This window comes from Streptomyces sp. NPDC037288, from assembly GCF_055603265.1.
Map to the genome: position 1 here is coordinate 1 of NZ_JBVJVY010000023.1, position 111,965 is coordinate 111,965.

Below are 111,965 nucleotides of genomic sequence, written 5' to 3' on the forward strand. Positions count from 1 at the left end.
ATCCGCAAGCAGAATCCCGCCTTCGGACTGGGGTCCTACAACGAGCTGCAGTCCTCCAACCCGGCCGTCCTCGCCTTCCTCCGCGAAGCCCCCCTCTCACAGGACGGAGGGGACGACCTGGTCCTGTGCGTCCACAACTTCTCCCGCTTCGCGCAGCCCACGGAGCTGGATCTGAGCCGGTTCGGCGGGCGGCACCCCGTCGAGCTGTTCGGCGGGGTCCGCTTCCCGGCGATCGGCGAGCTGCCGTACCTGCTCACCCTCGCGGGGCACGGCTTCTACTGGTTCCGGTTGCGCCGGAACGCGGCGTAGAACCCTGGTGGTGGGGCGGTTTCTCCCGCCCCACCCGGGGCACGCACAAGTGATACCCCCCTCGCGCTCCGGGGAAAGGACGTGACGCCCATGGCGGAAACGGTCACCTCATCCGGCACCACCACCTCGCTCCTGGCTTCCCTGGACCCCTTGTTGCGCGAGTGGCTGCCGAGGCAGCGCTGGTTCGCCGGCAAGGGCCGCCCGGTCACCGGGTTCACCCCCGTGGCCGCCACCGAACTGCTGCCGCCCGACGGCCGGCTGGGCCTCTACCACCTGCTCCTGCGCGTCCACCAGCCGTCCGCCCTGGGCGCCGAGCCCCATCCGGGCGACTGCTACCAGCTCCTCATAGGCGTGCGCGAGGCGCTGCCGCCCCGGCTCGCGCCCGCGCTGATCGGACATCTGGAAAAGGGCCCGCTCGCCGGACGCACGGTGTACGACGCCCTGTACGACCCCCGGCCCGCCGAAGTGCTGCTGGAGGCCCTGCGCACCCGGGCCCGCATCGGCGGGCTGCGATTCGATCGGGACCCGCGTCAGGAGATCCGCGCCGGGCTGGTGGCCCGGCTGATGACCGCCGAGCAGTCCAACTCGTCGGTGGTCTACGGCGATACGTTCATCCTGAAGCTGCTGCGCCGTGTGGTGCCCGGCGTCAACCCCGACCTGGAGATACCCCTGGCACTGGCCCGCGAGGGCTGCCCCCGGGTGCCCGCGCCGACCGCCTGGCTGCATGCGGAGGTGGACGCGCAGTCGTACGTCCTGGCGGTACTCCAGCCCTTCGTCAGCGGGGCGAGTGACGGCTGGGAGCTGGCGCTGCGCGAACTGGCCAAGGGCGAGGACTTCGCCGCCGAGGCGCGGGCGCTGGGCCGCGCCACCGCCGAGGTGCACACCTCGCTCGCCCGCGCCCTGCCGACGGTCACTCTCGGCCACGCCCAGCTGCAGTCGCTGGTCGAGGCAATGACCGAGCGGCTGGAGGCGGCCGTCCAGGCGGTGCCGGCACTGCGGCCGTACGAGAGCGGGCTGCGCTCGGCCTACCGGGCGCTGGCCGGCCTGGCCACCGAGGGCCGCACCTGGACGGCCCAGCGGATCCACGGCGATCTGCACCTCGGCCAGTGTCTGCGCTCGGCCTGCGGAGACTGGTCGCTGATCGACTTCGAGGGAGAGCCGGCCCGGCCGGCGGCCGAACGGCGCATGCCGCAGCCGCCGGTGCGGGACATCGCGGGCATGCTCCGCTCCTTCGACTACGCGGCCCACTCCGTGAGTCCGCCCGCCCCGGACTGGGCGCGCGTCTGCCGGGCCGCCTACTGCTCCGGGTACGCGGAGGTGGCCGGCCGCGACCCGCGCACCGATCCGGTGCTGCTGCGGGCCTTCGAGACCGACAAGGCGGTCTACGAGGTCGTCTACGAGGCCCGGCACCGCCCCGACTGGCTCCCCGTACCGCTCTCGGCGATCCGTCGCCTCGCCGCGTGAAGACCAGGAGGCTCGTCCGTGACGACCAAGAAGCCGGCCCCCTCGAAGCACACCCCGGACACCGCCGTCCCTCCCGCCGACCGCGAGCGGCTGCTGCACGGCACCCATCACGACCCGCACTCCGTGCTGGGCGCCCACCCGGTGAAGGGAGGCGTCGCCTTCCGGGTCTTCCGGCCGTACGCGCTGTCCGTCACGGTCGTCACCGATGACCTGCGCGCCGAGCTGCACGACGACGGCGAGGGGTTCTTCTCGGGGTCACTGCCGCTCGCGGACGTACCGGACTACCGGCTGCTGGTGGCGTACGAGGGGAACGTCCTGGACACCGAGGACCCCTACCGCTTCCTGCCCACGCTGGGCGAGCTGGATCTGCACCTGATCGGTGAGGGCCGGCACGAGCAGCTGTGGCAGGCGCTCGGCGCCCATGTCACCGCCCAGCAGGGTGTCACCGGCACCCGGTTCGCGGTGTGGGCGCCAAACGCGCGGGGCGTACGGGTCGCGGGTGGCTTCAACTTCTGGGACGCGACGGGCTTTCCGATGCGCTCGCTGGGCTCCTCCGGGGTGTGGGAGCTGTTCGTGCCGGGGGTCGGCGAGGGCGAGGCGTACAAGTTCGAGATCACCCGCCCGGACGGCTCGCACACCCTGCGCGCCGATCCACTGGCCCGCCGTACGGAGGCTCCGCCCGCCACCGCGTCGATCGTGCACGCCTCGCACCACGAGTGGGACGACGCGGAGTGGATGGCGCACCGGGCCGACACCCCCGTGCACGAGGCCCCGTTCTCCGTCTACGAGGTCCACCTGCCCTCCTGGCGCCCCGGCCTGGACTATCGCCAGCTCGCGGACCAACTCCCTTCGTATGTACGAGAGATGGGCTTCACCCACGTGGAGCTGATGCCGGTCGCCGAGCACCCCTTCGGCGGCTCCTGGGGTTACCAGGTCACCGGCTGCTACGCCCCGACAGCCCGGCTCGGCACCCCGGACGACTTCAAGTACCTGGTGGACCGGCTGCACCAGGCCGGCATCGGCGTGCTGATGGACTGGGTGCCGGCGCACTTCCCGCGCGACGACTGGGCGCTGGCCGAGTTCGACGGGCGCCCGTTGTACGAGCACCACGACCCGCTGCGGGCCGCGCATCCCGACTGGGGCACCCTGGAGTTCGACTTCGGCCGCCGTGAGGTGCGCAACTTCCTCGTCGCCAACGCGGTGTACTGGTGCGAGGAGTTCCACATCGACGGCCTGCGCGTGGACGCGGTCGCCTCCATGCTCTACCTGGACTACTCGCGCCAGCCGGGCCAGTGGACCCCGAACGAGCACGGCGGCCGGGAGAACCTGGACGCGGTGGCCTTCCTGCAGGAGATGAACGCCACGGTGTACCGGCGCTGCCCGGGCGTGGTGACCATCGCCGAGGAGTCGACGGCCTGGGACGGCGTCACCCGCCCCACCCACCACAAGGGCCCGAGCGGCTTCGGCGGGCTCGGTTTCGGCCTGAAGTGGAACATGGGCTGGATGCACGACTCGCTGCAGTACATGAGCCATGAACCGGTACACCGCAAGTACCACCACCACGAGATGACCTTCTCGATGGTGTACGCGTACAGCGAGAACTACGTCCTGCCCATCTCCCACGACGAGGTCGTGCACGGCAAGCGGTCCCTGGTCTCGAAGATGCCCGGCGACTGGTGGCAGCAGCGCGCGGGCCACCGCGCCTACCTGGGCTTCATGTGGGCCCACCCCGGCAAGAAACTGCTGTTCATGGGGCAGGAGTTCGCCCAGGGCGCCGAGTGGTCCGAGGTGCACGGCCCCGACTGGTGGCTGCTCGACCCGTCCTACGGCGCCGAGGCCGACCACCGGGGCGTACGGGATCTCGTACGGGATCTGAACGCCTTGTACCGGGCCGCCCCCGCCCTGTGGCAGCGGGACACCGACCCGGCGGGCTTCCAGTGGGTCACCGGGGACGCGGCGGACGACAACGTCTTCGCGTTCCTGCGCCTCGACGCCGACGGCAATCCGCTGCTGGCCGTCTCCCATATGGCCCCGGTGGTCCGCACGGACTACCGGCTCGGGGTGCCGGAGGACGTACCGGCGTGGGTGGAGGTGCTCAACACCGATGCCGCGCGCTACGGCGGCAGCGGGGTCACCCATCCGGACGTGCTCAAGCCCGAGCCCCATGCCTGGCACGGACACCCGGCAAGTCTCCGGCTGACCCTGCCGCCCCTGGCGACGGTGTGGCTGCGGCCGGCCTGAGTACTGGATCGCGTCCTTGCTCCACGGGGTGGCGCATCACTCGCCGGGCTCTGTCAGTGCTTCAACGAGTTCCGGGAGTTCGCGGAGCGCTCGGAGGGCCCGCGGCACCTCTCGGGCGATGCCGTCGGCCTGCTCCCGGCTGAACACGAAGGACACCCCTTCCTGGCCCGCCCTTTCGGCCATCCGGTCCAGGAGTTCTCTGGCCTGGCGCGCCTCGTCGAGCAGTCCGCTGACCTTTGACTGCACGTCCTCGGCCCATTGCGCAAGGCTCGGAACGCCTTGTACGGAGAGAGCGGCAGGCCCGGTCGCCGTGGGCTCCGGATCGCTCTCGGCAGCGGGCTCCGTGCCGTGGGTTCCGGACGTGAACGGCGCTCCGCTCGTCGGGGAGGGGTCCGGTCCCCCTCCTTCCGCGGCGGGCGCAGGGGGGGTGGAGACGGCCGAGCCCGGGGGTACCGGCACCGGGGAGACCACGGGCAGAGCGGCCGGGGCGGGTGAGGCGACCGTACGCGGCCTGCCGGTCGCCGCCGCCCCGTTCCCCGCTGGGGCGGAGCGCGCGGAAGGGACCCTCGCCTTGCTGGGTCGTTTGCCGGTTTCCTTGGGGAACTCGCGGTTGAACCACGCGCTCTTCATCGGCTCCACCAGTTGCTCCCCGGTGGGGCTCACCTTCCTCGGTGGCCGGTCGTCCTCGTCCATCGCCAGGGCGAGTTCTCTCAGCAGGGCGACTGCTTGGATCCTGTTGTTGTTTCGTAGGGCGTTGAGGGAGTTGCGCACGGTGCGCCGTACCCTGGTCGCCTCCGTGCCGTCGTCGTCGTCCGTCTTCTGGCCGGCAAGCGAGCCTCGGTCGGCGTCGATGATGCCGAACGCCGCCAGCCAATGCGCGGCACGGTAACTCACCAGCTCTTCGAACGCCTCGTCGCTCGTCTCAGCCAGCTGAAGCAGATCGGGCAACCGGCGGGACGAGACGTCGATGCCCTCGCGCACGTCCGATGCCTGGAACATTTCTCCGATGCGCGGATTCCACGCCTTGGGATAACTCTCCGAAGTCAGAGCCGACCACGCTCGGGCGCGTCGGTTGACTTCCACAGCGGTGAGCTGCGAGGGCGGCGATTCGCTCAGTACCCGCCGGATCAGAAACCGCTTTTCGCGGTCCCTCGGGAAGAGCTCCCGCAGCAGCATCATGGAACGCACGTCCCGGAGTTCACTCACCGTGGCATCGCTCGGCACACCTGGCAGCTCGGTGACCGGGGCGGCGCCGGACAGGACCTCGGCAGTTTTCTCGTCCAAGCAGCCTTCTGCCACATAAGCACCTAGAACGCTGCGCGCGAGCGCCCGGCTGCGGTCGTTCTGGGTGAACTCCAGGGGTGGGTGGACATGGTCCCGCCGGTTGCTCATTTGCACGATGCGATACAGACGGTGTGGCGTTGTACTGCCAATCACCAGGTGCGCCTCGACGACGGCCACCTTCTTCGCCCGAACCGCTCGCAAAGGGCTTTCGGGATCCCACCTCTGCACAGTGCTGTACTCGTCGTTGAGGGCTGTGGAGAGCCGCGTCAGCCAGTCATCGGGATCGAAGACGAGCTTCTCGCCCTCGCCGCCGAGTTTCTTCAAAGGCACCCCCGTGAGTACCTCCGCAGAGGTCACATCGAAGATCTCCTGGCGTTCCTTCGTGCGGTTGTTCCCCCTGACGGCCATCCATCCCCAGTGCTCAGCCGGGTGCAGTGGTTGTCCCTCACGGTCCGTTAGCGGCTGCTCCTCCAGTTCGAAGTGCTGGGCCACGAACAGGCCCGGCTCCAGCTGGCCGTTGAGGACGAGGTCCTGTTTGAGGTCGTACGGGCGGTGCCCAACGCGGTTACTGAGGGCATCAACGGCCAGTTCCACATTGCCGATCAGCTCCTCCCTGCTCGCCACGGAACTGCGGAGTGCCGCAAAGGCCTCCTCCCTGCCGTCAGGGGTCACCTGCGTCCAGGGACGGACCCTGGCCAGAGCGCGCCGCTTCTCCGTGATCTCGGATGGATCGGCCAGGGAGTGCCAGGCGGAGCTGATCCGCTCGTTGTTCTCCCAGACGACTCCCCCGACGCCGTGCATCCGAACTGCCACCACCGTCATGACCCCGGCATCCGTGACAGTCCGGCGCAGGGCGCTCTCCACAAGCCTGCGACGTCCCGCGCCGTCGGCCGTACCCAGCGAACGGCGAGGATCGACAAGGAAGGGGGCGATGTTGCGGAGTGCCGCGCGGGGGACGTTGACCCCGGTGGTGGCAAGCACCGCCTCGATCCACTCCTCCTGTTCCTCCTTGTTTGCAGGCAAAGGGAAGGGACGCTCGTCGTCAACCATCAGATCCCCCAATTCTCCATAATGACTACAGCATGAGAGAATGATGGACTGACATCCACCTGACTGCTGCAGCATCACCGATACGGGGGATGGGATGACTTCTTTCGATCGGGGACGATCGAAAGAGAACGGATTTACCTAACCCTTGATAGCGGAATTGATCAGTTGCCCGACAGTGGAACTGAGGACAGAGAGCCCCACCGCCATCGCTCCACTCTTCTTCTGCTGCCGCTCCACCAGGTCAATCCGGTTCCTCACATCCTCCAGCAGGTTCATCAGTCCCTCCAGCTGCCTGCTCAGCGCATCAAGCTGTTCCCTCAGGCCGTCGTCGCCAAGTGCGGACATGTAAATCCCTACCAGGTGCGCGTGGTTGCCGGACCATCGTCCGGCCGCAGCAGAGTGACATCAGAGCCAGGCGCTGTCGAGTGCGGTCCGGAGGGCCGCATCCCCGTCCAGAAGGCCCGACCGTGCGCCCCGCAGACGGCTTGGCGCAGCCCCAGGACCGGATCGACATACATTCGGATCACTAACGGCAGGATTGCGCTCAACTGGCCGCCATCTCGCCATCCGTGCATCACGGAAAGGAAACCTGAGGCCACAGTTTAGAAAAGCTAATCCACCCCCGAATCCACCCGCTCGCGTGAATCATCGAACACAAAGATGACTTCACGACAAGCGGATGGACCAGGCTCTGTCTATTGACCAATGGACTGAACCCTGCTACTCGCCTTCGAACTGAAAGGCGTCGGCCAGCTCCTTCGGCAGCCGTCCGGTGAACAGCACCCCGAGCCGCTGGGTGGCCCGGGTCAGGGCGACGTACAGGTCGCTCGTGCCGTAGGTCGCCGGTTCCACCACCAGGACCGAGTCGAACTCCAGGCCCTTGGCCTGGCGCGGGTCGAGGAGGACGACCGTCCGTGTCAGGTCGGGCTCGGCGCCCGCCGTGACGCCGTCCAGCCGGGCGGCCAGCGAGCGGTGCAGCTCGCGCGGGGCGATGACCGCGAGGCGGCCCTCGGTGGGGACGAGTTCGGCGACGGCCTCGGCGACCGCACCGGGCAGTCCGTCGTGGGCCCGCCGCACCCAGGGCCGTACCCCTGTGGAACGGACCGAACTCGGGGGCTCGAAGTCCGGGTTCCCGGCGCGGACCACGGCCGCGGCCAGCTCCATGATCTCGGCCGGTGTGCGGTAGTTGACGCCGAGGCGGGTGTGCTCCCAGCGGTCCTCGACATACGGCGCGAGGATGTCCGCCCAGGAGCCGACGCCGGCCGCCTCCGCGGTCTGCGCGGGGTCGCCCACCAGGGTCATCGAGCGGGTCGGGCTGCGCCGCATCAGCAGCCGCCAGGCCATCGGGGACAGCTCCTGCGCCTCGTCCACGATGATGTGCCCGAACGCCCAGGTCCGGTCGGCCGCGGCCCGCTCGGCGGCGCTGCGGTGGTCGGCCTCCTCCTGCCGCTCGGCGAAGCGTTCGGCGTCGATGATGTCGTGGGCCGACAGGACTTCGGAGTCCTCGTCGTGCCTGTCCTCGAACTCGTAGGTCCGGGAGGCGTAGGAGACGTCCAGGACGCCCTGCGCGTAGGCCACCTGCGTCTCGCGCTCGCGCTCGGCGCGGGCCCTCGCCCACCGGTCGTCCTCGCCGAGGAGTTCGGCCGCCTCGTCGAGGAGGGGGACGTCGGCGACGGTCCACGCGCGGGTCACCGGGCGGCGGATGGCGTCGGCGTCCTCCTCGCTCACGTACCCTTCCGGCTCCGCGAGGAAGTCGGCGACCAGCCGCTGCGGGGTGATCCTCGGCCACAACCGGTCGACGGCGGACCAGACTTCGGGGTTCTCGGCGAGTTCGTCGCGGATCTGGGTGACGTCGGCGGCGTCGAGCAGGCTGCTGCCGTCGTACGGGTCGGTGCCGACGCGTTCGGCGTACAGCTCGGTGAGGGTGTTGAGGATGTGCCCCTCGAAGTGCTCGCGGGCCGCGTTGTGCGGCAGCCTGGCGGCGCGGGTGCGCTCGCGGGCGACGCGCACCAGGCCGTCGTCCAGCATGAGCACCTCGCGGTCGTGCTCGATCGCGATGACCGGGTCCGGCAGGGCCTGCCGGTCGCGGACGACGGCGGCGAGCACGTCCGCCATGTCGGCGCGGCCCTTCACGGCCGCCGCCTCGGGGGTGTCGCCGGCGGTCGCCCGCACTCCGGGAAACAGCTCGCCGACCGTGGCGAGCAGCACCCCGGTCTCACCGAGGGAGGGCAGCACCTCGCCGATGTAGCCGAGGAAGGCCGGGTTGGGGCCGACGATCAGCACGGCGCGGCGGGCCAGCAGTTCCCGGTGTTCGTACAGCAGGTACGCGGCCCGGTGCAGGGCCACGGCCGTCTTGCCGGTGCCGGGGCCGCCCTCGACCACCAGCACCCCGCGGTGGGGCGCCCGGATGATCTCGTCCTGCTCGGCCTGGATGGTCTGCACGATGTCGCTCATGCGGCCGGTGCGTGCGCCGTTGAGCGCGGCCAGCAGCACGGCGTCACCGTTGTGGTCCTCGTAGCCGGTGCGGGTGGTGTCGCCGAGGTCGAGGATCTCGTCGTGCAGGGAGGTCACGGTCCGGCCCTGGGTGGCGATGTGCCGGCGGCGGCGCAGACCCATCGGGGTGTGACCGGTGGCCAGGTAGAAGGGCCGGGCGACGTCGGCCCGCCAGTCGATGAGGACCGGGGTGCGCTCGGTGTCGTCCTCGCGCAGCCCGATCCGGCCGATGTGGTGGGCGGCGCCGTCGGCCAGGTCGATCCGGCCGAAGCAGAGCGAGCCGTCGACGGCGTTCAGCGCGGCGAGCAGTCCCGAGCGCTCGGCGACCAGGATGTCCCGCTCCAGCCGGGCCTGCATGGGCTTGTCGCCCTGGGCGAGCGCGTCCGTGACCGACGTCTCGGCCTCACCGCGCAGCACGTCCACGCGCGCGTACAGTCCGTCGATGAATTCCTGCTCGTGCCGCAATTCATCGCGTGGAAATTCGGTGTTTGACAATTCCGCTCCCGCCCGGATATACTGTGCCCAGTGAACTTCTCCGCGCCTTCCTTGAATGGAAGTCGCGAACCACCGAATATACGCAGAGAAATCCCCCGAGCGCAATTGCTCGGGGGATTTTTCATTGGGCGCACGGGTTTTACAGCACGTCGGCCAGCTCCTCCAGCAGCCGCCGCTTGGGCCGCGCCCCCACCATCGACCGCACCGGCTCACCGTCCCGGAAGACCATCAGGGTCGGGGTGGACAGCACGCCGTAGGCGATCGTCGTCTGCGGATTGCGGTCCACGTCGAGCTGTACGATCCTCAGCCGGTCGCCCTCCTCGAAGGCGATGTCCTTCAGCACCGGCGCGAGCTGCCGGCACGGCCCGCACCAGTCGGCCGTGAACTGCACCAGGACCGGCAGGTCCGAGCCCCTCACCTCCGCCTCGAAATCCGCGTCCGTCACCTCGGCCAGTCCGCTCACCAGACTCATCGCAAAAGCCCTCCCAGCTCGCACACGGGTTCCGGGCCACCCGGAACCAGCGCCTCGGCGGCCAGCGCGTCCCGGGCCAGCTCGGCCCGCCGCAGCTGCCCGGCGACCGTCTCCCGCACCGCCGACAGCTGCCCGATCAGCGCGTCCAGCTCGTCCAGCTTGCGCCGGTAGACCGCGAGCGAGGCCGGGCAGGAGTCGCCCTCCGGATGCCCGGAGCGCAGGCACTCCACGAAGGGCCGCGTCTCCTCCAGCTCGAACCCGAAGTCCCGCAGGGTCCGGATCTGCTCCAGCAGCCTCAGGTCGCCCTCGTCGTACGTGCGGTGTCCGTTGCCGTCGCGCCGGGCCGGCAGCAGCCCGCGTGCCTCGTAGTAGCGCAGGGTGCGGGTGGTGGTCCCGGCCCGTGCGGCCAGCTCGCCGATTCGCATGCCTACGACCGTAGGTGTTGACGTCGGCGTCAGGGCAAGCGGTGCTCCTCTGTCACTTCGGGGGCAGCAGCGGCTTCCGGCGCACCGGTGAGGACAGCACGATCGACGTCGTCGTCCGGCCCAGCGCCGAGGTCTGCTCCAGGATCTCCTCCAGGTGGGCGGTGTCGGTGACGGCGACCTTGAGGATCCAGCAGTCCTGGCCGACCACGTGGTGCACCTCGGTGATCTCCGGGCGGTCGACCAGCTCGAGGGTCCTCGGGTGCTTGAGGTTGTAGCCGCCGTGCGGGTTCACCCGGATGAAGGCCTGGATGCCGTAGCCGAGGCGGGCGGGCGCGACCTGGGCGCCGTACCCCTCGACCACGCCGGCCGCCTCCAGCCGGCGTACCCGCTCGGCCACGGCCGCCGGGCTCAGAGTGACCCTCCGGCCCAGCTCGCTCAGCCTGATCCGTCCGTCGGTCTGCAGCAGCTGGAGGATCTGCCGGTCCACCGCGTCGAAGGCCACCTGTGTTTCGTCGGCGACGGCCCGCAGATGCCGTGGTTCTTTCGGCGTGGTGACCCGATCTCCCATGTCTGCCCCTTCAGAGCTCCCTGCCCGGTCCGGAGAATTATGGTCATGACAAAGGCACGAGAGGTACTGGTCATCGGCGGCAGCCGCTATTTCGGCAAGCGGCTGATCGCCCGGCTGCTGGCGGCGGGTGACCGGGTCACGGTGCTGAACCGGGGATCGTCGGCCCCGCCGCCGGAAGCGGTCCACCTGGTGGCCGACCGCGACGACGGGAAGGCGCTGACCGAGGCGATCGGCGGCCGTACCTTCGACGTCGTCATCGACCAGGTCTGTTACACCCCGCGCCAGGCGGAGATCGCCCGCCGGGTCTTCACGGGCCGCACCGGACGCTACGTCATGACGTCGACGGTGGAGGTGTACGAGCGCGAGGACTCGGCGGTACCGGTGCCGGAGAGTGCGGTCGATCCGCGCACGATAGCCGTGGACCTGGAACTCGCCTGGGACGAGGTGGAGTTCGTCGAGGCGCACTACGGTGAGGGCAAGCGGCAGGCCGAGGCGGTGTTCACGGGCTCCGGCCTCCCGTTCGTGTCCGTTCGGGTGGCCCATGTGCTGGGCGGCGACGACGACTTCACCGGTCGGCTGGAGCACTACGCCCACCGCATCCGCACCGGCGCGCCCATCGCCGTGCCGCCTCTCTCGCACCCGGCAACGTACATTTACGTCGAGGAGATCGCCGACTTCCTGTTCTGGGCGGCGGGGGCGGACTTCACGGGCCCGGTGAACGCCGCCTCGCACGGCCTGCTGGCCCTGGACGAGCTGTGCACCGCGGTGGCGGCCCACCTCACCGAGAAGGACGTTCGGTTCGAGGTGACCGGATCCGCCGAGCTCTCCCCCTTCGCCTTCCGCCGCGGCTACGCCATGGACAACTCCCGGGCCGCCGGGCTCGGTTTCACCTTCGGTGACGTACGGCAGTGGCTGCCGAAGGCCGTCGCCGAGACCCTGGGAAAGGACGACTGACATGCGGTACCGCACGGTTGGCGGCCTGACGGTGAGCGCGGTGGGACTCGGTGCCATGCCGCTGTCGATCGAGGGCCGGCCGGACGAGACCCGCGCCCTCGCCACCGTCCACGCGGCACTGGACGCGGGCGTGACACTGCTGGACACGGCCGACTCCTACCACCTGCCGGGCCAGGAGCCCGGCCACAACGAACTCCTCCTCGCCCGCGCCCTCGCGACCTACGGCGGCGACACCGACGGCGTGCTGCTGGCCACGAAGGGCGGCCGGGGCCGCCCGGCCGACGGCAACTGGACGACGACGGGCACGCGCGGGCACCTCAGGACGGCCGCGGAGGCATCACTGAAGCGGCTGGGCGTCGAGGCGATCGGCCTCTACCAGCTCCACAGGCCCGACCCCGCCGTCCCGTTCGAGGAGTCGGTCGGGGCCCTGCGCGACCTGCTCGACGCGGGCAAGATCCGCCTGGCGGGCCTGTCGAACGTGACCGCGGACCAGATACTGCGGGCCCGCGCGATCCTCGGTGACCGCCTGGTGTCCGTACAGAACCGCTTCTCCCCCGAGGCCCGTGACAGCGATCCGGAACTGCGGCTCTGCGCGGAGCTGGGCCTGGCATTCCTGCCGTGGAGTCCGCTCGGCGGGATCTCGCGCAGCTCGCTGGACGGGTCGTCGGGCCTGGCGGCGGCCCCGCGGTTCGCCGCGTTCCACGAGGTGGCCCGGGAGCGGGGGGCCAGCCCCCAGCGGGTGTGCCTGGCCTGGCTGCTGTCCCTCTCCCCCGCCGTCATCCCGATCCCGGGCGCGAGCCGTCCGGAGACGATCCGGGACTCGGCGGCGGCTTCGGAGCTCACGCTGACGGAGGCGGAGCTGACGCGGCTCGTGCGGGCCGCGCGGGCTTCGTAGCTCGAACGCCGCTCAGCGGCAGAGTGCGTCGACGTCGACGGCGAAGGAGGGGAACCGCGCCCCGGCCAACGCCACGATCTGCGGGACCGGGCGGCGCGGGGTGGTGGCGTGCCGGGCGGCGATGTCCGCGAGGGCGGCATTAGGACGGGCGGTCCAGTCCCGCTCGGGCCAGAGGGCCTCCCTGGGGCCGTAGCCGTCGGCCAGCACCCACAGAAAGTCGGAGAGGTTGCCGGCGACCACGCCGGTCTCCCCCTCCGATCCCAGGAACACCACCGGCTGCTCCGCCAGGGGCTGCCCCGGCCGCGCGCACCACACGGCGGCGCGGCCACCGGTGCCGTGCTTGCCGAACACGCGGTAGGCGCTGCCGTCGGCATCCGGGTTGCCGGTCCACAGCCGCAGCCAGTCGGTGGTGTCCTCGGCCGGGTCGAAGACGTCGTACGCCTCGAAGTCGGCACCGCCGCCATGGTCGTGGTCGAACCCCACGGCGGCCACCTCGGCCAGGGCGGGCGGCAGACGGTGGCCGTCCTCGTCCCCGGCGGACATCAGACCGTCACCCCGGCCGACTCCTCCACCTCCATCAGGGAGGCGCTGTGCCGCTCCTCCTCGAACTTGCGGCGACCGCCGCGCAGGCCGAACAGGCGCTTGGCGAGGGCGATGTAGAGGACCGCGAGGATGTTGAGGACCAGGGTGGCGATCTTCAGGTAGCTGACCTTCTCGGTGAGCTCGTAGATCTCCAGCGGCAGGAAGGCGGCGGTGGCGACGACCGTCAGGTACTCGGCCCAGCGCTTGGCGTACCAGAGGCCGACGGCCTCGATCAGCTCGATCAGCGCGTAGGCGAGCAGCAGGGCGGCCACCAGCAGCAGCGTGGAGTGCTTGTAGCCGAACACCTTCTGGATGGAGCCGACGACCGGTGAGTGGTCGAGGTCGTAGTGGAAGTGCCGGAAGACCGGACGGAAGACGTCCAGGTACTCGTTGAAGAGGCTGCGGACCGCGTCCCGGCTGTTGCTGAACTTCCAGACGGCGACCGCCACCAGCACGATGAACACACCGCGCACGGCCCGCTCGATCGCCAGGAAGCGGAGGATGAACAGGTCACGCAGGACCTTGCCGCGCGGCACCAGCGGCGCTTCGTCGGCCCGGCCCGAGCCGTGCGGCTCCCCCAGCACGAAGTCACCGCAGCGCAGACAGCGCCACACCTCGCCGAGCGCGGTCTCGGCGTGCAGCCGCAGGCGCAGGCGGGGGTCGTCGGGCGCGTAGGTGACATGCCCCTTGCGCGCGCAGGTCCGCCGGTCCCAGTCGATCTTCATCCCCCGTGCCTCCATCTACGTACTGACATACAGGTACTGACGCCACGCACGAACGTGCCGTTCCGATTGATCCGCAGCGGCACGTTAGTGGATGGGAGCGGGAAGCGGTCAGCCGGCCGTGCTGTTCGCCAGTTCCTTCTCCTCGGTCTTCACGTCCGGCGCGGGGGCTTCACGGCGTGGGAGCAGGAAGCCCACGAGGAGGGTGCCGAGGCCGAGGACCACCGCGCCGACGAGGCTGGTGTGGGCGACCGCGGAGGAGAAGGAGGAGCCGACCGCGTCGGCCATCTGGCGGGCGCCGGAGGCGAGTTCGGCGGCCTGCTGCTTGAGCTGTGCGGCCTGCCGCGGGTCCGGGGTCCTCGCCGCCTGCGCGGCCAGCGCGTGCGCCTTGTCGCCGATGCCCTGGGCGACGGCGTATCCGGCGCCGACCGAGTCCTGCGCGGTGTCCAGGGCGTTCGCCGGGAGCTTGCTGCCGGCGGTGGCGTCGGAGAGGTGGTTGCCGTACGACGTGGCGAGCAGCGAGCCGAGGATGGCGATGCCGAGCGAGCCGCCCAGTTCCAGCGAGGTGTCGTTGACCGCGCCGCCGACTCCGAGCTCGGACTCGGGGAAGGCGCCCATGATCGCGTCGGTGCAGGGCGAGAGGGCGAGGCCGATGGCCAGGCCGAGGATGATCAGGGGGGCCAGGAAGTCGGTGTACGTCGAACCCGCGTCCACCCGGGTCAGCAGGGCGAGGGCGCCGGTGCCACCGACCATGCCCGCCGTGACGGTCCACTTCATCCCCACGCGCGGGGTCAGGAAGCCGGTCAGGGCCGAGCCGACGAAGACCGCGCCGGCCAGCGGGAGCATCCGTACGCCGGTCTGCAGGGCGTCGTAGCCGAGGACGAACTGCAGGTGCTGGGTGAGGTAGTAGAAGGCACCGAAGACGGCGAGGAAGAACAGGGCGACGGCGAGGTTGGAGCCGGCGAAACGGCGGTGCGCGAAGCGGCGGACGTCCAGGATCGGGCGGGGGTGGCGCAGCTCCCAGACGACGAAGGCGACCAGACCGGCGCCCGCGACCACGGCCGCCGTGACCGCCTTGGCACCCCAGCCGAAGTGCGGACCCTCGATGATCATGTAGACGAGGGAGCCGGTCCAGACGACCGACAGCAGGCCGCCGATGTAGTCGATGCGGTCGTGGTGGCCCGCTTTGGACGGCGGGATGAGCACGAGGGCGGCGACGATCGCGACGGCCGCGACGGGTACGTTGATCAGGAAGGTCGAGGACCAGCCGTGGTCGCGCAGGAGGGCGCCGGCGACGACCGGTCCGGCGGCGATGGCGAGCCCGGCGGTGGCGGTCCACAGGACGATCGCCTTGGCGCGTTCGGCGCGCGGGAAGGTCGCGGCCAGCAGGGAGAGCGTGGCCGGCATGATCAGTGCGGCGCCGACGCCCATCACGGCGCGGGCCGCGATGACGGACGTGGAGCTGTCGGCGAGGTAACCGGCGACCGCGCCGCCGCCGAAGACGACCAGCCCGAGGACGAGCGCCCCGCGCCGGCTGTACTTGTCGCCGATCGCGCCGAGCAGCAGCATCAGCGCGGCGTAGGGGACGGTGTAGCCGTCGATCACCCACTGCAGGTCGGCGCTGGTCAGCCCGAGGTCCTTCGTCATGTCGGGCGCGGCGACCGTGAGGGCGGTGTTCGCCATCACGATGATCAGCAGGCTCAGGCAGAGCACGAGCAGTGCCCACCAGCGCCGGGCGTACGGGCGCTCCATCTTCTCGACCGGTTCGGTCATGACGAGTCGCATGGCAGGGGTCGCCTTCCTCGGATACGCGACAGGACGGGAGTCCAGGTTTTGCACAGCGGCGTGCAATTGCACAACCATGTGCAATGTACGTCGTTGCACAGGGCTGTGCAAGTTGCGCGAGTGCGGGCAGAATGACGGCATGACCACGGGTAACCCCAGCCGCGCCGACGCCAACCGGCGCCGCATCCTCGACGTCGCCCTCGGCGAGCTGCTGCGCGATCCGGACGCCTCCATGGACCAGATCGCGCGCGCGGCCGGTGTCGTACGACGGACGGTGTACGGCCACTTCCCCAGCCGTGAGGCACTGATCAGCACCCTCGTCGACGAGGCGGTGCAGGCGCTGACGGACGCGGACGCGGCGGTGCGCGAGGGGGTGCAGGACCCGGCGGAGGCCGTGGCCCGGTCGCTCCTCGCGATCTGGGCGACCGCGGACCGCTACCGCCTGCTGATCGCGCTCGCCCAGCGCACGGTCACCGTCCAGGGCATCCGCGAACGCCTCGCCCCGCTGCGCGCGAACAAGGTCCGGCTGCTCCAACAGGGCCTGGACCAGGGCGTGTTCAGCTCCCCACTGCCGGCCCCGGCCCTGGCGTACGTGCAGGAGCAGATGGTGTTCGCGGTGATGGAGGCGGTGAACGACGGCCTGGTGACAGTGGAAGAGGCGGGCCGCTCTGCCACGGTCACGGTCCTGACCGCGGCGGGCGTGCCCGCCTCAGCGGCCACCGCGCTGGTGGCCGAGGTGAGTGCGTAGGGGGAGTACGTAGGCGTGGGTACGTAGGCGTGGGTGTGCAGACGGAAAGGAGCCGGGCGGCCGAGGTACGGGGGAGACTCGGCCGCCCGGCGGTGGATCCCGGACGCCCGGCCCGGGTTCAGGCGGGGCCGGACGTCCGGAGTTCTCCGCGGCGGGTCAGGCCCTGGCCAGCTCCTTCTCCCCGTCCTCCCGGGCCCCGGGAACCCCACTGACCGCCGGCTGGTTCTCGTCCAGCAGCGTGGTCTCGTCGAACGGCAGCTCACCCGCGAGGACCTGCCGCACCCGGGCCTTGTCGATCTCCTTGGTCCAGGTGCCGATCAGTACGGTGGCGACCGCGTTGCCCGCGAAGTTCGTCAGCGCCCGCGCCTCGCTCATGAACCGGTCGATACCGACGATCAGACCCACCCCGTCGACCAGCGCCGGCTTGTGCGACTGCAGACCGCCGGCAAGCGTGGCGAGCCCCGCACCGCTGACGCCCGCCGCGCCCTTGGACGCCAGCAGCAGGAACAGCAGCAGCGGGATCTGCTCGCCCAGCGACATCGGCGTACCCAGCGCGTCCGCGATGTACAGCGACGCCATGGTCATGTAGATCATCGTGCCGTCGAGGTTGAAGGAGTAGCCGGTCGGCACGGTGATGCCGACGACGGGCTTGCTGACGCCCAGGTGCTCCATCTTCGCGATCAGCCGCGGCAGCGCGGACTCGGATGACGAGGTGGAAAGGATCAGCAGGAACTCGCGACCCAGGTACTTGAAGAGGGAGAAGACGTTCAGACCGGCGACGATCCGCAGAATCGCGCCGAGCACCACGAAGACGAACAGCACGCAGGTGACGTAGAAGCCGAGCATCAGCACGGCGAGGCTCTTGAGGGCGTCGAGACCGGCCGAGCCGACCACCGCCGCGATGGCGCCGAAGGCACCGACCGGCGCCGCCCACATGACCATCGACAGGATGCGGAAGACGAGCCGCTGGATGTGCTCGACGCCGCGCAGCACCGGCTGCCCGACCGGCCCCATGGCCTGCAGCGCGAACCCGGCGAGCAGGGCGACCAGCAGGGTCTGCAGGACCTGTTCCTGGGTGAAGGCGGACACGAAGGTCGTCGGAATGATCGACAGGATGAACTGGACCGGCGGCAGCGCCTCCTTGGACACCTGCTCGTGCCCGGACGCCTTGACGGCGTCGGTGAGGTGCAGCCCGTCACCCGGGTGCAGCACGTTGCCGACGACGAGCCCGATGGCGAGCGCGACCAGCGACATCACCAGGAAGTACCCGAGCGCGATACCGCCGACGGTACCGACCTTCGCGGCCTTGCGTACGGACCCGATCCCGAGCACGATCGTGCAGAAGATGATGGGCGAGATCATCATCTTGATCAGGTTCACGAAGCCGGCACCCAGGGGCTTCAGCTCGACCGCCGCATCGGGCCAGACGAGTCCCACGGCGATGCCGAGCGCGACCGCCACGATGACGGCGATGTACAGGTAGTGGGTCCGGTCCCGCTTCACGCGGGGTGCGGCAGGTGCCGTGTCGGGGGTTGTGGCGGCCACGACTGCCCTCCTTGACGTCTTCGTCGGTGAACTACCGGCGTGCGGCTCACGTCCGGGCGTTGTTCGGGGAATGCCGTGACTATCTCCCGCCGTGTGAGGGCGGTCACCCTTCCGTTCATTGAGTTCACGACGGACCGGAGAGACACACCACGGGGACCGGAGAGGCACACTGCTGACATGCGCGTTCCCCGTCTCCCCCGACCCCGCAGCCTGGCGGGCCAGCTGTTCGCGATGCAGGCCGTGCTGATCGCGCTGGTCGTGGCCGGGTACGCGCTGTTCACCTACGTCAGCGACCAGAGCCAGGCCGAGGACGCGGCGGTCCGCCAGGTCACAGCGGTGGCCCGCTCCGTCGCGGACGCCCCCTCGGTCCGCACGGCGATCCGCACCCCCCACCCCACGGCCGCGCTGGAGCCGTACGCGCTGCAGGTCATGCGGGACACGGACGTCGACTTCGTCACGATCATGAACCCGGACGGGATCCGCTGGACCCACCCCGACCGGAACCAGATCGGCAAACGCTTCCTCGGCCGTATCGACCCCGCCCGGCACGGCCACACCTTCACCGAGACCTACACCGGCACCCTGGGCCCCTCCGTCCGCGCGGTGACCCCGGTCGAGGAGAACGGCCACGTCGTCGGCCTGGTCAGCGCCGGCATCAAGGTGGAGCAGATCAGCGCGCGGGTCCAGGACCAGGTCACGGCCCTGCTCGGGGTCGCCGGTGGCACGCTGCTGCTGGGCGCGGTCGGCACGTACGTCGTCAACGCCCGGCTGCGCCGGCACACCCACGGCATGAACGCCACCGAGCTGAGCCGGATGCACGACTACCACCAGGCGGCGCTGCACGCGGTCCGCGAGGGCCTGCTGATGCTGGACGGGCAGTACAGGGTGGCGCTGATCAACGACGGCGGCCGGGAGCTGCTGGGCCTGGGCGCACCGGACACGGAGCTGATCGGCCGCTCGGTGGCCGACCTGGGTCTGCCGGCCCCGCTGACCGGCGCGCTGCTGTCCTCGGAGCCCCGGGTGGACGAGGTGCACCTGACGGCGGCCGGCATCCTGGTGGTGAACACGTCCCCGGTGTCGGGCGGAGAGCGCCGCGGCACGGTGGTCACCCTGCGGGACGTCACCGAACTGCAGTCCGTGATGGGCGAGTTGGACTCCGAGCGGGGCTTCACCCAGGCCCTGCGCTCGCAGGCGCACGAGGCCGCCAACCGCCTGCACACGGTGGTGTCGCTGATCGAGCTGGGCCGGGCCGAGGAGGCCGTGGAGTTCGCCACGGCGGAACTGGAGCTGGCCCAGGCCCTGACCGACCAGGTGGTCGCGGCGGTACGGGAACCGGTGCTCGCCGCTCTGCTGCTCGGCAAGACGGCCCAGGCCAACGAGCGGGGCGTGGAGCTGGTGGTGTCGCGGGACAGCCGCCTGGACGACGGCCTGCTCCCCGGGAGCCTGCCCGCCCGCGACCTGGTCACCATCCTCGGCAACCTGATCGACAACGCGGTGGACGCGGCGCAGGGCAGCGTCGGGGCACGGGTGACGGTGACGGCGTACGCCTCGGACGCCGAGGTGGTCCTGCGGGTGTCCGACACGGGCCCCGGTGTCGACCCGGCCCATGCCGACCTGGTATTCCAGCGGGGGTTCTCGACGAAGCCGGCCGGGCCCGGCGGCCGGGGCCTGGGGCTGGCCCTGGTCCGGCAGGCGGTGACCCGCCACCAGGGCACGTTGACGGTGGCGGAGTCCGACGAGGACGGCGAGGGCGGAGCGGTGTTCGAGGTGCGGTTGCCGTTGCGGTCGGCAGTGGGGGGCGGCAGATGACGCAGGAACGGCATCCGATCCGCGTCCTCGTGGTCGAGGACGACCCCGTCGCCGCCGACGCCCATGTGATGTACGTCGGCCGGGTGCCCGGGTTCGTCGCGGTCGGCAAGGCGCACACGGGGGCGGAGGCCCGCCGCATCCTGGACCGCACGCCCGTGGACCTGCTCCTCCTGGACCTGCACCTGCCGGACGTACACGGCCTGCAGTTCGCCCGCTCCCTGCGCGCGGCGGGCCATCACGCGGACGTGATAGCGGTGACGTCGGCCCGGGATCTGGCGGTGGTCCGCGAGGGCGTCTCGCTGGGCGTCGTCCAGTACGTCCTGAAGCCGTTCACCTTCGCCACACTGCGGGACCGGCTGGTCCGCTACGCCGAGTTCCACGCGGCGGTCGGCGAGGCGAGCGGCCAGGACGAGGTGGACCGGGCGCTGGCGGTCCTGCGGGCGCCGTCGCCCGCGGCGCTGCCGAAGGGGTTGAGCGGGCCGACGCTGGAGCGGGTGACGGGCACGCTGCGGGAGACGGAGGAAGGGCTGACGGCGGCGGGGGTGGCCGAGGCGGTGGGCATCTCACGGATCACTGCCCGGCGCTATCTGGAGCACCTGGTGGAGGCGGGGCGGGCCGCGCGGCAGCCGGTGTACGGGCAGGTGGGAAGGCCCGAGCTGGTGTACCGGTGGGTGCGGGGCCGTTAGCCGGCCTCGTCATCGGGCCCGTCGGCCGGCGCGAGGACCCCCTACGCCTCGATCCCTCACCGCGGCGATCCCCGGCAGGCCCGCGCCGGCTGCCTGGCGGCGGTCGAGGCGTTCACCGGGCCAAGCCCACCGAAGACGCCACCGACTGCCAATCCGGTGCAGACTCATTGACCTGACTAGACCACTCCTCTTACGTTCACGGCAGCCGTCTCCGCGTAACGCCACAGTGAAGTGAGCCCGTAGGAGGTAGTGCCCGTGCGCCCCACCGCCGCCCTCTCCGCCCTCCTCACCGCCGCCCTCGCCGCCACCGCCCTCACCGCGTGCGGCCCGGGATCCGGCAGCAGCGCCGACACGGTCAGGGTGTCGTACAAGCAGTCCACCGACAACTCCATCAAGGTGATGGACACCTACCTCGCCGGGGTCAGGAAGGAGTTCGAGAGGAAGTACCCGGGCAAGAAGGTCGAGTTCGTGCCGATCAAGGCCCCGGACTCGGAGTACTACACCAAGCTGCAGCAGATGCTGCGCTCGCCGAGGACCGCGCCCGACCTGGTCTACGAGGACACCTTCCTCATCAACTCCGACATCACGAGCGGCTATCTCAAGCCCCTCGACCCGTACCTCGCCAAGTGGCCGGACTGGAAGCAGTTCATCGGCACCGCGAAGGCCGCCGCGAAAGGGCAGGACGGGAAGACGTACGGCGTTCCGGACGGGACGGACACCCGCGGGCTGTGGTTCGACAAGCGGGTGTTCCGGAAGGCCGGGCTGCCGCTGGACTGGCAGCCGAGGAACTGGGACGACGTCCTCGCCGCCGCCCGCACCATCAAGCGGAAGGTCCCCGGCGTCACCCCGCTCAACGTCTACACCGGCAAGCCGGCGGGTGAGCGCTCCACCATGCAGGGGTTCGAGATGCTCCTGTACGGCACCGGCGACGGCACCTCCGACCCGCTCTACGACAGCACGAGCAAGAAGTGGGTCACGGGCGGCCGGGGGTTCAGGGACTCGTTGGCATTCGTCGAGACCGTGTACAAGGAGAAGCTCGGGCCCGACGTCTCCGACGCCCTCGACCCCAACTTCGCCACCACCGTCAACGGCGAGCTGCTCCCCCAGGGCAAGCTCGGCATCGACCTCGACGGCTCCTGGCTGCCACAGGCCTGGCTGCCGGGCAGCGGGCACGAGTGGCCCGACTGGTCCCGGCAGTTGGGGCTCGCGTACATGCCCACCCAGCACGGGCAGGCGCCCGGCAGGGTGAGCATGTCGGGTGGGTGGACCTGGGCCGTCCCGGCCAAGGCCGGCAACCCGGACCTCGCCTTCGACTTCATCAGGACGATGCAGACCGAGGCGGGCGCCAAGAAGTGGTACATCGCGAACTCCGGCATCTCCGTGCGCAGCGACGTCGCCAAGGACCCCTCGTACGCCACCGCCCAGCCCGGCATCAGGTTCTTCACCGACCTGGTGTCCAGCACGCACTACCGGCCCGCGTACCCGGCGTACCCCAAGGTGTCGACCGCCGTGCAGGAGGCCATGGAGAGCGTGACGACCGGCGACCAGTCCGCGGAGAAGGCCGCGAGCGGGTACGACGACACGCTCAAGGACGTCACCGGCGGCCAAGTGACCGAGAAGTGAAACCTCCGCGCCGGCTCACCCGGGCCCTTCCCCTCGCGCCCGCCGTCGTCCTCCTCCTGCTCTTCCTCGCCGGGCCGATCGCGTACTGCGTCTACATCGCCTTCACCGACCTGCAGCTGACCGGTCAGGCGCACGCGTCGTTCGTGGGGTTCGCCAACTTCCGCAGGGCCTTTCACGACGACGCGTTCCTGAACGCCGTCTGGCTGACCCTGGTGTTCACCGTGCTGTCCTCGCTCCTCGGGCAGAACACCCTGGGCCTCGCCCTGGCGGCGCTGATGAAGCGGGCCTCGAAGCCGGTGCGCACGCTCACCGGTGCGGTCGTCGTCACGGCGTGGGTGCTGCCGGAGGTCGTCGCCGGGTTTCTGCTGTACGCCTTCTTCCGGCGGGAGGGGACGCTCAACGCCATCCTGGACTGGCTGCATCTGCCGCGCGAGAACTGGCTGTTCACGCTCCCCATCCTGGCCGTGTCCTTCGCCAACGTCTGGCGGGGTACGGCGTTCTCGATGCTGGTCTACTCCGCCGCGCTGGACGAGATACCCGCCGAGATCACGGAGGCCGCCGAGGTGGACGGGGCCGGCGGATGGCGGCGGATGTGGCACATCACCCTGCCGATGATCCGCCGGTCCATCGGCACCAACCTCATGCTCAACACCCTGCAGACGCTCTCCGTCTTCGGGCTGATCTGGGTAATAACCCGGGGCGGGCCCGGGAACAGGAGCCAGACCCTGCCGCTGTTCATGTACGAGCAGGCCTTCCAGAACAGCATGATCGGGTACGGTACCGCGGTCGCCCTGCTTCTGCTGCTCGTCGGCTCGCTGTTCTCGGTCGTCTATCTGCGGCTGTTGCGGACGGAGGTGTGATGCCCCGCAAGCGTGCCTCCCGGCGGCTCGCCGCCGACGTCTGTCTCGTGGTCGTGGCCGTCGCCTTCGCGCTGCCCCTCGCCTGGGTGGTGCTGTCCTCGGTGGATCCGCACGCCGACCTCAGGGTGAAAGCCCCGGACGGGTTCACGCTCGGCAACTTCGACGCGATCCTCACGCCGGACATCACCTACACCCCGCTGCTCAACAGCCTGGTCCTGTGCGGAGGCGCCACCGCGCTGACGGTGGTCTGCGCCGCCCTCGCCGCCTATCCGCTCTCCCGGTTCCGCTCCCGTCTCAACCGGCCGTTCCTGCTGACGATCCTGTTCGCGACGAGCCTGCCGATCACCGCGATCATGGTGCCGGTGTACGCGCTGTTCGTGCGGGTGAACCTGATCGACACCGTGCAGGGCACGATCCTCTTCTTCGCCGCCTCCCAACTCCCGTTCGCCATCTGGCTGATGAAGAACTTCATGGACGGGGTGCCGAGGGAGCTGGAGGAGGCGGCCTGGACGGACGGGGCGAACTCGCTGCAGTCCCTGGTCCGGATCGTGCTGCCGCTGACGGGGCCGGGGCTCGCCGTCGTCACGGTGTTCTCGTTCGTGATGATGTGGGGGAACTTCTTCGTCCCGTTCATGCTGCTGCTCACCCCGGACCAGATGCCGGCCTCGGTCAGCATCAACGACTTCTTCGGCAACCGGGGCATGGTGGCGTACGGGCAGCTCGCCGCGTTCTCCGTCATCTATTCCACACCGGTGATCCTGCTGTACGTACTGGTGGCACGGCGGCTGGGGGGCGGTTTCGCACTGGGCGGGGCGGTCAAGGGGTGAACCGGAAGGGTGTCCTGTCCGTTACATCCGTCCGGTTACATACCGAACGGACGGAACTGTACGTTCCCACAACCGGTGATCCTGTCGGAACGGACCGTAGCCATGGTGACAGCGGCCCCCTAGCTTGTGCGGGGTGCGCCAACCCTCAGCTCCCCCCTTCAACGCCCCGGCGGCCCGCCGGCTGCGCTCCGCGCTCGGCATGGGCCCCGAGCACGTCGCGTACGGCATGCGGGCCTCGTACGGGCTGCCGTACGTCACACCCGACCTCGTGATCGCCTGGGAACGCGGCATCGCCTCCCCCGGCAATGCCGAACTCACCGCCCTCGCGGGCGTGCTGTGGTGCTCCCCGGGCGAACTGCTCGGCCGGCCGCAGAGCCTGCGCGAGCACCGCATCGCCCGCGCCGTCGCGCCCGAGGACGTCGCCCGCGCCGTCGGTATGGACCTGCGCGGCTATCTGCGCATGGAGGACAGCGGGCAGTGGCGGGGCAACGAGCGGCAGTCGGCCGCGCTCGCCGAGGTCCTGGGGCTGGCCCTGCCCGACTTCGTCGCCGTCACCGGCCGCGAGACCAAGCTCGCCGACCTGCTGCACAGCGCGGTCACCACCCGCTGGCAGGCCTATGTGCGGCCGGTGATGAAACTGGCGCCCCTGGACAAGGGGGTCGTGGAGGACGCGCTGCAGGAGCTGTACGAGGACTATCAGGGGCACATGGCCGCCACCCTCAGCTGGGGTGGCGGCAGCAGGGGCGCCAGCGAGACCGGAAAGGAGTTCCTCGAGCAGATCGTCATGAACTTCTGGACGGCCGTCGAGGACAGGACCGCCTAGAAGACCGACTCCGCCTCGTCCATCCGGTCCGTCGGTACCGTCTTCAGCTCGGTGACCGCCTCCGCGAGCGGCACCATCACGATGTCGGTGCCGCGCAGCGCGGTCATCCGGCCGAACTGGCCGCGGTGCGCGGCCTCCACGGCGTGCCAGCCGAAGCGGGTGGCGAGGACACGGTCGTAGGCGGTGGGGACGCCGCCGCGCTGGACGTGGCCGAGGATGACCGGCTTGGCCTCCTTGCCGAGGCGCCGCTCCAGCTCGTACGCCAGCGCGGTGCCGATGCCCTGGAAGCGCTCGTGGCCGTACTGGTCGATCTCGCCCTTGACGTAGTCCATGGTGCCGTCGATGGGGTGGGCGCCCTCGGCGACGCAGACGACGGCGAACTTCTTGCCGCGGGAGAAGCGCTCCTCGACCATCTTGACCAGGTCGGCCGGGTCGAAGGGGCGCTCGGGCAGGCAGATGCCGTGGGCGCCGGCGGCCATGCCGGACTCCAGAGCGATCCAGCCGGCGTGCCGGCCCATGACCTCGACGACCATCACACGCTGGTGGGACTCGGCCGTGGTCTTCAGGCGGTCCATGGCCTCCGTGGCCACGCCGACGGCGGTGTCGAAGCCGAAGGTGCGGTCGGTGGAGGAGATGTCGTTGTCGATCGTCTTGGGGACGCCGACGACCGGCAGGCCCGCGTCGGAGAGCATGCGGGCCGCGGTCAGCGTCCCCTCGCCGCCGATCGGGATCAGCGCGTCGATGCCGAACTCCTCGACCATGTCGGCGGCGCCGTCGCAGGCCTCGAGCAGCCGGTCGCGCTGCAGCCGGGAGGAGCCCAGGATGGTGCCGCCGCGGGCCAGGATGCCGCTGACCGCGTCCAGGTCGAGGGTGCGGTAGTGCCGGTCGAGCAGACCCCGGTAGCCGTCCTCGAAGCCGATGACCTCGTCGCCGTACTGCGCCACCGCCCGGTGCACGACCGACCGGATCACGGCGTTCAGGCCGGGGCAGTCGCCGCCTGCGGTGAGAACTCCGATGCGCATCGTGCTGTGTCTCCTGCTCGCTGTCGGTGCCGGTGAGCCACTGTCGATTGTTCCACGTCCACCGGGGCGGTGAGCCACTTGACGGGCGCCTTATCCGGGACCAGGGGTATTGTCAAGAGGGTTCTGCTCACCTTGGTGGGCGATTTTTATGCCGACGATGATTTTTGTGCCGACGATGATGAGGAACGGAGTGGACACGTGACGCGCAGCGTGTACGTGACCGGGATCGACCGCGGTGACGGCCGCCAGGTCGTGGAGCTGGGAGTCATGGAGCTCCTGACCCGGCAGGTCGACCGGGTGGGCGTCTTCCGTCCGCTCGTGCACGACGGCCCGGACCGGCTGTTCGAGCTGCTGCGGTCGCGGTACCGCCTCTCGCAGGACCCGGCGACCGTCTACGGCATGGACTACCACGAGGCCTCCGCGCTCCAGGCCGAGCAGGGCACCGACGAACTGGTCTCGGCGCTGGTCGACCGCTTCCACCTGGTGGCCCGCGACTACGACGTCGTCCTCGTCCTCGGCACCGACTTCGCCGACACCCAGCTCCCGGACGAGCTGTCCCTGAACGCCCGCCTGGCCAACGAGTTCGGCGCCTCCGTGATCCCGGTCGTCGGCGGCCGCAAGCAGCCGGCCGAGTCGGTGCTGGCCGAGACCCGCAACGCCTACCGCGCCTACGACGGCCTCGGCTGCGACGTACTGGCGATGGTCACCAACCGGGTGGCCCGCGAGGACCGCGACGAGATCGCCGAGCGGCTCGCCACCCGGCTCCCGGTCCCCTGCTACGTCGTCCCCGACGAGCCCGCGCTGTCCGCGCCGACCGTCTCCCAGATCGCCCACGCCCTCGACGCGAAGGTGCTGCTCGGCGACGACTCCGGGCTCGCCCGCGACGCGCTGGACTTCGTCTTCGGCGGCGCCATGCTGCCCAACCTCCTCGGTGCCCTGACGCCGGGCTGTCTGGTGGTGACCCCGGGCGACCGCGCCGACCTGGTCGTCGGCTCGCTGGCCGCGCACAGCGCCGGCACCCCGCCGATAGCCGGCGTACTGCTCACCCTGAACGAGGTACCGCGCGACGAGATCCTCACCCTCGCCGCCCGCCTCGCCCCCGGCACCCCCGTGCTGTCCGTGAGCGGCAACAGCTTCCCCACCGCCGAGCAGCTGTTCTCGCTGGAGGGCAAGCTGGGCGCGGCCACCCCGCGCAAGGCGGAGACCGCGCTCGGCCTGTTCGAGCGGTACGCCGACACCGCCGACCTGGCTCGCCGGGTCTCGGCGCCGAGCAGCGACCGGGTCACCCCGATGATGTTCGAGCACAAGCTGCTGGAGCAGGCCCGCTCCGACAAGCGGCGGGTCGTGCTGCCGGAGGGCACCGAGGAGCGGGTGCTGCAGGCGGCCGAGGTGCTGCTGCGCCGGGGCGTGTGCGACCTGACCCTGCTCGGCCCGGTCGACCAGATCCGCAAGAAGGCCGCCGACCTCGGCATCGACCTCGGCGACACCCAGCTGATCGACCCGGCCACCAGCGAACTGCGCGACGCCTTCGCCGAGCAGTACGCGGCGCTGCGCGCCCACAAGGGCGTCACGGTCGAGCTGGCCTACGACGTCGTCTCCGACGTGAACTACTTCGGCACGCTGATGGTCCAGGAGGGCCTGGCCGACGGCATGGTGTCCGGCTCGGTGCACTCCACGGCGGCCACCATCCGGCCCGCCTTCGAGATCATCAAGACCAGGCCGGACTCCTCGATCGTCTCGTCCGTGTTCTTCATGTGCCTGGCCGACAAGGTGCTGGTCTACGGCGACTGCGCGGTCAACCCGGACCCGAACGCGCAGGCGCTCGCGGACATCGCCGTCCAGTCGGCCGGCACGGCCGCGCGGTTCGGCGTGGAGCCCAGGATCGCGATGCTGTCGTACTCCACCGGTACGTCCGGCTCGGGCGCCGACGTCGACAAGGTGCGCGAGGCGACCGAGCTGGCCCGCTCGCGCCGGCCGGACCTGAAGATCGAGGGGCCGATTCAGTACGACGCGGCCGTGGAGCCGTCCGTCGCCGCGACCAAGCTGCCCGACTCCGATGTCGCCGGGCAGGCGACGGTCCTGATCTTCCCGGACCTCAACACCGGTAACAACACCTACAAGGCCGTGCAGCGTTCGGCCGGCGCGATCGCCGTCGGACCGGTCCTGCAGGGTCTGCGCAAGCCGGTCAACGACCTGTCCCGGGGCGCCCTCGTCCAGGACATCGTCAACACCGTCGCCATCACGGCGATCCAGGCCCAGACGCCCGCCAACCGAGCAGAGAGCATTCCAGCACCGTGACCGCGACCCGTGTCCTCGTCCTCAACTCCGGCTCCTCGTCCGTGAAGTACCAGTTGCTCGACATGAGCGACCGGAGCCGGCTCGCCGTCGGACTGGTGGAGCGCATCGGCGAGCAGACCTCCCGGCTCAAGCACACCTGCCTCACCTCCGGCGACACCCGTGAGCACAGCGGGCCGATAGCCGACCACGACGCCGCCCTCAAGGCGGTCGCCGAGGAGCTGAACCGGGACGGCCTGGGCCTGGACTCGCCGGAACTGGCCGCGATCGGGCACCGGGTGGTGCACGGCGGGATGTTCTTCACCGAGCCGACCGTCATCGACGACGAGGTGCTCGCCGAGATCGAGCGGCTGATCCCGGTCGCCCCGCTGCACAACCCGGCCAACCTCACCGGCATCCGCACCGCCCGGGCGCTGCGCCCCGACCTGCCCCAGGTCGCCGTCTTCGACACCGCGTTCCACACGACGATGCCGGAGTCGGCGGCGCGCTACGCGATCGACCCGAAGATCGCCGACCGGTACCGCATCCGCCGCTACGGCTTCCACGGCACCTCGCACGCGTACGTCGCGCGGGAGACGGCGCGGCTGCTGGGCAAGGACCCGTCCGAGGTCAACGTCATCGTGCTGCACCTGGGCAACGGCGCCTCGGCGTCGGCGGTGCGGCGGGGCCGGTGCGTGGACACCTCCATGGGACTCACGCCTTTGGAGGGGCTGGTGATGGGTACGCGATCCGGTGATCTGGATCCGGCCGTCATCTTCCATTTGACCCGGGTTGGCGGAATGTCCATGGACGAGATCGACACTCTTCTCAACAAGAGGAGTGGTCTCTTCGGCCTGTGCGGGGACAACGACATGCGGGAGATCCGCCGCCGTATCGACGAGGGCGACGAAGAGGCCGCTCTCGCGTTCGACATTTACATTCACCGGCTCAAGAAGTACATCGGCGCCTATTACGCCGTACTCGGGACGGTGGACGCGGTCGCGTTCACGGCCGGGGTCGGCGAGAACGCGGCGCCCGTGCGGGAGGCGGCGATCACGGGCCTGGAGGGGCTGGGCCTGGCGGTCGACCGGGAGCTGAACGCCGTGCGAGCGGACCGGGCGAGGCTCGTCTCGCCGAAGGGTGCGCGGGTGGCGGTCGCCGTGGTGCCGACGGATGAAGAACTGGAGATCGCGACGCAGACCTACGCACTGGTCGGAATGAACAACTGAATAGCAGCACCTGAGCGGTGCGGCACTCATTTGTATCTTCCGCCAGACGGAATATTCCGTTGCGAAACAAACCGATAGGATCGCCCCATGCGCCGTTCGAAAATCGTCTGTACTCTCGGCCCCGCGGTCGACTCCCACGAGATGCTCGTCGCCATGATCGAGGCGGGCATGAACGTGGCCCGGTTCAACTTCAGCCACGGCTCCCACGCCGAGCACCAGGCGCGGTACGACCGCGTCCGCGCCGCGTCCAAGGAGACCGGCCGGCCCATCGGCGTCCTCGCCGACCTGCAGGGCCCGAAGATCCGCCTGGAGACCTTCGCCGAGGGTCCGGTCGAACTCGAGCGCGGTGACGAGTTCGTCATCACGACCGAGGACGTGCCGGGCGACAAGCACGTCTGCGGTACGACGTACAAGGGGCTGCCGGGCGACGTCTCGCGCGGCGACCAGGTCCTGATCAACGACGGCAACGTCGAGCTGAAGGTGCTGGACGTCGAGGGCCCCCGGGTCAAGACGATCGTCATCGAGGGCGGTGTCGTCTCCGACCACAAGGGCATCAACCTGCCCGGCGCGGCCGTCAACGTGCCCGCGCTGAGCGAGAAGGACGTCGAGGACCTGCGCTTCGCCCTCCGCATGGGCTGCGACATGGTCGCCCTGTCCTTCGTCCGGGACGCCAAGGACGTCCAGGACGTGCACCGCGTCATGGACGAGGAGGGCCGCCGGGTCCCGGTCATCGCCAAGGTGGAGAAGCCGCAGGCGGTGCAGAACATGGAGGACGTCGTCGCGGCGTTCGACGCCGTGATGGTGGCCCGCGGTGACCTCGCCGTCGAGTACCCGCTCGAGAAGGTCCCCATGGTGCAGAAGCGCCTGATCGAGCTGTGCCGGCGCAACGCCAAGCCGGTGATCGTCGCGACCCAGATGATGGAGTCGATGATCACCAACTCCCGCCCGACCCGCGCCGAGGCCTCCGACGTGGCCAACGCGATCCTGGACGGCGCCGACGCGGTCATGCTGAGCGCCGAGTCGTCGGTGGGCGCCTATCCGGTCGAGACGGTCAAGACCATGTCGAAGATCGTCGCCGCGGCCGAGCAGGAGCTGCTCTCCAAGGGCCTGCAGCCGCTGGTGCCGGGCAAGAAGCCGCGTACCCAGGGCGGCTCGGTGGCCCGCGCGGCCTGCGAGATCGCCGACTTCCTCGGCGGCCGGGGCCTGATCGCCTTCACCCAGTCCGGTGACACCGCGCGCCGTCTGTCCCGCTACCGCGCGACCCAGCCCATCATCGCCTTCACCACGGACGAGGCCACCCGCAACCAGCTCACCCTGAGCTGGGGCGTGGAGTCGCACATCGTGCCGTTCGTGAACACCACCGACGAGATGGTCGACCTGGTGGACCAGGAGATCGCAAGGCTGGGCCGCTTCGACGCGGGTGACACGGTCATCATCACCGCCGGCTCGCCCCCCGGCGTCCCCGGCACCACCAACATGCTCCGCGTCCACCACCTGGGCACGCAGGGCAACTGACGGGCCCGCAAGGGCCTTGTACGGCGCTGAGGGCGCCCCCTGGGAACAGGGGGCGCCCTCAGCTGTGTGCGGCTCCCGAACGGGCTTGAAGGACCGGTCAGTCGGTCGTGTACACATGCATGCCGGGCACGTGCAGGTTGCCGCCGAACTGGGCGGCCTGGACCACCTTCACGTTGGTGAAGTAGATCAGCGGAAGGTTCAGCGGGGGCGGGCTGTCGGGCGTGAACTTCATCGGGATCAGGCCGAAGAGGTTGCCCGAGATGCTCTCGGTGTACATCACGGTGTCGCCGCCGCGGATGGTGGACGTCGAACCCTTGGCCGCCTGCACGTGGTAGGTCTTGCCGGACTCCTTGTCCTTCACCGTCTGGTGCAGGTCGCCGATGTCGGTGCCCCCGGAGATGACGTACTTCAGCACCTTCTTGGTGGTGCCGGACGCCGTCTTCACCTCGACGATGCCCTGGTAGTCGGCACCCTTGAGCAGCAGCGAGCTGGCGTCCAGGTACCAGGGGTCGTCGGCCACCGGCACCTTGTTGTCGACGCCGCTGACGTCGTCCGTGGCCTTCGGGCAGTTCTCCGCCGAGGCGGAGTCGCTCGCCGACGGGCTCGGCGTGGCCGACCCGGCCGCGTCCTTGACCGTCCCGGTGGCGTCCCCGGCCGTCTTGGAGACCGTGTCGGTGGTCTTCTTCACCGTGTCCCCGACCGTCTTGGTGGCCTTGGAGACGGTGTCACCGACGGTGTCGGAGACCTTGGCACCGGACGACGACGAGTCCGGCTTGGCAGCATCCGACGCGGACGGGTCCGCGGACGCGCTCGCCGACGGGGTCGCGGACGGCGTCGGGCTCGCGGACGAGCTGCCGGAGTCCTTGCCTCCGGTGAGGATGCCGCCGAGCGTGTCGCCGATGGTGTCCAGCAGACCGCCGCCGCTCTTGGAGGCCGACGGGGTGGGCGTGGGCGTGTCAGCGCCGGAGGACGACGAGCCGGAGCCCGAGTCCGAGCCGGAGGAGCCGGATGTCGCGGTCGGCTTGGGCGTGGTCTTGTCGCCGGAACCTGAATCCGGCGAAGAGGACGCGCCCGAGTCACCGGACTGCGTGCTCTTCGAGTCCTTGGCGCCGGCGCTCGCCGAGGGCGACGGGGTGGCCTTGTCGCCGGACGTGCTCTCCGAGGCGGAGGGCGAGGGCGACGACGAGGCGTCCTTGGAGTTGCCCAGCGCCTTGACGCAGTCCTTGTACTCGTCGGCCGTCAGGCTCTTGGACGTCGTCGACGGGGACGGGCTGTTGCCGCTGCCGGCGGCAAGGGCGAGCGAGGACGTGAAGCCCATGCCCATCAGCACCGCCGTCGGCATCGCCACGGAGGCGATCGCCTTGCCGGCCGGCATGTGGAACCTGGTGAACAGCGGCTTTCTGGGTGCCGCGTGGCGGGGCCCGGTTCTCGCGCGGGACCCGTCCACATCGGTCCCGCGGGTCACCTCGTCAGCCGGCACTGTGCCTCCCGTTCGCCCCGTTGGCCGGGCTCGTTCCTGACAGGTCGTTCTCCCCAGGCGCGGTGAAGCCCTGGTAGGGGACATCACCCAGCCCGTCCGTGCGCTGCTCGGGCAGCGGCGCGGTCTGCGGGTCCCCGCCCTCGCCCGGCGCCGCCTCGGCCGGCGGCTCCGGCCGCGGAGGCGCGCCCGGGCCCCAGGCCACGGCCATCGCCCCGCCGATCAGCGAGAACAGGAAGCCGACGATGAAGCCGCCGATGTTGGACAGCGGGATGGACACCAGCGCCAGCAGAATCGCCGCGACACCCGCGAAGACCCGGATGTGCCGCTGGAACCAGAGGGTGATGCCGAGGACGATCAGCAGCGCACCGATGATCAGGGAACTGGAGCCGCCGGGCGTCCCCATCGTCATCGTGAGGTGGCCCAGCTGCAGGTGTGCGTACGGAAAGTACAGGATGAGAAAGCCGCCGAGCACGACGAACAGTCCGGCCCAGAACGGACGGTTGCCCCGCCAGGCGCGGAACTGCAGCCTCCGGCGGGTGAACTGGCCGGGTACGGCGGCAGGGGTCTCGGCGCTCATGGAAACAGCTCCCTGGTGCGGCGTTGCTGTGGTGGTGATGTGTGACGCGTGTGGATACGCGGCCGTTGGCGGAACGGGCGGGGGTGCCGTTGGCTCCCCCGCCCGTCACCGAGCGCCTAGTAGCACTCGATTCCCTTGCCGTCGCCCTTGTGCAGCGACATGTGGAGACCGCTGAGCTTGAACGTGCCGGCGGTGGTCGCCCACGCCGTCTGGCGCACGTTGGTCAGGTCGGCCGATTCGGCCTGCTGGGCGAAGCCGAACGGGTTGGCGGCCTCGCCGCCGCCCTTCATGCCCGGGCCCTTGCCACCCTTGGCCTTGGCCGTGTCACCGGCGGCCACACCGATGTCGATGTTGTTGAACGTCGCGTCGGCGCTCAGGTCATCGACGTCGATGTAGAGGTTGTGGGCCTGAACCGCGTCGTGGCCCTTGCCGCCGGCCTCCAGACGGAGGGTGACCGAACCGAAGAACGGCACATCCGGGGTGACCACGGACTGGCACATGTTCGTGATCGAGGCGTCTTGGAACGACGAGACGGCGACGGGGTGGGCCGTCTTCTTCCCGTCGAGCGTGTAGCCGCTGTCGATCGCGCCGTACTGGGCGAAACCCTCACCGTGCAGGCTGTCGGCCGTCACCTTGAACTGCTGGCCCGACACGCTGAACGAGGCGGCCAGAGCACCCTGCGCGAGGGCGACACCTATGCACGCCGTGGCGGCAACGCTGGGCACCATGACCACAGCGAACCGCTTCCATCTGGTCCCGCCACGCACCTGGGACTCCATATTTCCTCCTTCTCGGACGTACATCTCCTGGCCCGGACTCGCCGCGAGTCGGCGGCTCAGCCGGGCAGGGATGGGAGAAGTGCTACGTCCTCGGGAAGGAGAGCGCCCGTACTCGGAGGCGCGAACCGCGCACCGATCACCGGCGATCACCCCCGAGCGACAACCACTGGTCGCGCCTGACACGCATCACGCACAACCCTGCTGGACAGGCTTCGCCGGACGGCGAAGACCCCCCTGCCCTAGACCCGGCGCCACTGCCGCCGGCTCTGCTCGGTGGGGACCCAGATTCTCCCGTGACCCGACCGGATGCCGGGGTGCGGAAATGGACCGAGCGTCGCCGATCGTGGTGCATTCTCGCGCCGGGCACAAGGGGGTTCGTTACTGGCTAGTAACGGCCGGATAACCGGAGGACGACCGACCGATCTCGGAATGCCACGCTCGGTGGTATCCAGGGGCAGAGCAAAGCCGTTGATCCCTGGACGAAACCAGACAGACCAACGGCCTCGACTTACTCCGAGTAACAGTTTGCGCAATTACCAAGATTTGGTAAAGCGCACGCTCCCTGACGCCTCGTCGGCAAATCTTTCACCCCGGCACCACAAGCCGTGGCGTTTAGCGACTGGTCAGAACAGGGCGCGCGCGAGCGCTCTGCGCGCGCCGACCACACGCGGGTCCTCGGGTCCCACGACCTCGAACAGCTCCAGCAGCCGGCGTCGTACCGCGTCCCGGTCGTCACCGGCGGTGCGCTGCACGGTCTCGATCAGCCGGCCGAAGGCGTCCTCGACATGCCCGCCCACCAGGTCCAGGTCGGCGGCGGCGATCTGCGCGTCGACGTCCTTCGGCTTCTCGGCGGCCTCCCGGCGGACCTTCTGCGGGTCGAAGCCCTGCACCCGCTGCAGCAACTCGGCCTGCGCGAGGCCCAGTTTGGCCTCGGGGTGGGCCGGGTCGTCGGCCAGCACGTTCTTGTAGGCCTGGACGGCACCGGCCAGGTCACCGGCGTCCAGGGCGTCGGCGGCGGCGTTCAGCGCGGCGTCGTACGGACCCGTCCGCTCGACGGGCGCGCCGCCGCCCGGCTGCGCGTCCGGGTCCACGCTCAGACCGGTGATACCGAACCGCTGCTCGGCGACCTGCACCAGCTGGTCCAGGGTCTGCCGGATCTGCTGCTCGTCGGCCGCCCCCTGGAACAGCGGCAGCGCCTGTCCGGCCACGACGGCGAACACGGCCGGGATGCCCTGCACCCCGAACTGCTGCATCAGCATCTGGTTGGCGTCGACGTCGATCTTGGCGAGGAGGAAGCGCCCGTCGTACTCGACGGCCAGCCGCTCCAGGACCGGGCTCAGCTGCTTGCAGGGCTGGCACCACTCGGCCCAGAAGTCGATGACGACGGGCACCTCGGCGGAGCGCTGGAGGACCTCCCTCTCGAAGCCCGCCTCATCGACGTCGATGACGAGATCGGCCGGGGAGACGGCCCCCGTGCCGCCCTGCCGGGCGGCCTCGGCGCGCGTCTGCTCGGCCTTGGCCTTGGCCTCCTGGGCCGCCTTCACAGCGGCGAGGTCGACGACGCCGCTCATGGACATGTTCCGTGGCTGCATGCGTCTATCCTCCCCCGTTACCGCGTCGGAACGAAAAAAGCGGTGTGCGACGGGCGCCGGGTCCCCACCCGCGCCCCGTGGTCGTCGCTCGTGTACGTCCCTCACGAGCTTTCGCTACGAGTCGTAGCGTAATGCCATGCGACCCCCGCGCGACACCACCCCCCGGTGATCTCCCTCACGACCGCACAGTTCCCGCCGGTTATGGTCGAGGGATGCAGAGCCGCACTCCCGCCAGCCGCACCGGCCGTCCGCGCAGCGCCGCCGCGGACACCGCGATCCTGGCCGCGACCAGGCAGGCTCTCGTGGAACTGGGCTGGTCCAAGCTCACCCTGGGAGACGTGGCGACGCGCGCCGGCGTGGCGAAGACGACGCTGTACCGCCGCTGGGCCGGCAAGCCGGAGCTGGTGTGCGACGCCGTGGCGGAGCTGTTCGACGAACTGGAACTTCCCGACCGCGGCAGCCTCACAGCCGACATCGAGGGCGTGGTCCTGCAGTTCGCGGCGATCCTGGCCCGCCCGGAGGCGAAGAGCGGCCTGATGGCGGTGGTCGCCGAGTCGACCCGCGACGACGCCCTGCGCGAGCGCATCCGCGCCTCCATCGTGGAGCGCCAGATGCGGCTGGTTCTGGAGGGCCGCGCGCGGGCCCAGCAGCGGGGCGAACTCCCCCCGGAACCCGATCCGGAGGAGTCCGCCCGCACGGTCGACCTGATCTTCGACATGGTCGCGGGAGCGGTGGTCCACCGCACCCTGGTGAGCGGCAAGCCGGCGGACGAGGAGTGGGTGCGCAGCTTCACCCGGGTACTGCTGCTGGGCCTGGCTTCTCAGCCGGACACGGGCCCGGCGGCCCAGGGGGCAAAGCCCCCCGGTACGCCCACACGAGCGAGCGGCGCCTAGAAACCGGCGGGCTCCGTGTACACCCCCCACTCGTCCCGCAGCACTCCGCAGATCTCGCCCAGCGTCGCCTCGGCCCGTACGGCGTCCAGCATCGGCTCGATCATGTTGGCCCCGGACCGGGCGGCATCCAGCATCCCGCCGAGGGCGCGGCGCACCGCGGACTCGTCCCGCGCCCCCTTCCGCTCCCGCAGCACGCGGACCTGCTCCCGCTCCACCTCATGGCTGACCCGCAGGATCTCCAGGTCCCCGGTGACGGACCCGGTGTGCACGTTGACGCCGACGACCCTCTTGTCCCCCTTCTCCAGCGCCTGCTGGTACCGGAAGGCGGACTCGGCGATCTCGCCGGTGAACCAGCCGTCCTCGATCCCGCGCAGGATCCCGGAGGTGACCGGCCCGATCGGGTGCCGCCCGTCCGGGTGCGCCCGAAGGCCCCGCTCCCTGATCTGCTCGAAGATCTTCTCCGCGTCGGCCTCGATCCGGTCCGTCAGCTGCTCGACGTACCACGCACCGCCCAGCGGGTCGGCCACGTTGGCGACCCCGGTCTCCTCCATCAGCACCTGCTGGGTGCGCAGCGCGATCTCCGCCGCCTGCTCGGAGGGCAGCGCGAGGGTCTCGTCGAGCGCGTTGGTGTGCAGCGAGTTGGTCCCGCCGAGCACGGCGGCCAGCGCCTCCACGGCCGTACGGACCACGTTGTTGTACGGCTGCTGCGCGGTCAGCGAGACCCCGGCGGTCTGCGTGTGGAACCGCAGCCACTGCGCCTTCTCGCTCTTCGCTCCGTACACGTCCCGCATCCAGCGCGCCCAGATGCGGCGCGCCGCCCGGAACTTGGCGATCTCCTCGAAGAAGTCCACGTGCGCGTCGAAGAAGAAGGACAGTCCGGGCGCGAACACATCCACGTCCAGCCCACGGCTGAGCCCCAGCTCCACGTACCCGAAGCCGTCGGCCAGCGTGTACGCCAGCTCCTGTGCGGCCGTCGAGCCCGCCTCGCGGATGTGGTAGCCGGAGACGGACAGCGGCTTGTAGGCGGGGATGCCGGCGGCGCAGTGCTCCATCAGGTCGCCGATGAGGCGCAGATGGGGCTCGGGCTGGAAGAGCCATTCCTTCTGCGCGATGTACTCCTTGAAGATGTCGGTCTGGAGCGTGCCGTTGAGGACCGACGGATCCACGCCCTGCCGCTCGGCGGCGACCACGTACATGCAGAAGACGGGCACGGCCGGACCGCTGATGGTCATGGACGTCGTCACGTCACCGAGCGGGATGTCCTTGAACAGGACCTCCATGTCGGCGGCCGAGTCGATGGCGACACCGCAGTGCCCGACCTCGCCCAGCGAGCGCGGGTCGTCGGAGTCGCGGCCCATCAGCGTGGGCATGTCGAAGGCGACGGACAGACCCCCGCCGCCGGCGGCGAGGATCATCTTGTACCGCTCGTTGGTCTGCTCGGCGTTGCCGAACCCGGCGAACTGCCGGATCGTCCAGGTACGCCCGCGGTAGCCGGTCGGATGGAGGCCGCGTGTGAAGGGGTACTCCCCGGGCCAGCCGATCCGCTCGAATCCCTCGTACGTGTCACCCGGTCGGGGCCCGTACACCGGCTCCACGGGGTCACCGGAGAGTGTGGTGAAGTCAGCGTCGCGCTTGCGCGCGGCGTCATAGCGGGCCTGCCAGCGTCGGCGGCCCTCCTCGATGGCGTCAGCGTCCATGCCTTCGAATTTACTTGGACGTCCTAGTAAATGTCGATGGCTGACCGCCGCACGACGCTCGTACGGCGGTGGAGCCCGGTTCCCGCGGGGGGTCTCAGGCCTTGGCGACGGCCGGGGCCTGGCCGGCGACCCGGGCGTCCAGCTCGCGGCTGACCTTCCGCTCGACGAAGAAGGCGGCGGTGGGGATGGTCCCGGCGAGCAGCACCCACAGCTGCTTGGCGACGGGCCACTTCGCCTTCGACCCCAGGTCGAACGCGAAGATCAGGTAGACGACGTACAGCCAGCCGTGGGCGATGCCGACGAAGGTGGTGAACTTGTCGGCACCGTCGATGTGCAGCCCGTACTTGGCGATCACGCCCAGGGTCAGCAGGACCAGCAGCACACCGGTGACATAGGCCATGACGCGGTAGCGGGTCAGCACGCTCTTCTTCATGGAGTCGAGCGTAACCACCCGTTCCGGGAGATCTTGCCCGGGGTCACTCCTCGTCGAAGTCGTGTGCCGCGATCCGCAGCGGGCGGAGCAGCGCGAAGATCTCCGCGCACTCCTCCGCGTCGTACACCCCGAGGCCGAAGTCCATCGCCATCAGGTCGCGGGTGGCCGCGTCGACCACCTCCCGGCCCTTGTCGGTGATGACGGCGAGGGTGCCGCGCCCGTCGTTGGGATTGGGCCGCTTGGCGACCAGCCCGGACTTCACCAGCCGGTCGACGGTGTTCGTGACCGACGTCGGATGCACCATCAGCCGCTCGCCGATCTTGGACATGGGCAGCTCACCGGCCTTGGAGAAGGTGAGCAGCACCAGCGCCTCGTACCGCGCGAACGTCAGTCCGTACGGCTTGACCACCGCGTCCACCTCGGCGAGCAGGATCTGCTGGGCCCGCATGATCGAGGTGATCGCGGCCATGGACGGCACGTTTCCCCAGCGCTGCTTCCAGAGCTCGTCGGCACGGGCGATGGGGTCGAAGGGGAGGCTGAGAGGCTTCGGCACGTCATCAGACCCTACCGGCCGGTCATATGCCGGGCAGCCCCGTCTCGGCTTTCGGTCGCCCGGGCCGTCACGGCCAGCCCGCAGCAGCACAGGACGCCCGCCGCACCGGCCCCCGCCACCGCCGTCCGCACGCCCGCCACCTGCGCCGCCACCCCGGCCAGCGCCATGCCGACACCCTGGACGGTCATCAGCCCGGCGCTCAGCACGGTCATGGCCCGCCCGCGCAGCTCCTGCGGTACGGCCCGGACGAACCACTGGTCCAGACCCAGCGTGTACGCCGAGCCGGCCCCGGACAGCAGCAGGAGCAGCAGCGAGGCGGCCAGCCCGGGACGCAGGGCGTAGCCGACGTACGGCAACAGGGTCAGACACAGGAGGGGGAGCGCGACGCGTTCGCGGGCCACGGGTCCGAGCCTGGCCCCGGCGAACAGCTCGCCGGCCACCGTGCCGACGGGCAGGGCGCACATCAGCAGCCCGAGGCCCGTGGAGCCGCTGCCCAGCTCGTCCGCGTACGGCGCCGCAAGCGCCTCGGGGACGACCGAGAACGCCGCCGGGATCCAGGACAGGAGCAGCAGGACGCGCACCCGGCGGTCGGCGAACAGCCGGCGCGTCCCCGGCGGCGTGTCCGTGCGCCGGTTCGTGCGGGCGGGGCGGTGCCGGGTGCCGTAGCGCAGCAGCAGGGCGGAGGCGAGGAACGTGCCGACGGTGATCAGCAGGGCACGGCGCGGGCTGACGGCGGTGAGCAGCAGACCGCCGAGGCCGTAGCCGGCGAGCAGGGCGCTCTGGGCGACGATCCGCAGCAGGGAACGGCCGAGCACGAACAGGTCGCCGTCGCCGAGGACGTCGGCGAGCGTGGCCATGCGGGTGCCGGAGAACACCGGCGAGACGACGGCCAGCGCGCAGCGCAGCGCGAGGAGCAGGCCGAGGCCGGTGCCCGGGGCGGTCATCAGGGTCACGCAGCCGGCGCACACCAGGTCGCAGGTGACGAGTACGCGGCGGGCCGGGAAGCGGTCGGCGACGGGTGCGAGCAGGGTGCCGCCGACGGCGTACGGCAGGAAGCCCAGCGCGAAGGTGAGCGCGCTGAGCAGGGGCGAGCGGGTGAGGTCGTAGACGAGGACGGACAGCGCGATCTCGCTGACGATCACGCCGAGCATGGACAGCACATGGGCGGCGAAGACGGCCCGGAACTCGGGCACGGCGAAGACACGGCCGTAGCCGGCGGGCGCCGGGGCGGCCTGCGGTGGTGCGGACATGCCGGGAGCGTGCCTGGAGAGGGGCCGGCAGCCGTAGAGTTTCGGTTCCAGCCGAATCTTCCCTGGAGGTGGCCCGTGCCCTCCCGTCTGCACTTCGGCGACGACGACTTCCTGCGCTGCCGGTTCGCGCTCTCCCCGCTGTGGGAGACCCAGGAGGCGGTGCGCACCCTCAACCGGCCCGACCGGCACGCGTACCAGGCCCCGTGGCTGCGCCGGATCAGGGACGCGGCGGCCGGACTCGACCTGGCCGGGCTGTGGCTGCTGATGCCCCGGCGCGGCCACTCACCGGACTGGCTCGGCGCACCCCCCCTCGGACCGGCCGCCACGTTCGAGGAGGAGATCGCGGCCGTCCGGGCGTCCGACCCGGAAGCGGCCCGCGAGGACACCGCCCACTCGCTGGCCTGCACCCCGGGCGGGCTCCAGTCGCCCCGGGGCCGGGCCTGGCTCGCGGACCCGGCCCGGATGATCCAGGAGCTGGCGGACGCCATGGAGGAGGCCTGGCGGGCCCTGATCGCGCCGGACTGGCCCCGGCTGCGGGCGCTGCTGGAGGCGGACGTGGCCTTCCACTCGCGGCGGCTGGCCGAGGTGGGGCTCGGCACGCTGCTGCCGGAGCTGGACAGCCGGCTGTCCTGGGACGGCCGTACGCTGACCCTCGCGCTGCACACCGAGCACACCCGCGACCTCGACGGCCAGGGCCTGGTCCTGATGCCGAGCGTGTTCTCGTGGCCCGACGTCGTCACCGGTTTCGAAGCACCATGGCAGCCCACCGTGGTCTATCCGGCGCGCGGCATCGCCGGCCTGTGGGCCGAGCCGGGCGCCGGAACGGCGGATGCGCTGGTACGGCTGCTGGGCCGCAACAGGGCCGCGGTCCTGTCCGCGCTGGACGAACCGGCGACCACCTCAGCGCTGGCGCACCGGCTGGGGCTGGCCGCGTCGTCGGTGTCGTCCCACCTGACGGTGCTGCGCGACGCGGGCCTGCTGACGGCACGCCGCTACGGCCACCAGGTGCTGTACGAGCGGACACCCCTCGGGGTGGCGCTGGCCCACACCGGTCGAGGCGGCTAGGGGGTCTCGTTCGGACCTGGCCCGGACCTATGCCAGATGCCGCTCGACCGTCTCCACCTTGGAGGTGAGACCGTCGGTCACCCCGGGACGGACGTCGGCCTTGAGGACCAGCGAGACGCGCGGCGCCCGCTCCTGAACGACAGCGACCGCCCGCTTGACGACGTCCATGACCTCGTCCCACTCACCCTCGACGGAGGTGAACATCGCGTCGGTGCGGTTGGGCAGGCCCGAGTCGCGGACCACGCGGACGGCGTCGGCGACGTACTCCCCCACGTCTTCGCCGACACCGAGCGGCGTCACGGAGAAGGCGACGATCATGCGTTCACGATCCCTTCCTTGCGGGCACGGGCGGCGATGACGGCGTCCTCGGCCTCGCGGCGCAGCGCGCGCTCGATGATGAAGCCGCCGCCGGGGACGACCGAGTACGCGAAGTAGAGGGCCGCCTTGCCCTTGGCCCACCTGGTGCGGTTCCAGGCGTCCGCCCAGAAGATCACGTAGAGCACGAACAGCACGCCGTGGATCGGGCCCAGCACCGGCGCCACGTCGAAGCCGCTGTCGACCGTGTACTTGATGACGGTGCAGGTCGCGAGGATGATCCAGGAAATGCCCTCCGGTACGGAGATCAGTCGGAGGCGGCGGATGGCGGAGGCTGTCTTGAGGTCCACGGGTCACCTTCGGTGGGAGAGTCGCTGACGGCGCGATCGCTTCGTGATCCGCCTTGTGAACGGAAGCACAAACGTCCCGCCATTGTGGCAAACGACGCCCGTAGGGGTGCGCTCAGGGTCGGTATCCACCCACAGGCCCTGTTCCGTCCGCCCGGGCCGCCGCTACTTTCACTGCGTGGCGATGTTCCGACTGCAGAGAAGCAAGGTGCTCGCCGTCGACATGACCGGGGACGCCGTGAAGGCGAAGAACGGCTCGATGGTCGCGTACGACGGGCAGATGAGCTTCAAGAAGCTGAGCGGTGGCGGGGAAGGGCTGCGCGGCATGGTGACGCGGCGGCTCACCGGCGAGCAGATGACGGTGATGGAGGTGAAAGGGCACGGCACGTGCTGGTTCGCGGACCGGGCCTCGGAGATCAACCTGGTCGCCCTCCGGGGGGAGAAGCTCTACGTGGAGTCGAGCAACCTGCTCGCGACCGACGCGGGGCTGCGCACGGGCACGACGTTCACCGGGCTGCGCGGCGCCTCGCAGGGCAACGGGCTGTTCACGACGACCGTCGAGGGGCACGGGCAGGCCGCGATCATGTCCGACGGGCCGGCGGTGGTGCTCCGGGTCGCCCCGCAGTACCCGCTGATCGTCGACCCGGGCGCCTACATAGCCCACCAGGGCAACGTCCGGCAGTCCTTCCAGTCGGGCGTGACGTTCCGCACGTTCCTCGGTGAGGGCGGCGGCGAGGCCTTCCAGATCCGCTTCGAGGGCGACGGGCTGGTGTACGTGCAGCCGAGCGAACGGAACACGATCGCGGGGGATCTGTAGCCATGGCCTTCCGGGAGATCAACTCCAAGATGGTCGAGGCGACGGTGCTGCCCGGGCAGCGGCTGTTCAGCCAGCGCGGCGCGATGCTCGCCTACCGCGGGGACGTGTCCTTCACGCCGAACCTGCAGGGCGGCCAGGGCGGGCTGATGTCGATGATCGGGCGCCGGGTGACGGGCGAGGCGACCCCGCTGATGACCGTCGAGGGCAGCGGCACCGTCTTCTTCGGGCACGGCGGCCACCACGTGCATGTCATCCACCTCACCGGCGACACCCTGCATGTGGAGGCCGACCGCCTGCTCGCCTTCGACGGCACGCTCCGGCAGGGGACGATGTTCATGGGCTCCCAGGGCGGGGTGATGGGCCTGGTCCGGGGGCAGGTCACCGGGCAGGGCCTGTTCACCACGACCCTGCAGGGCCAGGGTTCGGTCGCCGTGATGGCGCACGGCGGCGTCTTCGAGATACCGATTACGCCCCAGCGCCCGGTCCATGTCGACCCGCAGGCCTACGTCGCCCACCACGGCGAGGTCCGCAACAGGCTGTCCACCGCGCTCGGCTGGCGCGAGATGGTGGGCCGCGGCTCCGGCGAGGCCTTCCAGCTGGAGCTGAGCGGCAACGGCACGGTCTACGTCCAGGCCTCGGAGGAAAAGCTGTGAGCGCGCACGGAGGCATGTACGGCACCCCCGGCGGCCCGGTGGTCCACGACCCGATGACGCTGCCCGCCGACGACAACGTGAACACGTACACGTTCTGCGTCGAGCTCAAGAGCGGGGAGTGGTTCCTGCAGAAGGGGAAGATGATCGCCTACTACGGGGCGATCGAGTTCAACGGCATCGGGCACGGGCGACTCGACCGACTTGTCCGTACCTCGTTCCATTCGCCACTGCACGCGAGCGACTGGGTCGTGGCGGCGGGCTCCGGGAAGATGCTGCTGGCCGACCGGGCCTTCGACGTCAACTCCTATGACCTGGACGACGGGAACTTGACCATTCGCGCGGGCAATCTGCTCGCTTTTCAGCCAAGTCTCGCGCTCAAGCAATCGATCGTGCCGGGTTTTCTGACCCTTATCGGAACCGGAAAGTTTGTGGCCGCATCTAACGGTCCGGTGGTGTTCATGGAACCTCCGGTCCGGGTCGACCCGCAGGCGCTCGTCGGGTGGGCCGACTGCCCGTCCCCGTGCCATCACTACGACCACGGGTATCTGGCGGGTGTACTGGGCGGACTACGTGCGATGACCGGTCTCGGCGGGGTGTCCGGGGAGGAGCACCAGTTCGAGTTCGTGGGCGCCGGGACGGTCCTGCTGCAGTCGACGGAGACCCTCATGGGCGAGGCGGCGACAGGGGTTGTTCCGTCCGAACCAGGGGTCCCCGGGGGTGGCGGAGCGGCACCGGACGGACACGGTCCGCAACCCTCGGGCGCACCGCGCCTTCCCGGACAGCTGGGGGACCTCCAGCGTCGCTTCGGGCTGTGAGCGGTAGTCTGCGGAGTGTGACGTCGAACGCGTGCGCACGTCACACCACCCGGAGTAGTTCGTCATTCAACTTCTTAGGTAGACTTCATTCATGGAGACCGAAACGGCCACGCGCTGGCTGACCGATGCGGAGCAGTGCGCCTGGCGCACCCACCTGGAGGTCAACAGGCTGTTGACGTACCAGCTCGAAAAAGATCTGCAGCCGTTCGGCCTGACGATGAACGACTACGAGATCCTGGTCAATCTGTCCGAATCGGACGACGTACGGATGCGGATGAGCGACCTCGCCTCCGCGACCCTCCAGTCCAAAAGCCGACTGTCGCACCAGATCACGCGGATGGAGAACGCGAACCTGGTACGCCGCGAGAACTGCGAGTCCGACCGGCGGGGGCTGTACGCCGTACTGACCGAGCACGGCATGGAGACGATGAAGAAGGTGGCGCCGCACCATGTGGCGTCCGTGCGGCGGCACTTCATCGATCTGCTGTCGCCCGAGGCGCTGATAGAGCTGGACAAGGCGCTCAAACCGATCGCGGAGCATCTGCGCGGCCAGCGCGGACGTCCGTAGCCGCGGAGGGTGCGGGGTGTTCCGTGCCCCTCACGCGAGCCCCGCCCCCAGCGTCTTCCTGTCGCCCGCCCGGGCGGCGCTCGTCGCGTACGACCCGGACACCCGGGTCGCGGCGAGCAACAGGGACAGCGGGACGACGCCGTACGACAGCCTGGCGAGCAGGGCGGCGGCGAAGGTGCGGCGCGCGTGCGCGCCGGGGTTCCTCTGCGGGAGGCGGAAGAGGGGACACCGAAGGACCCGGTGGCCGTGTGTGCGGGCCCGCGGTCCGGTGTGCGCTCTACGCCATGAAGAGGAACATGCCGGTCAGCCTGGCGGCATGATCGGCACAGCGGCACTCCTCAGCTCTGCGTCAGGCCCGCGACCAGCTCGTCCGCCGCCCGGTACGGGTCGAGTTCGCCCGCGACGATGCGCTCCGCGAGCGCGCTGAGGCGGCGGTCGCCGTGCAGGTCGCCGATGCGTTCGCGCAGTGCGGTGACGGCGATGGTCTCCACCTCGCGGCTCGCCCGCGCCCTGCGGCGCTCGGCGAGCACGCCGCGCTCCTCCATCCACGCGCGGTGCTTCTCCAGGGCCTCGACGACCTCGCCGACGCCCTCGGCGCGGGCCGCGACCGTCTTCACGATCGGCGGGCGCCAGTCGCCGGGGCCGCGGGACTCGCCGAGGCCGAGCATGTGGTTCAGCTCGCGGGCGGTGGCGTCGGCGCCGTCCCGGTCCGCCTTGTTGACGACGTACACGTCGCCGATCTCCAGGATGCCCGCCTTCGCCGCCTGGATGCCGTCGCCCATGCCGGGGGCCAGCAGCACCACGCTGGTGTCCGCCTGGGAGGCGATCTCGACCTCCGACTGGCCGACGCCGACCGTCTCGACCAGGATCACGTCGCAGCCGGCCGCGTCCAGGACGCGGATCGCCTGGGGAGCCGCCCAGGCGAGGCCGCCCAGATGGCCCCGGGTGGCCATGGAGCGGATGTAGACGCCGGGGTCGGAGGCGTGGTCCGACATGCGGACCCGGTCGCCGAGCAGGGCGCCGCCGGAGAAGGGGGACGACGGGTCGACAGCCAGGACGCCGACCCGTTTGCCCTGTTTGCGGTACGCCGTGACGAGCGCGGAGGTGGAGGTCGACTTGCCGACACCCGGGGAGCCCGTCAGGCCCACCACATAGGCGTTGCCGGTCAGCGGGGCCAGCGCCGCCATGACCTCCCTGAGCTGCGGGGACGCCCCCTCCACCAAGGAGATCAGCCGGGCCACGGCCCGCGGCCGGCCTTCCCTGGCCTGGGACACCAGAGAGGAGACGTCCTGCATCAAACAGCTCCGTTCACTTCAGCGACGTACCCGTCAGCGACATACAGGGGATTCAGGCCTTCGGTACCCGCACGATGAGCGCGTCACCCTGGCCGCCGCCACCGCACAGCGCCGCCGCGCCGACACCGCCGCCGCGACGCTTGAGCTCGAGCGCCAAGTGGAGCACGAGCCGGGCGCCGGACATGCCGATCGGGTGACCCAGGGCGATCGCACCACCGTTCACGTTCACCTTTTCGGTGGACACGCCGAGGTCCTTCATCGACTGCACGGCGACGGCGGCGAAGGCCTCGTTGATCTCGATGAGGTCGAGGTCGGAGACCTGGAGGCCCTCCTTCTTCAGGGCGTGCTGGATGGCGTTGGACGGCTGGGACTGCAGGGAGTTGTCCGGGCCTGCCACGTTGCCGTGCGCGCCGATCTCGGCGAGCCAGTCGAGGCCCAGCTCCTCGGCCTTGGCCTTGCTCATCACGACCACGGCCGCCGCACCGTCCGAGATCTGCGAGGAGGATCCGGCGGTGATCGTGCCCTCGCGGGAGAAGGCCGGGCGGAGCTTGCCGAGGGACTCCGCCGTGGTGTCGCCGCGGATGCCCTCGTCCTTGCTGAACAGCACCGGGTCGCCCTTGCGCTGCGGGATCTCCACCGGGGTGATCTCGGCCTCGAACAGGCCGTTCTTCTGCGCGGCGGCGGCCCGCTGGTGGGACAGGGCGGCGATCTCGTCCTGCTCGGGACGGGCGATGCCCAGGCGGGTGTTGTGCTTCTCGGTGGACTCGCCCATGGCGATGCCCTCGAAAGAGTCGGTCAGGCCGTCGTAGGCCATCGCGTCGAGCATCTGGACCGCGCCGTACTTGAAGCCCTCGCGGGACTTCGGCAGCAGGTGCGGGGCGTTGGTCATCGACTCCTGGCCGCCGGCCACGACGATGTCGAACTCGCCGGCGCGGATCAGCTGGTCGGCCAGCGCGATGGCGTCCAGGCCGGACAGACACACCTTGTTGATGGTGAGCGCGGGGACGTTCATCGGGATGCCGGCCTTGACGGCCGCCTGGCGGGCCGGGATCTGGCCCGCGCCGGCCTGCAGCACCTGGCCCATGATCACGTACTGCACCTGGTCGCCGCCGATCCCCGCACGGTCGAGGGCGGCCTTGATCGCGAAGCCGCCCAGGTCGGCCCCGGAGAAGGACTTGAGTGAGCCCAGGAGTCGTCCCATGGGCGTGCGCGCGCCGGCGACGATCACCGAGCTGGTCGTTCCAGAAGGCATGAGCTGCGATCCCCTTACCGGCCTGCACAGCCGAGGAGTGAACGAGGGTTTACTTCGAATGTACTGAGTGGCACTCCGTGCCGTCACCGGCCTGTCAGTGTGATCGCTCGCACGTTGCGTAACCACCGCCGTAGCGCTGCACTGAATCCATGCTGACGCGAATCGACCACATCGGGATCGCCTGCCACGACCTCGACGCGACCGTCGAGTTCTACCGGGCCACGTACGGCTTCGAGGTGTTCCACACCGAGGTCAACGAGGAGCAGGGCGTGCGCGAGGCCATGCTCAAGATCAACGAGACCTCCGACGGCGGCGCCTCCTACCTGCAGCTGCTGGAGCCGACCCGCGAGGACTCGGCGGTCGGGAAGTGGCTGGCCAAGAACGGGGAGGGCGTCCACCACATCGCCTTCGGCACGGCGGACGTGGACGCCGACTCCGAAGCGATCCGGGACAAGGGCGTACGCGTGCTCTACGACGAGCCCCGGCGCGGCTCCATGGGGTCGCGGATCACCTTCCTGCACCCCAAGGATTGCCACGGTGTCCTCACGGAACTGGTCACTTCGGCCCCGGTTGAGTCCCCTGAGCACTGACTCCCGTACATAAGGGCCGGTAGGGTTGGGGGCGGTCGTCCCTCGAACCGGGACGATCGCATGCCGGGGTCCGGGTTTCGGGGGACGAGCGTCGGGGCAGCAGCCCGTGCTCCGCCGTTGATCTGACACCATTCCCCGGGGGCCCCGTTCGGCGGAGGACGAGGCTCGTTGGAGAAGCTGACCAGGGGACGGATGGGACCGCGCAGTGCGGGGCTACGAGAGCCAGGAGCGAGAGCCGGCGGCTGACGTCGACCACCTCTCTCGGTTCGAGGCCGAGATGAAGCGGCTGAGGACCGAGCGGGAGAAGGCGATCCAGCACGCCGAGGACCTCGGCTACCAGGTCGAGGTGCTGCGCGCCAAGCTGCACGAGGCGCGCCGCACTCTGATGACCCGGCCCGCCTTCGACGGCGGTGACATCGGCTATCAGGCCGAGCAGTTGCTCCGTAATGCCCAGATGCAGGCCGACCAGCTGCGTCAGGACGCCGAGCGGGAGCTGAGCCAGGCCCGCGCGCAGACCCAGCGCATCCTGCAGGAGCATGCCGAGCAGGCCGCCCGGCTCCAGGCGGAGCTGCACCAGGAGGCGGTGACCCGGCGCCAGCAGCTCGACCAGGAGCTGGCCGAGCGCCGCGCCACCGTCGAGTCGCACGTCAACGAGAACGTGGCCTGGGCGGAGCAGCTGCGCGCCCGCACGGAGCAGCAGGCCCGTCGGCTGCTGGACGAGTCCCGCGCCGAGGCCGAGCAGGCGATGGCCACCGCCCGCGCGGAGGCCGAGCGGCTGACCCGGGAGGCCCGGGAGCGGCTGCAGAGCGACGCCGAGGCGGCCCGCGCGGAGGCCGAGCAGCTCCTGCGCCGCGCCCGCACCGACGCCGAACGCCTGCTGAACGCCGCCTCCACACAGGCGCAGGAGGCCACCGAGCACGCCGAGCAGCTGCGCACCACCACCGCCACCGAGTCGGACGCCGCGCGCCGGCAGGCCGCCGAGCTGAGCCGGGCCGCCGAGGAGCGGATGACGGCGGCCGAGGAGGCGCTGCGCAAGGCGCAGGCCGAGGCCGAGAAGGTGCAGACGGAGGCGAAGGAAGCCGCCGCCAAGGCACTCGCGAGCGCCGAGGCCGCGGGCGAGGCCCGCACCCGCACCGCGAAGGAGCAGGTCGCCCGGCTGGTCGAGGAGGCCACCAAGGAGGCCGAGAACACCCGGTCCGAGGCCGAGCAGCTGGTCGCCGACGCCCGCGCCGAGGCCGAGAAGATCGTCGCCGAGGCCGCCGAGAAGGCCCGGACGGTCACCGCCGAGGAGAGCGCGACCCAGCTGTCCAAGGCCGCCAAGACCGCCGAGGACGTCCTCAACAAGGCGGCGGAGGAGGCCAGGAACACCACCAAGGCCGCCGCCGAGGAGGCCGAGCGGATCCGCACGGAGGCCGAGACCGAGGCGGACCGGCTGCGCGCCGAGGCGCACGACATCGCCGAGCAGCTCAAGGGCGCGGCGAAGGACGACACGAAGGAGTACCGCGCCAAGACGGTCGAGCTGCAGGAGGAGGCCCGCCGGCTGCGCGGCGAGGCCGAGCAGCTGCGCGCCGACGCGGTCGCCGAGGGCGAATCGATCCGCGCGGAGGCCCGCCGGGAGGCGGTCGCGCAGATCGAGGAGGCGGCCCGGTCCGCCGAGGAGCTGCTCGCCAAGGCCAAGGCGGACGCCGACGAGCTGCGGCAGACCGCGACCGGCGACAGCGAGAAGGTCCGCACCGAGGCCATCGAGCGGGCCACCGGCCTGCGCCGGCAGGCCGAGGAGACCCTGGACCGGGCCCGCAAGGAGGCCGACCGGCTGCGCGCCGAGGCCGACGAGCAGGTCGAGACGGTCCGGACGGACGCCGAGACCGCCGCGCGCGAGCTGCGCGAGGAGACCGAGCGGATCATCGAGGCCCGCCGCGCCGAGGCCGCCGAGGAGCTCACCCGCCTTCAGACGGAGGCGCAGGAGCGGCTCGCGTCCGCCGAGCAGGCGCTGACCGACGCCCGCGAGGAAGCCGTCCGGATCCGCCGCGAGGCCGCCGAGGAGGCCGAGCGGCTGCGCACGGAGTCGGCCGAACGGATCCGTACGCTCCAGCAGCAGGCCGAGGCCGAGGCCGAACGGCTGCGCACCGAGGCCGCGTCCGACGCGTCCGCCTCCCGCGCCGAGGGCGAGGCCGTCGCCGTACGGCTGCGTTCCGAGGCCGCCGCCGAGGCCGAGCGGCTCAAGGCGGAGGCCCAGGACACCGCGGACCGGGTGCGCGCGGAGGCACAGGCCGCCGCCGAGCGGCTCGGCACCGAGGCCTCCGAGACACTGGCCGCCGCGCAGGAGGAGGCCGCCCGGCGCCGCCGCGAGGCCGAGGAGACCCTCGGCGCGGCCCGCGAGGAGGCCGACGAGGAGCGCCGGCGCGCCCGTGAGCAGAGCGAGGAACTGCTGGCCTCCGCCCGCAGGCGGGTCGAGGAGGCGCAGACCGAGGCGATCCGGCTGGTGGACGAGGCGGACCGGCGCGCCACCGAGATGGTCTCCGCCGCCGAGCAGCACGCCCAGCAGGTACGGGACTCCGTCGCCGGGCTGCACGAGCAGGCGCAGGAGGAGATCACCGGGCTGCGCTCGGCCGCCGAGCACGCGGCGGACCGTACGAGGCGGGAGGCCGAGGAGGAGGCGGACCGGCTCCGCTCCGACGCCTACGCCGAGCGGGAGCGGGCCGGCGAGGACGCCAGTCGTGTCCGCCGCGAGGCGAACGAGGAGTCGGAGGCCGCTAAGGCGCTGGCCGAGCGTACGGTCGCGGAGGCGATGGCGGAGGCCGAGCGGCTGCGCTCGGACGCGTCCGACTACGCGCAGCGGGTGCGCACCGAGGCCTCGGACACGCTCGCCGAGGCGGACCAGGCGGCGGCGCGCACCCGCGCGGACGCCCGCGAGGACGCCAACCGGATCCGGTCGGACGCGGCGACGCAGGCGGACACCCTCATCACCGAGGCCCGCAACGAGGCCGAGCTGCTCCAGAACGAGACGGTCGCGGAGGCCGACCGGGTGCGCACCGAGGCCCTGGCCGAGGCGGACCGGGTGCGCGCGGAGGCGTTGGCGAAGGCCGAGCAGCTCGTCGGGGAGGCCACCGACGACGCCGAGCGGCTGCGCGCCGAGGCCGCCGAGACCGTCGGCTCCGCGCGGGCGCACGCCGAGCGGGTGCGGGCGGAGGCCGAACAGCTCAGGGCGGACGCGGAGGAGACGGCCGAGCGGCTCGTCAACTCCGCCCGTGAAGAGGCCCAGCGGACCCTGGACGAGGCCCGCAAGGACGCCAACAAGCGGCGCTCGGAGGCGGCCGAACAGGTCGACACGCTGATCACCGAGACCACGGCCGAGGCGGACAAGCTCCTCGCCGAGGCGCAGGCGCAGGCGCTGAAGACCACCGCGGACGCGGAGTCGCAGGCCGACACGATGGTCGGCGCGGCCCGCAGCGAGGCCGAGCGGATCGTCTCCGAGGCCACCGTCGAGGGCAACACCCGGGTGGAGAAGGCCCGCACGGACGCCGACGAGCTGCTGGTCGGTGCCCGCCGGGACGCCACCGCGATCCGGGAGCGCGCGGAGGAGCTGCGCGAGCGGATCACCACCGAGATCGAGGAGCTGCACGAGCGGGCCCGGCGCGAGGCCGCCGAGACGATGAAGTCCACCGGCGACCGCTGCGACGCGCTCATCCGGGCCGCCGAGGAGCAGCTGGCCAAGGCGGAGGCGAAGGCCAAGGAGCTGGTCTCGGACGCCGGCTCCGAGGCGGGCAAGGTGCGTATCGCCGCCGTCAAGAAGGCCGAGGGGCTGCTGAAGGAGGCCGAGCAGAAGAAGGCCAGCCTCATCAAGGAGGCCGAGGAGCTGAAGGCCGAGGCGATCCGCGAGGCGCGGCGCACGGTCGAGGAGGGCAAGCGCGAGCTGGAGATCCTGGTGCGCCGCCGCGAGGACATCAACGCCGAGATCTCCCGGGTGCAGGACGTCCTGGAGGCGCTCGAGTCCTTCGAGGCGCCGTCGCCCGGCAAGGAGGGCGGAGTCAAGGCCGGTGCGACGATCGGCGCCCCCCGATCGGGTGGCAAATCGTCAGACGGCTAGCGCGAGAGGTGGGATCCGGTGTCTTCTGGGGGCTTTGCCCGACTCATTGGCAAGCCCTCTGACAGTCAGCCACCCAAAAGAGGTGTCATTCTCCAGATCAAACACGTATCCGCTCGATGACACACCGCTTCGGCCCCTAGGATTCCCCCTATCACCTCACCGGTCTCATTGGACAGGAACCCCATGAGCGACACTTCCCCCTACGGCTTCGAGCTTGTGCGGCGTGGGTACGACCGCGCTCAGGTGGACGAACGTATCTCCAAGCTCGTCTCCGACCGTGACAGCGCTCTCTCCCGCATCACCGCCCTGGAGAAGCGCATCGAGGAGCTGCACCTCGAAACGCAGAACGCACAGGCACAGGTCACCGACGCCGAGCCGTCGTACGCGGGTCTCGGCGCGCGAGTCGAGAAGATCCTGCGACTGGCCGAGGAAGAGGCCAAGGAGTTGCGTGAGGAGGCCCGGCGGGCGGCCGAACAGCACCGCGACCTCGCCGAGTCGGCGGCCCAGCAGGTCCGCAACGACGCCGAGTCCTACGCCGCGGAGCGCAAGAACAAGGCCGAGGACGAGGGCGTCCGGATCGTCGAGAAGGCCAAGGCCGACGCCTCCCAGCTGCGCGCCGAGGCGCAGAAGGACGCGCAGTCCAAGCGCGAGGAGGCGGACGCCCTCTTCGAGGAGACCCGCGCCAAGGCCGCGCAGGCCGCCGCCGATTTCGAGACGAACCTCGCCAAGCGCCGCGAGCAGTCCGAGCGCGACCTGGCCTCGCGTCAGCAGAAGGCCGAGAAGCGGCTGGCGGAGATCGAGCACCGCGCCGAGCAGCTGCGCCTGGAGGCGGAGAAGCTGCGCACCGACGCCGAGCGCCGCGCCCGCCAGACGGTGGAGACGGCCCAGCGCCAGGCCGAGGACATCGTGGCCGACGCCAACGCCAAGGCGGACCGGATCCGTTCGGAATCCGAGCGGGAGCTCGCTGCGCTGACCAACCGCCGCGACTCGATCAACGCCCAGCTGACGAACGTGCGGGAGATGCTGGCGACGCTGACGGGTGCGGCGGTCGCTGCCGCGGGTACGACGGCCGACGACGAGCCCATCTCTCGCGGCGTGCCGGCGCAGCAGTCCCGGTAGGCGCGGGTCGCGGGGCATCCGCGGGTCCGTTGTGGGTGGTCGCGCCCACGCGGCGGAGCCGCATATCTCATCAGCCCCGCGCCCCTTCAGGGCGTCTTCGAAGCCCCCTGCTTCAAGTGGCAGGGGGCTTTGTCCCGTTTTAGCGTGGCCGCATGATCGAGCTGGCGGGACTGACCAAACGGTACGGCGAGAAGGTGGCGGTCGACGGGCTCACCTTCGCGGTCAGACCCGGCATGGTGACCGGTTTCCTCGGGCCCAACGGGGCCGGGAAGTCCACGACCATGCGGATGATCCTCGGACTCGATCACCCCACCGCCGGGGATGTCCGCATCGACGGCAGGCACTACCAGCAGCTGAAGGACCCGCTGACGTACATCGGCGCGCTGCTGGACGCCAAGGCCGTGCACGGCGGGCGCAGCGCCTACAACCATCTGCTCTGCCTCGCGCAGAGCAACGGGATCCCCGGGCGCCGGGTGGCCCAGGTGCTGGACACCGTGGGGCTCACCGCCGTGGCGCGGAAGAAGGCCAAGGGGTTCTCGCTGGGCATGGGCCAGCGGCTGGGGATCGCCGCGGCGCTGCTCGGGGATCCGCGCATTCTGATGTTCGACGAGCCGGTCAACGGGCTGGACCCGGAGGGCATCCACTGGATCCGGACCCTGATGAGATCGCTGGCCGCACAGGGCCGGACGGTGTTCGTGTCGAGCCATCTGATGAGCGAGATGGCGCTGACCGCCGACCACCTCGTGGTCATCGGGCAGGGACGGCTGCTCGCCGACACCTCCATGGCCGACTTCATCCGGCAGAACTCCAGGTCGTACGTGCGCATCCGCTCGCCGCAGCGCGAGCGGCTGCTCGATGTGCTGCACGGGGACGGGATCACCGTCGTGGAGGCGGGCACGGGCGCGCTCGAAGTGGAGGGCGACAAGGGCGAGCGGATCGGCGAGCTGGCGGCGCGGTACGGGATCGTGCTGCACGAGCTGAGCCCGCAGCAGGCCTCGCTGGAGGAGGCGTTCATGCAGCTGACGGCCGGGGCGGTGGAGTATCACGCGCACGCCGGCCCGGATCCCGCGCCGCGGGGCTGGGGCGCCGGCTGGAAAGGGGCTGAGGGATGACGGCCGTGCAGGTGATCCGCTCCGAGTGGACCAAGATCCGGTCGGTGGCGTCCACTGTGTGGACACTGTCGCTGGCCGTGGTCGTCACGATCGCCCTCGGCATGCTCATCTCCGGACTGACCCGGAGCCAGTTCGACTCGATGCCGGCACGGCAGCGCCTGTCGTTCGATCCGACCTTCGTGTCCTTCGCGGGCATGACCCTCGGCCAGCTCGCCCTGATCGTGTTCGGCGTGCTGGTCGTCTCAAACGAGTACAGCACCGGCATGATCCGGGCCTCACTGGCCGCCGTACCGCGGCGCGCCACCTTCCTGTTCAGCAAGATCGCGGTGGCCACCGCGCTCGCGCTGGCGGTCGGCATGGTCACGACCTTCGCCGCGTTCTTCCTCGGCCAGGCGATGCTCGGCTCCCACCGGGTGCGGCTCGGCGACCCGGGTGTGCTGCGCGCGGTGTTCGGCGGCGGGCTGTACATGGCGCTGATCGCGATGTTCTCCATGGGTGTCGCCGCGATGCTGCGCTCGCCCATGCTGTCGCTGGGGACCCTGATGCCGTTCTTCTTCCTGATCTCCAACATCCTCGGCAACGTGGACGCCACGAAGAAGATCGGCCAGTTCCTGCCCGACCAGGCGGGCAGCCGGATCATGCGGGTGGTGCCGAGGATCGGCGACGAGGCTCCGTACGGGCCCTGGGGCGGCCTCGGGATCATGGCGCTGTGGGTGATCGCCGCACTCGTGGGCGGATACGTCCTCCTCAGGCGCAGAGACGCCCAGTAGCCCGGCGATGTACGCAGCGTAGTGCTCTGGCTTTGCTTTCTTTTGGGCGGAACCGTCAGCCGCTCGATATCCTCCTAACCCTTACGGGGGCGTGTGCCCCGCTGTCCTGAACCTTTCGATGGGTGCGGAGCATGATCGAGGCTGTCGGCCTGACCAAGCGCTACGGCGACAAGACCGCCGTGTACAACCTTTCCTTCCAGGTGCGGCCGGGAGCCGTCACCGGCTTCCTCGGACCGAACGGCTCGGGCAAGTCCACGACGATGCGGATGATCCTCGGGCTGGACAACCCGACGTCCGGATCGGTGACGATCGGCGGCCACCCGTACCGCAAGCTGCCCAACGCCCCCCGCCAGGTCGGCGCGCTGCTCGACGCCAAGGCCGTGCACGGTGGCCGGTCCGCCCGCAACCACCTGCTGAGCCTCGCCCAGCTGTCCGGCATTCCGGCCCGGCGCGTGGACGAGGTGCTCGGCGTGGTCGGCCTGCAGGAGGTGGCGAGAAAGCGCTCCAAGGGCTTCTCGCTCGGCATGGGCCAGCGCCTCGGCATCGCCGCCGCGCTGCTCGGCGACCCGCAGGTGCTGCTGTTCGACGAGCCGGTCAACGGCCTCGACCCCGAGGGCATCCTCTGGGTCCGCAACCTGATGAAGGCCCTCGCCGCCGAGGGTCGTACGGTCTTCGTCTCCTCACACCTGATGAGCGAGATGGCGCTGACCGCCGACCACCTCATCGTCATCGGGCGCGGCCAGCTGCTCGCCGACATGAGCGTGAAGGACTTCATTTCGGCCAACTCCGCCGACTTCGCACGGGTGCGCACCCCCGACACCGAGCCTCAGCTGCGCGAGAAGCTCGGCACCGCGCTCGCCGAGGCCGGCGGCCATGTGCTGCCCGAGCAGGACGGCGCGCTGCGCGTGACCGGGCTGCCGCTGCCCCGGATCAGCGACCTCGCGCACGAGGCGGGCGTACGGCTGTGGGAGCTGTCGCCGCACCAGGCCTCGCTGGAGGAGGCGTACATGCGGATGACGCAGGGCGCCGTGGACTACCGCTCGACCATCGACCAGAAGGCGGGCCTGCAGCAGCAGCTGCCGCCCGGCGCCCAGCCGCCCATGCCGGTGCCCGGCCAGGGCCAGCCCGGCTGGTACGCCCCGCCGCCGCCCCAGCAGGGCGGGCAGCCATTCGCGATGCCGCAGGCCCCCGCGGGGCCGTACGGCGGCCCCCCGGCGGGCGCATACGGCGCCCAGGGTGTGCCCGGCGCCCCCGCGACCCCGGGTGCGCCCGCAGCTCCGGAGGCGGGCGCCCCCAACCCGTACGCCCAGCAGGCCCAGCCGGCCCCCGCTGCCCCGCAGGCGCAGCCGCCGGCCGCGGCGCCGGGTGGCCCGCAGGCCCCGGGCGCGCCGTCGGCCCCCGCCGCGCCGCAGCAGGCGCCCGCCGCCGCTCCCCCGGCCCCGGCTCCGGCCGCCGCCTCCGCCCCCGCCGACCTGACCAAGCCCGAGGACGCCCGATGAGCACCCACCAGCCCCCGATGCCGCAGGCCCCCGCCGCGCCCGACTGGCAGGCGGCGCCCGGCGGTTCGTACCCCGGTTACACCTCGCCGATCCCGGTCGTGCGCACCCACCTCGGGCACGCGCTGGCCTCGGAGTGGACGAAGATCAAGTCGGTGCGCTCGACGATGTGGACGCTCGGCGTGTTCGCGGTCCTGGTCGTCGGCATCGGCCTGCTGACCGGCGCGCTGGTCAAGGCCCACGCCGACACGACGAACATGGAGGGCACGAACCCGCTCTCCCTCGGGTTCTTCGGACTGCTCCTCGGCCTCATGTGCATCATCACGCTCGGCGTGCTGACCACGGCCTCGGAGTACGGCACCGGCATGGTCCGCACGACGATGACCGCATGCCCGAGCCGGGGCCGGGTGCTCGCCGCGAAGTCGATCGTGTTCTTCCTCGTCGCCTTCGTCGTCACGCTGGCCGCGTCCGCCTTCGTGGGCATGGTCCAGGCGTCCATGCTGAGCGGCACCAGCGCCGACACGCCCTCCGGCTCCGACTGGTTCAAGGACACCGTCGGCGTCAGCCTCTACGTCGCGCTGCTCGGGCTGCTCTCGCTGCTCATCGGCTCGATGGTCCGGCACTCCGCGGGCGGCATCACGATCATGATCGGCGCGGTGCTCGCGCCGCTGGTCATCGCGCTGTTCATGGCCACCTCCTCGCTGTCCGACGTACGGGAGTGGCTGTTCAAGTACTCCATCCCGAGCCAGCTGGGCGTCTTCTACGACAACACCCTGAGCGGTTCCGGCCCGACCGGCTGGGACCCGCTGTGGATCATGCTGGGCCTGACGGCCGCCGCGTACGCGGGCGCCTACGCGCTCCTGCAGAGCCGGGACGTGTGAGCCTGTCCGACCGACGAACGACCGACGAACGAGGACCTGCCGGGCGCTGCGGACCGACTGGCCGCCCCGGCTAGAACCTCGGCGCGTTACGGGACCGCTGCACCCGCGTGGTGCGGCGGTCCTTCGCGTTCCAGCAGGACTTGTGCCAGTGGCGGCGGTCGTCGACGCCCGAGTGCTCCGGCCAGGCCACCACGTGCGGGACGCCGGAGGCGATCACCTGGTCGCAGCCCGGGCAGCGGTAGGTCTTGCCCTCGGCGCTCGCCCCGGCGACATGACGCACGCTCCACTCCTCGCCCTGCCAGCTCTCCGTCGACTGCCAGCCGCCGTACCGGCCGGCGCGGTCGTCCTCGGCGCTCCGGTCCGATGATCCGGCTGCCTTCGGTCGGTTGCGACGCGGGGACACGGGACACCTCTCGGGGCTATACAGGAAACAGGGGCTGCTTCCAGCCTACGCGCCGTCACGATGGGTACGCGTACGGAACCAAACCGTACAAGTCCCGCTCCCCGGCGACCCATTCAGCAGACAATCCGCAAATCTCTCCGCCAGGCCGTGTCCTGGGCACGTGTCAGGCGGTTATGCCGGGCGGGGGAGCTCCGAGCCGGAGCCAAGGAAGCAGGAAACGCGATGTACGTAGGAAGTTTTGTACTGGGCGCCCAGTTCCCGGGCCAGGGCCCCGGGGAGGCCCTGCACCGGGCCGTCCGCTCGGCGGAGGTCAGCGAGGAGGCCGGGCTGGACGCCGTGTGGCTGGCCGAGCACCACTTCGTGCCGTACGGCACATGTCCGTCCGCCGTCACCCTGGCCGCCCTGCTGCTCGGCCGCACCCGCCGCATCCGCGTCGGCACGGCGGTCAGTGTGCTGCCCACGGCCCACCCGGTCGCCCTCGGCGAGCAGGCCGCGCTGCTGCACCTGACGAGCGGCGGCCGGTTCAGCCTGGGCGTCGGGCGCGGCGGGCCCTGGGTGGATCTGGAGGTGTTCGGCGCGGGCCTTGAGGCGTACGAACGCGGGTTCCCCGAGTCACTCGATCTGCTGCTGCGCTGGCTGCGCGAGCCGCGCGTGGCGGCCTCCGGCGAGCGGTTCCGCTTCCGCGAGGTGCCCGTGGTACCGCGCCCGTCGGAGGCGCTGACGGAGACCTCGGGACCGGAGGTCGTCGTCGCCTGCACCTCCCCGGCGAGCGTACGGCTGGCCGCCGAGCGCGGGCTGCCGATGCTTCTCGGCATGCACGTCGGGGACGAGGAGAAGGCCGAGATGGTCGCCCAGTGGCGGCGCTGCGCCCGGGCGGCGGGCCGGCCGGAGGAGGAGATCGCGGGCGCCGCGCACGTCTCGGCCGGGGTGTGCCAGCTCGCCGACCGACGCACGGACGCGGCCGAGACCCTGCTGAAGGCGATGCCGGGCTGGCTGAAGCAGGGCCTGGAGGCGCATGTGACGGTCGACGGCCGGGAGCGGGCGATGCGCGACCCGTACGCCTACACCGAGCTGCTCTGCGGCCTGCACCCCGTCGGCACCCCGCGGCTCGCCGCCGACCGGCTCGCGGCCACCTCGGAGCGCACCGGCATCTCCCGTTTCGCCCTCCTCACGGAGGGCTCGGGCGACCTCGCCGCGACCGAGGAGAACCTGCGGCGGCTGGGCGCCGAGGTACTGCCCCAGCTGCGCTGAGCCGCCCCCACCCCACCGGCCGCCCCGGGGGCTTGCCGCCCCAGGACTGAAGGCACGTCCCGCGCATGGAGCGGCAAGCGAGCGGCTGACTGGCTCTGCCGTGGCGGGCCTGCGCGTCAGCAGTCCCGGAGCTCCGGCGACTGGTTCAGCAACTGGTTGCGCACCGAGGTGAAGCGGGCCAGCGTCTCGTCCACCGAGGCGTCCAGCGGGAACACCGCCACCCGGTGGCAGTTCTGGAAGGCCAGCCGCACACCGAAGTGCCGCTGCAGGGCGCCGCGTATGGCGTCACTCGCGAGCGCGCGCAGCAGCTGACCGCGTGCCTGCTCGTCCGGCGGGGGCGTCTGGTTGTCGGCGAACGGGCCGCCGTCGACCTTCAGCTGGGCCACCAGGGAGCTGATCATCTCCCATGCGTAGGGCAGGGAGGTCCGGACGCAGTCGACGAATGCTGCTTCGTCGACCTCGCCTCGCTCGGCCTGTTCGAGTAGGGCCGGTGAGACGTCGAGCGACATGGGTACTCCTCTCGCACCCCCGCGGAGCAGGGGTTGCCGGACAGGTACGGGAGTTCGCTATTTCGAACACGCTCAGTACACACACCGCGACCTCCCGTTCTCTACGTTAGGCAACGGTCGGTGACCACACCAGCAGATTGGGTATATGGAACGGTCCCGTTACGGGCACAATCGGCCAGGGATGAACAAGAGTTTCCAGGGACAATTGGGGCGATCCACAGGCAGCGTGACGGGCGAATCGCGTGCACCGGCGCGCGTCGAGTAGCGTTGCCGACCATGCGTCTCGTCATTGCCCGGTGCTCGGTCGACTACGCCGGCCGGCTCACCGCCCATCTGCCCTCGGCGCCCCGCCTGATCCTGGTCAAGGCGGATGGCAGCGTCTCCATCCACGCCGACGACCGGGCCTACAAGCCCCTCAACTGGATGTCGCCGCCCTGCACGCTGAAGGAGGGCGCGGGTGAGGACGAGGGCGTGTGGACCGTCGTCAACAAAGCGGGCGAGAAACTGATCATCACGATGGAGGAGATCCTCCACGATTCCTCGCACGAACTCGGTGTGGATCCGGGTCTGATCAAGGACGGCGTGGAAGCGCACCTCCAGGAACTGCTGGCCGACCGCATCGAGACGCTCGGCGAGGGATACACGCTCATCCGCCGCGAGTACATGACGGCCATCGGCCCGGTGGACATCCTGTGCCGGGACGCGGACGGCGGGACGGTCGCGGTGGAGATCAAGCGGCGGGGCGAGATCGACGGCGTGGAGCAACTCACGCGCTACCTGGAGCTGTTGAACCGCGACCCCCACCTGGCCCCGGTCCGCGGTGTCTTCGCCGCCCAGGAGATCAAACCCCAGGCCCGCGTCCTCGCCACCGACCGCGGCATCAACTGCCAGGTCCTCGACTACGACGCCCTGCGGGGCATCGAGGACGACAAGCTCCGCTTGTTCTGAGCCCGGCCCCCGGGCCGGCGGCCGGCCGGCGGGAGGGCTAGATCACCTCGCCCGGCGACTCCGACGCACTCCCCGGGCTCGAGGCGCTCTGCGAACTCGCCGAACTCCGCGGTGCCGTCGGACCGCTTGCCGTGTCCGTCGTGGACGGGGTCGTACCGCCCGTCTGGGTCGGCGTGGGGGTCGGTGTCGGCGTCGGTGTCGGTGTGCTGGAGGCCGGCGGGGTCGACGGGCTGCCCGAGGGGGTCGACTTCGTCGGTGTAGGAGTAGCCGGCTTGGTCGGCTTCGACTTGGACGGGGTCGGGGACGTGCCGCCGCTGCCGCTGCCGCTGCCGCGAGTGTGGCCCGGGCCGGCCGAGGGGGACGTGGCCGGCCGGGACCCGGTCGGGCCGCCGACCGGGCCGCCGGGGCCCGGGTCCGTCGGGCGGGCGGCGGTCGGACCCGAGCCGGTGCGCGCCGCCGGGTCCTTCTTCGGGTCCGCGCCGAGGCTGCCGTCGTCCAGACCCGGGCTCGCCGACGGGTTGACGTCGACCTTCCCGGCCGGGTTCCTGCCGGCGTTGTCGTCGGAGGTCATGCCGAGCGTGACGACCGTGCCGAGCACGGCGGCGAGCAGCGCCCCCGAGCCGACCGCCACGAGGTTGCGGCGGGCCAGCCGCACGAGGCCCCTGCCCCGCGCGGTGGCGGCTGCCGGGAGCCGGTGGGTGACCAGGGGGTCGCCGAGGGGCACGTACGGTGGCGGCGCCGACTCCTCGTGCCGTACCTCCGGCAGCTCCTCCCCCGCCGCCACGAGCCCCGCCGCCACGAGTCCGGGCACCTCGCCGGAGCGGTCGGCGACCAGCGCGAGGGCCCGGCGGCCGGCGACGGTGCCCCGCTTGTCGGCGAGCGCCCCGCGCAGCCCGATGGACGCCTCCAGCTCGGCGCGGGCCCGGTCGAGCTGTCCGCCGCACAGCGCCAGGACACCCAACTCATGGTGGAAATAGGCCTGTTCACGCACCTCACCGGCCAGCCGGGAGGCCTCCGCGCCGGAGCGCAGGGCCCGTCCCCAGGCGCCCCAGTGCAGCCCGGCGGCGAAGGCGGGCGCGGCCGTGCGGGCGAGCCGTACCGCGCAGCTCTCCTGCCCTTCGGCGGACGGAGCCGTCTGCGGGACGACCGCGGCGAGCGCGGCCAGGACCGCGTCGGCCTCCGCGCACACCCGCTGGGCGGTGACCGACGGATGACCGGCCCACCAGGTGTAGTGCTCGGCGGCGGCCAGGGCCTGGGCGTCGGTGTCGTCGGCGTATCCGGCGGCCTCCAGCTGGGTCTGCACGCCGGCCGCGAGGCGGTAGCGGGCGCCGACCGGGGAGACCAGGCCGCACTCCGCGAGTTCACCGAGGGCGGCGTCGGCGTGGGTGTCGCCGATCAGTGCCGGCAGGTGCGCCTGGTGCGGCACCTCGCCGCCGAGGGCGACGGCGAAGCGCAGGGTGGCGCGGGCGGAGGCGCTGAGCCGGGAGGCGAGCAGCGGGGCGGGCGCGGCGGCCTCACCGAGCGAGGGCAGGGGGACCTCGTCCGCCGGCTCCAGGGGCGGTTCGACCGGCTCGCGCACGTCCTCGAAGACGCCGTACTCGTCCACCGCCTCGGCGCCGGCCCGCAGCTCGTCCCGCTGCCGGAGCAGGGCGCCGGCCTGGACGAACCTCAGCGGCAGCCCCTCGGACTCGAACCACAGGTCGCCCGCCCAGTTGGCCTCCTCCTCGGTGAGGACCCGGCCGACGGTCCGCTCCAGGATCTCCACGCCGCCGGCCCGGTCGAGGCCGCCGAGGAAGACCTCCTCGACCGCGGACCCGTCGGAGGGCGCCGGTACGTCGGGGGTGGCGCCGATCAGGAACGCGCACTCGGGGGTGGCGTCGAGCAGTTCGTCGAGGGCGGTGCCGCCGAACTCGATGTCGTCCAGGACGACGACGGCACCGATCTCGCCGACGAGCGCGCGCAGTTCGTCCGGTTCCGGGCGGTGCCGCGGGGCGTCGTAGACGGCGTGGAAGAGGTCGTGGAGGAGGTCGGTGGTGGTGCGGTGGAAGCCGGTGAGCCGGACCACGCCGTCGGGCGCGAGGTCCAGGCAGTCCTCGGCGACGAGGTCGAGCAGTGCGGTGCGGCCCGAGCCGCCGGGACCGGTGAGCCGGACCGAGCGGCCACGGGCCAGCAGCCGGACCAGGCGCTCGCGTTCGTCCTGCCGTTCCAGCAGGGAGAGCGCCGGCTGGGCGGGACCGGGCGGTACGGGCGGCCGGGCGGCACGCTCGGCCTCGGCGCGCTCGTCGGCGGTGCGCTTGCGGGGCGTGGCCGGCCGCCGGACCGGCGGGCAGGGCTCGATCTCGCTGCCGTCGACGGGGTTGACGGTCAGCAGCAGGTCGCCGGAGTTGAGCTGCGCCGTACGGGCGAGCGCGGGCGTGCTCTGGCCGAAGTCGGAGGTGAGGGATTCCCGGGGCGGGCGGCGGCTCGCCGCCTGACCGTGCTCCTCGGGTCCCCGGTTGATCGGGTCCATGGGTTCCATGCGTTCCATGGGTTCAGCCCCCCAAAAGCGTTGTGTGCCCGTGATTCCGGCCCCTCCCGGCCTTGTCGCACACCGCGCTGTCGCTTCTGGTCCGGGCCCGCTCGGTCGAGGGTTGCGAGGCGGCGGGCGACCGAACCCTAAACCTTCGCTCAGTATCTCCGACAGGGCGGGGTGCCGGGTGGTCCGAGACGTCACAGTCCGGTGAGGATTGCCCCCGACGTGCGCTTCGCTGCCCGGGCCCGGGCCTGCCGGGCTCCCTGGTCGCCCGGTTCACACCCGTACCGGCCTCACACCCGGGGCAGCGACTCGACGCCGATGCCGCCCTCGATGGCGAGGATGCGGTGCAGCCGGGTGGCCACCAGCAGGCGCTGCATCTGCGGCGGGACACCGCGCAGCACCAGACGGCGACCGCAGCGGCCGGCCCGCCGATGGGCACCCATGATCACCCCGAGCCCGGTGGCGTCCCAGGAGTCCAGTTCGGACAGGTCGAGCACCAGGTCGCCGACTCCGTCGTCGACGGCTGAGTGCAGGGCCGTACGGGCGTCCGCCGCGCTGCGGACGTCGAGGCGGCCCCCGACGACCAGCTCGGCATGGTCGCCCCTGATGTGCATAAGCGCTCCCCGTTGAGTGCGGTTGGCGTACTCGGTGACGGTGCCTGCACCGTCTGACTGCATGAGTGGTGGTGCGGTTGCTGGTTGTAAGCGAACCGATACCGAATTCACCCCCGGGAGTGATGTTCCCGGGGTGAATGTCCGGCGTTGTATGGGTACGGGCGGGTCTCAGTACGGGTAACGGGCGGATCTCAGTACGTGTAGAAGCCCTGCCCGCTCTTGCGGCCGATGTCACCGGCATCCACCATCCGGCGCATCAGCTCCGGCGGGGCGAACTTCTCGTCCTGGGACTCGGTGTAGATGTTGCTGGTGGCGTGCAGCAGGATGTCCACGCCGGTGAGGTCGGCGGTGGCGAGCGGCCCCATGGCGTGGCCGAAGCCCAGCTTGCAGGCGAGGTCGATGTCCTCGGCGGTGGCGACGCCGGACTCGTAGAGCTTGGTCGCCTCGACGACGAGGGCGGAGATGAGCCGGGTCGTCACGAACCCGGCGACGTCCCGGTTGACGACGATGCAGGTCTTGCCGACGGACTCGGCGAACTCCCGCGCGGCGGCGAGGGCTTCGTCACTGGTCTTGTAGCCCCGGACCAGCTCGACGAGCTGCATCATCGGCACCGGCGAGAAGAAGTGGACGCCGACGACCCGCTCGGGGCGCTCGGTGACCGCCGCGATCTTGGTGATCGGGATCGCGGAGGTGTTGGAGGCGAGCACGGCGTCATCGCGCACGAGCTTGTCGAGCGCGCGGAAGATCTCGTGCTTGACCTCCAGCTTCTCGAAGACGGCCTCGACCACGACGTCCGCGTCGGCGACGGCGTCCAGGTCGGTGGTCGCGGTGATGCGGGCCAGGGAGGCGTCGGCGTCCTGCGCCTGCATCTTCCCCTTGCTCACGAACTTGTCGTACGACGCCTTGATGCCGTCGGTGCCACGCCTGAGCGCCTCGTCGGTGACGTCACGCAGGACGACGTCCCAGCCCGCCTGCGCGGCGACCTGAGCGATACCGGACCCCATCAGCCCGGCCCCGATGACGGCAAGCTTCCGTGCCACTCCGACTCCCCTTTGAACGCACTCCAAGTCTGCTTCTCCGGCGGACCATAGCGCTCCGGAGCGGCTGTGTGAGCGGTAAGTAACGCGCGTCACGTCTCACTTGACGGACATCACACCGGCAGCGGTACGCGCCGCCCGGCCGGACCGCATCCGCGGTACTGCGCACCCGGAAGTGGCTTTTCACCCCAATGGGTTGAATAGTCGTCGTTCGCCCCGCCGCTCCGGGGGCGGCGCCGGGTGGCACGGCCCGGCCCTCGGGTTCATTGTTCCGTAACTCCATGATCACGTGGCGTGGCGGACGGCGGCCGGGTCATGCTGACTCCCCCTCCGGTTCTCCAACACCGTGCCGAGGGGGGGTAGTTGGAGTGAGTCCTGCTCACAGAAACGAAGTGCGTGATGTCGAGTAAGAAGGTGATGACCGTCGCGGTCCTGGTGACGGTCCTCACGTGGAGCACGGTGATGACCGTGCTGGGACAGGTCGCCGCCGTGGCCACCCTGCTCCCGTCCCTGGGCCTGCTGGTGCAGCAGATCGTCCAGGCCCTGACCGGGCCCGAGAGGGAGGAGCCGCCCCGATGACCTCGCCCCACGGCGCCGACCGGCCGGCTCCCGCGGAGGCCGGCGGCAGGCGCGGCCGGAAACCGGCCCCCATCTCCGCGACCGCGGGCCTTTCCCACCGCGCCTGGCTGGAGCCGGTGCGCAACCGCGTCCGCTCCAGCGGCCTGACCCTGGACGACCTCGTCCACCGCTCCGGCTACTCCAAGACCCGTATCAGCGAACTCCTGCGCGGCAACGGCTACTACCCCGCGTGGGAGATCACGTTCAGCGTGATCCGCGCACTCGGTCTGCCCGTCCAGCCGATGCGCCGCCTGTGGACCGCCGCGGCCCGCGAAGCCCACAAGGAACAGGGGTGGATCGACCACTGCATCGAGCAGGTGGCGTGCGCCCCCGAACCCCCGCCCCTGGCCCACCAGGCCTTCACCGAGACGATGCGTGCGCCCTACACCGCCTACGCCCGCGCCTTCCTGCTGGCCGAGGACCGCGTCCGCTGGGCGGTGGGCGAGACCTTCGACCTGCTGTGGCTGTCCTGGAGTACGGCCGCGAGCAGCGAGAACCTCCGGCGCAACGCCTGGCGCCTGCTGCGGTCCCGGGTGCTCGCCCGGGCCGCCCACCGCGACGGCCGCCCCGACCTGCGCGCCGCCGTCTTCTCCACCGAGGAGGTCAGCGAGAGCGTGCCGGGCCGTCTCGTCGTCATGACCGACCTGGTGGACCTCTTCGACGCCATCGCCCGCCTTCCCCAGGACCAGATGGACGTGGTCGTGCTGGGGCACCTGTGCGGCCTGGACCTGGAGGAAACGATCCCCTACGTCACCGGTCTGAGCCCGGCCATCACCCACGCCGTCGACCACCACGCCCGCGCGGCCCTCGAGGACCTGCTGCGCCGCACGGGCTCCCGGGAGTGACCCCCGCCGCCATGCCTGACATAGACGCCCTTCTCGCCCGCGCCCGACTGCACCACCGCCCCGACGTCCCCGCCGACACCGTCCCCTACGAGGACAGCGCGTACCCGGGATACGGGCAGGGCGTCGTCGCCACCGCCGACACCCGCCCCGCCGACCCCGCCGCCATCCGCGACCTGCGCACCCTGTGCGACTCCCTCCTCGGCGCGCTCGCCCCCGGCACACTCCGCTTCCTGACCGACCAACTCCCCGAGCCGGAGGGGGCGTGGCTGCTCGGCTGCGCCCTGAACATCGCCGGGATCGACGAAGGGGCCCGTTTCTGGTGGCAGTACGCGGCCGGTGCCGGACACACGCCGTCCGCCTACTGCCTCTCCCTGCACCACCGCGCGCGCGGCGAGGCCCACGCGGCCGCCTTCTGGTACGGCCAGACCGGCCTGGACGCCACGACCGACCACGACACCATCCCCGTGACCGGCACCTGTCCGCCGGTGAGCTGCACCTTCGACGCGTCCCTCCCCACGGTGCTGCGGGTCCTCAGCGGCCTGACCGACCCGGGCCCGCACCGACGGACCCGTCGCGCCGACGTCGTCACGTCGTACGTCGCCCACGCCGTCCGGCGTGGCTACGCCCGGCACCCCGGCGTCGAGATACCGGTACCGGGCCCGCGCTTCGCGGACAGAGTCAGCTCGCTTCTGACGGAAGCGGCGCGGTGAGCGGTGACCCGTCGATACGCTACGTGGTCGGACGGCTACGGAGTCGGGGAGGGGTGTGCCATGCCGGCGCGGAAGGTGATCACTGGACGCAGTCAGGAACCCCGGAAGCGCTATGCGGAGGAACTCCGGCGCCTGCGCACCGCCCGGGGCTTAAGCCTGCGCGCACTGGCCGACGCGGTCGGCTGGGATCCGTCGCTCTTCATGAAGCTGGAGAGCGGGAAGACGCTGGGCGGTCCGGAGGTCGCCGAGGCGCTGGACGAGTTCTACGGCACGCCTGGGCTGCTGTTGGCGATGTGGGAGATGGCGGTGGGGGACCTGACGCCGTTCAAGGAGCAGTACCGGCGGTACATGATTCTGGAAGGGGAGGCGGTGAGTCTGTGGCACTTCGGGGTGAGCATCCTGCCCGGCCTGCTCCAGACGGACGCCTACGCGCGTGAGGTGCTCGCACTCGGCGGCTACAAGGGCAAGGAACTGGACCAGCAGGTCGCTGCGCGAACCGGGCGGCGGATGCTCCTGAAGGGCCAGGACGCCCCGCCGTTTCGCGCCCTCATCGCCGAGACGGTGCTGCGCACGCCGCTGCGTGACGCGGGGGCGTGGCGGGAACAGTTGGACTACCTGCTAGAGGCATCGGAGCGCCCGGACATCATCCTCCAAGTGCTACCGGACAGTTCCGGTCTGCACGGCTTGGTGGGCACTGCCGTCATGTTCCTGCGGCTGACGGACGGTACTACGGTGGCGTACACGGAGAACGCATACCGTGGCGAACTGATCGAAGAAAACGCTGCAGTTGAGCGACTGCAACGTGCGTACGATGCGATGCGCGACCAGGCGCTGAACCCGGCCGAGTCGCGGAAGTTCATCCTGCGGATGTTGGAGGAAGTACCGTGCGAGCCATCGACCTGAGCGGCGTGACGTGGCGCAAGAGCAGCTACAGCAACCCGGACGGCGGCGAGTGCCTCGAAGTCTCCGACGATCTCCTGCACGCCGCCGTCCCCGTCCGTGACAGCAAGACCCCCGACGGCCCGGTCCTCCTCTTCACCACCGGCTCATGGTCGCCGTTCGTCGGAGCCCTCAAGGGTGGCGTGTTCCAGTAGGCGCCGCTTGTCCGGCTTGCCCGCCGCCGTGAGCGGGATGTCCGGCACCAGGTGCAGGGTGTCGGGGGCGTAGACGCGGCCCTTGCGGGCGGTGACGAAGTCGCGGATCTCCTCCAGTGAGGGCCGCTGTCCGGCAACCGGCACCACGGCGGCGTGGACATGCTCCGCCAAGTCCTCGTCCCGGCTGCCGAAGACCGCGCACCGGGCGACGGCGGGGTGGCTCAGCAGCAGCTCCTCCAGTTCGGCCGGATAGACGTGGCCGCCGACGACCACGATCATCTCCTTGATCCGGTCCACGATGTAGAGACGGCCGTCCTCGTCGAGGTAGCCGACGTCACCGGTGCGCACCCAGCCGTCGCGCAGCACCTCGGCGGTCAGCTCGGGCTGCTTCCAGTAGCCGCGCATCACATAGGGCGAGCGGACCTGCACTTCGCCCGGCTCACCCGGCGGCAGGGTGGTGCCGTCGGCGTCCCGGACGGCGATCTCCACGTCGGGCAGGGCCCGGCCGACCGTCAGTTGCCCGCCGCGGCCGGTCAGCTCCAGCTCCGCAGGGCCCGCTTCGGCGATGAGCTGGGCCTCGGCCTGCCCGTACAGGCCGTAGAGCACGGGGCCCAGCGCCTTGGCCGCCTCCCGCAGCCTGGCCGGTGAGGCGGCGGTGCCGCCATAGCTGATCCGGGAGAGGCTGGACAGATCGGTGCCGGGCAGGTCGGGATGGTCCAGGAGCTGGTAGAGGAGCGGCGGCAGCAGCCAGGTGTGGGTGATGCGCTCGCGCTCGATCGTGGCCAGTACGTCCCCGGGATCGAAACCGTGCCGCAGGACCACCGAGCCGCCCCGGAGCAGTGCCATGTCGGCGAAGATTCCGGCGAGGTGGGCGAGCGAGGTGCAGGCCAGATGGCGGGGCGGATCGCCGGCACCGGTGAGAGGACGGTCCAGGCTGCGCCGGTAGGAGCCATGGGTCATGGTGATGCCCTTGGGGATGCCGGTGGTTCCGCCGGTGTGCCGGATACACCAGTCGTCGTCCGGGCCCACCAGACCGCGCATCGGCTGCGCAGGGCGTCGCGCGGCCGTGGCCGGCACGTCCTCGGCGAAGCCGCTCGGCCCGAGGGAGAGCACCGGGGGTACGCCGGGAAGCGTGGACAACTCCCCTGCGCAGGCGTCCTGTTGCTGGTCCACCAGCAGCAGGGAGCAGTCCACGCTCGCCATCACACGGGCCATGACCGGCGGACTCATGCCCTCGTAGAGAGCGACGACCCGGGCGCCGGCCAGGTTGGCGGCATAGCGGGCGACCAGGGCCTCGGCGGTGTTGCCGGTGAGGAGGGTGACCGTGGTGCCGAGGGCCACCCCGCGCTGGGCCAGCTCACCGGCGAGCCGGTGGACCTGGTCCCGGAACTCGGCCGCGCTGATCACCAGCCCTTCGGCGGTGGTGACGGCCGGCCGGGACGGCTCGGCGGACAGGACGTCGAGTACGGCCTCCACGTAGCAGCTGAAGACAGGTTCCGCGGTGGCTCGTTGCCGGCTCGTCACGGTTCTCCTTCTGTCGGATCCAGTGGACGCCCTCGACGCTAGTGCCCGCCCCTCATGCCTTCCACGACCGCTTTGGCCATGTACTCATGACACGTCGGTCATGAAGGACTCCACGGCCACGCGGCGGAAGTCCAGGGCGGCCGGGGAGAGATGGGCATGGTCACGCCACACCAGCGTCAGGGTCCGGTGGCAGTCCTCGGCGTCCAGCCGCAGCAGGGCCACCCTGCCGTGCTCGCCGAGGGCCCGGCGGGCGATGGCCGGCATCAGACCGACGCCCAGCCCGGCACCGATCAGCTCAGGCGTGGCGGCGGCCTCGTCCCCCTCGCAGACCACCCGGGGCGTCAGTCCCTCACGGGCGAAGAGCCGGTCCAGCAAGGCGCGTTGCCAGTGGCCGGTGCGCGTGGTGACGAAGTCCTCGTCGGCCAGCTCGGCCACCGCGACCCGTTCGCGACCGGAGAGCGCATGCCCCAGCGGCACGGCCAGCAGCACCTCTTCCCGGACCAGCTCGACCGAGCACAGCCCGGGCCCGGTGAGCGGCTGGGAGGCGAGCGCGAAATCCACGTCGCCGGAGCGCAGATGCCGTCGCATCGAGCCCACCGGGGCCTGGAACAGGCGCACGCTCACCCCGGGACGCAGCGCACGGAAGGCGGAGAGCACCCCGGCGAGCTGAAACAGGGTCTCCGCGGCGACGGCGACACGGCCCGGCCCGGCGCAGGAGGCGTCGGTCATCTCCCGCCGGGCGTCGTCGAGCTCGGTCAGAGCCCGCTCGACCCGGTGCAGGAAGGCGGCGCCGTGCTCATTGAGCCGTATCCGGCGCCCCTGGCGGTCGAACAGCTGGAGGCCGAGTTCCGATTCGAGCCGGATGATGGTCCGGCTCACCGACGGCTGGGCCACCCGGAGTTCCTCGGCGGCCCGGCTGATGTGCTGGTGACGGGCCACGGCCTGGAAGTATCGCAGCGACAGCAGGTCCATGACGGTAGTTTCGCCCTCGCCGGGCCGGCCGGCGGTGACGGGGAGTTCAGCCGAGACCTCCCCGTACCGCATAGCCGAGGACCCGCTCGCTCAGCAGGTCCTCGATGTCGTCCAGCAGCACCAACACCTCCCGGGACACCTCGCGCGGGCCGCGCCCCTTGACCATCTCGCGGCCGATGACCGCGACGACCGTGCTGTGGATCCAGCCGATCTGCCCGGCCATCAGATGGGGCAGCTCGTCGTCGGCTGACGCGCCGGTGTCCTCGCGGAGCACCTGTTCCAGGTTGGCCTGGACCTCCTGGGCGAGGGCCCACAGGCGGGAGCGCAGGGCGGGGGCCTCTTCGATGACCTTCATGAAGGCGGCGTAGCCGGGGAGCAGGCCGACCCGGGGGGACACCGCCTCGACCTCCTCGCGCAGTTCGCGGAGGACCGCCGCGGCGGCCGACTCGCCTTCCGGCCTGCCCCGGACCCAGCGGGCGAGGCGGTCGACCATGCCCGCCGAGCGGTCGAAGAAGAGGTCCTCCTTGGCCGGGAAGTAGTTGTAGACGGTGTTGACGGAGACGTTCGCCGCCGCGGCGATCTCCGCGACCGTCACCGCGTCGAAGCCCCGCTCGACGAACAGCCCCGTGGCGACATCCGAGATGTACTGCCGGGTCTGCCGCTTCTTCCGCTCCCTGAGTCCCTCTGCCATCCCCGCATCCTAACTTCGCTGGGGCCGATGAAAACTTGGGGTCATTGCAAATTTTCAGAGACTCTGTTTTTCTGGGGGCATGGCAGCAGTCATCAGTGCGGCGGGTCTCGCCCGCACCTTCCAGACCAAGGCCGGGCCGGTTCAGGCCGTGCGCGGTATCGACCTCGCCGTCCGGGAAGGCGAGATCCTCGGCTTCCTCGGACCCAACGGCGCCGGCAAGACGACCACCCTGCGGATGCTCACGACCCTGCTGAAGCCGACCGGCGGCGCGGCCACCGTCGCCGGGCACGACCTCGCGACGGATCCGGCCGGGGTGCGCGCGGCGAGCGGGTACGTCGCCCAGTCCGGCGGGGTCGATCCGCAGATCACCGTGCGGGAGGAGCTGGTCACCCAGGCGCGGATGTACCGGCTGTCCAGGGCCGGGGCGAGCGCCCGGGCCGAGGAACTCGCCCGCGACCTGGACCTCACCGGGTTCCTGGACCGCAAGGCCGGCGCCCTCTCCGGTGGTCAGCGGCGGCGGCTGGACATCGCGATGGCGCTCACCCACCGGCCCCGGGTGCTGTTCCTGGACGAGCCGACCACCGGCCTGGACCCGGGCAGCCGCGCCGACCTGTGGGACCTGGTCCGGCGGCTGCGCGACGACCACGGCACGACCGTCTTCCTGACCACGCACTACCTGGACGAGGCCGACGCCCTCGCCGACCGTCTGGTGATCGTCGACCAGGGCACGGTCGCCGCCGAGGGCACGCCGAGCGCACTGAAGCTCCGGTACGGCGGCTCGGTCGACGCCTCGCTCCAGGACACCTTCCTCGCCGTCACCGGCCGCGGGCCCGCCCCGGCCGACGCCGCCCCCGTCGCCGTATAAGGATCCGCAAGAAGATGCTCCTTCACGACACGGCCCTCATCTACGGCCGTTACCTCCGCCAGTCCCTGCGCTCCCGCTTCGCCCTGCTCTTCGGGGTGCTCACCCCCCTGCTCTATCTGCTCTTCTTCGGGCCGCTGCTCACCGGTCTGCCGCTGGGTGGCACGGGCAGCTCCTGGCAGGTGCTGGTCCCCGGGCTGCTGCTCCAACTCGGCCTGTTCGGCGCCCTGTTCGCCGGGTTCACGGTCATCGTCGAGAAGGGGCAGGGGGTGGTGGAGCGGATGCGGGTGACCCCGGTCAGCCGGCTCGCCCTGCTGCTCGGCCGGGTGCTGCGCGACGCCACGGTCTTCGTCTTCCAGGCGGTGCTGCTGGTGCTGGCCGCGCTCGTCATGGGCCTGCGCGCGCCGGTCGCGGGCATCCTGATCGGCTTCGGGTTCGTCGCGCTGCTCACGCTGTCGCTGGCCTCGCTGTCGTACGCGCTCGGGATGAAGGCGCGCACCCCGCAGGAGTTCGGTCCGCTGATCAACATGGTGTCGATGCCGTCGATGCTGCTGTCCGGCCTGATGCTCCCGATGACCCTGGCACCGGCCTGGCTGAACGTGCTGTCGCACTTCGTCCCGTTCCGCTATCTGGTGGACGCGGTGCGCGACGCGTACGTCGGCCACTATGCGACCGCGCACATGCTCTACGGCGTCCTCGTCGCCGTCGGCTTCGCGGCGCTGACCGTGACGGTGGGCACACGGGTGTTCCGGACGACGGGGGCGTAACTACGCTGGTCACATGGTCAATCTGACGCGCATCTACACCAGGACCGGCGACAAGGGCACCACCCACCTCGGTGACATGAGCCGGGTACCCAAGACGGACCTCAGGATCTCCGCGTACGCCGACGCCAACGAGGCCAACGCGGTGATCGGCGCCGCGATCGCGCTGGGCGGTCTGGAGGAGGAGGTCGTCGCGGTCCTCACACGCGTCCAGAACGACCTGTTCGACGTGGGTGCGGACCTGTCGACGCCCGTGGTGGAGAACCCGCAGTTCCCGCCGCTGCGGGTCGAGCAGTTCTACATCGACAAGCTGGAGGCGGACTGCGACCGCTTCAACGAGCAGCTGGAGAAGCTCCGCTCCTTCATCCTGCCGGGCGGCACCCCGGGCGCGGCCCTCCTGCACCAGGCCTGCACGGTCGTACGCCGGGCCGAGCGCTCCACCTGGGCGGCCCTGGAGGTCCACGGCGAGACGATGAACCCGCTCACCGCGACCTACCTCAACCGCCTGTCGGACCTGCTGTTCATTCTCGCCCGGGTGGCGAACAAGGCGGAGGGCGATGTGCTGTGGGTGCCGGGCGGGGAGCGTTAGCGCTCACGTTTCGGGAACAGCGTGTAGCTGCCGGCGATGATCACGTTGATGCCGATCAGCCACAGCATCCGCAGCTGCCACTGGCGCAGTGATCCGGTCTCGCCGGCGGAGCCGACGTACCAGATGGCGGCCTGGAGGAGGGCCAGGGCGACCACGGAGGCCAGGATCCAGCGGCCCGCGACCTTCCATTCGTGGACGGCGCGGGCCGTGCCGTAGCGGGGCGGTTTCACCGGGGGCGGGCCGCCGGCGAAACGGTGGGCGACCCGGGCGTCGGCCCACTTGATCGTCGAGTGGCCCAGCCCGGCCGTGAAGCCGATGTAGACGGCGGCCAGGCCGTGCCGCCAGTCCGGCTGCGCGCCGTTCCTCAGGTCGATCGCGGTCACGATGAACAGCACGACCTCAAGCAGCGGTTCGCACAGCAGCAGCACCAGTCCCGTCCGGGGCATCCGCAGGGCGTACCGGAAGGTCAGTCCGGCCGCCAGCAGCACCCAGAACGCCACCTCACAGGCGATGATCAACCATACGACCATGGCTCGCTCCCCTCGTCACCCTCAAGGCTCCCGGCGGCCGGGGCGCGGATCATCGTCGGCGGGGGCGAACCCCGCGTAAGCGAAAGTTGCAGTCCAGGACCCTGCCCGGGGAGCACGCGGGCCGCCCGTGGGGCGTGTTGGATGGGGGCATGCCCCTCGCACTGCCCCGCCCCCACCGCGACGACGTGCGGATCGCCGTGGGCGGGCTGCTCGGCGGCCTGCTGCTGTGGTCGCTCGGCCTCCACTCGCGTGTGCCCACGGACCCGCTCGTGCTGTGGTCGGCCCCCTGGGCCCCGCTGGTGCCGCTGGCGGTGACGGCCGCGTGCGAGCCGCTGCGCCGCACCCGGCCCCGCATCGGCCTGCTGGTCGGCACGCTCGCGCTGAGCCTGGACACGGTGACCCTCGGCAGCCTGGTCACCGTCGTGCTGTACACGGACCTGATGTACGCGGCCGTCCTGTACGGCACCCCGGCCGCCGCCCGCCGCATCCCCTGGATCACCGCGATGCTGACGGTGCTCGGCGGGGTCGTACCGGCCGCCCTGTGGCGCGATCCGCAGGCCCTGCTGATCGGTGTCGGCATCGGCGTGGTGGCGCTCGCGCCCGCCGCGACCGGCTGGGTGGTGCGCGACCACCGGGACGCGGCCGAGGCCGCCCGGCTGCGCGCCGAACAGACCGCGCTGCTCGCCGAGATGGACCGCACCCAGGCGATCACCACCGAACGGGCGCGCATGGCACGGGAGTTGCACGACATGGTGGCCAACCACCTGTCCGCGATCGCCATCCACTCCACGGCCGCGCTGTCCCTCGACGATCCGGCGACCTCGCGGGACGCCCTGGCGGTGATCCGGGAGAACAGTGTGGAGGGACTGGCCGAGATGCGGCGGCTGATCGGCATCCTGCGGGACAGCGGCGGGGACCTGGAACCGGCCGCCACACCGACGCTCGACGGCCTCGCCGCCCTGGTGAAGGCCGCCCGCGCCAACGGTCTCGACGTGCTCCTCGACGCCGGCCACGGCCGGGTGCCGGCGCCGGTGGAGCTGGCCGCCTACCGGATCGTGCAGGAGTCGCTGACCAACGCGCTCAAGCACGCGGCGCACGGGACCGTCCGGGTGGCCGTGCGGCAGGCCGACGACACCCTGACCGTGGAGGTCACGAGCCCCTACCGGTCCGGTGACAGCCCGCGCGCCCCCGGCTCGGGCTCCGGGCTCACCGGGATGCGGGAACGGGCGAACCTGCTCGGCGGCGGCTTCGCGGCCGGAGCGGAGGCCGGCCTGTGGACCGTACGCGCCACACTCCCCGTCACCGGAACCGCGGGCACGGCAACTGCCGAAGCAACCGAAGGAGCCCCCTCGTGATCCGTGTCCTGGTCGCCGAGGACCAGTCCGCCGTCCGCGCCGGGCTGGTCCTGATCCTGCGCAGCGCACCCGACATCGAGGTGGTCGGTGAGGCCGCGGACGGTGAGCGGGCGGTGGAGCTGGCCCGGGAACTGCGGCCGGACCTGGTGCTGATGGATGTGCAGATGCCGCGCCTGGACGGGGTGTCGGCGACTCGGCAGATCGTGGCGGAGGGGGCCGCGGACGTACTCGTGCTGACCACCTTCGACCTGGACGAGTACGTGTTCGGGGCGCTGCGGGCCGGGGCGGCCGGGTTCCTGCTGAAGAACACCGAGGCGCGGGATCTGCTGGAGGCGGTGCGGACGGTGGCGCGCGGGGAGGGCGTCGTCGCGCCGGCGGTGACCCGGCGGCTGATCGCCGAGTTCGCGGCGGGTCCGGTGCGGGGGGCGAAGGCCGATCCGGCCGCACTGGACAGTCTGACCCCGCGCGAGCGGGAGGTGCTGTCCTGCGTCGGCCAGGGACTGTCGAACGCCGAGATCGCCGGGCGGCTGCGGATGGCGGAGGGCACGGTGAAGACCCACGTCAGCCGGCTGCTGGCCAAGCTGGAGCTGCGCAGCCGGGTCCAAGCGGCCGTCCTGGCACAGGAGTTGGGGATCTGACACAGCGAGCCGGAGAAGTGGTCCAGACCTATTGACGGGTGGTCCAGACCTTTCTACTCTCGCAGCACCGTGGGCGTGAAGGCTCAGTCATGCCCCTGACATCCCCACATTCGAGGAGGCGCAGCATGCGCTTCAGACACAGAGCCGCGGCAGGCCTAGTGACCCTGCTGCTCCCCCTGGCCGGCCTCGTCGGTCTCGCGGGCCCCGCCCAGGCCGCGGCCGACGCGACGGCGGGCTTCACCAAGACCAGCGACTGGGGCACCGGCTTCGGCGGCCAGTGGACCATCAAGAACACCGGCACCAGCAGCATCAGCTCCTGGACCGTCGAGTGGGACTTCCCCTCGGGTACGTCCGTCACCTCGGCCTGGGACGCGGACGTCACGAACTCCGGGAACCACTGGACCGCGAAGAACAAGTCCTACAACGGCGGCATCGCCCCCGGCGCCTCCGTCTCCTTCGGCTTCAACGGCTCGGGCCCCGGCTCCCCCGCCAACTGCAAGCTGAACGGCGGCAGTTGCGACGGTACGACGACCCCCGGTGACGCGGCCCCCTCCGCGCCCGGCACCCCGACCGCCTCGAACCTCACCGACACCTCGGTCAAGCTCTCCTGGGGCGCGGCCACCGACGACAAGGGCGTGACGAACTACGACGTCCTGCGCGACGGCAAGGTCGTCGGCACCGTGACGGCCACCTCGTACACCGACAGCGGCCTGACCGCCGGCACCGACTACTCCTACACCGTGCAGGCCCGGGACACCGCCGGCCAGACCGGCCCGGTCAGCGGCGCGGTCAAGGTGCACACCACCGGCGGCACCACCACTCCCCCGACCACCGGCGACAAGGTCAAGCTCGGCTACTTCACCGAGTGGGGGATCTACGGCCGCAACTACAACGTCAAGAACCTGGTGACGTCAGGTTCGGCGGCCAGGATCACGCACATCAACTACGCCTTCGGCAACGTGACGAACGGCCAGTGTGCGATCGGCGACTCCTACGCCGACTACGACAAGGCGTTCACCGCCGACCAGTCGGTCAGCGGCGTCGCCGACACCTGGGACCAGCCGCTGCGCGGCAACTTCAACCAGCTGCGCGAGCTGAAGGCCAAGTACCCGAACCTCAAGGTGCTGTGGTCCTTCGGCGGCTGGACCTGGTCCGGCGGCTTCGCGCAGGCCGCCGCCAACCCGGCCGCGTTCGCCCAGTCCTGCTACAACCTGGTCGAGGACCCGCGCTGGGCCGACGTGTTCGACGGCATCGACATCGACTGGGAGTACCCGAACGCCTGCGGCCTGTCCTGCGACACCAGCGGGGCGGCGGCCTTCAAGAACGTGCTGGCCGCGCTGCGCGCCAAGTTCGGTTCCAAGGCCCTGGTCACCGCCGCGGTCACCGCCGACGGCTCCGCCGGCGGCAAGATCGAGGCCGCGGACTACGCCGGTGCCGCCCAGTACGCCGACTGGTACAACGTGATGTCGTACGACTTCTTCGGCGCCTGGGACGCCAAGGGCCCGACCGCCCCGCACTCCCCGCTCACCTCGTACTCCGGCATCCCGAAGGCCGGCTTCGACACGGCCGACGCGATCGCCAAGTACAAGTCCGCCGGCGTCCCCGCGTCCAAGCTGCTCATCGGCATCGGCCTCTACGGCCGCGGCTGGACCGGCGTCACCCAGGACGCCCCGGGCGGTACGGCCACGGGCCCGGCGGCGGGTACCTACGAGCAGGGCATCGAGGACTACAAGGTGCTCAAGGCCTCCTGCCCGGTCACCGGCACCGTCGCGGGTACGGCGTACGCGCACTGCGGCAGCAACTGGTGGTCGTACGACACCCCGTCGACCATCGCCGGGAAGATGGGCTGGGCCAAGTCCCAGGGACTCGGCGGGGCCTTCTTCTGGGAGTTCAGCGGCGACACCGGCAACGGTGAGCTGGTGAACGCCATCAGCAGCAATCTGTAAAACAGCGCTCAAGCGACGTTGACGCGCTGACCGGGCGGGGCTGCCTCCAGCCACGCGAGGAATCCGGTCAGCGCGTCTTCGCTCATCGCGAGTTCGAGGCGCGTGCCCCGATGGGTACAGGCGAGGACCACCGCGTCGGAGAGCAGCGCCAGCTCCTCCTCACCCTCGGGCAGCCGGCGGCCGGCCACCTCGATCTGAGCGCGCTCCAGGGTGCGGCGCGGGCGGAAGGCGTAGGAGAAGACGCGGTACCACTCGATGCGGTCGCCGTTGTAGCGGGCGACGCCGTAGCTCCAGCCCTTGCCGTTGGCGTCCGGCTTCTCGGCCACGTCCCAGCGCAGGGAACAGTCGAAGGTGCCGCCGGAACGCTGGATGAGCCTGCGGCGCAGCCCGAACAGGAACAGTCCCACCACCACGAGCGCGACCACGATCCCGCACACAGTCAGAGCGAGGACCATCGGCACCGACCTCCTCGTCTCCTAGGAACTGCTTCTGTCATTTCGTAATGAAACGGAAAAAACACCCACATCTACCTCAGCCGCGACCGGCACCGGATTGCTCCGGGCCGGCCGCGGCTGAGTGACGTCAACGTACCGCGCGACTGGTTCAGCGCGCCGTCGCAGCACGCAGGCGGACATCCGCGCGGCGCTCGGCGGCGGCGTCGCCCTCCGCCTTCGCGCGCTCCAGCTCCCGCTCCGTGCGCTGGACATCGATCTCGTCCGACAGCTCGGCGATCTCGGCCAGCAGCGACAGCTTGTTGTCCGCGAACGAGACGAAACCGCCGTGCACAGCGGCGACGACCGTTCCACCATCACTCGTACGGATGGTCACCGGGCCCGACTCCAGCACACCGAGCAGCGGCTGGTGACCGGGCATGACGCCGATGTCGCCGGACGTGGTGCGCGCGACGACCAGGGTGGCCTCGCCGGACCAGACCTGGCGGTCGGCGGCGACCAGCTCGACGTGCAGCTCAGCAGCCAAGGGTGGCTCCTCGGGTCACCACCCGGCGGTTCTGCCGGGTGTTGGGGTCAATTCTAGTGGGCGTGAGTGAGGGGGCGGGACGCACCCCGCCCCCTCACACGAACTCAGCGAGTTCAGGAGACGCCCAGCTCCTTGGCGTTGGCCTTGAGGTCCTCCAGGCCACCGCACATGAAGAACGCCTGCTCCGGGAAGTGGTCGTACTCACCGTCGATGATCGCGTTGAACGCCGCGATCGACTCGTCCAGCGGCACGTCCGACCCGTCGACGCCGGTGAACTGCTTGGCGACGTGGGTGTTCTGGGACAGGAAGCGCTCCACGCGACGGGCACGGTGGACGACGAGCTTGTCCTCCTCGCCGAGCTCGTCGATACCGAGGATCGCGATGATGTCCTGGAGGTCCTTGTACTTCTGCAGGACCGTCTTCACGCGCATGGCGGCGTTGTAGTGGTCCGCGGAGATGTAGCGCGGGTCCAGGATCCGGGACGTGGAGTCCAGCGGGTCCACGGCCGGGTAGATGCCCTTCTCGGAGATCGGACGGGACAGCACCGTCGTCGCGTCGAGGTGGGCGAAGGTGGTGGCCGGGGCCGGGTCGGTCAGGTCGTCCGCGGGGACGTAGATCGCCTGCATCGAGGTGATCGAGTGACCGCGGGTCGAGGTGATGCGCTCCTGGAGGAGGCCCATCTCGTCGGCCAGGTTCGGCTGGTAACCCACCGCGGAGGGCATACGGCCGAGCAGCGTGGAGACCTCGGAACCGGCCTGCGTGAAGCGGAAGATGTTGTCGATGAAGAACAGCACGTCCTGCTTCTGGACGTCACGGAAGTACTCGGCCATGGTCAGGCCGGCCAGCGCGACGCGCAGACGGGTGCCCGGGGGCTCGTCCATCTGACCGAAGACCAGCGCGGTCTTGTCGATGACGCCCGAGTCGGACATCTCCTCGATCAGGTCGTTGCCCTCACGGGTGCGCTCACCGACACCGGCGAACACGGAGACGCCGTCGTGGTTGTTGGCGACACGGTAGATCATCTCCTGGATGAGCACCGTCTTGCCGACGCCGGCGCCGCCGAACAGGCCGATCTTGCCGCCCTTGACGTACGGGGTGAGCAGGTCGATGACCTTGACGCCCGTCTCGAACATCTCGGTCTTGGACTCGAGCTCGTCGAAGTTCGGGGCCTTGCGGTGGATCGGCCAGCGCTCGCCGTCGTAGGTCTCGTCGACGTTCAGCACCTCACCGAGGGTGTTGAACACCTTGCCCTTGGTGAAGTCGCCGACGGGGACCGAGATGGCGGAGCCGGTGTCCGTCACCGCGGCCTGGCGGACCAGACCGTCGGTGGGCTGCATGGAGATGGTGCGGACCAGGCCGTCACCCAGGTGCTGGGCGACCTCCAGGGTCAGGATCTTCTTCTCGCCCGCGTTCGCCGGGTCGGAGACCTCGACGTGAAGGGCGTTGTAGATCTCCGGCATCGCGTCGACGGGGAACTCCACGTCGACGACCGGGCCGATGACCCGGGCGACGCGGCCCGTAGCCGTCGCGGTCTCAACAGTGGTGGTCATTTATCGGTCACTCCCCGCGGTCGCGTCGGCCAGGGCGCTCGCGCCACCGACGATCTCGCTGATTTCCTGGGTGATTTCGGCCTGGCGGGCCGCGTTGGCAAGACGGGAGAGCGTGTTGATCAGCTCGCCCGCGTTGTCGGTGGCCGACTTCATCGCGCGCCGCGTGGCGGCGTGCTTCGAAGCGGCCGACTGGAGCAGCGCGTTGTAGATACGGCTCTCCACATAGCGCGGCAGCAGGGCGTCGAGGACGTCCTCCGCCGAGGGCTCGAAGTCGTACAGCGGGAGGATCTCCCCCTGGGGGTGAGCCTCCTCGGCGACCTCTTCGAGGCGCAGCGGAAGCAGCCGGGCGTCCAGCGCCGTCTGCGTCATCATCGAGACGAACTCGGTGAAGACGATGTGGAGTTCGTCCACACCACCCTCGGCCGTGTCCTTCTCGATCGCCTCGATCAGGGGCGCCGCGACCTTCTTGGCGTCCGCGTACGTCGGCTCGTCCGTGAAGCCCGTCCACGACTCCGTGACCTTGCGCTCACGGAAGTTGTAGTGGGCGACACCGCGCCGGCCGACGATGTACGTGTCGACCTGCTTGCCGTCGCGCTCCAGGCGCTCGGTCAGCTGCTCCGCCGTCTTGATGGCGTTGGAGTTGAAGGCGCCGGCCAGACCGCGGTCGCTCGTGAGGAGCAGGACCGCGGCACGGGTCGGGTTCTCCGCCTCCGTGGTGAGCGGGTGCTTGGTGTTCGAGCCGGTGCCGACCGCCGTGACCGCGCGCGTCAGCTCGGTCGCGTACGGCGTGGAGGCCGCCACCTTGCGCTGCGCCTTGACGACGCGCGAGGCGGCGATCATCTCCATCGCCTTCGTGATCTTCTTGGTCGCGCTGACGGATCGGATGCGACGCTTGTAGACCCGGAGCTGAGCTCCCATGAGTCAGGTCCCTTCCTTACGTCACTTGGCGGCAGCGGCAGGAACGTCCTCGCCGAGCAGCTTGCCGTCCGAGGTCTCGAACTGCTTCTTGAACTCGGCCACTGCGTCGTCGATCGCCTGGATCGTGTCGTCCGACATCTTCGCGCCCTCCTTGATGGAGGTCATCAGGCCCTGGTGCTTCCGGTGCAGGAAGTCGATCAGTTCCTTCTCGAAGCGGCGGATGTCGACGACCGGGACCTCGTCCATACGGCCGTTGGTGCCGGCCCAGACGGAGACGACCTGGTCCTCGGTGGCCATCGGCTGGTACTGGTCCTGCTTCAGCAGCTCGACCATGCGCTGACCGCGCTCCAGCTGAGCCTTGGAGGCCGCGTCCAGGTCGGAACCGAAGGCGGCGAACGCCTCCAGCTCGCGGAACTGGGCGAGGTCTACCCGGAGGCGGCCGGAGACCTGGCGCATCGCCTTGTGCTGCGCGGAACCACCGACTCGGGAGACGGAGATACCGACGTTCAGCGCGGGGCGCTGACCGGCGTTGAACAGGTCCGACTCCAGGAAGCACTGGCCGTCGGTGATGGAGATGACGTTGGTCGGGATGAACGCCGAGACGTCGTTGGCCTTGGTCTCGACGATCGGCAGACCGGTCATCGAACCGGCACCCATCTCGTCGGAGAGCTTGGCGCAGCGCTCCAGCAGCCGGGAGTGCAGGTAGAAGACGTCACCCGGGTAGGCCTCACGGCCCGGCGGGCGGCGCAGCAGCAGCGACACGGCGCGGTAGGCGTCGGCCTGCTTCGACAGGTCGTCGAAGATGATCAGGACGTGCTTGCCCTCGTACATCCACTGCTGGCCGATGGCCGAACCGGTGTACGGCGCCAGGTACTTGAAGCCGGCCGGGTCGGACGCCGGGGCGGCGACGATGGTCGTGTACTCCAGGGCGCCGTTCTCCTCCAGCGCGCGGCGCACGCCGGCGATGGTGGAGCCCTTCTGGCCGATGGCGACGTAGATGCAGCGGACCTGCTTCTTCGGGTCGCCGGTGCGCCAGTTGTCGCGCTGGTTGATGATCGTGTCGACGGCCAGGGCGGTCTTGCCGGTCTGGCGGTCACCGATGATCAGCTGACGCTGACCACGGCCGATCGGGGTCATCGCGTCGACGGCCTTGTAGCCGGTCTCCATCGGTTCGTGCACCGACTTGCGCTGCATGACCGTGGGGGCCTGCAGCTCCAGCGCACGGCGGCCGGACGTCTCGATCTCGCCGAGGCCGTCGATCGGGTTGCCGAGCGGGTCGACGACACGGCCGAGGTAGCCCTCGCCGACCGCGACGGAGAGGACCTCACCGGTGCGGGTGACCGGCTGACCCTCCTCGATGCCACTGAACTCGCCGAGTACGACGGCACCGATCTCGCGCTCTTCCAGGTTCAGCGCGAGACCGAGGGAGCCGTCCTCGAACTTCAGCAGCTCGTTCGCCATGGCCGAGGGCAGACCCTCGATCTTGGCGATACCGTCGCCGGCGACGGTGACCGTACCGACCTCCTCGCGCGAGGCCGCGTCCGGCTTGTACGACTGGACGAAGTTCTCCAGCGCGTCCCGGATCTCCTCCGGCCGGATCGTGAGCTCCGCCATCTGGGTTCCCTGCTCTCCTTGTTGGGCCCGAAGTTTCACTTTGGGGGTCTGGGGGCGACCCCCAGGATTCTTCTGCACGGCCCAACCAGGGCCGTCGTAAGTACTACTGCTGTTCTCGAATACCGAGCGTCGCTCAGCTCGCCATGCGGCGGGTGGCGTCGTCCAGCCGGTCCGCGAGCGAGCCGTTGATGACCTCGTCACCGACCTGCACCCGGATCCCGCCGATCACGTCGGGGTCCACGTCCAGGTTGAGGTGCATCCGGCGGCCGTAGAGCTTCGCGAGGGCGTCGCCCAGGCGCTGCTTCTGCGGGTCGCTCAGCGGCACCGCCGAGGTCACGGTCGCCACCAGACGGTTCCGGCGGTCGGCGGCGAGCTTGGACAGGGACTCCAGTCCCGCTTCCAGGCTACGTCCCCGCGGCGCGGTCACGAGGCGCGCGACCAGACGCTCGGTGGCGGGCTTGGCCCGTCCGCCCAGCAGCCGGTGCAGCAGCTCGGTCTTTACCTGGCCGCCGGCGGCGCGGTCGGTGAGCGCGGCGCGCAGCTCGGTGGTGGAGGAGACGATCCGGCCGAACCGGAACAGCTCGTCCTCGACGTCGTCGAGGGTGCCCGTCTTCTCCGCGGCCGTGAGGTCGGCGGTGCTCGCCAGCTCCTCCAGCGAGTCCACCAGGTCGCGGGGCTGCGACCAGCGGGAGCGTGCCATCCCGGCCACCAGGTCGGCGGTGGAACCGCTCACCTGGCCGCCGATCAGACGCTCCACCAGCTGCGCCTTGGCCTCTGCGGGCTGCGCCGGGTCGGTGAGGACCCGGCGCAGGCCGGCCTCGCGGTCGAGCAGCGCGGTGACGGCCGCCAGCTCGCCGGCGAGCGAAGCGGCATCGGCGGACGTGGAGTCCGTCAGCGCGTCGAGACGCTCACGTGCGGCTGCCAGGGCCTCGCGGCTCGCTCCGTTCATCGCGTGGCCTCGGCCTTCTCCTCGAGCTCGTCGAGGAAGCGGTCGATCACACGGCTCTGGCGGGCGTGGTCCTCGAGGGACTCGCCGACGAGCTTGCCGGCCAGTTCGGTGGCGAGCTTGCCCACGTCCTGACGCAGCGTCTGCGCGGCGGCCTTGCGGTCGGCCTCGATCTGGGCGTGACCCGCGGTGACGATCTCCTCGCGCTGCCGCTGGCCCTCGGCCCGCATCTCGGCGATGAGCGCGGCACCCTGCTCCTGCGCCTCCTGGCGCAGGCGCGCGGCCTCGTGCCGGGCCTCGGCGAGCTGGGCCTTGTACTGCTCAAGGACGCTCTGGGCCTCGACCTTCATGGCGTCGGCCTCTTCGATACCGCCTTCGATCGCCGCGCGGCGCTCCTCCAGAACCTTGTTGATGTTCGGAAGCAGCTTCTTCCAGAAGAAGAAGAACACGATGGCGAAGGCGATGGTGCCGACGAGCAGCTCGGGACCCTCGGGAACCAGCGGGTTTCCGCCGTGCTCCGGAGCCGCCAGCTGTACCAGGTTGGCGATCACATCAGTGCCTTTCGTCGATCCGTGTCGGGTAAGAGGTGATTACTTACCGAACACGAACGGCATAACGATGCCGATGAGGGCGAGCGCCTCACAGAAGGCGAAGCCCAGGATCTGGTTGGCGCGGATCAGACCGGCCGCCTCGGGCTGGCGGGCCAGGGCCTCGGTGCCCTTGCCGAAGATGAAGCCGACGCCGATGCCGGGGCCGATCGCGGCGAGGCCGTAGCCGATCGAGCCGACGGAACCGTGGACACCAGCGGTGGCGGCGAGGGTCTCAAGAGCGGACATGCCGGTTCTTCCTTCTCTTTACTGGACCGGTGGGGGTTGGCCACCGGACGTCTGGGGGTTGGCGGAGGTGGTACGACTCAGTGGTGCTCGGCGAGAGCGCCCTGAATGTAGGAGCAGGCGAGGAGTACGAAGACGTACGCCTGGACGGCCTGCACGAAGAGCTCGAAGCCGATCATGGCCACCGTCATCACGAAGGAGACGCCGGCACCGACGACCAGCCAGCTGTTCAGCAGGTACCAGGAGGCCACGGTGAACATGACCAGCATCAGGTGACCGGCGAACATGTTGGCGAAGAGTCGCACCGCGTGCGTGAACGGGCGGACCAGCAGGTTCGAGAAGAACTCGATGACCATGACGAGCGGAAGCACGCCGCCGAGCGACTTGTCGTAGCCCGTCACGTTCTTGAAGAAGCCGACGAAGCCGTGCTTCTTGAAGGTCAGCGAGACCCAGGTGATGTAGACGATCGCGGCGAGCACCGCCGGGTAGGCGATGATCGACGAGACCGGGAACTGGGCCAGCGGGATCACGGACCAGACGTTCATGATCCAGACGAAGAAGAACAGCGAGACCATGAGCGGCACGTACTTCTCGCCCGCCCGCTTGCCCAGCGTCTCGTACACGATGCCGCGGCGCACGAAGTCGTAGCCGGCCTCGCCGACCATCTGCAGCTTGCCCGGGACGACCTTGGCCCTGCCGAAGGCGGCCCAGAAGAAGCCGACGATGAGCACCGTGGTGATGAGCACGAGCAGCATCACCTTGTTGAACTGGAAGCCCCCGACCGTGGCCATCGGCTTGAAGAGGAAGGACTGCAGGCCCGGGGCCGGGAAGCCGCACCCGTTGTCGGACATGATCCGACAACTCCAGTCAAAGGCGAGCTGGGTCTGGTCAGCACTCACCGCGGGCTCCTTCGGCATGACGCATGGGTACGGCAACCTCGTTGTGTCGGCGCGGCACACGGCCGCGGATCGGCACCGGACTGGTGTTACGGATGTGGGGGCGGCCGGGGGGCATCGAGCCTCGCGATCGAGCAGGCGTCAGCTCGGATGCCCGCGCCCGCGATGCCGCAGTTGGCACCGGACGATAGCAGGAGATCTCACAGCCCTTTATCCCGCCCCTACCTCTCACGACGACGGCCCTGTCTTCTCGGGCTTCTCGCTCTTCACAGAGTCCGGGTCGATGTAGAAGATCTTGGCTTTGATGTGCGCGCGAGCCTGCGCGGCCATCCACACGACGGTCGCGACGACGAGCGACACGGCGAACGTCTTCGCGTTGAAGAGAGAGGTGTCCCTGAAAACAGCGACGAAGATCAGGAGAAGCAACAGCTGGGCGACGTAGAGCATCAGCCCGATCATCTGGAACAGCTGCGGGAGCGTTTTTGCCGTCCACTGCAGCACGTACAGGCCGATACCCATGAACAGGATGGCCAGCACCGTGCCGACGGCCGCACCGAGCGCGCCCTTCCCCCCCGCGACCGCGGCGCTCACGGCGACGGCGATCACACCTGCAGCCGCTGTGGGCACAGCGATCTGCAGAAGGTTCCGGGCGTCTTTGGACGGCATGGCGGCAACTCCGCTTTCACAAGGGGGCAGGGTGTCGTCATGGACGAGCGTAGTCCCGGGCTGAGTGATCGAGACCTCACACCAATGGACCGTCGCACTCAGGTCCTTCGGCTCTATCCGGGGTTCTCGTGAACCGTATCACAAACTATTTGATGAGGTCTTTACCTGCTAGGTGTGCTTGCTGTCACACATGAGAGTGACAGTGCGCGTCTGTGCAGAAACCGCGCCCACTTGTCTGGTATTGGGAGCTTTGCACCCCCACGAATTGGCAATGCTCTAGTCAGATTCTTACCCTGAACGTCTCAGCGGCGATCAAGGAAACGCGAACGGGGGCCGATCGCGGTCGCCCCGTTGACGCCGGAAACCCCGGCGGGCACAGGAGTCCGCTCCGGGGTCTCCTCGACCCCCTCCGGCTCCCCCGCCTCCATGGCCACAGCAGGGCCCTGCACGGCTCCGCCCCGGCGGCGGTAGCGCGGGGGCACGAACCGCTGCGCCCAGACCGGGACGCGCGGTGTGAAGCGCGGGAGCAGCAGCAGGACCAGGCCGACCGCGCTGAGGAAGACGATGCCGAGCACGATCCACATGGACGCCGAGTTCACCGAGTACGCCAGCGCACCGAAGGCGATCAGGGCCGACCAGAAGTACATGATCAGGACCGCCCGGCTGTGCGAGTGCCCGATCTCCAGCAGCCGGTGGTGCAGATGGCCGCGGTCCGCGGCGAACGGCGACTGGCCGCGCCAGGTACGGCGGACGATCGCGAGGACCAGGTCGGCGGTGGGGACCGCGATGATCGTCAGCGGGAGCAGCAGCGGGATGTACACCGGCACGGTCTGGTGCACCGCCGCCTTCTCCGAACCGGCGTACAGGTTCAGCGCGTCCGGGTCGAGCTGGCCGGTGATCGAGATCGCGCCGGCCGCCAGCACCAGGCCGATCAGCATCGAGCCGGAGTCACCCATGAAGATGCGCGCGGGATGCATGTTGTGCGGCAGGAAGCCCAGGCACATGCCCATCAGGATCGCCGCGAACAGCGTCGCCGGGGCGGCGGCCTCGATGCCGTACGACACCCAGACGCGGTAGGCGTACAGGAAGAACGCGGCAGCCGCGATACAGACCATGCCGGCCGCGAGACCGTCCAGGCCGTCCACGAAGTTGACCGCGTTGATCGTGATGACGACGAGCGCGACGGTCAGCAGCGTGCCCTGCCACTGGGTCAGCGCCACGTTCCCGACGCCGGGGATGGGCAGCCACAGGATCGTCAGACCCTGCACGACCATCACGCCCGCGGCGATCATCTGGCCGCCCAGCTTGATCAGCGCGTCGATCTCGAACTTGTCGTCCAGCACGCCGATCAGCCAGATCAGGGCCGCGCCGGAGAGCAGGGCCCGCGGCTCGTTCGACTTCGCGAAGACCTCGTTGAGGTTGGTCAGGTGGTCCGCGACCAGCAGGCCCGCGCACAGCCCGAAGAACATGGCGATACCGCCGAGGCGCGGAGTGGGCTCCCGGTGCACGTCACGTGCCCGGATCTCCGGCATCGCCCCGGCCACGATCGCGAACTTCCGTACCGGCCCTGTCAGCAGATACGTCACCGCGGCCGTGATGCAGAGCGTCAGCAGGTATTCACGCACGGGCTTCCCCACAGGTCTCGCTGGCCATCACAGCCCCACACCCTAGCGACGGACGTATGAAGATGGGGACTTCCGGGTAGCCACGATGGTTGCACGGGTGGCTGTGGACCACGGCACACATCCGGATGTACGGAGTGCGCCTACCCCTGTTCAGCCCGGATACGGCGGAAAACCGGCTGTGACGCTGCGCACCTCGTCCCGGGCCGTGGCCGGACCGGTCTCGTCGCGCAGCACGGCCGCCATGAGCGCCGCGATCCGCACCATCTCCGGCTCCCCCATGCCCTGGGTGGTCACCGCGGCCGTGCCCAGGCGCAGGCCCCGGCCGTCGCCGTGCGGCAGCGCACAGCAGTCCAGGACGATCCCGGCGGCGGCGAGCCGGCCGCGTGCGGTGCGCCCGTCCACGCCGAGCGGTGCCGGATCGGCGGTGATGAGATGGGTGTCCGTGCCTCCGGTGGTGACCGCGAGGCCCTCGGCTGCCAGGTGTCCGGCCAGCACCCGGGCGTTGGCGACCACCTGATGGGCGTACGCGGCGAACGCCGGGGTTGCCGCCTCGCCGAACGCGACGGCCTTCGCGGCGATCGTGTGCATCTGCGCACCGCCCTGGGTGAACGGGAACACCGCCCGGTCGACGCGCTCGGCCAGCTCGCTGCCGCACAGGATCATCCCGCCGCGCGGCCCGCGCAGCACCTTGTGGGTGGTCGCGCACACGATGTCGGCGTACGGCACCGGGTTCGGCGCCGCTCCGCCGGCGACCAGCCCGATCGGATGCGCGGCATCCGCGATCAGGTAGGCCCCGACCTCGTCGGCGACCTCGCGGAAGAAGGCGTAGTCGAAGTGCCGGGGATACGCGATGGACCCGCAGACGATCGCCTTGGGCCGGTGGTTGCGGGCCAGGTGCCGCACCTGGTCGTGGTCGACGAGCCCGGTCTCGGCGTCCACCCCGTACCCCACGAAGTCGAACCAGCGCCCGGAGAAGTTCGCGGGCGAGCCGTGCGTGAGGTGGCCGCCGTACGGCAGGCCGAGGGCAAGGACGGTGTCCCCGGGGCGCAGCAGGGCGGCGTAGGCGGCCAGGACGGCCGAGGAGCCCGAGTGGGGCTGGACGTTGGCGTGGTCGGCGCCGAAGAGGTCCCTGGCCCGGTCGATGGCGGCGCGTTCGGCGAGGTCGACGAGCTCGCAGCCACCGTGGTGCCGGGCGCCGGGGTAGCCCTCGGCGTACTTGTTGGCGAGGGACGAGCCGAGGGCGCCGAGCACGGCCGGCGAACAGAAGTTCTCGGCGGCGATCAGCTGCAGCGTGGTCGACTGCCTCTCCAGCTCGGCCAGGAGGATCTCGGCCATCGCGGGGTCCTGCCTCCGCAGGGCGTCGGTCTCGAGGGTATGGGTGACCGACATGACGGGCTCCCGAGGCGGTCGACGGTGACGTGTTCCCAATGTAGGCCGGAGACGTCCGTTATGCCCGGTTACAGAGCCGCATGAGAACGCGGGGGCGTTGTCACTCGCGCAGTTCCCCGCGCCCCCGGTACGGGCGTCGGCGCTACATACGCGCCGGAACCCCCGTCAGCGCCGTCACCACAGGGTCCAGCGCCTGGTGTATCTCGTCGCCGACGGAGCGGAAGAACGGCAGCGGGGCGCCGTACGGGTCGTACACCTCGTCCGCCTCCGCGTTGGGCGCAAGCAGCCACCCGCGTAGAGCCGCGGCGGCACGCACCAGCGCGCGGGCGCGCACCACCACGCCGTCCGCCAGGGGCGGCAGCGTGGCCGGGTCGATCGCGCGGACCAGGCGGGTGAACTCCTTCAGGGTGAAGGTACGCAGGCCCGCCGAATGGCCCATGGAGATGACCTGGGCGCGGTGGTCGCGGGTGGCCGTCAGGACGAGGTCGGCCATGATGACGTGCTCGTCCAGCAGCTCCCTGCCGACGAACCCGGAGGCGTCCGCGCCGAACTCGCCCAGCACCGCCTCCGCGTTGGCCTCCATCGGCGCGCCCTCGTGGCCCCAGGTGCCCGCGCTCTCCACGATCAGCCCACCGCCGAGCACACCGAGCCGCTCCGCGACGAAATGCCGGGTCAGCCGCTCGGTGATGGGCGAGCGGCACACATTGCCGGTGCTGACGTGGAGGATGCGGAAGGTGTCGCGCGGGAGCCCGACGAACGTCGTCGTGATCTCGGCGGCACGCTCCCCGACGCCTATGCCACGCCCCGCGTCAGGGGCCGTCAATTCGCCACCTCGAGGTCGGGTACGACCTTCCGCAGCTCGTCCGGCGACAGCGCCCCCTCGCGCAGCAGCACCGGCACCCGGCCGGTGACGTCGACGATGGAGGACGGGACGTTGCCCGGGGTCGGACCGCCGTCCAGGTAGACGGAGACGGAGTCGCCGAGCATCTCCTGCGCGGCGTCGCAGTCCTCCGGCGCCGGGTGGCCGGTGAGGTTGGCGGAGGACACGGCCATCGGACCGACCTCGGTCAGCAGCTCGATCGCGACCGGGTGGAGCGGCATACGGACGGCCACCGTGCCGCGGGTGTCGCCGAGGTCCCACTGCAGCGACGGCTGGTGCTTGGCGACCAGCGTCAGGGCACCCGGCCAGAACGCGTCGACCAGTTCCCACGCCAGCTCGGAGAAGTCCGTGACGAGGCCGTGCAGGGTGTTCGGGGAGCCGATGAGGACGGGGGTGGGCATGTTGCGGCCCCGGCCCTTGGCGGCGAGCAGGTCGGCGACCGCCTCCGAGGAGAACGCGTCGGCGCCGATGCCGTACACCGTGTCGGTCGGCAGCACCACCAGCTCGCCCCGGCGGACGGCGGACGCGGCCTCGCGCAGACCCGTCGCGCGGTCGGTCGCGTCGTTGGTGTCGTATCGCCGTGCCATGTCTAGCGGGCCTCCTCGTACACGTGATGCGGGACTTCTGAGAACACTGCCGTCGGGGTGCTCACGGCAGCGCCTTGCGGGCGGTCGCGAACCGGGGTCGGTTGTTGAGGTCGGGGTGGTCGGCCGCGTCGGCCCAGCCCCGCTCCTCGGTGAAGATCCACGGCACCTGGCCGCCCTGGGTGTCGGCGTGCTCGATCACGACGACCCCGCCGGGGCGCAGCAGACGGTGTGCGGTGCGTTCCAGACCCCGGATCAGGTCGAGGCCGTCCTCGCCGGAGAACAGCGCCAGCTCGGGGTCGTAGTCGCGGGCCTCCGGGGCGACGTACTCCCACTCGGTGAGCGGGATGTACGGCGGGTTGGAGATGACCAGGTCGACCTGCCCGTCGAGATCGGGGAAGGCCGACAGGGCGTCGCCCTGGCGCAGGTCGACCCTGGAGCCCGCCACGTTCTTCCGCGTCCACACCAGGGCGTCCTCGGACAGCTCCACGGCGTGCACGCGCGAGCGCGGCACCTCCTGGGCGAGGGCCAGCGCGATGGCGCCGGAGCCGGTGCACAGGTCGACGATGCACGGCTCGACGACGTCCATGGCGCGTACGGCGTCTATGGCCCAGCCGACCACGGACTCGGTCTCCGGCCGGGGCACGAAGACGCCCGGCCCGACCTGCAGCTCCAGGTAGCGGAAGTAGGCCCGGCCGGTGATGTGCTGCAGCGGCTCGCGCTGTTCACGCCGGGCGATGACCTCCCAGTACCGGGCGTCGAAGTCGGCGTCCTTCACGGAGTGCAGTTCGCCCCGCTTCACGCCGTGCACGAACGCGGCGAGCTCCTCCGCGTCGGTGCGCGGCGAGGGCACGCCGGCGTCGGCCAGCCGCTGGGTGGCCTGGGCCACCTCCGCAAGCAGCAGGTTCACGCGAGTCCTCCGTGTCGTACTCGTACTTGCGCTCGTACGTGTGTACGTGTGTTACGCGGCGGCGAGCTTCGCCGCCGAGTCGGCGTCGACGCAGGCCTGGATGACCGGGTCGAGGTCGCCGTCCAGGACCTGGTCCAGGTTGTACGCCTTGAAACCGACACGGTGGTCCGAGATGCGGTTCTCCGGGAAGTTGTAGGTGCGGATCTTCTCGGAGCGGTCGACCGTGCGGACCTGGCTGCGGCGGGCGTCGGCGGCCTCCCGCTCGGCCTCCTCCTGCGCCATGGCGAGCAGCCTGGAGCGCAGGATACGCAGAGCCTGCTCCTTGTTCTGCAGCTGGCTCTTCTCGTTCTGGCAGGAGGCGACGACCCCGGTCGGCAGGTGCGTGATGCGCACCGCGGAGTCGGTGGTGTTGACCGACTGGCCGCCCGGGCCGGAGGACCGGTAGACGTCGATCCGCAGGTCGTTGGGGTTGATCTCCACGTCCACCTCCTCGGCCTCGGGAGTCACGAGGACACCGGCGGCGGAGGTGTGGATACGGCCCTGGGACTCGGTGGCCGGCACGCGCTGCACGCGGTGCACACCGCCCTCGTACTTCAGCCGCGCCCACACGCCCTGGCCGGGCTCCAGCTGGCCGCGGGCCTTCACCGCGACCTGCACGTCCTTGTACCCGCCCAGCTCGGACTCGGTGGCGTCGATGACCTCGGTCTTCCAGCCGACGCGCTCGGCGTAGCGCAGGTACATGCGCAGCAGGTCACCGGCGAACAGCGCCGACTCGTCGCCGCCCGCGCCCGCCTTGATCTCCAGAATGACGTCCTTGTCGTCACTCGGGTCGCGCGGGATCAGCAGGAAGCGCAGCTTCTCGGTCAGTTCCTCGCGCTGCTTCTCCAGGTCCTTGACCTCGGCCGCGAAGTCGGGGTCGTCGGCCGCGAACTCACGCGCGGTCTCGATGTCGTCGCCGGTCTGCTTCCAGGAGCGGTACGTGGCGACGATCGGGGTGAGCTCGGCGTAGCGCTTGTTCAGCTTGCGAGCGTTCGCCTGGTCGGCGTGGACCGACGGGTCGGCGAGCTTCTTCTCCAGATCGGCGTGCTCGGCGACGAGTTCATCGACGGCCTCGAACATCTTGGGCTCCTGTACTGCGGGGGAAGGGCTGGCGGGCGACCAAAAACGCCGGTCCCGGCGCACGCCCCGGTAGGACGTACGGCCGTGGACCGGCGAATGGGGGCTCGCTACTTCTTGGAGCCGGCGGCCTTGCCGAAGCGGGCCTCGAAGCGGGCCACACGGCCACCGGTGTCGAGGATCTTCTGCTTGCCCGTGTAGAACGGGTGGCACTCGGAGCAGACCTCGGCCCGGATGGTGCCGGACCCGATGGTGCTGCGGGTGGTGAACGACGCGCCGCAGGTGCAGCTGACCTGCGTCTCGACGTACTCGGGGTGGATGTCGCGCTTCAAGGTGTCTCCTAGTTTCGGGAGGGCGCCGGGTCGCAGCCGCGGGGTGCGGAAGCGTGAACCGGAGCCGACGTACCAGTCTGCCAGGACTGGGGCCATCCACCCAAACCGGGGGTGCGCTTGTTCTATTCCCGAGGGTGAGCGGGTCGTCGCCTACGCGCCCCTCAACCGCTCACCACGCCCTTGGCTTCTCCCGTGGCCGTGCCCTTCGTGGCCGACTTCGGGACGGGCTGGTCGTTCTTGAGGGCGTCCCAGACCAGCCGGGCCTTCTGCTTCTCCAGGAGCACGCGGTTCGGGTTGGCCGGGTCGTACCGGACCGGCATGGTGATCATGGTCATGTGCTTGGGGCCGATGCCCTTGAGGCCGTCCGCGAAGTCGATCAGGGAGTTGACCGAGCCGAGGTCGGAGTCGGTGGTGACGGTCTTGGTGGCGGTGTCGGCGAGGTCGTACAGCTTCTTGGGGCTGGTGAGGACTCCGACGTGCTCGACCTGGTTGAGCAGCGCCTTGACGAAGGCCTGCTGGAGCTGGATGCGGCCCAGGTCGGAGCCGTCGCCGACGCCGTGCCGGGTACGGACGAGGCCAAGGGCCTGCTGCCCGCTCAGGGTGTGGGTGCCGGACGGCAGGTTCAGGTGGCTCTGCGGGTCGTCGATGCTCTTCGTCGTGGTGACCGGGACGCCGCCGAGATCGTCGATGAGCTTCTGGAAGCCCGCGAAGTCGACCTCGAGGTAGTGGTCCATGCGGATGCCGGTGATCGACTCGACGGTCTTCACCGCACAGGCCGCGCCGCCGGTGCCGTAGGACTCGTTGAACATCACGCCGGACGCGGCCGGGTGCCTGGTGCCCTTGGTGTCGGTGCAGGCGGGGCGGTCGATGAGGGTGTCCCGGGGGACGGAGACCACGGAGGCCTTCCTGTGGCCCTCGTAGACGTGGACGATCATCGCCGTGTCGGAGCGGGCGCTGCCGTCGTCGGTGCCGCCGCCGAGGTCCTTGTTGGCGCCGGAGCGGGTGTCCGAACCGAGGACCAGGATGTTCTCGGAGCCGTTGTCGAGCTTCGAGGGGCGGTCGTTGCCGAGGGCCTGGTCGATGTCGACGCTCTTGAGGTTGCCGTTGAGCTTGAAGTACACGTACCCGGCGCCCACACCGCCCAGCACCACCACACCGGCTGCCGTCCAGGCCGTGGCGAGCAGGGCCTTGCGGCGCGTGCTGCGGGCCTTGCGGCGGCGGCCCCTGCCTCGTGGAGGCGGACCGGTCTCGCCCGGCTCGGGTATGACGGGCTCCGGCGTGCTCTGGGCGGACAACATCGCTCCTAGGTCTCGTCGGTCGGTTACCCCCTGCGGTCAGGGTCAGGCGCGGTCGGTACCGCTCCATCGTCGCTCCGTAAGGTCAGACGGAGAAACTCGGGAAAGAGTTGCACAACGCAAAGTGCCCATCGCGTACGGCGATGGGCACTCTGTGTAGTCGGTCAGTGCGGGCGTACCGCGCTCACCTGCGGCTTCAGCCCCAGATGTCGTACGCCTGGAAACCGGTGCCGACCGAGATCCTTGTGGCAAAGATCTCGCTTGTGGCCTTTCCGGTGCCCTTGTACAGGTACAGGGTGCCGCCCGGGGTGCGGGCCAGGAAGTCGGCCCTGCCGTCTCCGCTCACGTCGCCGACCGCGTCGAAGGCGTTGTAGCCGGTCCAGGCGCTGCGCACCTTGACACGGGCGGAGAAGGCGCCCGAGCCGGACTTGCCGGTGCCCTTGTACAGGTACAGGTCGCCGGTGCTGGACTGGCGGGCGAGCAGGTCGGCCCTGCCGTCGCCGGTGAGGTCGCCGTGGCCGCGCACCGAGTCGTACTGGTTCCAGCCGGTGCCGACCTCGACCCGGGAGCCGAAGGTGCCGTTGCCGTTGCCTGGGTAGAGCCACATCGTGCCGCCGGAGTCGACGGAGAGCACGTCGGGCTTGTAGTCGCCGGTGAGGTCGCCCGGGACGACGATCCGCCGGCGCGTCCCCCAGCCGCTGAAGATCTTCGTCGTGGCCCACGAGCCGTCCGTGCGGGCGCTGTTGAGGACGAAGTGGTCCCAGTACACGTCACCGGTGGAGCTGACCCGGTAGACGAAGTCCTGGTAGCCGTCGCGGTTGAGGTCGGCCTGCAGCACCAGGTTGGCGCCGCTCCAGTCACCCAGGGAGATCCGGGAGCCGAAGGAGCTGCCGGTGGAGTCCTTCTCGTAGCCGGTCTTCGTGGCGGAGCTGCGCACGAAGAGGTCGGCCCTGCCGTCGGTGTAGCTCAGGTTGGTGTCGTCGATCTGCGGGTAGGCCGCGCCGGCGTACGTGGAGACCTTGGTGAAGACGCTGTAGTAGCCCTTCTCCACGCAGTTCTTCACGCCCCAGGAGACGACACCCACGATGCGGCCGCCCACCACGAGCGGGCCCCCGGAGTCGCCGTTGCAGGTCGCCTGGGTACCGGTGTCGCTGCCGGACTGCGTGCCCGCGCAGACCATGTGCCCCGCGACGAACTCACCGCCGTACACGCCGGTGCAGGTGCTGTCGGCGTGCAGGGTCAGCGTGGCGGTCTTCAGCGTCTGGGAGATGTCGCCGCTGGTGGAGCTGGTGCGGCCCCAGCCGTAGACCGTGGCGCTGGTGCCGCCGGCATAGGAGGTGCTGTCGCCGGGGGTGGTCATCCGGATCTGCGGGGCGCCGACCGGGACGTCCAGGGTGAGGACGGCGATGTCGTTGTCGATGGTCGTCGCGCTGTAGGAGGGGTGGTTCCACTGGCGCAGGACGCCGGTGGCCTGGCCGCCGTGCAGGTCCGTGGTGCCGCCGGCGTCGGTGGTGGGCTGCTGGTCGGTGCCGGTGACGACGGCGCCGTACTTGCTCCAGTCGTAGCCCTTGACGCAGTGCGCCGCGGTGAGGATCTTCGTCGGCGCCACGACCGAGCCACCGCAGAAGAAGCCGACGTCGTCGCCGGTGTCGGTGGTGCCCTTGTCGTCGTAGTACCAGAGCTGCGCCATCCAGGGCGCCGAGGAGATGGTGGTCTCGTTGCCACCGATGATCTTCGGCGACACCGCCGACGGACTGCTGCTCTTCGCCGGCGCGCTGGTGCGGTCGGCTCCGGCGATGCGCTGGTGAAGGGTGTCCTGGGAGGGCTGACTGACGGGGGGCGAGACAGGGGGCTTCGGCAGCGCGGTGGCCGCACCGGCGGAGGCCGTCATCAGCGCGGCGACGACGGCCGCGGCGACACCGGCGGCACCGAGGGGCAGGCCGAGGCGTATACGACGTCTGTGGCGGCCGGGCAGTGGTTCGGGCAAGGGTGTTCCCCAGGGAGAGACGAGGCGGAAGGGGGCGCGTGATGCGCTCCACTCCGCTCAGCGCCGAAGCGCCGCCCTCCGTCACTGATGGACGGGGGGCGGCGCTTCGGATTCCCTGGGGAAGTCCCCTTCGGCTAGTCGCCGTTACCGGGCGTCGGCGTCGTCTTCTGAATCTGCATCAGGAACTCGGCGTTCGACTTCGTCTGCTTCATCTTGTCCAGCAGCAGCTCGACCGCCTGCTGCTGGTCGAGGGCGTGCAGCACCCGCCGCAGCTTCCAGACGATGCCCAGCTCCTCGGCACCGAGAAGGATCTCTTCCTTACGGGTGCCGGACGCGTCCACGTCCACCGCCGGGAAGATGCGCTTGTCCGCGAGCTTCCGGTCGAGCTTGAGCTCGGCGTTGCCCGTGCCCTTGAACTCCTCGAAGATCACCTCGTCCATGCGGGACCCGGTGTCCACGAGAGCCGTGGCCAGGATGGTCAGCGAACCGCCGTCCTCGATGTTCCGCGCCGCACCGAAGAACCGCTTCGGCGGGTACAGCGCGGTCGAGTCGACACCACCGGACAGGATGCGGCCGGAGGCCGGCGCGGCCAGGTTGTAGGCACGGCCCAGACGCGTGATGGAGTCCAGCAGGACGACGACGTCGTGGCCCAGCTCGACGAGCCGCTTGGCGCGCTCGATGGCGAGCTCGGCGACCGTCGTGTGGTCCTCGGCCGGGCGGTCGAAGGTCGAGGAGATGACCTCGCCCTTGACCGACCGCTGCATGTCGGTGACCTCTTCCGGACGCTCGTCGACAAGGACGACCATCAGGTGGCACTCGGGGTTGTTGTGCGTGATCGCGTTGGCGATCGCCTGCATGATCATGGTCTTACCGGTCTTCGGCGGGGCCACGATCAGACCGCGCTGGCCCTTACCGATCGGCGAGACCAGGTCGATGATGCGGGTGGTGAGCACGCCGGGGTCCGTCTCCAGGCGGAGGCGGTCCTGCGGGTAGAGCGGGGTCAGCTTGTTGAACTCCGGGCGGCCACGGCCGTGTTCGGGCGCCATGCCGTTGACGGAGTCGAGGCGGACCAGCGCGTTGAACTTCTCGCGCCGCTCGCCGTCCTTGGGCTGGCGGACCGCACCGGTGACGTGGTCGCCCTTGCGCAGGCCGTTCTTGCGGACCTGGGCGAGGGAGACGTACACGTCGTTCGGACCGGGCAGGTACCCCGACGTGCGGATGAAGGCGTAGTTGTCGAGGATGTCCAGAATGCCCGCGACCGGGATCAGGACGTCGTCCTCGGCGACCTGCGGCTCGGCGATGTCGTCGCGGCCACGGCGGCCACGGCGGTCGCGGTATCGGCCGCGACGGCCCCGGCGGCCACCCTCGAAGTCGTCGTCGTCCTGCTGCCGGTCCTGACGGCCGCCGCCCTGCTGGCCCTGCTGCTGACGCTGCTGGCCGCCCTGCTGGTCGTCGCCCTTGCCACGGCGGTCACGGTCGCGGTCGCGGTCACGGTCACGGCCGCGCTCACGGCGGTCGCGGCGGCCACGGCCCTCGCCGTCACCGGCGTCGCCCTTGCCCTCGCCCTGCTGCTGCACGGACGTCTCGGCCTTGGGCTCGGCCTTCGCCTCGGCGGCGACGGTCTCGGCGCTGCTCGCGGCCGGGCTGCCCGCCTCGGCGGTGGCACGGCGGCGACGGCGCTCGGTCGGCGCGTCGTCGGAGGCCGGCTGGCCGGGGATCTCGATCTGCTGCTGGGCCACGGCCTTCTCGGCGGGGGCCTCGGCCTTCTTCTCGCCGTCGGCGGCCTCACCCGTACGGGCCTTGGAGGTGGCACGGCGCTTGGGCTTGGTCTCGGTGGCGGCCTCGGCCTTGGGGGCGGCGCCCCCTGCGGCCTGCGCCTCCTTGATGACCTCGATCAGCTGGCTCTTGCGCATCCGCGCGGTGCCCCTGATGCCGAGGCCCGAGGCGACCTGCTGCAGCTCGGCCAGCACCATGCCCTCGAGGCCGGTACCGCGGCGCCGCCGGGAGCCGGCACCGGTGGCAGGCGCGGAGGCGTCCGTGGCGGGCGCGGCAGCGGTCTCCTCGACACGTGCGCCCATCAGATCGGTGGTGTCGCTCACGAAGGGTCCTTCCCTGGAGCGGACGTCGGCCTGTCTGGCTCGGCGACCGGTTGTGCTGTCCGGCTACGGTCCTGTCTTCCGTGAACCGTGCCGGGGCGGTGGTCCGCCAACGCGGCGGAAGAAAATGTGCGGTGAGTTGGCGCTTCCGCGAGTCGTGGCACCCAGTGTCACGTGGCGTGGTAGCACCGATTCCGGAGCGTGCCCAGTGACCTGCTCAGTGTCCGCATACGACGTACTGCCCAGGTACGGCGTACGGAACACGGAGTGGCGTGGGAGGCTCCCGGAAGAATGTCTGTCCCGGACTGGGACACGAGGCACCTCGCCATGGTGGGGTCGGGTGCAGACTTGAGATTAACACTACCGGATCCAACAAACATTCCCCCTCTCCAAATCCGGCAACCGTGTGTCAGGTCGCAAGCGGCAGCACGCTCGCTCCCTGCAGGTCCAGGCTCAGCCGGTTGGCGGCCCAGTCGGCGCCGGCCAGGGTCTCCACCTTGTCGGCGGTGCCGGCGTCGGCGAGGGCCATGACCGTGGGCCCGGCGCCCGAGATGACGGCCGGGACGCCCTCGGCGCGCAGCCGCTCCACCAGCGCGGCGCTCTCCGGCATGGCCGGGGCGCGGTACTCCTGGTGGAGGCGGTCCTCGGTGGCGGGCAGCAGCAGCTCGGGGCGCCGGGTGAGGGCCTCGACGAGCAGGGCGGCACGACCCGCGTTGACGGCGGCGTCCACGTGCGGCACGGTGCGCGGCAGCAGGCCGCGCGCGGTCTCGGTCAGGACCGGCTTTCCGGGCACGAAAACCACCGGAACGATGGAATCGCCGGGCTCCATCCTGATCGCCCGGGCGGCCCCGGACTCCATCCAGGACAGGGTGAAGCCGCCGAGCAGACACGCGGCCACGTTGTCCGGGTGGCCCTCGATCTCGGTGGCCAGTTCCAGCAGCGCCGCGTCGTCCAGGCGGGCCTCGCCGCCTATGGTCACGGCACGGGCGGCGACGATGCCGGCGCAGATGGCGGCGGAGGAGGAACCGAGGCCCCGGCCGTGCGGAATGCGGTTGGCGCAGACGATTTCCAGGCCTCTGGGCTGTCCGCCCAGCAGATCGAAAGCGGTGCGCAGGGCGCGGACGAGGAGGTGAGACTCGTCACGCGGGAGGGTCTCGCCGCCCTCCCCCGCGATGTCGATGTGCAGCCCGGAGTCGGCCACCCGGACGACCACGTCGTCGTAGAGCCCCAGCGCGAGGCCGAGGGCGTCGAAGCCCGGGCCGAGATTGGCGCTGGTGGCGGGAACGCGCACCCGGACGGCGGCGGCGCGGAACGCTGGACCGGCCATCGCTCGTTGACTCTCCTTGAGCTGCGTGACTGTCGAAGACATTCGATACGTATACGGGGAGACCCGCTGGCCGCGCAGACGGCGCGACATCACCCATGTGCGCAGCCATATGCCAGGCATATGCAACGGGCGGGTTCAGTACAGCCTATCGAAGGAAGGTTCTGTGGCGACATAGGGCGCACAGGAGGCGCACGATGCGTGTCGTAAGCCCCCTGTGCACCCTCCACAGGGATCGCCCCCTGCCGGCGGCTGTCAGGGGCGGTCAGGCGAGGCCGAGGCGCTCGGCCGCGGCGGACGCGTCGACCGGGACGGTGACCGGCTGCGGGGCGCCGGCGACGGCCCAGTCGGGGTCCTTCAGACCGTTGCCGGTGACCGTGCACACGATCCTCTGGCCCGGGTCGACCCTGCCCTGCTCGGCGGCCTTCAGCAGACCGGCCACGGAGGCGGCCGAGGCGGGCTCCACGAAGACGCCCTCCTGCGCGGCCAACAGGCGGTAGGCACGCAGGATTTCACGGTCCGTCACCTCGTCGATGGCCCCACCGGACTCGTCCCGGGCCTGCAGCGCGTACTGCCAGGAGGCCGGGTTGCCGATCCGGATGGCGGTGGCGATGGTCGACGGGTCCTTGACGACCTCCCCGCGCACGATCGGCGCGCTGCCGGAGGCCTGGAAGCCCCACATGCGGGGGGTCTTCGTGGCGATGCCGTCGGCGGCGTACTCCTTGTAGCCCTTCCAGTAGGCGGTGATGTTGCCCGCGTTGCCGACCGGGAGGACGTGGATGTCGGGCGCGTCACCGAGCATGTCCACGATCTCGAAGGCGGCCGTCTTCTGGCCCTCGATACGCACCGGGTTGACCGAATTCACCAGCGCCACCGGGTAGTTCTCGCTCAGCGAGCGGGCGAGGGTGAGGCAGTCGTCGAAGTTGCCGTCGACCTGGAGGATCTTCGCGCCGTGCACGAGGGCCTGGCCCATCTTGCCGAGCGCGATCTTGCCCCGCGGGACGAGAACGGCCGAAACCATACCGGCCCGTACGGCGTACGCGGCGGCGGAGGCCGACGTGTTGCCGGTGGAGGCGCAGATGACGGCCTTGGCCCCCTCCTCCTTGGCCTTGGAGATGGCCATGGTCATACCGCGGTCCTTGAAGGAGCCGGTGGGGTTGGCCCCCTCCACCTTCAGGTGGACCTCGCAGCCCGTGCGCTCGGAGAGCACCTGCGCGGGCACGAGGGGCGTACCGCCCTCGCGGAGCGTCACGACCGGCGTGGTGTCGGATACCGGCAGCCGGTCCCGGTACTCCTCGATGATTCCGCGCCACTGGTGGGTCATTGCTGGTTACTCTCCTTCAACCCGCATGATGCTGGCGACACCCCGCACGGTGTCGAGCTTGCGCAGCGCCTCGACGGTCCCGGTGAGGGAGGCGTCGGACGCGCGGTGGGTGACGACGACGAGGGAGGCCTCGCCGTCCTTGCCCTGCTGGCGCACCGTATCGATCGACACCCCGTGCTCGGCGAACACGGTCGCGACCTGGGCGAGAACACCCGGTTTGTCCGCGACGTCGAGACTGATGTGGTAGCGCGTGACGACCTCGCCCATCGGCGAGACCGTCAGGGCGGCGTACGCCGACTCACCGGGCCCCGTTGCGCCGTTGAGCCGGTTGCGGCAGACGGCGACGAGGTCGCCGAGCACGGCGGAGGCGGTCGGGGAACCGCCGGCGCCGGGGCCGTAGAACATCAGCTGCCCGGCGGCGTCCGACTCCACGAAGACGGCGTTGTACGCGCCGCGCACGGAGGCGAGCGGGTGGGTCAGCGGAATCATGGCGGGGTGCACGCGTGCGGTGACCGACGCACCGTCCTTGGAGCGCTCACAGATCGCGAGCAGCTTGATGGTGCAGCCCATCTCCTTCGCCGAGCGGAAGTCGGCGGCGGTGACCTCGGTCATGCCCTCGCGGTAGACGTCGTCGAGGCGCACGCGCGTGTGGAAGGCGATCCCGGCGAGGATGGCGGCCTTGGCGGCGGCGTCGAATCCCTCGACGTCGGCGGTCGGGTCGGCTTCCGCGTACCCCAGGGCGGTGGCCTCGTCGAGGGCCTCCTGGTAGCCGGCCCCCGTGGAGTCCATCTTGTCGAGGATGAAGTTGGTGGTGCCGTTGACGATCCCCAGCACCCGGTTGACCTTGTCCCCGGCGAGGGACTCGCGCAGCGGGCGGATCAGCGGGATGGCGCCGGCGACGGCGGCCTCGTAGTAGAGGTCCTTGCCGTTCTCCTCCGCCGCGGCGTGCAGGGCGGCGCCGTCCTGGGCGAGCAGGGCCTTGTTGGCGGAGACGACGGAGGCGCCGTGCTCGAAGGCGGTGGTGATGAGGGAACGGGCGGGCTCGATCCCCCCGATCACCTCCACCACGACATCAATGTCCCCGCGTTTGACGAGGGCGGTGGCGTCGGTGGTGACCAGGCTCGGGTCGATGCCCTCACGCACCTTGCTCGGGCGCCGTACGGCGACCCCCGCGAGCTCGACCGGGGCCCCGATCCTGGCGGCGAGGTCGTCGGCGTGCGTCGTCATGATGCGCGCCACCTCTGAGCCGACCACTCCACAGCCCAGCAGCGCCACCTTCAGCGGACGCGTACGCATCATCCGACCTCGTTTCCTCATACCGTCTACGGTTGGACCAGTCTCACTCACCGGACGGGAGTTTCTACCCTTCGTCCGGATCGTGAGACATCTATTTCATTTGTGCAGGGGTGGCAGACCGAAGATCTTCCACCCCGGGGTTCCCGCGGTCACCCGACGTCGAGACGCAGGAGGTCCTCCTCCGTCTCACGCCGGACGATCACCCGGGCCTCGCCGTCCTTCACGGCGACGACGGGGGGCCGGAGCACATGGTTGTAGTTGCTGGCCATGGACCTGCAGTACGCGCCCGTGGCCGGTACGGCGATCAGGTCGCCCGGCGCCAGGTCGGCGGGCAGGAACGCGTCCTTGACCACGATGTCCCCGCTCTCACAGTGCTTGCCGACGACACGCGCGAGCATCGGCTCGGCGTCGCTGGTGCGCGACACGAGGGCGACGCTGTACTCGGCGTCGTAGAGCGCGGTCCGGATGTTGTCGGACATACCTCCGTCGACCGACACATACGTCCGCAGCCCGTCCAGCGGCTTGACGGTGCCGACCTCGTAGAGCGTGAAGGCGGTCGGACCGACGATGGCCCGCCCGGGCTCGACGGAGATCCGGGGCGTCCGCAGCCTGGCGGCGTCGCACTCGCGGCTGACGATCTCGGTGAGCGCCTTGGCGATCTCATGCGGCTCACGCGGATCGTCGGCACTGGTGTAGGCGATCCCGAGCCCACCGCCGAGGTCGATCTCGGGCAGCTCGACCCCGTGCTCGTCCCGGATGTCCTTGAGCAGCCCGACGACACGGTGGGCGGCGACTTCGAAGCCCGACATGTCGAAGATCTGCGACCCGATGTGGCTGTGAATGCCGATCAGCTCGAGCCCGTCGAGTTGCAGCGCCCGCCGCACGGCCTCGGCGGCCTGCCCGCCGGCCAGCGGAATCCCGAACTTCTGGTCTTCATGGGCGGTGGCGATGAACTCATGCGTATGAGCCTCGACGCCAACGGTGATCCGAATCTGGACCTTCTGCCGCTTGTCCAGGGACTGCGCGATGTGGGCGACCCGCACGATCTCCTGGAAGGAGTCGAGCACGATCCGCCCGACACCGGCCTCTATGGCACGGCGGATCTCCTCCGGGGACTTGTTGTTGCCGTGGAAGGCGATGCGCTCGGCGGGCATCCCGGCCGACAGGGCGGTGGCCAGCTCGCCGCCCGAGCACACGTCCAGGTTGAGCCCCTCCTCGTTCAGCCACCGCACGACGGCACGGGACAGGAACGCCTTCCCGGCGTAGAACACGTCGGCGTCGGCCCCGAAGGCGGTACGCCAGGCGCGCGCCCGGGCGCGGAAGTCGGCCTCGTCGAGGATGTAGGCGGGCGTGCCGTACAGCTCGGCGAGCCGGGTGACGTCGACACCGCCGACGGTGACGACCCCGTCGGCGTCGCGCGCGACGGTCTGGGCCCAGACCTTCTGGTCCAGGGCGTTGAGATCGGCGGGCGGCGCGGAGTAGTGCCCCTCGGGCAGGACGTCGGCGTGACGGGGTCCTGCGGGGTGGGCGGAACGGCTCATGACGTGGCTCTCAGACTCTCTGTCTCTCTCCGGGGCGCATCTGCTCTGGGGCCCTCAGAGGTGTTCGGGTGCGTCGATGCCGAGCAGGGACAGGCCACCGGCCAGCACCGTCCCGGCGGCTTCGGCGAGGGCGAGCCGGGCGCGGTGGGCGGCCGAGGGTTTCTCCTCGCCGCGGGGAAGCACGGAGGGCAGGAAGGGCAGCACGGCATCGGCGAGGGTGACGAGATGCCGGGCGAGCCGGTCCGGGGCACGGTGGGTGGCGGCCGCGGTGAGGATACGGGGGTGGTCGGCGAGGGGGACGACGAGACTCCGGGCGGCGGGGGGGACGACGCTCCGGGCGGCGGGGATGTGGACGTCCTGGGCGGCGCGGGTGACGACGCTGCCGGCGGCGGGGATGTCGATGCCCCCGGCGCCGCAGGTGTCGACGTTCCCGGCGTCGGGGATGTGGACGTCTTGGGCGGCGCGGGTGACGACGCTGCCGGCGGCGGGGATGTCGATGCCCTCGGCGGCTGCGGCGGTGACGTGGACGTCCTGGGCGGCGCGGGTGACGACGCTCCCGGCATCGGGCATGTCGACGTTCCGGGCGCCGCAGGTGTCGACGTTCCCGGCGTCGGGCATGTCGATGCCCCCGGCGGTTGCGGCGGTGACGTGGACGTCCTGGGCGGCGCGGGTGACGACGCTCCCGGCATCGGGCATGTCGACGTCCCGGGCGCCGCAGGTGTCGACGTTCCCGGCGTCGGGCATGTCGATGCCCCCGGCGGCTGCGGCGGTGACGTGGACGTCCTGGGCGGCGCGGGTGTCGACGCTCCCGGCGTCGGGCATGTCGTCGACGTCCCGGGCGTCGTCCAGGGGACCGGGTTCGGCGGCGAAGCCCAGGCGGCCGGCGTTGCGGCTGAGGGACCGGATACGGGCGTGGGCGTACCGCACCCGGAACAGCGGATTGCTCTCCCGCTGGACGAGATGGTCGGCGGTGATCCGCGGCCGGTCGTGCGGCGCGGGATGGAGCAGGGCCCACTGGGCGGCGTCGGCCCCGAGCGGAGCGGGGTCCTCCGGGGCCGGCACGGGCCGCAGATTGACGGGCTCCCCATGCTCGACGGTGGCCCGCCCGCCCTGCGTAGCGACGATCCGCACGACGGCGTCGGCGACGACCTCGGCCCGCACCTCGTACGGCACCCGCAGCGCGACGACCTGCCCGGCGAGGGCGTCACCGTGCCCGTAGGCGGCACCACGGGCCCGGATCTCCCGGACGAGCCCGGTGACGGGGTCGGCCTGCGCGTCGAGGCTGATGTTGAGAAAGCCGGGCCCGGTGACGACGACGTCCCGGACGCCGTCGGCGCCGACGAGCCGGGGCCGCAGGATCTCGGCGACCCGCAGCGGCGCCTGCCCGGCCGGCCGGGCGAGCTGGAGGGCGACGTTGGTGGCGAAGTCCCCGCACCCCCCGGGCCCCGGCTCGGTCACCACGACCCGTTCGGGCACCGTCACACTCAGCTCCCCGTCATCGACAGCACGACGCACCGCGCGCAGCACGGTGCGGGACAGCTCGACGGGGGTCACGGGACAAGCGTAGGGGAGGGACGGGGTGGGTAGGCGAGGCGGTTCTCACTGTGGGACGGGCGACGGACCACGGCCGGCCCTTGCTTCACCAAGCGCTGCACTTACGGCAGGCCGCCAACGCTCCCGAGCCGCTCCAGCGAGACAGCAGCTCAAGCCACGTGAACCGCCGTAGTCGCCGCAGCCGCCCTAGCCGCCGTACGAAATCCCACCTGGCACACCATCGGCGACCCCACCGGAAACGCCACCGGGAAGGCCGTCGGCAACGCCGTCGTCTCCGCCCCCTTCGCCGGCCCCATCCCCATCCCCGTCCCCGTCACCGTCGCTGTCGCCGTCACCGCCCCCACCCCGGTGACCTCCGCCTCCTCCACGCCCGTCTCCCCCGCTCCCGCGCTCGATGAGCTGCTTGACGAGCCGTACGAGTTCGGCGGGCTCGAAGGGCTTGGCGAGGAAGGCGTCCACGCCGACGTCGAGACCGGTGTCGACCTCGTACTGCGTGCACGCGCTGACGATGGCGAGGGGCAGATGGTGGGTACGGGGGTCGGCGCGAAGCCGGGCGGCGGTGCGCAGTCCGTCCAGCCGGGGCATGACGACGTCGAGCGTCACGACATCGGGCCGCACCTGATGGACCACGTCCAGGCACTCGGCACCATCGGCCGCGGTCACGACCTCGAGCCCTTCCAGTTCGAGGTTGACCCTGATCAGCTGCCGGATGACCTTGTTGTCGTCCACAACAAGCACCCGACCCGAGGCGCCTGGCACAACTCGAGAGTAGGTCCGAACCGGCCACCGCGTCCGGGTTTTCCCCACTTCCACCCCCTACAGGTGACCCGCCCCGCCCCACCCCGGGAAACGGATTCCTGATCACCCCGCCGGACCTGCTAGTGTTCTATCCGTCGCCGCGAGCGAGCAGCTCCGCAGCCGACACGCCCCCGTAGCTCAGGGGATAGAGCAACGGCCTCCGGAGCCGTGTGCGCAGGTTCGAATCCTGCCGGGGGCACTCGCCGAGGATCAGCAGAAATCAAGCGCTGACCAGGGCGGATGCCGACAGAAGAGGGCGGGAGTCAGTCTCACTGACTCCCGCCCTCTCTCGTTGTCTCTCAGCGTTCGCGACACACCTACGACACACTGTGAGGCGCGGGCACGCCACGCTGGCCATATGAGTTTGGATCGATAGATGATGGATGGCGGCCCTATCGCCGGGGGCTGTGGGCTGATCGACGCGTTGGCCGCGACCGGCGGCGCTATGTAGGGCTCCCGGGAAGGCGTCGCAGCACTCTCGGAACCGCCCGGGCTGGCCGGAAGGCGAAGAGCCAGGCTGCCATGACGCCTGGCAAGCCTGACTCACGACTTGGGAGAACGCGTCTTCTTCTTTCCCTTGGGGGGCTCAATCTCCTGCACTTCGATTTCCCCCTGGCTGAGTTCTTTCAAGCGCTCCCGGTAAGCATGAAGTTCGTGGACATCCATCGTCCGTCGCACCCACCCATGACGGATGGAGGGGATGAATTCTCCGATCTTCTCCGGATTCTTGAGCAGGTAGAAGAAGATCTTGAACGCAGCAACCGTTGCACCTCCGGCCGGAATGGCTTGCCCGAGGTCAATGTGCAGTGGCGACATCATCTCCAGGCGGAGAACCCTCGGGACCGCGTCGCTGTGCGGCGGTGCAGCGGTGTGAACCCAGACGAGCGAGGCGGTCTCCTGGCTGATGTCAGGGTCATCGCCGACCTTACTCTCAAGCACGCCAAGGCGATACGCCGTGTGGTAGACAGCGTACAGGCTTTCAAAGAAGTCAGAGAGTTCGTCCAACGTGCTCAAGCCGTGGGCTGCGGTAATCCGGATGGCTTCGGGTGTGTCCGCCATGGCGACTCCTTGACTCTCTCTTCGCCTGCACGCTAAGGGAGCCAAGAGCGAGTTGCCACACAGACGCGTCTGGTTGGGTCCTCCGGGCGAGATAGGCAGCGCTGGACATAATGGACGGCATGCATTCCTGTCAGACGGTCCTCTAAGGATCCTTGTGTTTGCCGTTGTTAGTTAGGCCGTGTCGCCGTCCTCTTCCAGCGCCTTTGCGATCTTGTCGTTAGCCGCCTCCTCATGGCCGTCGATGCAGCCGTGATATCGACGGTGGATCACCTCCGGCGAGTTGCCGACCCGTCGGGCCACCTCAGCGATGGGTACTCCCGCGTTCAGCCACCGCGTGATGCACGCGTGCCGCAGGTCGTAGGGGCGCCCAGCCAACGGCGTGTCGATGCGTTCCGGCGGCAGCGCGTACTCCCTCGCTTCCTCCCACACCCGCCAGTAGGTGGAAGAGCCGACCACTCCCCCGCGTTCATTGCCGAACACGCGCCCCTCCTTGGCGGTCCCAAACTCCTCCAAGTGCGCCCGGAGGATGGCGACCAAGACAGGCGGAATGGGCACCGGGCGGTCGCTGGTCGCCTCCCGCGCCTTCAGGCCGCGGCGGTCGTGTCGCTCGCCTGAGTCGGTCCACTGTTTGCCGGAGACGGGGCGTGTCTCCCGCAGCGTGAGCGTGCCCCAACCCGTCTCCGGCAGGTGGCAGTCAGACCGCCTCAGCCCGACCGCCTCAGCGGGCCGCAGGCCCGCGTAGTACAGGACCGCATAGAAAGCCGCCAGGCGCCGCCCGCGGCAGCGATCCCATGACCCGACGTAGGAGACAGAGGTGAGCAACTGCCGAGCCTGTACGGCGTTCACGAGGACGCGGCGATCCACCACCTCGTTGGAGCCGACGTGCTTCCGGCGGGCGCGCTGAAGGGGGTTCTTCGGGAGCTCCCCCGCGACCACGGCGTGTTCGAGAGCGGTGTTCAGAGCGCGGCGCCGCCGCTTGTACGTGTCGCCCGCCGCCGGGGTGCCGTCCAGCTTGTACCCGAGGCGATACAGCACATCCTCGAAAACCTCAGCGTCGGCCAGGTCGCCCAACGACCGGTCGGCCGTCGTGACCCACTCGTACGCGGTCTTGAGTTCGGCCGGCGGGTCCTCCCCCGCGTTCGCGGGCACGATCCCCCACCGGAAGGCCAGCCGAAGGGACTCATCGTCAGGAATGCCGTCCCCGCGCTTGACCATGGCGAGCGTTACGGCCGCGAGACCGTCCGCCATGCCCTCACGGGTCTTGGCCGCGCTCGTACGCCACCGCCCGGCCATGTACTTCCGGCAGAACTCGAACCATCGCAACGGCGGCTCGGCGTCCGCTGCTTCGGCGGCTTCGGCCGCCGCGCGTACCTCGGACTCAGGCAGTCCCGATTTGATCTCGAACGCTTCGCCGCGCCGGTTCATGGCCTGCCACAGCTCGGACCGTCGGCTCTCCGCGAGAGCCAACGTGGTGAACGTGTCGCCGTGCACCTGCCTTGCGACCACCCACCGGAGGCGCCACGGGCGGGACCTGCGCCCAGTCTTGGTCACCTTCCACAGCTTGACGTCGAAGGAGTAGCCCGGCCGGGCCGACCCGCGAGGGCTCCCGGCCGGGGTGTCGTTCTCAGTGCTCACGCAGCGTCCTCCCGCTCCGCAAGCCAACGCTCGTACTCCGACCGTCGGATCCGCACGTCGCCGTTCGGGAGCTTGATGGCGCGGGGCCCCTTCCCGAGCTGGCGCCACCGGTAGAAGGTCGACGGGGCGACCTTCAGATCAGCGATGACCTCCTTGACGGTCATCTTCTCGTCCCGTGTACGGGCGCTCATTTCGCCATCCCTTCGGCTTCGTCCGCACCGGACAGGCCGGACAGCTCCAATTTCGACTGTCCGGGGTGTTCGTGCTGGTCAGGCGTGATAACCGGACAGCCGGACAGTGCGGACACCTCTTGGGCGCCCTGCGTCCGGGTTTCGGTGTCCGGGTAGTACCGGCCGCCGGCGTCCTTGCTGAGCTGTCCGGCGTCGGCCATGCGGTTGCAGGTGCGGCGGATCGTGTCGATGTCGACCTGCGGCAGCTCGCCGGCCATGTCCTTGGGCTTGGCGCCGGGGTGGGCGCGGACGTACCGCAGGATCGTGGCGCGGGTGTCGCTGACGGTGTGGTCTGAGACCGGGCCGTCCAACAGGTGCCAGGCGCCGGAGGCGGGTTGGAAGCTGAGGGCGTACTCGGCTTCATCTACGTCGCGGCCGGTGACGTGCAGGATGCCGTCCGCCTGTCCTCGGGCCCGTTTCAGCACGAGCGTGGCGTCAGCGGCTCCGGCGATGCCGTTGGTGCCGGAGACCTCGGTCAGGAAGTCTTCGGAGCCTGCTTTGCGGACGTGGTGTACGAGGACGACGGCCACGCCGTAGTGGTCGGCAAGCCGCTTGGCGTAGCCGACGGCGACATAGTCCGCGTCGTACGCCGACACCCCGGCCGGGGCCTGACCGCGCATCTTGGCAAACACGTCGATGACGACCATGCGCGCGTCGGGGTTGCGCTCCAGCCACTGTGCGATGGCCTCGGTGCCGCCCTGGGGGAAGGGCGGGCATTCGGTGACCAGGGTCAGACCGGCGGGCGCGGGCTGGCCTCCGAGCAGCTTGCCCATGCGGGTCTGGAGACGGCGCGGGGTGTCTTCCAGGGCAAGGTAGAGCACCGGGCCGCCCTCGACGGGCACGGAGTCGAACGCCTTGCCGCCGGCCGCGACCGACAGCCCCAGTCCGAGGGAGAGCCAGGACTTGCCGACCTTGGGCGGTCCGGCGAGCACGCTGACGCCTTCGGCGAGGATGCCGGGCACGGCCCATTTCGGCTCGGGGAAGTGCGCGGCCATGAGCTGATCGGCCGTCCATGCCGTCCGTGGACGCTCCCGCTTGGGCGGCGCGATGGGGGCCGTCTCGGGGTCACTGGGCACGGAGTACAGGTGCAGGGGCGGGATGGGGTTGGCGCTCATGCGGCGACCGTCCGGGGGCGACGTGCTCCGGCACGCAGGCCGGAGGCGATGGTGCGCCGTGCCTCGCGCTCGCCCTGGCCGACTTGGAGCGCGGCCGTGAGGAGCCAGCCGGTGACGTCGGCTTCGCTCAGCTCGCCTCCGGCAACGAGCTGTCCGAGGGCGACCGCGGCGATATAGAGGCTGTTGTTGTGCTCGTGCGGGCCGGAGCCGGTGACCCGCTGCACTTCCCCGTTGATCGCGGAGCGGAGGAAGGCGGTGCGCCGTCCGTGGCCCGTGAGGGCGACCATGACGGGGGTCTGCGGGGGCAACGGGGTCGGTCGCAGGAGTTCGGCGAGCCAGCCCGGCAGGGGTGCCACGGGGCCGTGGTGGGTGACCTCGTACGGGTGCCCGGCGAAGGTGCTGCCCGCGCCGACCACGAGTCCGCCCCACGCACGGGTGTCGACCTTCCAGCCCAGCCCGCGAGCACTGTCCCCGGCGGTGTTGCGCAGGGGCTCGCCCTCGGGCGCGAGGAAGTACAGGTGGGTGCCACCGCTCCACGTGCGCACCGTGTAGGTATCGGCGGGGAAGGGCTGACCGTGGCGCTCGCAGAGCACGGCGAGCACGTCGGCGCCGTCGGTGACGCCATGCTCGGCCCAAGCGGCCGGCGGGGTGTCTCCGGGGTGCTTGGGCTTGTCGAGGTCGATGGCGACCAGGCCAGACGGGCCGGTGGCGATACCGACGTTGAAGGCGGCGACGGACCACGCGCGGGTGATGCGGTCCGGGTCAGTGGTGGCGCGGGTCTCCCAGTCGGAGACGGCCGGGCGCTTGTCACCGGGGATCAAGGGGAAGACACGCCAGTCGCGCGACGCTGCGTCAAGCGCGGCGGTGAGCTGGGCAGAGTCGTCCAGGTGCGGCATGCTGGGGGTTCTCCTGTTCTGTCTGCGGATGGGCGGGGAGAACCGCGGCGGCGGGCGACCTTGCTGGGGAGTCCCGCCGCCGCGGCGTTGCTACTGGTTCTTGGCCCAGTGGGCGTATTCCTGGCGGACGTAGCCGCGCGGGTTGGCGGCGGTGGCCGGGTGCTCCGGCCAGTACGGGGCGCCGTGGTAGCCGCCCTCGCCGTCCCGGTCGCAGTCGATGAGCCGGCGGGCCGCTTCGGTGGCCACCTCGCCGGCGTCACCGGGCGTGCCGTCCTCCTCGTCCTGGAGCGCGATGCGGTCCAGCAGCGCGGCCTTGCGAAGCCAGAACTCCCGCCCCAGGTGCTCGCCGAACGGCTTGTCGGCGGCGGTCCGGGCGGTGCATCCGATCTCGCGGATGATGCTCGGGGCGAGCGCGTACGCCTCGTCCGGCGCGGGCCACGGTGCGGGCTCGGGGCGGTGGTCGGCGGTGACGTACAGGCGGGTGCGCTCGCCGTCACGTGTGGGGTAGGTGCGGACGGCGCCGGCGGTGAACGCGCCGCTGAGTGCGGCGGTGACGCGGTCGGTGTCGGCCGGGTCGCAGATGACGCGGATCTCGAACACGTCTCTCCTCTCAGGGTGGTCAGCCGTGGAAGTGGCTGCGCTTGATGACGGCCTTGCGGATGTTGACGGTGCTGCCGCGGCTCCCAGCGACGGCGCGGACGGGGGCGCGCCAGGCGAGCACGGCGAGCGCGATCCAGACCAGGGCGCCGGAGCCGAGTCCGGCGAGCGCGTTGACGGCCTCGCCGATGCCGTAGCCGACGCCGGCGGCCAGGGCGCCGCCGCCGATGCCGGCGCCCATCAAGCGCTGGGCGATGGGGTCCAGCAGCGGCAGCGGGGTAAGGTCGCGCGGCTCGGGGCGGACCATCGGGGGCGGGGTGAGGTGTTTGGGCATGGGCACCATGCGCCCGTAGGCGTCGGGCACCCACACCACCGGCCCGCGCTCCGCGGCCAGTTCCACCGCGGCCGGGGCAGGCGCGTACGGCTCGGT

Annotated in this window: 105 protein-coding genes, 1 tRNA gene and 1 pseudogene (1 of these 107 running past the window's edge); 42 read left to right on the forward strand and 65 right to left on the reverse strand. The window is 70.6% G+C overall.

The window, feature by feature from the left end; translation table 11 throughout:
• The 3 genes from ACZ7GZ_RS24360 to glgB form a co-directional block, all read left to right on the forward strand.
• On the forward strand, nt 1-309 hold a 309-nt coding region (locus ACZ7GZ_RS24360; protein ID WP_471027351.1), incomplete at its 5' end, for an alpha-glucosidase C-terminal domain-containing protein.
• A 90-nt stretch (nt 310-399) separates the two neighbouring features.
• Entirely contained in the window at nt 400-1,773 is a 1,374-nt protein-coding gene (locus ACZ7GZ_RS24365; protein WP_471027353.1) for a maltokinase N-terminal cap-like domain-containing protein, read from the forward strand.
• Nucleotides 1,774-1,791: 18 nt separating this feature from the next.
• Nucleotides 1,792-4,014 carry a 1,4-alpha-glucan branching enzyme gene (glgB, locus tag ACZ7GZ_RS24370; RefSeq protein ID WP_471027354.1) on the forward strand — a complete coding sequence of 741 codons (2,223 nt, stop codon included), beginning with the start codon at nt 1,792-1,794 and terminating at the stop codon, nt 4,012-4,014.
• 36 nt (nt 4,015-4,050) lie between these two features.
• Here glgB and ACZ7GZ_RS24375 read toward each other — a convergent pair whose 3' ends face one another.
• The 6 genes from ACZ7GZ_RS24375 to ACZ7GZ_RS24400 form a co-directional block, all read right to left on the reverse strand.
• Complete coding sequence (locus ACZ7GZ_RS24375) at nt 4,051-6,348, reverse strand: hypothetical protein (protein ID WP_471027355.1); 2,298 nt, start codon at nt 6,346-6,348, stop codon at nt 4,051-4,053.
• A 138-nt stretch (nt 6,349-6,486) separates the two neighbouring features.
• Nucleotides 6,487-6,693, reverse strand: coding sequence for a hypothetical protein (locus ACZ7GZ_RS24380; protein WP_471027357.1), 207 nt, complete (start codon nt 6,691-6,693; stop codon nt 6,487-6,489).
• Between the two features lie 375 nt (nt 6,694-7,068).
• Entirely contained in the window at nt 7,069-9,306 is a 2,238-nt protein-coding gene (locus ACZ7GZ_RS24385; RefSeq protein WP_471027519.1) for a HelD family protein, read from the reverse strand.
• Nucleotides 9,307-9,475: 169 nt separating this feature from the next.
• Nucleotides 9,476-9,808, reverse strand: coding sequence for a thioredoxin (gene trxA, locus ACZ7GZ_RS24390; protein WP_471027358.1), 333 nt, complete (start codon nt 9,806-9,808; stop codon nt 9,476-9,478).
• Entirely contained in the window at nt 9,805-10,233 is a 429-nt protein-coding gene (locus tag ACZ7GZ_RS24395) for a MerR family transcriptional regulator (protein ID WP_471027360.1), read from the reverse strand. The genes trxA and ACZ7GZ_RS24395 overlap by 4 nt, the downstream gene beginning before the upstream one ends.
• A 52-nt stretch (nt 10,234-10,285) precedes the next feature.
• A complete protein-coding gene (locus tag ACZ7GZ_RS24400; RefSeq protein WP_471027361.1) occupies nt 10,286-10,801 on the reverse strand; it encodes an Lrp/AsnC family transcriptional regulator in 516 nt (171 codons plus the stop codon).
• A 45-nt stretch (nt 10,802-10,846) separates the two neighbouring features.
• Between ACZ7GZ_RS24400 and ACZ7GZ_RS24405 the strand changes: the two genes are divergently transcribed.
• Both ACZ7GZ_RS24405 and ACZ7GZ_RS24410 read left to right on the forward strand, forming a co-directional pair.
• Nucleotides 10,847-11,755, forward strand: a complete 909-nt coding sequence (locus ACZ7GZ_RS24405) for an NAD-dependent epimerase/dehydratase family protein (RefSeq protein ID WP_471027362.1) — start codon at nt 10,847-10,849, stop codon at nt 11,753-11,755.
• Nucleotide 11,756: 1 nt separating this feature from the next.
• Nucleotides 11,757-12,650, forward strand: a complete 894-nt coding sequence (locus ACZ7GZ_RS24410; RefSeq protein ID WP_471027363.1) for an aldo/keto reductase — start codon at nt 11,757-11,759, stop codon at nt 12,648-12,650.
• A 12-nt stretch (nt 12,651-12,662) separates the two neighbouring features.
• Here the strand turns inward: ACZ7GZ_RS24410 and ACZ7GZ_RS24415 are convergent, their stop codons facing one another.
• The 3 genes from ACZ7GZ_RS24415 to ACZ7GZ_RS24425 all read right to left on the reverse strand — a co-directional run bounded on the left by ACZ7GZ_RS24415 (nt 12,663) and on the right by ACZ7GZ_RS24425 (nt 15,739).
• The gene (locus ACZ7GZ_RS24415; protein WP_471027364.1) at nt 12,663-13,193 is read right to left on the reverse strand and encodes an SMI1/KNR4 family protein; all 531 of its coding nucleotides are present in this window, start codon (nt 13,191-13,193) and stop codon (nt 12,663-12,665) included.
• Complete coding sequence (locus ACZ7GZ_RS24420; protein ID WP_471027365.1) at nt 13,193-13,957, reverse strand: DUF2127 domain-containing protein; 765 nt, start codon at nt 13,955-13,957, stop codon at nt 13,193-13,195. Before ACZ7GZ_RS24420 ends, ACZ7GZ_RS24415 begins: the two co-directional genes overlap by 1 nt.
• 108 nt (nt 13,958-14,065) lie before the next feature.
• Entirely contained in the window at nt 14,066-15,739 is a 1,674-nt protein-coding gene (locus ACZ7GZ_RS24425) for an MFS transporter (protein ID WP_471027366.1), read from the reverse strand.
• 139 nt (nt 15,740-15,878) lie between these two features.
• On the opposite strand from ACZ7GZ_RS24425, the gene ACZ7GZ_RS24430 reads away from it, so the two are divergent.
• Nucleotides 15,879-16,487, forward strand: coding sequence for a TetR/AcrR family transcriptional regulator (locus ACZ7GZ_RS24430; RefSeq protein ID WP_471027368.1), 609 nt, complete (start codon nt 15,879-15,881; stop codon nt 16,485-16,487).
• 156 nt (nt 16,488-16,643) lie between these two features.
• On the opposite strand, the gene ACZ7GZ_RS24435 is transcribed toward ACZ7GZ_RS24430, so the two are convergent.
• Nucleotides 16,644-18,032: a cation:dicarboxylate symporter family transporter gene (locus ACZ7GZ_RS24435; protein WP_471027369.1), complete on the reverse strand. Its 1,389-nt coding sequence runs from the start codon at nt 18,030-18,032 to the stop codon at nt 16,644-16,646.
• Between the two features lie 177 nt (nt 18,033-18,209).
• On the opposite strand from ACZ7GZ_RS24435, the gene ACZ7GZ_RS24440 reads away from it, so the two are divergent.
• The 6 genes from ACZ7GZ_RS24440 (at nt 18,210) to ACZ7GZ_RS24465 (ending at nt 24,660) form a co-directional block, all read left to right on the forward strand.
• A complete protein-coding gene (locus ACZ7GZ_RS24440; RefSeq protein WP_471027370.1) occupies nt 18,210-19,841 on the forward strand; it encodes an ATP-binding protein in 1,632 nt (543 codons plus the stop codon).
• Entirely contained in the window at nt 19,838-20,527 is a 690-nt protein-coding gene (locus ACZ7GZ_RS24445) for a response regulator (RefSeq protein ID WP_471027372.1), read from the forward strand. The genes ACZ7GZ_RS24440 and ACZ7GZ_RS24445 overlap by 4 nt, the downstream gene beginning before the upstream one ends.
• A 255-nt stretch (nt 20,528-20,782) precedes the next feature.
• Complete coding sequence (locus ACZ7GZ_RS24450; RefSeq protein WP_471027373.1) at nt 20,783-22,150, forward strand: extracellular solute-binding protein; 1,368 nt, start codon at nt 20,783-20,785, stop codon at nt 22,148-22,150.
• On the forward strand, nt 22,147-23,010 hold the full coding sequence (locus tag ACZ7GZ_RS24455; RefSeq protein WP_471027375.1) for a carbohydrate ABC transporter permease: 864 nt from the start codon (nt 22,147-22,149) through the stop codon (nt 23,008-23,010). Before ACZ7GZ_RS24450 ends, ACZ7GZ_RS24455 begins: the two co-directional genes overlap by 4 nt.
• Nucleotides 23,010-23,837: a carbohydrate ABC transporter permease gene (locus tag ACZ7GZ_RS24460; protein WP_471027377.1), complete on the forward strand. Its 828-nt coding sequence runs from the start codon at nt 23,010-23,012 to the stop codon at nt 23,835-23,837. The genes ACZ7GZ_RS24455 and ACZ7GZ_RS24460 overlap by 1 nt, the downstream gene beginning before the upstream one ends.
• Before the next feature lie 133 nt (nt 23,838-23,970).
• Complete coding sequence (locus tag ACZ7GZ_RS24465; RefSeq protein WP_471027378.1) at nt 23,971-24,660, forward strand: helix-turn-helix domain-containing protein; 690 nt, start codon at nt 23,971-23,973, stop codon at nt 24,658-24,660.
• Here ACZ7GZ_RS24465 and ACZ7GZ_RS24470 read toward each other — a convergent pair.
• Nucleotides 24,657-25,682, reverse strand: coding sequence for an ATP-dependent 6-phosphofructokinase (locus tag ACZ7GZ_RS24470; RefSeq protein WP_471027379.1), 1,026 nt, complete (start codon nt 25,680-25,682; stop codon nt 24,657-24,659). The two genes, ACZ7GZ_RS24465 and ACZ7GZ_RS24470, sit on opposite strands and share 4 nt — an antisense overlap.
• Nucleotides 25,683-25,880: 198 nt before the next feature.
• Here ACZ7GZ_RS24470 and pta point away from each other — a divergent pair, with 198 nt between their 5' ends.
• The 3 genes from pta (at nt 25,881) to pyk (ending at nt 30,700) form a co-directional block, all read left to right on the forward strand.
• Nucleotides 25,881-27,980, forward strand: coding sequence for a phosphate acetyltransferase (pta, locus tag ACZ7GZ_RS24475; RefSeq protein WP_471027381.1), 2,100 nt, complete (start codon nt 25,881-25,883; stop codon nt 27,978-27,980).
• Nucleotides 27,977-29,185 carry an acetate kinase gene (locus tag ACZ7GZ_RS24480; RefSeq protein WP_471027382.1) on the forward strand — a complete coding sequence of 403 codons (1,209 nt, stop codon included), beginning with the start codon at nt 27,977-27,979 and terminating at the stop codon, nt 29,183-29,185. The genes pta and ACZ7GZ_RS24480 overlap by 4 nt, the downstream gene beginning before the upstream one ends.
• Before the next feature lie 87 nt (nt 29,186-29,272).
• Nucleotides 29,273-30,700 carry a pyruvate kinase gene (gene pyk, locus ACZ7GZ_RS24485; protein ID WP_471027383.1) on the forward strand — a complete coding sequence of 476 codons (1,428 nt, stop codon included), beginning with the start codon at nt 29,273-29,275 and terminating at the stop codon, nt 30,698-30,700.
• A 97-nt stretch (nt 30,701-30,797) separates the two neighbouring features.
• Here pyk and ACZ7GZ_RS24490 read toward each other — a convergent pair whose 3' ends face one another.
• The 4 genes from ACZ7GZ_RS24490 to ACZ7GZ_RS24505 all read right to left on the reverse strand — a co-directional run bounded on the left by ACZ7GZ_RS24490 (nt 30,798) and on the right by ACZ7GZ_RS24505 (nt 35,128).
• On the reverse strand, nt 30,798-32,180 hold the full coding sequence (locus tag ACZ7GZ_RS24490) for a hypothetical protein (protein ID WP_471027385.1): 1,383 nt from the start codon (nt 32,178-32,180) through the stop codon (nt 30,798-30,800).
• Entirely contained in the window at nt 32,170-32,757 is a 588-nt protein-coding gene (locus tag ACZ7GZ_RS24495) for a DUF6114 domain-containing protein (RefSeq protein ID WP_471027386.1), read from the reverse strand. The genes ACZ7GZ_RS24490 and ACZ7GZ_RS24495 overlap by 11 nt, the downstream gene beginning before the upstream one ends.
• A gap of 116 nt (nt 32,758-32,873) precedes the next feature.
• A complete protein-coding gene (locus tag ACZ7GZ_RS24500) occupies nt 32,874-33,536 on the reverse strand; it encodes a DUF6230 family protein (protein ID WP_450802081.1) in 663 nt (220 codons plus the stop codon).
• A 623-nt stretch (nt 33,537-34,159) separates the two neighbouring features.
• On the reverse strand, nt 34,160-35,128 hold the full coding sequence (locus tag ACZ7GZ_RS24505) for a tetratricopeptide repeat protein (protein WP_471027387.1): 969 nt from the start codon (nt 35,126-35,128) through the stop codon (nt 34,160-34,162).
• A 212-nt stretch (nt 35,129-35,340) separates the two neighbouring features.
• On the opposite strand from ACZ7GZ_RS24505, the gene ACZ7GZ_RS24510 reads away from it, so the two are divergent.
• Nucleotides 35,341-36,021, forward strand: coding sequence for a TetR/AcrR family transcriptional regulator (locus ACZ7GZ_RS24510; RefSeq protein WP_471027388.1), 681 nt, complete (start codon nt 35,341-35,343; stop codon nt 36,019-36,021).
• Here the strand turns inward: ACZ7GZ_RS24510 and ACZ7GZ_RS24515 are convergent.
• The 4 genes from ACZ7GZ_RS24515 to ACZ7GZ_RS24530 all read right to left on the reverse strand — a co-directional run bounded on the left by ACZ7GZ_RS24515 (nt 36,018) and on the right by ACZ7GZ_RS24530 (nt 39,954).
• Nucleotides 36,018-37,718 (reverse strand): acyl-CoA mutase large subunit family protein, encoded by a 1,701-nt coding sequence (locus ACZ7GZ_RS24515; RefSeq protein ID WP_471027389.1) that lies wholly within the window; start codon nt 37,716-37,718, stop codon nt 36,018-36,020. The genes ACZ7GZ_RS24510 and ACZ7GZ_RS24515 overlap by 4 nt on opposite strands.
• A 94-nt stretch (nt 37,719-37,812) precedes the next feature.
• Nucleotides 37,813-38,151 carry a DUF3817 domain-containing protein gene (locus tag ACZ7GZ_RS24520; protein ID WP_471027390.1) on the reverse strand — a complete coding sequence of 113 codons (339 nt, stop codon included), beginning with the start codon at nt 38,149-38,151 and terminating at the stop codon, nt 37,813-37,815.
• A 43-nt stretch (nt 38,152-38,194) separates the two neighbouring features.
• Complete coding sequence (locus ACZ7GZ_RS24525) at nt 38,195-38,704, reverse strand: MarR family winged helix-turn-helix transcriptional regulator (RefSeq protein WP_471027392.1); 510 nt, start codon at nt 38,702-38,704, stop codon at nt 38,195-38,197.
• An 11-nt stretch (nt 38,705-38,715) separates the two neighbouring features.
• A complete protein-coding gene (locus tag ACZ7GZ_RS24530; RefSeq protein ID WP_471027394.1) occupies nt 38,716-39,954 on the reverse strand; it encodes an MFS transporter in 1,239 nt (412 codons plus the stop codon).
• 75 nt (nt 39,955-40,029) lie between these two features.
• Here ACZ7GZ_RS24530 and ACZ7GZ_RS24535 point away from each other — a divergent pair, with 75 nt between their 5' ends.
• The gene (locus ACZ7GZ_RS24535; protein WP_471027395.1) at nt 40,030-41,019 is read left to right on the forward strand and encodes an ArsR/SmtB family transcription factor; all 990 of its coding nucleotides are present in this window, start codon (nt 40,030-40,032) and stop codon (nt 41,017-41,019) included.
• A gap of 27 nt (nt 41,020-41,046) precedes the next feature.
• On the opposite strand, the gene ACZ7GZ_RS24540 is transcribed toward ACZ7GZ_RS24535, so the two are convergent.
• Both ACZ7GZ_RS24540 and ACZ7GZ_RS24545 read right to left on the reverse strand, forming a co-directional pair.
• Nucleotides 41,047-41,337 carry an MTH1187 family thiamine-binding protein gene (locus ACZ7GZ_RS24540; protein WP_471027396.1) on the reverse strand — a complete coding sequence of 97 codons (291 nt, stop codon included), beginning with the start codon at nt 41,335-41,337 and terminating at the stop codon, nt 41,047-41,049.
• Nucleotides 41,334-41,684 (reverse strand): DUF3817 domain-containing protein, encoded by a 351-nt coding sequence (locus ACZ7GZ_RS24545; RefSeq protein ID WP_471027398.1) that lies wholly within the window; start codon nt 41,682-41,684, stop codon nt 41,334-41,336. Before ACZ7GZ_RS24545 ends, ACZ7GZ_RS24540 begins: the two co-directional genes overlap by 4 nt.
• Before the next feature lie 181 nt (nt 41,685-41,865).
• Here ACZ7GZ_RS24545 and ACZ7GZ_RS24550 point away from each other — a divergent pair, with 181 nt between their 5' ends.
• The 4 genes from ACZ7GZ_RS24550 (at nt 41,866) to ACZ7GZ_RS24565 (ending at nt 44,534) form a co-directional block, all read left to right on the forward strand.
• A complete protein-coding gene (locus ACZ7GZ_RS24550; protein ID WP_471027520.1) occupies nt 41,866-42,498 on the forward strand; it encodes an AIM24 family protein in 633 nt (210 codons plus the stop codon).
• 2 nt (nt 42,499-42,500) lie between these two features.
• Nucleotides 42,501-43,151 (forward strand): AIM24 family protein, encoded by a 651-nt coding sequence (locus ACZ7GZ_RS24555; protein WP_471027399.1) that lies wholly within the window; start codon nt 42,501-42,503, stop codon nt 43,149-43,151.
• Between the two features lie 14 nt (nt 43,152-43,165).
• Nucleotides 43,166-43,966: an AIM24 family protein gene (locus tag ACZ7GZ_RS24560; protein WP_471027521.1), complete on the forward strand. Its 801-nt coding sequence runs from the start codon at nt 43,166-43,168 to the stop codon at nt 43,964-43,966.
• A 91-nt stretch (nt 43,967-44,057) separates the two neighbouring features.
• Nucleotides 44,058-44,534 carry a MarR family winged helix-turn-helix transcriptional regulator gene (locus ACZ7GZ_RS24565; RefSeq protein WP_031171854.1) on the forward strand — a complete coding sequence of 159 codons (477 nt, stop codon included), beginning with the start codon at nt 44,058-44,060 and terminating at the stop codon, nt 44,532-44,534.
• A gap of 338 nt (nt 44,535-44,872) precedes the next feature.
• Here ACZ7GZ_RS24565 and meaB read toward each other — a convergent pair whose 3' ends face one another.
• Nucleotides 44,873-45,829, reverse strand: a complete 957-nt coding sequence (gene meaB / locus ACZ7GZ_RS24570; protein ID WP_471027401.1) for a methylmalonyl Co-A mutase-associated GTPase MeaB — start codon at nt 45,827-45,829, stop codon at nt 44,873-44,875.
• Nucleotides 45,830-45,881: 52 nt separating this feature from the next.
• Nucleotides 45,882-47,081, reverse strand: a complete 1,200-nt coding sequence (locus tag ACZ7GZ_RS24575) for an acetyl-CoA C-acetyltransferase (protein ID WP_471027402.1) — start codon at nt 47,079-47,081, stop codon at nt 45,882-45,884.
• 149 nt (nt 47,082-47,230) lie between these two features.
• Here ACZ7GZ_RS24575 and mce point away from each other — a divergent pair, with 149 nt between their 5' ends.
• From mce to ACZ7GZ_RS24610, 7 genes are all read left to right on the forward strand, one after another.
• Nucleotides 47,231-47,671 carry a methylmalonyl-CoA epimerase gene (gene mce / locus ACZ7GZ_RS24580; protein ID WP_471027403.1) on the forward strand — a complete coding sequence of 147 codons (441 nt, stop codon included), beginning with the start codon at nt 47,231-47,233 and terminating at the stop codon, nt 47,669-47,671.
• Between the two features lie 205 nt (nt 47,672-47,876).
• Nucleotides 47,877-51,758 carry a polarized growth protein Scy gene (scy, locus tag ACZ7GZ_RS24585; protein WP_471027405.1) on the forward strand — a complete coding sequence of 1,294 codons (3,882 nt, stop codon included), beginning with the start codon at nt 47,877-47,879 and terminating at the stop codon, nt 51,756-51,758.
• Between the two features lie 183 nt (nt 51,759-51,941).
• Nucleotides 51,942-52,877 (forward strand): cellulose-binding protein, encoded by a 936-nt coding sequence (locus tag ACZ7GZ_RS24590; protein WP_471027407.1) that lies wholly within the window; start codon nt 51,942-51,944, stop codon nt 52,875-52,877.
• A 152-nt stretch (nt 52,878-53,029) separates the two neighbouring features.
• Nucleotides 53,030-53,989 carry an ABC transporter ATP-binding protein gene (locus ACZ7GZ_RS24595; protein ID WP_471027408.1) on the forward strand — a complete coding sequence of 320 codons (960 nt, stop codon included), beginning with the start codon at nt 53,030-53,032 and terminating at the stop codon, nt 53,987-53,989.
• Nucleotides 53,986-54,759 (forward strand): ABC transporter permease, encoded by a 774-nt coding sequence (locus ACZ7GZ_RS24600; RefSeq protein ID WP_471027409.1) that lies wholly within the window; start codon nt 53,986-53,988, stop codon nt 54,757-54,759. The genes ACZ7GZ_RS24595 and ACZ7GZ_RS24600 overlap by 4 nt, the downstream gene beginning before the upstream one ends.
• Before the next feature lie 131 nt (nt 54,760-54,890).
• Entirely contained in the window at nt 54,891-56,258 is a 1,368-nt protein-coding gene (locus ACZ7GZ_RS24605) for an ABC transporter ATP-binding protein (RefSeq protein ID WP_471027410.1), read from the forward strand.
• Complete coding sequence (locus tag ACZ7GZ_RS24610; protein ID WP_471027412.1) at nt 56,255-57,136, forward strand: ABC transporter permease; 882 nt, start codon at nt 56,255-56,257, stop codon at nt 57,134-57,136. The genes ACZ7GZ_RS24605 and ACZ7GZ_RS24610 overlap by 4 nt, the downstream gene beginning before the upstream one ends.
• Before the next feature lie 70 nt (nt 57,137-57,206).
• Here the strand turns inward: ACZ7GZ_RS24610 and ACZ7GZ_RS24615 are convergent, their stop codons facing one another.
• The gene (locus ACZ7GZ_RS24615; protein ID WP_471027414.1) at nt 57,207-57,539 is read right to left on the reverse strand and encodes an ATP/GTP-binding protein; all 333 of its coding nucleotides are present in this window, start codon (nt 57,537-57,539) and stop codon (nt 57,207-57,209) included.
• Nucleotides 57,540-57,761: 222 nt separating this feature from the next.
• Here ACZ7GZ_RS24615 and ACZ7GZ_RS24620 point away from each other — a divergent pair, with 222 nt between their 5' ends.
• Nucleotides 57,762-58,790 carry an LLM class flavin-dependent oxidoreductase gene (locus ACZ7GZ_RS24620; RefSeq protein WP_471027416.1) on the forward strand — a complete coding sequence of 343 codons (1,029 nt, stop codon included), beginning with the start codon at nt 57,762-57,764 and terminating at the stop codon, nt 58,788-58,790.
• A 116-nt stretch (nt 58,791-58,906) separates the two neighbouring features.
• On the opposite strand, the gene ACZ7GZ_RS24625 is transcribed toward ACZ7GZ_RS24620, so the two are convergent.
• Nucleotides 58,907-59,299, reverse strand: coding sequence for an SCO5389 family protein (locus ACZ7GZ_RS24625; protein WP_014675028.1), 393 nt, complete (start codon nt 59,297-59,299; stop codon nt 58,907-58,909).
• Nucleotides 59,300-59,575: 276 nt separating this feature from the next.
• On the opposite strand from ACZ7GZ_RS24625, the gene nucS reads away from it, so the two are divergent.
• Nucleotides 59,576-60,247: an endonuclease NucS gene (gene nucS / locus ACZ7GZ_RS24630; protein WP_471027418.1), complete on the forward strand. Its 672-nt coding sequence runs from the start codon at nt 59,576-59,578 to the stop codon at nt 60,245-60,247.
• 37 nt (nt 60,248-60,284) lie between these two features.
• Here nucS and ACZ7GZ_RS24635 read toward each other — a convergent pair whose 3' ends face one another.
• The 3 genes from ACZ7GZ_RS24635 to ACZ7GZ_RS24645 all read right to left on the reverse strand — a co-directional run bounded on the left by ACZ7GZ_RS24635 (nt 60,285) and on the right by ACZ7GZ_RS24645 (nt 64,416).
• Nucleotides 60,285-62,756: an ATP-binding protein gene (locus ACZ7GZ_RS24635; protein ID WP_471027522.1), complete on the reverse strand. Its 2,472-nt coding sequence runs from the start codon at nt 62,754-62,756 to the stop codon at nt 60,285-60,287.
• Between the two features lie 296 nt (nt 62,757-63,052).
• Complete coding sequence (locus ACZ7GZ_RS24640) at nt 63,053-63,376, reverse strand: STAS domain-containing protein (protein WP_360096613.1); 324 nt, start codon at nt 63,374-63,376, stop codon at nt 63,053-63,055.
• Nucleotides 63,377-63,567: 191 nt separating this feature from the next.
• The gene (locus ACZ7GZ_RS24645; RefSeq protein WP_471027419.1) at nt 63,568-64,416 is read right to left on the reverse strand and encodes a 3-hydroxyacyl-CoA dehydrogenase family protein; all 849 of its coding nucleotides are present in this window, start codon (nt 64,414-64,416) and stop codon (nt 63,568-63,570) included.
• Nucleotides 64,417-64,812: 396 nt separating this feature from the next.
• Between ACZ7GZ_RS24645 and ACZ7GZ_RS24650 the strand changes: the two genes are divergently transcribed.
• From ACZ7GZ_RS24650 to ACZ7GZ_RS24670, 5 genes are read left to right on the forward strand one after another with little or no spacing between them, the layout of a single operon-like run.
• Nucleotides 64,813-64,992: a hypothetical protein gene (locus ACZ7GZ_RS24650; protein WP_351250135.1), complete on the forward strand. Its 180-nt coding sequence runs from the start codon at nt 64,813-64,815 to the stop codon at nt 64,990-64,992.
• The gene (locus ACZ7GZ_RS24655; RefSeq protein WP_471027421.1) at nt 64,989-65,876 is read left to right on the forward strand and encodes a SigE family RNA polymerase sigma factor; all 888 of its coding nucleotides are present in this window, start codon (nt 64,989-64,991) and stop codon (nt 65,874-65,876) included. Before ACZ7GZ_RS24650 ends, ACZ7GZ_RS24655 begins: the two co-directional genes overlap by 4 nt.
• Nucleotides 65,877-65,887: 11 nt before the next feature.
• A complete protein-coding gene (locus tag ACZ7GZ_RS24660; protein WP_471027423.1) occupies nt 65,888-66,586 on the forward strand; it encodes a hypothetical protein in 699 nt (232 codons plus the stop codon).
• Between the two features lie 60 nt (nt 66,587-66,646).
• Nucleotides 66,647-67,489, forward strand: coding sequence for a helix-turn-helix domain-containing protein (locus ACZ7GZ_RS24665; RefSeq protein ID WP_471027424.1), 843 nt, complete (start codon nt 66,647-66,649; stop codon nt 67,487-67,489).
• Entirely contained in the window at nt 67,471-67,680 is a 210-nt protein-coding gene (locus tag ACZ7GZ_RS24670) for a DUF397 domain-containing protein (RefSeq protein WP_471027426.1), read from the forward strand. The genes ACZ7GZ_RS24665 and ACZ7GZ_RS24670 overlap by 19 nt, the downstream gene beginning before the upstream one ends.
• On the opposite strand, the gene ACZ7GZ_RS24675 is transcribed toward ACZ7GZ_RS24670, so the two are convergent.
• The 3 genes from ACZ7GZ_RS24675 to ACZ7GZ_RS24685 all read right to left on the reverse strand — a co-directional run bounded on the left by ACZ7GZ_RS24675 (nt 67,633) and on the right by ACZ7GZ_RS24685 (nt 70,867).
• On the reverse strand, nt 67,633-69,204 hold the full coding sequence (locus ACZ7GZ_RS24675) for an AMP-binding protein (protein WP_471027427.1): 1,572 nt from the start codon (nt 69,202-69,204) through the stop codon (nt 67,633-67,635). The genes ACZ7GZ_RS24670 and ACZ7GZ_RS24675 overlap by 48 nt on opposite strands.
• 84 nt (nt 69,205-69,288) lie before the next feature.
• Nucleotides 69,289-70,176, reverse strand: a complete 888-nt coding sequence (locus tag ACZ7GZ_RS24680) for a LysR family transcriptional regulator (protein WP_471027429.1) — start codon at nt 70,174-70,176, stop codon at nt 69,289-69,291.
• Between the two features lie 46 nt (nt 70,177-70,222).
• Nucleotides 70,223-70,867, reverse strand: coding sequence for a TetR/AcrR family transcriptional regulator (locus ACZ7GZ_RS24685; protein WP_471027430.1), 645 nt, complete (start codon nt 70,865-70,867; stop codon nt 70,223-70,225).
• 79 nt (nt 70,868-70,946) lie between these two features.
• Here ACZ7GZ_RS24685 and ACZ7GZ_RS24690 point away from each other — a divergent pair, with 79 nt between their 5' ends.
• From ACZ7GZ_RS24690 to ACZ7GZ_RS24700, 3 genes are read left to right on the forward strand one after another with little or no spacing between them, the layout of a single operon-like run.
• On the forward strand, nt 70,947-71,732 hold the full coding sequence (locus ACZ7GZ_RS24690; protein ID WP_471027432.1) for an ABC transporter ATP-binding protein: 786 nt from the start codon (nt 70,947-70,949) through the stop codon (nt 71,730-71,732).
• A gap of 14 nt (nt 71,733-71,746) precedes the next feature.
• Nucleotides 71,747-72,496, forward strand: a complete 750-nt coding sequence (locus ACZ7GZ_RS24695; RefSeq protein WP_471027433.1) for an ABC transporter permease — start codon at nt 71,747-71,749, stop codon at nt 72,494-72,496.
• Nucleotides 72,497-72,509: 13 nt separating this feature from the next.
• Complete coding sequence (locus ACZ7GZ_RS24700) at nt 72,510-73,082, forward strand: cob(I)yrinic acid a,c-diamide adenosyltransferase (protein ID WP_471027435.1); 573 nt, start codon at nt 72,510-72,512, stop codon at nt 73,080-73,082.
• Here ACZ7GZ_RS24700 and ACZ7GZ_RS24705 read toward each other — a convergent pair.
• A complete protein-coding gene (locus ACZ7GZ_RS24705; RefSeq protein ID WP_471027437.1) occupies nt 73,079-73,612 on the reverse strand; it encodes a hypothetical protein in 534 nt (177 codons plus the stop codon). The two genes, ACZ7GZ_RS24700 and ACZ7GZ_RS24705, sit on opposite strands and share 4 nt — an antisense overlap.
• 149 nt (nt 73,613-73,761) lie before the next feature.
• Between ACZ7GZ_RS24705 and ACZ7GZ_RS24710 the strand changes: the two genes are divergently transcribed.
• From ACZ7GZ_RS24710 to ACZ7GZ_RS24720, 3 genes are all read left to right on the forward strand, one after another.
• The gene (locus ACZ7GZ_RS24710) at nt 73,762-74,967 is read left to right on the forward strand and encodes a sensor histidine kinase (protein WP_471027439.1); all 1,206 of its coding nucleotides are present in this window, start codon (nt 73,762-73,764) and stop codon (nt 74,965-74,967) included.
• A complete protein-coding gene (locus ACZ7GZ_RS24715) occupies nt 74,964-75,605 on the forward strand; it encodes a response regulator (RefSeq protein WP_471027441.1) in 642 nt (213 codons plus the stop codon). The genes ACZ7GZ_RS24710 and ACZ7GZ_RS24715 overlap by 4 nt, the downstream gene beginning before the upstream one ends.
• A 125-nt stretch (nt 75,606-75,730) precedes the next feature.
• A complete protein-coding gene (locus ACZ7GZ_RS24720) occupies nt 75,731-77,551 on the forward strand; it encodes a glycosyl hydrolase family 18 protein (RefSeq protein WP_471027443.1) in 1,821 nt (606 codons plus the stop codon).
• Between the two features lie 8 nt (nt 77,552-77,559).
• Here ACZ7GZ_RS24720 and ACZ7GZ_RS24725 read toward each other — a convergent pair whose 3' ends face one another.
• The 26 genes and pseudogenes from ACZ7GZ_RS24725 to ACZ7GZ_RS24850 all read right to left on the reverse strand — a co-directional run.
• Nucleotides 77,560-78,006: a DUF2550 domain-containing protein gene (locus tag ACZ7GZ_RS24725; RefSeq protein WP_471027445.1), complete on the reverse strand. Its 447-nt coding sequence runs from the start codon at nt 78,004-78,006 to the stop codon at nt 77,560-77,562.
• Nucleotides 78,007-78,154: 148 nt separating this feature from the next.
• On the reverse strand, nt 78,155-78,529 hold the full coding sequence (locus ACZ7GZ_RS24730) for a F0F1 ATP synthase subunit epsilon (protein WP_037656493.1): 375 nt from the start codon (nt 78,527-78,529) through the stop codon (nt 78,155-78,157).
• Between the two features lie 113 nt (nt 78,530-78,642).
• Entirely contained in the window at nt 78,643-80,079 is a 1,437-nt protein-coding gene (gene atpD / locus ACZ7GZ_RS24735) for a F0F1 ATP synthase subunit beta (RefSeq protein WP_471027447.1), read from the reverse strand.
• Nucleotides 80,080-80,997, reverse strand: a complete 918-nt coding sequence (locus ACZ7GZ_RS24740; protein ID WP_360096400.1) for a F0F1 ATP synthase subunit gamma — start codon at nt 80,995-80,997, stop codon at nt 80,080-80,082. It abuts the gene before it with no gap.
• 21 nt (nt 80,998-81,018) lie between these two features.
• On the reverse strand, nt 81,019-82,611 hold the full coding sequence (atpA, locus tag ACZ7GZ_RS24745) for a F0F1 ATP synthase subunit alpha (RefSeq protein ID WP_360096397.1): 1,593 nt from the start codon (nt 82,609-82,611) through the stop codon (nt 81,019-81,021).
• 133 nt (nt 82,612-82,744) lie between these two features.
• Nucleotides 82,745-83,560, reverse strand: a complete 816-nt coding sequence (locus tag ACZ7GZ_RS24750) for a F0F1 ATP synthase subunit delta (RefSeq protein ID WP_471027449.1) — start codon at nt 83,558-83,560, stop codon at nt 82,745-82,747.
• Nucleotides 83,557-84,108 carry a F0F1 ATP synthase subunit B gene (locus tag ACZ7GZ_RS24755; protein ID WP_471027451.1) on the reverse strand — a complete coding sequence of 184 codons (552 nt, stop codon included), beginning with the start codon at nt 84,106-84,108 and terminating at the stop codon, nt 83,557-83,559. The genes ACZ7GZ_RS24750 and ACZ7GZ_RS24755 overlap by 4 nt, the downstream gene beginning before the upstream one ends.
• 39 nt (nt 84,109-84,147) lie before the next feature.
• Nucleotides 84,148-84,393, reverse strand: coding sequence for an ATP synthase F0 subunit C (gene atpE, locus ACZ7GZ_RS24760; RefSeq protein ID WP_471027452.1), 246 nt, complete (start codon nt 84,391-84,393; stop codon nt 84,148-84,150).
• A 77-nt stretch (nt 84,394-84,470) separates the two neighbouring features.
• Complete coding sequence (atpB, locus tag ACZ7GZ_RS24765; protein WP_471027454.1) at nt 84,471-85,241, reverse strand: F0F1 ATP synthase subunit A; 771 nt, start codon at nt 85,239-85,241, stop codon at nt 84,471-84,473.
• Nucleotides 85,242-85,514: 273 nt separating this feature from the next.
• On the reverse strand, nt 85,515-85,952 hold the full coding sequence (locus ACZ7GZ_RS24770; protein WP_471027456.1) for a hypothetical protein: 438 nt from the start codon (nt 85,950-85,952) through the stop codon (nt 85,515-85,517).
• 302 nt (nt 85,953-86,254) lie between these two features.
• Nucleotides 86,255-87,577: an MraY family glycosyltransferase gene (locus ACZ7GZ_RS24775; protein WP_471027458.1), complete on the reverse strand. Its 1,323-nt coding sequence runs from the start codon at nt 87,575-87,577 to the stop codon at nt 86,255-86,257.
• Nucleotides 87,578-87,727: 150 nt separating this feature from the next.
• Complete coding sequence (locus tag ACZ7GZ_RS24780) at nt 87,728-88,966, reverse strand: serine hydroxymethyltransferase (protein ID WP_471027459.1); 1,239 nt, start codon at nt 88,964-88,966, stop codon at nt 87,728-87,730.
• Nucleotides 88,967-89,108: 142 nt separating this feature from the next.
• Entirely contained in the window at nt 89,109-89,789 is a 681-nt protein-coding gene (locus tag ACZ7GZ_RS24785; protein WP_471027461.1) for an arsenate reductase/protein-tyrosine-phosphatase family protein, read from the reverse strand.
• On the reverse strand, nt 89,786-90,433 hold the full coding sequence (locus ACZ7GZ_RS24790; RefSeq protein WP_363214556.1) for an L-threonylcarbamoyladenylate synthase: 648 nt from the start codon (nt 90,431-90,433) through the stop codon (nt 89,786-89,788). The genes ACZ7GZ_RS24785 and ACZ7GZ_RS24790 overlap by 4 nt, the downstream gene beginning before the upstream one ends.
• Nucleotides 90,434-90,494: 61 nt before the next feature.
• Nucleotides 90,495-91,340: a peptide chain release factor N(5)-glutamine methyltransferase gene (gene prmC, locus ACZ7GZ_RS24795; RefSeq protein WP_471027463.1), complete on the reverse strand. Its 846-nt coding sequence runs from the start codon at nt 91,338-91,340 to the stop codon at nt 90,495-90,497.
• A 51-nt stretch (nt 91,341-91,391) separates the two neighbouring features.
• Complete coding sequence (gene prfA / locus ACZ7GZ_RS24800) at nt 91,392-92,459, reverse strand: peptide chain release factor 1 (protein ID WP_471027465.1); 1,068 nt, start codon at nt 92,457-92,459, stop codon at nt 91,392-91,394.
• Nucleotides 92,460-92,566: 107 nt separating this feature from the next.
• Complete coding sequence (gene rpmE / locus ACZ7GZ_RS24805) at nt 92,567-92,788, reverse strand: 50S ribosomal protein L31 (protein ID WP_030828843.1); 222 nt, start codon at nt 92,786-92,788, stop codon at nt 92,567-92,569.
• Nucleotides 92,789-92,949: 161 nt separating this feature from the next.
• Nucleotides 92,950-94,083, reverse strand: coding sequence for an LCP family protein (locus ACZ7GZ_RS24810; protein WP_471027523.1), 1,134 nt, complete (start codon nt 94,081-94,083; stop codon nt 92,950-92,952).
• A 196-nt stretch (nt 94,084-94,279) separates the two neighbouring features.
• Nucleotides 94,280-95,974, reverse strand: a complete 1,695-nt coding sequence (locus ACZ7GZ_RS24815) for a trypsin-like serine protease (RefSeq protein WP_471027524.1) — start codon at nt 95,972-95,974, stop codon at nt 94,280-94,282.
• Nucleotides 95,975-96,204: 230 nt separating this feature from the next.
• Nucleotides 96,205-98,169, reverse strand: coding sequence for a transcription termination factor Rho (gene rho, locus ACZ7GZ_RS24820; protein WP_471027467.1), 1,965 nt, complete (start codon nt 98,167-98,169; stop codon nt 96,205-96,207).
• A gap of 406 nt (nt 98,170-98,575) precedes the next feature.
• Nucleotides 98,576-99,493 carry a homoserine kinase gene (thrB, locus tag ACZ7GZ_RS24825; protein ID WP_471027468.1) on the reverse strand — a complete coding sequence of 306 codons (918 nt, stop codon included), beginning with the start codon at nt 99,491-99,493 and terminating at the stop codon, nt 98,576-98,578.
• Between the two features lie 262 nt (nt 99,494-99,755).
• On the reverse strand, nt 99,756-100,814 hold the full coding sequence (thrC, locus tag ACZ7GZ_RS24830; protein ID WP_471027470.1) for a threonine synthase: 1,059 nt from the start codon (nt 100,812-100,814) through the stop codon (nt 99,756-99,758).
• Between the two features lie 6 nt (nt 100,815-100,820).
• Nucleotides 100,821-102,113 (reverse strand): homoserine dehydrogenase, encoded by a 1,293-nt coding sequence (locus tag ACZ7GZ_RS24835; protein WP_471027472.1) that lies wholly within the window; start codon nt 102,111-102,113, stop codon nt 100,821-100,823.
• Between the two features lie 146 nt (nt 102,114-102,259).
• Nucleotides 102,260-103,651, reverse strand: a complete 1,392-nt coding sequence (gene lysA / locus ACZ7GZ_RS24840) for a diaminopimelate decarboxylase (RefSeq protein ID WP_471027474.1) — start codon at nt 103,649-103,651, stop codon at nt 102,260-102,262.
• Between the two features lie 54 nt (nt 103,652-103,705).
• Complete coding sequence (gene nrtL, locus ACZ7GZ_RS24845; RefSeq protein ID WP_471027476.1) at nt 103,706-105,205, reverse strand: ArgS-related anticodon-binding protein NrtL; 1,500 nt, start codon at nt 105,203-105,205, stop codon at nt 103,706-103,708.
• Nucleotides 105,206-105,541: 336 nt separating this feature from the next.
• Nucleotides 105,542-106,012, reverse strand: a pseudogene (locus ACZ7GZ_RS24850) (response regulator); the annotation flags it as partial.
• 118 nt (nt 106,013-106,130) lie between these two features.
• Between ACZ7GZ_RS24850 and ACZ7GZ_RS24855 the strand changes: the two are divergent.
• Nucleotides 106,131-106,202: transfer RNA gene (locus ACZ7GZ_RS24855), tRNA-Arg, on the forward strand.
• 344 nt (nt 106,203-106,546) lie between these two features.
• Here the strand turns inward: ACZ7GZ_RS24855 and ACZ7GZ_RS24860 are convergent.
• From ACZ7GZ_RS24860 to ACZ7GZ_RS24890, 7 genes are all read right to left on the reverse strand, one after another.
• A complete protein-coding gene (locus tag ACZ7GZ_RS24860; RefSeq protein ID WP_471027478.1) occupies nt 106,547-107,062 on the reverse strand; it encodes a hypothetical protein in 516 nt (171 codons plus the stop codon).
• A gap of 171 nt (nt 107,063-107,233) precedes the next feature.
• Nucleotides 107,234-108,697: a tyrosine-type recombinase/integrase gene (locus ACZ7GZ_RS24865; RefSeq protein ID WP_471027479.1), complete on the reverse strand. Its 1,464-nt coding sequence runs from the start codon at nt 108,695-108,697 to the stop codon at nt 107,234-107,236.
• Complete coding sequence (locus ACZ7GZ_RS24870; protein ID WP_111004752.1) at nt 108,694-108,888, reverse strand: helix-turn-helix transcriptional regulator; 195 nt, start codon at nt 108,886-108,888, stop codon at nt 108,694-108,696. Before ACZ7GZ_RS24870 ends, ACZ7GZ_RS24865 begins: the two co-directional genes overlap by 4 nt.
• Complete coding sequence (locus tag ACZ7GZ_RS24875) at nt 108,885-110,042, reverse strand: AAA family ATPase (protein WP_471027480.1); 1,158 nt, start codon at nt 110,040-110,042, stop codon at nt 108,885-108,887. Before ACZ7GZ_RS24875 ends, ACZ7GZ_RS24870 begins: the two co-directional genes overlap by 4 nt.
• Nucleotides 110,039-110,938 (reverse strand): bifunctional DNA primase/polymerase, encoded by a 900-nt coding sequence (locus tag ACZ7GZ_RS24880; RefSeq protein ID WP_471027481.1) that lies wholly within the window; start codon nt 110,936-110,938, stop codon nt 110,039-110,041. Before ACZ7GZ_RS24880 ends, ACZ7GZ_RS24875 begins: the two co-directional genes overlap by 4 nt.
• A gap of 90 nt (nt 110,939-111,028) precedes the next feature.
• Nucleotides 111,029-111,538, reverse strand: a complete 510-nt coding sequence (locus tag ACZ7GZ_RS24885) for a hypothetical protein (RefSeq protein ID WP_471027482.1) — start codon at nt 111,536-111,538, stop codon at nt 111,029-111,031.
• Between the two features lie 19 nt (nt 111,539-111,557).
• Nucleotides 111,558-111,965: the 3' portion of a hypothetical protein gene (locus ACZ7GZ_RS24890; protein ID WP_471027483.1), read on the reverse strand. It continues 42 nt past the right edge of the window; only the last 408 of its 450 coding nucleotides appear in the window; the start codon falls outside the window, past its right edge — the gene reads right to left on this strand; it ends in the stop codon at nt 111,558-111,560.

Bases quoted from the DNA above. Each gene is read 5' to 3' on its own strand.
- ACZ7GZ_RS24365 (WP_471027353.1), top strand. From the start codon at position 400: ATGGCGGAAACGGTCACCTCATCCGGCACCACCACCTCGCTCCTGGCT.
- ACZ7GZ_RS24375 (WP_471027355.1), bottom strand. From the start codon at position 6,348: ATGGTTGACGACGAGCGTCCCTTCCCTTTGCCTGCAAACAAGGAGGAA.
- ACZ7GZ_RS24380 (WP_471027357.1), bottom strand. From the start codon at position 6,693: ATGTCCGCACTTGGCGACGACGGCCTGAGGGAACAGCTTGATGCGCTG.
- trxA (WP_471027358.1), bottom strand. From the start codon at position 9,808: ATGAGTCTGGTGAGCGGACTGGCCGAGGTGACGGACGCGGATTTCGAG.
- ACZ7GZ_RS24395 (WP_471027360.1), bottom strand. From the start codon at position 10,233: ATGCGAATCGGCGAGCTGGCCGCACGGGCCGGGACCACCACCCGCACC.
- ACZ7GZ_RS24400 (WP_471027361.1), bottom strand. From the start codon at position 10,801: ATGGGAGATCGGGTCACCACGCCGAAAGAACCACGGCATCTGCGGGCC.
- ACZ7GZ_RS24405 (WP_471027362.1), top strand. From the start codon at position 10,847: ATGACAAAGGCACGAGAGGTACTGGTCATCGGCGGCAGCCGCTATTTC.
- ACZ7GZ_RS24410 (WP_471027363.1), top strand. From the start codon at position 11,757: ATGCGGTACCGCACGGTTGGCGGCCTGACGGTGAGCGCGGTGGGACTC.
- ACZ7GZ_RS24415 (WP_471027364.1), bottom strand. From the start codon at position 13,193: ATGTCCGCCGGGGACGAGGACGGCCACCGTCTGCCGCCCGCCCTGGCC.
- ACZ7GZ_RS24420 (WP_471027365.1), bottom strand. From the start codon at position 13,957: ATGAAGATCGACTGGGACCGGCGGACCTGCGCGCGCAAGGGGCATGTC.
- ACZ7GZ_RS24425 (WP_471027366.1), bottom strand. From the start codon at position 15,739: ATGCGACTCGTCATGACCGAACCGGTCGAGAAGATGGAGCGCCCGTAC.
- ACZ7GZ_RS24430 (WP_471027368.1), top strand. From the start codon at position 15,879: ATGACCACGGGTAACCCCAGCCGCGCCGACGCCAACCGGCGCCGCATC.
- ACZ7GZ_RS24440 (WP_471027370.1), top strand. From the start codon at position 18,210: ATGCGCGTTCCCCGTCTCCCCCGACCCCGCAGCCTGGCGGGCCAGCTG.
- ACZ7GZ_RS24445 (WP_471027372.1), top strand. From the start codon at position 19,838: ATGACGCAGGAACGGCATCCGATCCGCGTCCTCGTGGTCGAGGACGAC.
- ACZ7GZ_RS24460 (WP_471027377.1), top strand. From the start codon at position 23,010: ATGCCCCGCAAGCGTGCCTCCCGGCGGCTCGCCGCCGACGTCTGTCTC.
- ACZ7GZ_RS24470 (WP_471027379.1), bottom strand. From the start codon at position 25,682: ATGCGCATCGGAGTTCTCACCGCAGGCGGCGACTGCCCCGGCCTGAAC.
- pyk (WP_471027383.1), top strand. From the start codon at position 29,273: ATGCGCCGTTCGAAAATCGTCTGTACTCTCGGCCCCGCGGTCGACTCC.
- ACZ7GZ_RS24495 (WP_471027386.1), bottom strand. From the start codon at position 32,757: ATGAGCGCCGAGACCCCTGCCGCCGTACCCGGCCAGTTCACCCGCCGG.
- ACZ7GZ_RS24500 (WP_450802081.1), bottom strand. From the start codon at position 33,536: ATGGAGTCCCAGGTGCGTGGCGGGACCAGATGGAAGCGGTTCGCTGTG.
- ACZ7GZ_RS24505 (WP_471027387.1), bottom strand. From the start codon at position 35,128: ATGCAGCCACGGAACATGTCCATGAGCGGCGTCGTCGACCTCGCCGCT.
- ACZ7GZ_RS24510 (WP_471027388.1), top strand. From the start codon at position 35,341: ATGCAGAGCCGCACTCCCGCCAGCCGCACCGGCCGTCCGCGCAGCGCC.
- ACZ7GZ_RS24515 (WP_471027389.1), bottom strand. From the start codon at position 37,718: ATGGACGCTGACGCCATCGAGGAGGGCCGCCGACGCTGGCAGGCCCGC.
- ACZ7GZ_RS24520 (WP_471027390.1), bottom strand. From the start codon at position 38,151: ATGAAGAAGAGCGTGCTGACCCGCTACCGCGTCATGGCCTATGTCACC.
- ACZ7GZ_RS24530 (WP_471027394.1), bottom strand. From the start codon at position 39,954: ATGTCCGCACCACCGCAGGCCGCCCCGGCGCCCGCCGGCTACGGCCGT.
- ACZ7GZ_RS24540 (WP_471027396.1), bottom strand. From the start codon at position 41,337: ATGATCGTCGCCTTCTCCGTGACGCCGCTCGGTGTCGGCGAAGACGTG.
- ACZ7GZ_RS24550 (WP_471027520.1), top strand. From the start codon at position 41,866: ATGTTCCGACTGCAGAGAAGCAAGGTGCTCGCCGTCGACATGACCGGG.
- ACZ7GZ_RS24555 (WP_471027399.1), top strand. From the start codon at position 42,501: ATGGCCTTCCGGGAGATCAACTCCAAGATGGTCGAGGCGACGGTGCTG.
- ACZ7GZ_RS24560 (WP_471027521.1), top strand. From the start codon at position 43,166: ATGTACGGCACCCCCGGCGGCCCGGTGGTCCACGACCCGATGACGCTG.
- ACZ7GZ_RS24565 (WP_031171854.1), top strand. From the start codon at position 44,058: ATGGAGACCGAAACGGCCACGCGCTGGCTGACCGATGCGGAGCAGTGC.
- meaB (WP_471027401.1), bottom strand. From the start codon at position 45,829: ATGCAGGACGTCTCCTCTCTGGTGTCCCAGGCCAGGGAAGGCCGGCCG.
- ACZ7GZ_RS24575 (WP_471027402.1), bottom strand. From the start codon at position 47,081: ATGCCTTCTGGAACGACCAGCTCGGTGATCGTCGCCGGCGCGCGCACG.
- mce (WP_471027403.1), top strand. From the start codon at position 47,231: ATGCTGACGCGAATCGACCACATCGGGATCGCCTGCCACGACCTCGAC.
- ACZ7GZ_RS24590 (WP_471027407.1), top strand. From the start codon at position 51,942: ATGAGCGACACTTCCCCCTACGGCTTCGAGCTTGTGCGGCGTGGGTAC.
- ACZ7GZ_RS24595 (WP_471027408.1), top strand. From the start codon at position 53,030: ATGATCGAGCTGGCGGGACTGACCAAACGGTACGGCGAGAAGGTGGCG.
- ACZ7GZ_RS24600 (WP_471027409.1), top strand. From the start codon at position 53,986: ATGACGGCCGTGCAGGTGATCCGCTCCGAGTGGACCAAGATCCGGTCG.
- ACZ7GZ_RS24605 (WP_471027410.1), top strand. From the start codon at position 54,891: ATGATCGAGGCTGTCGGCCTGACCAAGCGCTACGGCGACAAGACCGCC.
- ACZ7GZ_RS24610 (WP_471027412.1), top strand. From the start codon at position 56,255: ATGAGCACCCACCAGCCCCCGATGCCGCAGGCCCCCGCCGCGCCCGAC.
- ACZ7GZ_RS24620 (WP_471027416.1), top strand. From the start codon at position 57,762: ATGTACGTAGGAAGTTTTGTACTGGGCGCCCAGTTCCCGGGCCAGGGC.
- ACZ7GZ_RS24625 (WP_014675028.1), bottom strand. From the start codon at position 59,299: ATGTCGCTCGACGTCTCACCGGCCCTACTCGAACAGGCCGAGCGAGGC.
- nucS (WP_471027418.1), top strand. From the start codon at position 59,576: ATGCGTCTCGTCATTGCCCGGTGCTCGGTCGACTACGCCGGCCGGCTC.
- ACZ7GZ_RS24635 (WP_471027522.1), bottom strand. From the start codon at position 62,756: ATGGACCCGATCAACCGGGGACCCGAGGAGCACGGTCAGGCGGCGAGC.
- ACZ7GZ_RS24640 (WP_360096613.1), bottom strand. From the start codon at position 63,376: ATGCACATCAGGGGCGACCATGCCGAGCTGGTCGTCGGGGGCCGCCTC.
- ACZ7GZ_RS24650 (WP_351250135.1), top strand. From the start codon at position 64,813: ATGTCGAGTAAGAAGGTGATGACCGTCGCGGTCCTGGTGACGGTCCTC.
- ACZ7GZ_RS24655 (WP_471027421.1), top strand. From the start codon at position 64,989: ATGACCTCGCCCCACGGCGCCGACCGGCCGGCTCCCGCGGAGGCCGGC.
- ACZ7GZ_RS24660 (WP_471027423.1), top strand. From the start codon at position 65,888: ATGCCTGACATAGACGCCCTTCTCGCCCGCGCCCGACTGCACCACCGC.
- ACZ7GZ_RS24665 (WP_471027424.1), top strand. From the start codon at position 66,647: ATGCCGGCGCGGAAGGTGATCACTGGACGCAGTCAGGAACCCCGGAAG.
- ACZ7GZ_RS24680 (WP_471027429.1), bottom strand. From the start codon at position 70,176: ATGGACCTGCTGTCGCTGCGATACTTCCAGGCCGTGGCCCGTCACCAG.
- ACZ7GZ_RS24685 (WP_471027430.1), bottom strand. From the start codon at position 70,867: ATGGCAGAGGGACTCAGGGAGCGGAAGAAGCGGCAGACCCGGCAGTAC.
- ACZ7GZ_RS24690 (WP_471027432.1), top strand. From the start codon at position 70,947: ATGGCAGCAGTCATCAGTGCGGCGGGTCTCGCCCGCACCTTCCAGACC.
- ACZ7GZ_RS24695 (WP_471027433.1), top strand. From the start codon at position 71,747: ATGCTCCTTCACGACACGGCCCTCATCTACGGCCGTTACCTCCGCCAG.
- ACZ7GZ_RS24700 (WP_471027435.1), top strand. From the start codon at position 72,510: ATGGTCAATCTGACGCGCATCTACACCAGGACCGGCGACAAGGGCACC.
- ACZ7GZ_RS24705 (WP_471027437.1), bottom strand. From the start codon at position 73,612: ATGGTCGTATGGTTGATCATCGCCTGTGAGGTGGCGTTCTGGGTGCTG.
- ACZ7GZ_RS24710 (WP_471027439.1), top strand. From the start codon at position 73,762: ATGCCCCTCGCACTGCCCCGCCCCCACCGCGACGACGTGCGGATCGCC.
- ACZ7GZ_RS24720 (WP_471027443.1), top strand. From the start codon at position 75,731: ATGCGCTTCAGACACAGAGCCGCGGCAGGCCTAGTGACCCTGCTGCTC.
- ACZ7GZ_RS24725 (WP_471027445.1), bottom strand. From the start codon at position 78,006: ATGGTCCTCGCTCTGACTGTGTGCGGGATCGTGGTCGCGCTCGTGGTG.
- atpD (WP_471027447.1), bottom strand. From the start codon at position 80,079: ATGACCACCACTGTTGAGACCGCGACGGCTACGGGCCGCGTCGCCCGG.
- ACZ7GZ_RS24740 (WP_360096400.1), bottom strand. From the start codon at position 80,997: ATGGGAGCTCAGCTCCGGGTCTACAAGCGTCGCATCCGATCCGTCAGC.
- atpA (WP_360096397.1), bottom strand. From the start codon at position 82,611: ATGGCGGAGCTCACGATCCGGCCGGAGGAGATCCGGGACGCGCTGGAG.
- ACZ7GZ_RS24750 (WP_471027449.1), bottom strand. From the start codon at position 83,560: ATGAACGGAGCGAGCCGCGAGGCCCTGGCAGCCGCACGTGAGCGTCTC.
- atpE (WP_471027452.1), bottom strand. From the start codon at position 84,393: ATGTCCGCTCTTGAGACCCTCGCCGCCACCGCTGGTGTCCACGGTTCC.
- atpB (WP_471027454.1), bottom strand. From the start codon at position 85,241: ATGTCCGACAACGGGTGCGGCTTCCCGGCCCCGGGCCTGCAGTCCTTC.
- ACZ7GZ_RS24770 (WP_471027456.1), bottom strand. From the start codon at position 85,952: ATGCCGTCCAAAGACGCCCGGAACCTTCTGCAGATCGCTGTGCCCACA.
- ACZ7GZ_RS24780 (WP_471027459.1), bottom strand. From the start codon at position 88,966: ATGTCGGTCACCCATACCCTCGAGACCGACGCCCTGCGGAGGCAGGAC.
- ACZ7GZ_RS24790 (WP_363214556.1), bottom strand. From the start codon at position 90,433: ATGGCACGGCGATACGACACCAACGACGCGACCGACCGCGCGACGGGT.
- prfA (WP_471027465.1), bottom strand. From the start codon at position 92,459: ATGTTCGAGGCCGTCGATGAACTCGTCGCCGAGCACGCCGATCTGGAG.
- ACZ7GZ_RS24815 (WP_471027524.1), bottom strand. From the start codon at position 95,974: ATGACGGCCTCCGCCGGTGCGGCCACCGCGCTGCCGAAGCCCCCTGTC.
- thrB (WP_471027468.1), bottom strand. From the start codon at position 99,493: ATGGCCGGTCCAGCGTTCCGCGCCGCCGCCGTCCGGGTGCGCGTTCCC.
- thrC (WP_471027470.1), bottom strand. From the start codon at position 100,814: ATGACCCACCAGTGGCGCGGAATCATCGAGGAGTACCGGGACCGGCTG.
- ACZ7GZ_RS24835 (WP_471027472.1), bottom strand. From the start codon at position 102,113: ATGATGCGTACGCGTCCGCTGAAGGTGGCGCTGCTGGGCTGTGGAGTG.
- lysA (WP_471027474.1), bottom strand. From the start codon at position 103,651: ATGAGCCGTTCCGCCCACCCCGCAGGACCCCGTCACGCCGACGTCCTG.
- ACZ7GZ_RS24860 (WP_471027478.1), bottom strand. From the start codon at position 107,062: ATGGCGGACACACCCGAAGCCATCCGGATTACCGCAGCCCACGGCTTG.
- ACZ7GZ_RS24870 (WP_111004752.1), bottom strand. From the start codon at position 108,888: ATGAGCGCCCGTACACGGGACGAGAAGATGACCGTCAAGGAGGTCATC.
- ACZ7GZ_RS24875 (WP_471027480.1), bottom strand. From the start codon at position 110,042: ATGAGCGCCAACCCCATCCCGCCCCTGCACCTGTACTCCGTGCCCAGT.
- ACZ7GZ_RS24880 (WP_471027481.1), bottom strand. From the start codon at position 110,938: ATGCCGCACCTGGACGACTCTGCCCAGCTCACCGCCGCGCTTGACGCA.